The sequence below is a fragment of the Pannonibacter sp. XCT-53 genome (genome assembly GCF_009915765.1).
In the GTDB taxonomy this organism is placed as follows: domain Bacteria; phylum Pseudomonadota; class Alphaproteobacteria; order Rhizobiales; family Stappiaceae; genus Pannonibacter; species Pannonibacter tanglangensis.
This window is the reverse complement of sequence record NZ_JAABLQ010000002.1, coordinates 171,857-285,233: the sequence shown is the minus strand read 5'-3', so window position 1 is coordinate 285,233 and position 113,377 is coordinate 171,857. Positions and strand designations below refer to the sequence as shown.

The 113,377-nt window shown below is 66.8% G+C and carries 99 protein-coding genes, 1 tRNA gene, 1 other RNA gene and 1 riboswitch (2 of these 102 cut by a window edge); of the genes, 35 read left to right on the top strand and 66 right to left on the bottom strand.

Annotation, left to right across the window (positions count from 1 at the left end):
- The 3 genes from GWI72_RS16045 to GWI72_RS16035 all read right to left on the bottom strand — a co-directional run.
- Positions 1 to 639: the 5' portion of an ABC transporter permease gene (locus tag GWI72_RS16045; protein WP_390806762.1), read on the bottom strand. The gene continues 189 nt to the left of window position 1, outside the view; the window shows 639 of its 828 coding nt (coding positions 1-639); it begins with the start codon at positions 637 to 639; its stop codon lies beyond the left edge, outside the window.
- 52 nt (positions 640 to 691) lie between these two features.
- Positions 692 to 797: riboswitch (TPP riboswitch) on the bottom strand.
- Between the two features lie 400 nt (positions 798 to 1,197).
- Positions 1,198 to 2,889, bottom strand: coding sequence for a hypothetical protein (locus GWI72_RS16040; RefSeq protein ID WP_161709333.1), 1,692 nt, complete (start codon positions 2,887 to 2,889; stop codon positions 1,198 to 1,200).
- Between the two features lie 175 nt (positions 2,890 to 3,064).
- A complete protein-coding gene (locus tag GWI72_RS16035; RefSeq protein ID WP_161677221.1) occupies positions 3,065 to 4,357 on the bottom strand; it encodes an adenylosuccinate synthase in 1,293 nt (430 codons plus the stop codon).
- 254 nt (positions 4,358 to 4,611) lie between these two features.
- Here GWI72_RS16035 and GWI72_RS16030 point away from each other — a divergent pair, with 254 nt between their 5' ends.
- Positions 4,612 to 5,508, top strand: coding sequence for a DMT family transporter (locus GWI72_RS16030; RefSeq protein ID WP_161677222.1), 897 nt, complete (start codon positions 4,612 to 4,614; stop codon positions 5,506 to 5,508).
- Positions 5,509 to 5,681: 173 nt separating this feature from the next.
- Here GWI72_RS16030 and serA read toward each other — a convergent pair whose 3' ends face one another.
- The 23 genes from serA to GWI72_RS15915 all read right to left on the bottom strand — a co-directional run bounded on the left by serA (position 5,682) and on the right by GWI72_RS15915 (position 29,861).
- Entirely contained in the window at positions 5,682 to 7,268 is a 1,587-nt protein-coding gene (gene serA, locus GWI72_RS16025; protein WP_161709332.1) for a phosphoglycerate dehydrogenase, read from the bottom strand.
- A gap of 140 nt (positions 7,269 to 7,408) precedes the next feature.
- Entirely contained in the window at positions 7,409 to 8,581 is a 1,173-nt protein-coding gene (locus tag GWI72_RS16020; protein ID WP_161709331.1) for a phosphoserine transaminase, read from the bottom strand.
- A 258-nt stretch (positions 8,582 to 8,839) separates the two neighbouring features.
- Positions 8,840 to 9,652, bottom strand: a complete 813-nt coding sequence (locus GWI72_RS16015) for an outer membrane protein (RefSeq protein WP_161709330.1) — start codon at positions 9,650 to 9,652, stop codon at positions 8,840 to 8,842.
- Between the two features lie 474 nt (positions 9,653 to 10,126).
- Positions 10,127 to 11,470, bottom strand: a complete 1,344-nt coding sequence (gene glmM / locus GWI72_RS16010) for a phosphoglucosamine mutase (RefSeq protein WP_161709329.1) — start codon at positions 11,468 to 11,470, stop codon at positions 10,127 to 10,129.
- Between the two features lie 176 nt (positions 11,471 to 11,646).
- Positions 11,647 to 13,572 (bottom strand): ATP-dependent zinc metalloprotease FtsH, encoded by a 1,926-nt coding sequence (gene ftsH, locus GWI72_RS16005; protein ID WP_161677227.1) that lies wholly within the window; start codon positions 13,570 to 13,572, stop codon positions 11,647 to 11,649.
- Positions 13,573 to 13,806: 234 nt separating this feature from the next.
- Complete coding sequence (gene tilS / locus GWI72_RS16000) at positions 13,807 to 15,114, bottom strand: tRNA lysidine(34) synthetase TilS (protein ID WP_161709328.1); 1,308 nt, start codon at positions 15,112 to 15,114, stop codon at positions 13,807 to 13,809.
- On the bottom strand, positions 15,098 to 16,036 hold the full coding sequence (ybgF, locus tag GWI72_RS15995; protein WP_280116601.1) for a tol-pal system protein YbgF: 939 nt from the start codon (positions 16,034 to 16,036) through the stop codon (positions 15,098 to 15,100). Before ybgF ends, tilS begins: the two co-directional genes overlap by 17 nt.
- 209 nt (positions 16,037 to 16,245) lie before the next feature.
- Complete coding sequence (gene pal, locus GWI72_RS15990) at positions 16,246 to 16,737, bottom strand: peptidoglycan-associated lipoprotein Pal (protein ID WP_161677230.1); 492 nt, start codon at positions 16,735 to 16,737, stop codon at positions 16,246 to 16,248.
- A gap of 180 nt (positions 16,738 to 16,917) precedes the next feature.
- Positions 16,918 to 18,216, bottom strand: a complete 1,299-nt coding sequence (gene tolB, locus GWI72_RS15985) for a Tol-Pal system beta propeller repeat protein TolB (RefSeq protein WP_244314388.1) — start codon at positions 18,214 to 18,216, stop codon at positions 16,918 to 16,920.
- A gap of 83 nt (positions 18,217 to 18,299) precedes the next feature.
- Complete coding sequence (locus GWI72_RS15980; RefSeq protein ID WP_161709326.1) at positions 18,300 to 19,298, bottom strand: energy transducer TonB; 999 nt, start codon at positions 19,296 to 19,298, stop codon at positions 18,300 to 18,302.
- Between the two features lie 6 nt (positions 19,299 to 19,304).
- Entirely contained in the window at positions 19,305 to 19,754 is a 450-nt protein-coding gene (gene tolR, locus GWI72_RS15975; protein WP_161677233.1) for a protein TolR, read from the bottom strand.
- Between the two features lie 3 nt (positions 19,755 to 19,757).
- Entirely contained in the window at positions 19,758 to 20,465 is a 708-nt protein-coding gene (gene tolQ, locus GWI72_RS15970) for a protein TolQ (RefSeq protein ID WP_161677234.1), read from the bottom strand.
- A 295-nt stretch (positions 20,466 to 20,760) separates the two neighbouring features.
- A complete protein-coding gene (locus GWI72_RS15965) occupies positions 20,761 to 21,210 on the bottom strand; it encodes a YbgC/FadM family acyl-CoA thioesterase (RefSeq protein WP_161709325.1) in 450 nt (149 codons plus the stop codon).
- A 102-nt stretch (positions 21,211 to 21,312) separates the two neighbouring features.
- Positions 21,313 to 23,367 carry a methyl-accepting chemotaxis protein gene (locus tag GWI72_RS15960; RefSeq protein WP_209000157.1) on the bottom strand — a complete coding sequence of 685 codons (2,055 nt, stop codon included), beginning with the start codon at positions 23,365 to 23,367 and terminating at the stop codon, positions 21,313 to 21,315.
- Between the two features lie 242 nt (positions 23,368 to 23,609).
- A complete protein-coding gene (gene ruvB, locus GWI72_RS15955) occupies positions 23,610 to 24,659 on the bottom strand; it encodes a Holliday junction branch migration DNA helicase RuvB (protein WP_161677237.1) in 1,050 nt (349 codons plus the stop codon).
- 54 nt (positions 24,660 to 24,713) lie between these two features.
- Complete coding sequence (ruvA, locus tag GWI72_RS15950; RefSeq protein WP_161677238.1) at positions 24,714 to 25,334, bottom strand: Holliday junction branch migration protein RuvA; 621 nt, start codon at positions 25,332 to 25,334, stop codon at positions 24,714 to 24,716.
- Positions 25,331 to 25,882, bottom strand: coding sequence for a crossover junction endodeoxyribonuclease RuvC (ruvC, locus tag GWI72_RS15945; protein WP_161709323.1), 552 nt, complete (start codon positions 25,880 to 25,882; stop codon positions 25,331 to 25,333). The genes ruvA and ruvC overlap by 4 nt, the downstream gene beginning before the upstream one ends.
- A gap of 339 nt (positions 25,883 to 26,221) precedes the next feature.
- Complete coding sequence (locus GWI72_RS15940; protein ID WP_161677240.1) at positions 26,222 to 26,968, bottom strand: YebC/PmpR family DNA-binding transcriptional regulator; 747 nt, start codon at positions 26,966 to 26,968, stop codon at positions 26,222 to 26,224.
- A 110-nt stretch (positions 26,969 to 27,078) separates the two neighbouring features.
- Positions 27,079 to 27,903: a TIGR00282 family metallophosphoesterase gene (locus GWI72_RS15935; protein WP_161677241.1), complete on the bottom strand. Its 825-nt coding sequence runs from the start codon at positions 27,901 to 27,903 to the stop codon at positions 27,079 to 27,081.
- Positions 27,900 to 28,478: a 5-formyltetrahydrofolate cyclo-ligase gene (locus GWI72_RS15930; protein ID WP_348272709.1), complete on the bottom strand. Its 579-nt coding sequence runs from the start codon at positions 28,476 to 28,478 to the stop codon at positions 27,900 to 27,902. The genes GWI72_RS15935 and GWI72_RS15930 overlap by 4 nt, the downstream gene beginning before the upstream one ends.
- A gap of 307 nt (positions 28,479 to 28,785) precedes the next feature.
- Positions 28,786 to 28,942: non-coding RNA, 6S RNA (gene ssrS / locus GWI72_RS15925), on the bottom strand.
- A gap of 240 nt (positions 28,943 to 29,182) precedes the next feature.
- A complete protein-coding gene (locus GWI72_RS15920; RefSeq protein ID WP_161677243.1) occupies positions 29,183 to 29,554 on the bottom strand; it encodes a cell division protein ZapA in 372 nt (123 codons plus the stop codon).
- Positions 29,555 to 29,564: 10 nt separating this feature from the next.
- Positions 29,565 to 29,861, bottom strand: coding sequence for a DUF4164 domain-containing protein (locus tag GWI72_RS15915; protein WP_161677244.1), 297 nt, complete (start codon positions 29,859 to 29,861; stop codon positions 29,565 to 29,567).
- A 691-nt stretch (positions 29,862 to 30,552) separates the two neighbouring features.
- Here GWI72_RS15915 and tkt point away from each other — a divergent pair.
- The 10 genes from tkt to GWI72_RS15865 all read left to right on the top strand — a co-directional run bounded on the left by tkt (position 30,553) and on the right by GWI72_RS15865 (position 42,763).
- Positions 30,553 to 32,538, top strand: a complete 1,986-nt coding sequence (tkt, locus tag GWI72_RS15910) for a transketolase (protein WP_161677245.1) — start codon at positions 30,553 to 30,555, stop codon at positions 32,536 to 32,538.
- 167 nt (positions 32,539 to 32,705) lie between these two features.
- A complete protein-coding gene (gap, locus tag GWI72_RS15905) occupies positions 32,706 to 33,716 on the top strand; it encodes a type I glyceraldehyde-3-phosphate dehydrogenase (RefSeq protein WP_161677246.1) in 1,011 nt (336 codons plus the stop codon).
- Between the two features lie 191 nt (positions 33,717 to 33,907).
- The gene (locus GWI72_RS15900; RefSeq protein WP_161709321.1) at positions 33,908 to 35,101 is read left to right on the top strand and encodes a phosphoglycerate kinase; all 1,194 of its coding nucleotides are present in this window, start codon (positions 33,908 to 33,910) and stop codon (positions 35,099 to 35,101) included.
- A 537-nt stretch (positions 35,102 to 35,638) separates the two neighbouring features.
- Entirely contained in the window at positions 35,639 to 36,706 is a 1,068-nt protein-coding gene (fba, locus tag GWI72_RS15895) for a class II fructose-bisphosphate aldolase (protein WP_161677248.1), read from the top strand.
- Between the two features lie 313 nt (positions 36,707 to 37,019).
- Positions 37,020 to 37,661: a thiamine phosphate synthase gene (locus GWI72_RS15890; protein ID WP_161677249.1), complete on the top strand. Its 642-nt coding sequence runs from the start codon at positions 37,020 to 37,022 to the stop codon at positions 37,659 to 37,661.
- Entirely contained in the window at positions 37,661 to 38,968 is a 1,308-nt protein-coding gene (locus GWI72_RS15885) for a tetratricopeptide repeat protein (protein WP_161709320.1), read from the top strand. Before GWI72_RS15890 ends, GWI72_RS15885 begins: the two co-directional genes overlap by 1 nt.
- 138 nt (positions 38,969 to 39,106) lie before the next feature.
- Complete coding sequence (gene efp / locus GWI72_RS15880) at positions 39,107 to 39,670, top strand: elongation factor P (protein ID WP_161677251.1); 564 nt, start codon at positions 39,107 to 39,109, stop codon at positions 39,668 to 39,670.
- 79 nt (positions 39,671 to 39,749) lie between these two features.
- On the top strand, positions 39,750 to 40,544 hold the full coding sequence (locus GWI72_RS15875; protein ID WP_161677252.1) for an inositol monophosphatase family protein: 795 nt from the start codon (positions 39,750 to 39,752) through the stop codon (positions 40,542 to 40,544).
- A 187-nt stretch (positions 40,545 to 40,731) separates the two neighbouring features.
- Entirely contained in the window at positions 40,732 to 41,727 is a 996-nt protein-coding gene (locus tag GWI72_RS15870; protein WP_161677253.1) for a flagellar motor protein MotA, read from the top strand.
- Positions 41,728 to 41,731: 4 nt separating this feature from the next.
- Positions 41,732 to 42,763 (top strand): peptidoglycan -binding protein, encoded by a 1,032-nt coding sequence (locus tag GWI72_RS15865; RefSeq protein WP_161677254.1) that lies wholly within the window; start codon positions 41,732 to 41,734, stop codon positions 42,761 to 42,763.
- Positions 42,764 to 43,234: 471 nt separating this feature from the next.
- On the opposite strand, the gene GWI72_RS15860 is transcribed toward GWI72_RS15865, so the two are convergent.
- A complete protein-coding gene (locus tag GWI72_RS15860) occupies positions 43,235 to 43,969 on the bottom strand; it encodes a DUF1013 domain-containing protein (protein ID WP_161677255.1) in 735 nt (244 codons plus the stop codon).
- Between the two features lie 225 nt (positions 43,970 to 44,194).
- Complete coding sequence (locus tag GWI72_RS15855) at positions 44,195 to 45,208, bottom strand: NAD(P)H-quinone oxidoreductase (protein WP_161677256.1); 1,014 nt, start codon at positions 45,206 to 45,208, stop codon at positions 44,195 to 44,197.
- A 283-nt stretch (positions 45,209 to 45,491) separates the two neighbouring features.
- Between GWI72_RS15855 and GWI72_RS15850 the strand changes: the two genes are divergently transcribed.
- Complete coding sequence (locus GWI72_RS15850) at positions 45,492 to 45,692, top strand: DUF1192 domain-containing protein (protein WP_161709319.1); 201 nt, start codon at positions 45,492 to 45,494, stop codon at positions 45,690 to 45,692.
- A gap of 377 nt (positions 45,693 to 46,069) precedes the next feature.
- Positions 46,070 to 46,609 (top strand): protease adaptor protein RcdA, encoded by a 540-nt coding sequence (gene rcdA, locus GWI72_RS15845; protein WP_161677258.1) that lies wholly within the window; start codon positions 46,070 to 46,072, stop codon positions 46,607 to 46,609.
- Positions 46,610 to 46,694: 85 nt separating this feature from the next.
- Here the strand turns inward: rcdA and GWI72_RS15840 are convergent, their stop codons facing one another.
- Positions 46,695 to 48,341, bottom strand: a complete 1,647-nt coding sequence (locus GWI72_RS15840; RefSeq protein ID WP_161709318.1) for an acyl-CoA synthetase — start codon at positions 48,339 to 48,341, stop codon at positions 46,695 to 46,697.
- Positions 48,342 to 48,413: 72 nt separating this feature from the next.
- On the bottom strand, positions 48,414 to 49,199 hold the full coding sequence (locus GWI72_RS15835) for a sulfite exporter TauE/SafE family protein (protein ID WP_161709317.1): 786 nt from the start codon (positions 49,197 to 49,199) through the stop codon (positions 48,414 to 48,416).
- Between the two features lie 225 nt (positions 49,200 to 49,424).
- Here GWI72_RS15835 and GWI72_RS15830 point away from each other — a divergent pair, with 225 nt between their 5' ends.
- Entirely contained in the window at positions 49,425 to 51,341 is a 1,917-nt protein-coding gene (locus GWI72_RS15830) for a propionyl-CoA synthetase (RefSeq protein WP_161709316.1), read from the top strand.
- A 218-nt stretch (positions 51,342 to 51,559) separates the two neighbouring features.
- Entirely contained in the window at positions 51,560 to 52,351 is a 792-nt protein-coding gene (locus GWI72_RS15825) for an SDR family NAD(P)-dependent oxidoreductase (RefSeq protein ID WP_161709315.1), read from the top strand.
- An 81-nt stretch (positions 52,352 to 52,432) separates the two neighbouring features.
- On the opposite strand, the gene GWI72_RS15820 is transcribed toward GWI72_RS15825, so the two are convergent.
- Positions 52,433 to 54,238, bottom strand: coding sequence for an ABC transporter transmembrane domain-containing protein (locus GWI72_RS15820; protein ID WP_244314386.1), 1,806 nt, complete (start codon positions 54,236 to 54,238; stop codon positions 52,433 to 52,435).
- Positions 54,239 to 54,574: 336 nt separating this feature from the next.
- On the opposite strand from GWI72_RS15820, the gene rpmE reads away from it, so the two are divergent.
- The gene (gene rpmE, locus GWI72_RS15815) at positions 54,575 to 54,799 is read left to right on the top strand and encodes a 50S ribosomal protein L31 (protein WP_161677264.1); all 225 of its coding nucleotides are present in this window, start codon (positions 54,575 to 54,577) and stop codon (positions 54,797 to 54,799) included.
- 217 nt (positions 54,800 to 55,016) lie between these two features.
- On the opposite strand, the gene GWI72_RS15810 is transcribed toward rpmE, so the two are convergent.
- Positions 55,017 to 55,196 (bottom strand): YdcH family protein, encoded by a 180-nt coding sequence (locus GWI72_RS15810; protein ID WP_161677265.1) that lies wholly within the window; start codon positions 55,194 to 55,196, stop codon positions 55,017 to 55,019.
- A 377-nt stretch (positions 55,197 to 55,573) separates the two neighbouring features.
- Here GWI72_RS15810 and GWI72_RS15805 point away from each other — a divergent pair, with 377 nt between their 5' ends.
- The 3 genes from GWI72_RS15805 to GWI72_RS15795 all read left to right on the top strand — a co-directional run bounded on the left by GWI72_RS15805 (position 55,574) and on the right by GWI72_RS15795 (position 57,560).
- Positions 55,574 to 55,780: a YdcH family protein gene (locus GWI72_RS15805; RefSeq protein WP_161677266.1), complete on the top strand. Its 207-nt coding sequence runs from the start codon at positions 55,574 to 55,576 to the stop codon at positions 55,778 to 55,780.
- A 163-nt stretch (positions 55,781 to 55,943) separates the two neighbouring features.
- A complete protein-coding gene (gene purE, locus GWI72_RS15800) occupies positions 55,944 to 56,453 on the top strand; it encodes a 5-(carboxyamino)imidazole ribonucleotide mutase (RefSeq protein ID WP_161709313.1) in 510 nt (169 codons plus the stop codon).
- A 9-nt stretch (positions 56,454 to 56,462) separates the two neighbouring features.
- Complete coding sequence (locus tag GWI72_RS15795) at positions 56,463 to 57,560, top strand: 5-(carboxyamino)imidazole ribonucleotide synthase (RefSeq protein WP_161709312.1); 1,098 nt, start codon at positions 56,463 to 56,465, stop codon at positions 57,558 to 57,560.
- Positions 57,561 to 57,618: 58 nt separating this feature from the next.
- On the opposite strand, the gene GWI72_RS15790 is transcribed toward GWI72_RS15795, so the two are convergent.
- On the bottom strand, positions 57,619 to 59,004 hold the full coding sequence (locus tag GWI72_RS15790) for an MATE family efflux transporter (RefSeq protein ID WP_208995911.1): 1,386 nt from the start codon (positions 59,002 to 59,004) through the stop codon (positions 57,619 to 57,621).
- A 371-nt stretch (positions 59,005 to 59,375) separates the two neighbouring features.
- On the opposite strand from GWI72_RS15790, the gene rpsU reads away from it, so the two are divergent.
- Both rpsU and GWI72_RS15780 read left to right on the top strand, forming a co-directional pair.
- On the top strand, positions 59,376 to 59,594 hold the full coding sequence (gene rpsU / locus GWI72_RS15785) for a 30S ribosomal protein S21 (protein ID WP_161677269.1): 219 nt from the start codon (positions 59,376 to 59,378) through the stop codon (positions 59,592 to 59,594).
- A 254-nt stretch (positions 59,595 to 59,848) separates the two neighbouring features.
- Positions 59,849 to 60,700, top strand: a complete 852-nt coding sequence (locus GWI72_RS15780; protein ID WP_161677470.1) for a tetratricopeptide repeat protein — start codon at positions 59,849 to 59,851, stop codon at positions 60,698 to 60,700.
- A gap of 57 nt (positions 60,701 to 60,757) precedes the next feature.
- On the opposite strand, the gene GWI72_RS15775 is transcribed toward GWI72_RS15780, so the two are convergent.
- Positions 60,758 to 61,369 carry a pseudouridine synthase gene (locus GWI72_RS15775; protein WP_390806741.1) on the bottom strand — a complete coding sequence of 204 codons (612 nt, stop codon included), beginning with the start codon at positions 61,367 to 61,369 and terminating at the stop codon, positions 60,758 to 60,760.
- Between the two features lie 197 nt (positions 61,370 to 61,566).
- Here GWI72_RS15775 and GWI72_RS15770 point away from each other — a divergent pair, with 197 nt between their 5' ends.
- Positions 61,567 to 63,381 carry a potassium/proton antiporter gene (locus tag GWI72_RS15770; protein ID WP_161709310.1) on the top strand — a complete coding sequence of 605 codons (1,815 nt, stop codon included), beginning with the start codon at positions 61,567 to 61,569 and terminating at the stop codon, positions 63,379 to 63,381.
- 125 nt (positions 63,382 to 63,506) lie between these two features.
- Here GWI72_RS15770 and GWI72_RS15765 read toward each other — a convergent pair whose 3' ends face one another.
- The 7 genes from GWI72_RS15765 to GWI72_RS15735 all read right to left on the bottom strand — a co-directional run bounded on the left by GWI72_RS15765 (position 63,507) and on the right by GWI72_RS15735 (position 71,242).
- Complete coding sequence (locus GWI72_RS15765; protein ID WP_161677272.1) at positions 63,507 to 64,904, bottom strand: NAD(P)(+) transhydrogenase (Re/Si-specific) subunit beta; 1,398 nt, start codon at positions 64,902 to 64,904, stop codon at positions 63,507 to 63,509.
- Positions 64,905 to 64,916: 12 nt separating this feature from the next.
- Entirely contained in the window at positions 64,917 to 65,396 is a 480-nt protein-coding gene (locus GWI72_RS15760) for a proton-translocating transhydrogenase family protein (protein WP_161709309.1), read from the bottom strand.
- Positions 65,397 to 65,408: 12 nt separating this feature from the next.
- Positions 65,409 to 66,548 carry a Re/Si-specific NAD(P)(+) transhydrogenase subunit alpha gene (locus GWI72_RS15755; protein WP_161709308.1) on the bottom strand — a complete coding sequence of 380 codons (1,140 nt, stop codon included), beginning with the start codon at positions 66,546 to 66,548 and terminating at the stop codon, positions 65,409 to 65,411.
- Between the two features lie 76 nt (positions 66,549 to 66,624).
- Positions 66,625 to 66,906: an aa3-type cytochrome c oxidase subunit IV gene (locus tag GWI72_RS15750; RefSeq protein ID WP_179956198.1), complete on the bottom strand. Its 282-nt coding sequence runs from the start codon at positions 66,904 to 66,906 to the stop codon at positions 66,625 to 66,627.
- 126 nt (positions 66,907 to 67,032) lie between these two features.
- On the bottom strand, positions 67,033 to 68,448 hold the full coding sequence (locus tag GWI72_RS15745) for an ABC1 kinase family protein (protein ID WP_161709307.1): 1,416 nt from the start codon (positions 68,446 to 68,448) through the stop codon (positions 67,033 to 67,035).
- A 53-nt stretch (positions 68,449 to 68,501) separates the two neighbouring features.
- Complete coding sequence (locus GWI72_RS15740; RefSeq protein WP_161677276.1) at positions 68,502 to 69,422, bottom strand: heme-dependent oxidative N-demethylase family protein; 921 nt, start codon at positions 69,420 to 69,422, stop codon at positions 68,502 to 68,504.
- Positions 69,419 to 71,242, bottom strand: coding sequence for a M3 family oligoendopeptidase (locus GWI72_RS15735; protein WP_161709306.1), 1,824 nt, complete (start codon positions 71,240 to 71,242; stop codon positions 69,419 to 69,421). The genes GWI72_RS15740 and GWI72_RS15735 overlap by 4 nt, the downstream gene beginning before the upstream one ends.
- A gap of 225 nt (positions 71,243 to 71,467) precedes the next feature.
- Here GWI72_RS15735 and GWI72_RS15730 point away from each other — a divergent pair, with 225 nt between their 5' ends.
- Together GWI72_RS15730 and GWI72_RS15725 are read left to right on the top strand one after the other, a co-directional pair.
- A complete protein-coding gene (locus GWI72_RS15730) occupies positions 71,468 to 72,982 on the top strand; it encodes a sigma-54-dependent transcriptional regulator (RefSeq protein WP_161709305.1) in 1,515 nt (504 codons plus the stop codon).
- Between the two features lie 406 nt (positions 72,983 to 73,388).
- Entirely contained in the window at positions 73,389 to 75,116 is a 1,728-nt protein-coding gene (locus GWI72_RS15725; protein ID WP_244314368.1) for a DUF882 domain-containing protein, read from the top strand.
- A 430-nt stretch (positions 75,117 to 75,546) separates the two neighbouring features.
- Here the strand turns inward: GWI72_RS15725 and GWI72_RS15720 are convergent, their stop codons facing one another.
- From GWI72_RS15720 to GWI72_RS15710, 3 genes are all read right to left on the bottom strand, one after another.
- Positions 75,547 to 75,813 carry a DUF2312 domain-containing protein gene (locus GWI72_RS15720; RefSeq protein ID WP_161677280.1) on the bottom strand — a complete coding sequence of 89 codons (267 nt, stop codon included), beginning with the start codon at positions 75,811 to 75,813 and terminating at the stop codon, positions 75,547 to 75,549.
- A gap of 115 nt (positions 75,814 to 75,928) precedes the next feature.
- Entirely contained in the window at positions 75,929 to 76,231 is a 303-nt protein-coding gene (locus GWI72_RS15715) for a DUF1244 domain-containing protein (RefSeq protein ID WP_161677281.1), read from the bottom strand.
- A 25-nt stretch (positions 76,232 to 76,256) separates the two neighbouring features.
- A complete protein-coding gene (locus GWI72_RS15710) occupies positions 76,257 to 77,051 on the bottom strand; it encodes an N-formylglutamate amidohydrolase (protein WP_161709303.1) in 795 nt (264 codons plus the stop codon).
- 103 nt (positions 77,052 to 77,154) lie between these two features.
- Here GWI72_RS15710 and GWI72_RS15705 point away from each other — a divergent pair, with 103 nt between their 5' ends.
- From GWI72_RS15705 to pyk, 3 genes are all read left to right on the top strand, one after another.
- Positions 77,155 to 78,456 carry a glycerate kinase type-2 family protein gene (locus GWI72_RS15705; protein WP_161709302.1) on the top strand — a complete coding sequence of 434 codons (1,302 nt, stop codon included), beginning with the start codon at positions 77,155 to 77,157 and terminating at the stop codon, positions 78,454 to 78,456.
- 109 nt (positions 78,457 to 78,565) lie between these two features.
- Positions 78,566 to 78,994 carry a DUF1036 domain-containing protein gene (locus GWI72_RS15700; protein WP_161677473.1) on the top strand — a complete coding sequence of 143 codons (429 nt, stop codon included), beginning with the start codon at positions 78,566 to 78,568 and terminating at the stop codon, positions 78,992 to 78,994.
- Complete coding sequence (pyk, locus tag GWI72_RS15695) at positions 78,991 to 80,427, top strand: pyruvate kinase (protein ID WP_161677283.1); 1,437 nt, start codon at positions 78,991 to 78,993, stop codon at positions 80,425 to 80,427. The genes GWI72_RS15700 and pyk overlap by 4 nt, the downstream gene beginning before the upstream one ends.
- Positions 80,428 to 80,898: 471 nt before the next feature.
- Here the strand turns inward: pyk and GWI72_RS15690 are convergent, their stop codons facing one another.
- The 5 genes from GWI72_RS15690 to cpdR form a co-directional block, all read right to left on the bottom strand.
- Positions 80,899 to 81,921 carry an alpha/beta fold hydrolase gene (locus GWI72_RS15690; RefSeq protein WP_209000154.1) on the bottom strand — a complete coding sequence of 341 codons (1,023 nt, stop codon included), beginning with the start codon at positions 81,919 to 81,921 and terminating at the stop codon, positions 80,899 to 80,901.
- A gap of 157 nt (positions 81,922 to 82,078) precedes the next feature.
- A complete protein-coding gene (locus tag GWI72_RS15685) occupies positions 82,079 to 82,720 on the bottom strand; it encodes a tetratricopeptide repeat protein (RefSeq protein ID WP_161677285.1) in 642 nt (213 codons plus the stop codon).
- Between the two features lie 83 nt (positions 82,721 to 82,803).
- Positions 82,804 to 82,929, bottom strand: coding sequence for a type B 50S ribosomal protein L36 (gene ykgO / locus GWI72_RS15680; RefSeq protein WP_106751477.1), 126 nt, complete (start codon positions 82,927 to 82,929; stop codon positions 82,804 to 82,806).
- A 160-nt stretch (positions 82,930 to 83,089) separates the two neighbouring features.
- Positions 83,090 to 83,164 (bottom strand) — tRNA-Val (locus tag GWI72_RS15675).
- 133 nt (positions 83,165 to 83,297) lie between these two features.
- Positions 83,298 to 83,657, bottom strand: a complete 360-nt coding sequence (gene cpdR, locus GWI72_RS15670; RefSeq protein ID WP_019964837.1) for a cell cycle two-component system response regulator CpdR — start codon at positions 83,655 to 83,657, stop codon at positions 83,298 to 83,300.
- Between the two features lie 217 nt (positions 83,658 to 83,874).
- Between cpdR and GWI72_RS15665 the strand changes: the two genes are divergently transcribed.
- Entirely contained in the window at positions 83,875 to 84,765 is an 891-nt protein-coding gene (locus tag GWI72_RS15665; RefSeq protein ID WP_161709301.1) for an N-formylglutamate amidohydrolase, read from the top strand.
- Between the two features lie 390 nt (positions 84,766 to 85,155).
- Positions 85,156 to 85,950, top strand: a complete 795-nt coding sequence (hisN, locus tag GWI72_RS15660) for a histidinol-phosphatase (protein WP_161677287.1) — start codon at positions 85,156 to 85,158, stop codon at positions 85,948 to 85,950.
- A gap of 64 nt (positions 85,951 to 86,014) precedes the next feature.
- On the opposite strand, the gene GWI72_RS15655 is transcribed toward hisN, so the two are convergent.
- Together GWI72_RS15655 and GWI72_RS15650 are read right to left on the bottom strand one after the other, a co-directional pair.
- Positions 86,015 to 86,953, bottom strand: a complete 939-nt coding sequence (locus GWI72_RS15655) for an alpha/beta hydrolase (RefSeq protein WP_161709300.1) — start codon at positions 86,951 to 86,953, stop codon at positions 86,015 to 86,017.
- A 71-nt stretch (positions 86,954 to 87,024) separates the two neighbouring features.
- Positions 87,025 to 87,447: a PepSY domain-containing protein gene (locus tag GWI72_RS15650; protein WP_161709299.1), complete on the bottom strand. Its 423-nt coding sequence runs from the start codon at positions 87,445 to 87,447 to the stop codon at positions 87,025 to 87,027.
- A gap of 257 nt (positions 87,448 to 87,704) precedes the next feature.
- On the opposite strand from GWI72_RS15650, the gene GWI72_RS15645 reads away from it, so the two are divergent.
- On the top strand, positions 87,705 to 88,151 hold the full coding sequence (locus tag GWI72_RS15645) for an Hsp20 family protein (protein ID WP_161677290.1): 447 nt from the start codon (positions 87,705 to 87,707) through the stop codon (positions 88,149 to 88,151).
- 83 nt (positions 88,152 to 88,234) lie between these two features.
- On the opposite strand, the gene GWI72_RS15640 is transcribed toward GWI72_RS15645, so the two are convergent.
- The 5 genes from GWI72_RS15640 to GWI72_RS15620 all read right to left on the bottom strand — a co-directional run bounded on the left by GWI72_RS15640 (position 88,235) and on the right by GWI72_RS15620 (position 92,195).
- Positions 88,235 to 89,269: a threonine aldolase family protein gene (locus tag GWI72_RS15640; protein WP_161709298.1), complete on the bottom strand. Its 1,035-nt coding sequence runs from the start codon at positions 89,267 to 89,269 to the stop codon at positions 88,235 to 88,237.
- A gap of 39 nt (positions 89,270 to 89,308) precedes the next feature.
- Positions 89,309 to 89,893 (bottom strand): DoxX family protein, encoded by a 585-nt coding sequence (locus GWI72_RS15635; protein WP_161709297.1) that lies wholly within the window; start codon positions 89,891 to 89,893, stop codon positions 89,309 to 89,311.
- 27 nt (positions 89,894 to 89,920) lie between these two features.
- Entirely contained in the window at positions 89,921 to 90,703 is a 783-nt protein-coding gene (locus tag GWI72_RS15630) for an HvfC/BufC N-terminal domain-containing protein (protein ID WP_161709296.1), read from the bottom strand.
- Positions 90,696 to 91,610, bottom strand: a complete 915-nt coding sequence (gene bufB, locus GWI72_RS15625; RefSeq protein ID WP_161709295.1) for an MNIO family bufferin maturase — start codon at positions 91,608 to 91,610, stop codon at positions 90,696 to 90,698. Before bufB ends, GWI72_RS15630 begins: the two co-directional genes overlap by 8 nt.
- 288 nt (positions 91,611 to 91,898) lie before the next feature.
- Positions 91,899 to 92,195, bottom strand: a complete 297-nt coding sequence (locus GWI72_RS15620; protein WP_161677295.1) for a BufA1 family periplasmic bufferin-type metallophore — start codon at positions 92,193 to 92,195, stop codon at positions 91,899 to 91,901.
- A gap of 709 nt (positions 92,196 to 92,904) precedes the next feature.
- Between GWI72_RS15620 and gltB the strand changes: the two genes are divergently transcribed.
- Together gltB and GWI72_RS15610 are read left to right on the top strand one after the other, a co-directional pair.
- A complete protein-coding gene (gene gltB, locus GWI72_RS15615) occupies positions 92,905 to 97,587 on the top strand; it encodes a glutamate synthase large subunit (RefSeq protein ID WP_244314384.1) in 4,683 nt (1,560 codons plus the stop codon).
- Positions 97,588 to 97,701: 114 nt separating this feature from the next.
- The gene (locus tag GWI72_RS15610; RefSeq protein WP_161677297.1) at positions 97,702 to 99,132 is read left to right on the top strand and encodes a glutamate synthase subunit beta; all 1,431 of its coding nucleotides are present in this window, start codon (positions 97,702 to 97,704) and stop codon (positions 99,130 to 99,132) included.
- A 180-nt stretch (positions 99,133 to 99,312) separates the two neighbouring features.
- Here GWI72_RS15610 and GWI72_RS15605 read toward each other — a convergent pair whose 3' ends face one another.
- The 3 genes from GWI72_RS15605 to GWI72_RS15595 all read right to left on the bottom strand — a co-directional run bounded on the left by GWI72_RS15605 (position 99,313) and on the right by GWI72_RS15595 (position 103,483).
- Entirely contained in the window at positions 99,313 to 100,503 is a 1,191-nt protein-coding gene (locus GWI72_RS15605; RefSeq protein WP_209000153.1) for an SGNH/GDSL hydrolase family protein, read from the bottom strand.
- Between the two features lie 61 nt (positions 100,504 to 100,564).
- Entirely contained in the window at positions 100,565 to 101,815 is a 1,251-nt protein-coding gene (locus GWI72_RS15600) for a lytic murein transglycosylase (protein ID WP_244314367.1), read from the bottom strand.
- 183 nt (positions 101,816 to 101,998) lie between these two features.
- Positions 101,999 to 103,483: an outer membrane beta-barrel protein gene (locus tag GWI72_RS15595; protein ID WP_161709294.1), complete on the bottom strand. Its 1,485-nt coding sequence runs from the start codon at positions 103,481 to 103,483 to the stop codon at positions 101,999 to 102,001.
- Between the two features lie 257 nt (positions 103,484 to 103,740).
- On the opposite strand from GWI72_RS15595, the gene GWI72_RS15590 reads away from it, so the two are divergent.
- From GWI72_RS15590 to GWI72_RS15580, 3 genes are all read left to right on the top strand, one after another.
- The gene (locus GWI72_RS15590; RefSeq protein WP_161709293.1) at positions 103,741 to 104,754 is read left to right on the top strand and encodes a KpsF/GutQ family sugar-phosphate isomerase; all 1,014 of its coding nucleotides are present in this window, start codon (positions 103,741 to 103,743) and stop codon (positions 104,752 to 104,754) included.
- Positions 104,755 to 104,916: 162 nt separating this feature from the next.
- A complete protein-coding gene (locus GWI72_RS15585) occupies positions 104,917 to 105,684 on the top strand; it encodes a motility protein A (RefSeq protein ID WP_161709292.1) in 768 nt (255 codons plus the stop codon).
- 24 nt (positions 105,685 to 105,708) lie between these two features.
- Positions 105,709 to 106,563, top strand: a complete 855-nt coding sequence (locus GWI72_RS15580) for an OmpA/MotB family protein (RefSeq protein WP_161709291.1) — start codon at positions 105,709 to 105,711, stop codon at positions 106,561 to 106,563.
- Between the two features lie 61 nt (positions 106,564 to 106,624).
- Here GWI72_RS15580 and GWI72_RS15575 read toward each other — a convergent pair whose 3' ends face one another.
- From GWI72_RS15575 to GWI72_RS15545, 7 genes are all read right to left on the bottom strand, one after another.
- Positions 106,625 to 107,077 carry an NfeD family protein gene (locus GWI72_RS15575; RefSeq protein WP_161677302.1) on the bottom strand — a complete coding sequence of 151 codons (453 nt, stop codon included), beginning with the start codon at positions 107,075 to 107,077 and terminating at the stop codon, positions 106,625 to 106,627.
- Between the two features lie 3 nt (positions 107,078 to 107,080).
- Positions 107,081 to 108,094, bottom strand: a complete 1,014-nt coding sequence (locus tag GWI72_RS15570; RefSeq protein WP_161709290.1) for an SPFH domain-containing protein — start codon at positions 108,092 to 108,094, stop codon at positions 107,081 to 107,083.
- A gap of 181 nt (positions 108,095 to 108,275) precedes the next feature.
- The gene (gene hemH, locus GWI72_RS15565; protein WP_161709289.1) at positions 108,276 to 109,355 is read right to left on the bottom strand and encodes a ferrochelatase; all 1,080 of its coding nucleotides are present in this window, start codon (positions 109,353 to 109,355) and stop codon (positions 108,276 to 108,278) included.
- 126 nt (positions 109,356 to 109,481) lie between these two features.
- Positions 109,482 to 110,732 (bottom strand): phenylacetate--CoA ligase family protein, encoded by a 1,251-nt coding sequence (locus GWI72_RS15560; RefSeq protein WP_161709288.1) that lies wholly within the window; start codon positions 110,730 to 110,732, stop codon positions 109,482 to 109,484.
- A 222-nt stretch (positions 110,733 to 110,954) separates the two neighbouring features.
- On the bottom strand, positions 110,955 to 111,797 hold the full coding sequence (locus GWI72_RS15555; protein WP_161709287.1) for an ABC transporter ATP-binding protein: 843 nt from the start codon (positions 111,795 to 111,797) through the stop codon (positions 110,955 to 110,957).
- 80 nt (positions 111,798 to 111,877) lie between these two features.
- A complete protein-coding gene (locus tag GWI72_RS15550) occupies positions 111,878 to 113,203 on the bottom strand; it encodes an ABC transporter substrate-binding protein (protein WP_161677307.1) in 1,326 nt (441 codons plus the stop codon).
- A gap of 113 nt (positions 113,204 to 113,316) precedes the next feature.
- Positions 113,317 to 113,377, bottom strand: partial view of a branched-chain amino acid ABC transporter permease gene (locus GWI72_RS15545; RefSeq protein WP_161709286.1) — the final stretch only. It continues 1,016 nt past the right edge of the window; only the last 61 of its 1,077 coding nucleotides appear in the window; the start codon falls outside the window, past its right edge; the stop codon is at positions 113,317 to 113,319.

Below are 113,377 nucleotides of genomic sequence, written 5' to 3'. Positions count from 1 at the left end.
GATCGGCGCAAAGACGGCGGCAATGCGGATGCCGGAGGCGAGAGCGGGCATCGCCGACGGGATCCGGAACAGGGCCAGGTCCTGCCAGCGCGACGCCCGGTAGAGGCGGGACAGATCCGAGAGGCCCGGATCCAGACGCCGCAGACCGTCGAAGAAACTCGACGTCACGGCAAAGAAGATCACCAGCACCGCCATCACGACCTTCGATGCGAGACCGAAGCCGAGCCACAGCACGAGTATCGGCGCGATGGCGAACACGGGGAGCGCCTGCGTCACCAGCACGACCGGCAGCAGGCCGCGCCGGATCAGGGGCGACAGCCACATGACCAGCGCCACCAGCACGCCGGCAGCCACGCCGAAGGCAAAGCCGAGGAGGGTTCCGGTGAGGGTCAGCCGGGCATGACGCAGGAGAAACTCATGCTGCTCCACAAGGACCGCGCCAACGGCCATCGGCCCGGGGAGCATGAAGCGGGGAAGTTCGGCCAGACGCACCAGAAGCTCCCACGCCACCAGCAGAAGGGCCAGGGTCAGCACCGGCGCCAGCAGCCGGCGCAAAAGGCTCAGGCTGCTCCGCAGGAGCCCGCCCTGGTCGGTGGTCCGGAGTTCCGAAGGGCCATAGGGCCCGGAGGCAATCGACACGACAAGGATCTCCCGTCATCGGTGTGACCGAACGCGCATGGAGATCCGGGATAAGGCTAAAGGCTTCCGTCCCTTCGCCGGCATGACCCGGATCAGGTTCTAAGGGTTCGGCGTCGAACGCCATCTCAGCTCACACAGGAACACCCCTCGGACCGGCGCAGACCATGCGTGTTTGCGCCGCTGTTGGCAAGATGGAAAATCAGGGGAAGTGCGTGCGGGAGGAATACAACAAGGGCCTCGACCGTCATTCCGGACAAGGGGAGCGGAGCGAACCGGAGATCCGGGGTCTGCACCGGACCTGACCCGGGCCTGACATGGGCCTGACATGGGCCTGACCTGGGATCTGGCAGGCCCGTGCGAGCGAAAGCGAGCTCCAAACTGCTCCGGCTTGAGCCGCAAGCTCGCGACCGGGCGTGCCGCGCTCCGCGCGTCTGATGTCTGGATCCCGGATCGGCGCTTCGCTGCGCTCAGCTGGTCCGGGATGACGTCCGTCGGATGGGTCCGGCCGAAACCAGAACGGGGTCCGAAGGCCCCGTTCACGTCCATGTGCAGGTGACGTCAGCCGTTGGTCCAGGACGCCATTGCCTGTTCGAGGGCGCGGGCACCGGGGGTGCCCTTCTCGAGGGTCAGGATGGCGCGCTTGCCCGTCTCGTAAAGCATCGGAATGTCGATCCAGCCACGCTCGCGCATCAGCGCAAGGTTGCGGTCACGCTCGTTGTCGATGCTGGACAGCGCGATCCAGAAGTAGCCCGGAGCCACCTTGACCGACGCCCCGAGCAGGGCGTCGCCACGGGCTTCCTCGGTCGGCTTCATCACCAGCCCCGGGACGTTGGCCACGTCCTTGCCGGAGAAGCCTTCGGGCAGCTGATACTGGATCTCCACGAGATGGCTCGCCGGCAGCGAGGCGTCCGTGTTCGGCTTGATGCGAACAGACACGGTGATGTTGCGATCCGGGATCTCGGCCTGCGCAGCAAGGACCTGGACCTTCTTGCCGGAATTGTCGGTCTCCTCGACAACACTCCAGGCGACGCGCCCCTGCGAGGCCGTACCCGAGCCGCTGGCATCTTCGCCCTCCTCGTAGAGGATCGAGCGCTGTGCGACGATCGATTCGGCCGGAACCTCGGCCGCCGGAGCCGGCGCGGTGACGGCCGGGGCAACCGGCGCCGGTGCGGCGGGCGCGGTCGCGGCCGGCTGCGGCGCGGGCTGCGACGGCGTGATCAGCGTGGTGGTCACGGTCCGGGCATCGGGGGCAACGGCCGGCTCGCCGCTGTCGGTCAGCAGGCGGTCATTGGTCTTCTCGACCCGTCCGTTCTCGGCCGTTGCCGGGGCGCCGTCCTGGGAGGCAGCCGGCTGCGCCGGTTCCGTCGAGACGGCGGTTTCACTGCCACCGGAGAACAGGCCTGCGATCATGTCGCGCTGACTGAACAGGACCGCCGCAAGGCCGATGATGATCACGACCAGGCCGCCAAGGAACACATAGCGCGTGATCGGCGTGCCGCCGGTACCCCGGTCCGCGGCGCGGGCGCGCGGCGGCTTGCGGGAGGGGGCGGCCTGGGCCGCAACCGGCTTGTCGACGGGAAGTTCAGGCTCCGGGCGCCGGTCGAACCGCGGGTCGGCCGGACGCGGCTGGGCTGCAGCCTCGGGGGCCGACATGCGCGCGGCCGCAGGCTGGGCCGCTTCGGATCCGAAGCTCGGCTCGCGCCGCAGCACCGGATCCACGGGCGCGGCCGGGGCAGCCTCCGGCGCGAAGGCGTCACGCGCCGTCTGGACGGCCCGCGACGATGCCTGACCGAGACGCTCGGCTTCCTGCAGGGTTGCCCCGAGCGGCGTGCGCTGCGACGGCGCGGGAGACAGGGCCGGCGATGATGCCGGCGACGGGGCCGACGTCAGGCCGGAAGACTGGGGCTGCACCTGAGGCGGCACGGCGGCCTGCCCAGAGGTCGGCATCGGTGCCGGTTCGGGTGCCCGCGCCATCGGCGGCGCAACAGGCGCCTGCTCCGGCACGGCCGGGGCGCTCGGACGGCTGGCCATCAGCGTTTCCCGCGCGGCTTCGGCCTCGACCTTGCGGATTGCCTCTTCCAGACGCAGCTGTTCTGCGGTGATCTCGGCCGGCGTGAGCGGCGGCTCGTAGGCCTTCAGCTGGCTGACGATCGCGTTCCGCGCGCGGCTGTAGACATTTCTGCGCGCCGCACCGTTGTTTTCCGGAAGCGAGGCGATCGTTTTCTTCAGGATCGAATAATAATCAGCCATTGGCTCGCTCGTGAGGGACACCGCTCCGGCATGACACCTGGGTCAATGCAAATCAGTCGTGACCATTTGTAGGCGCATTGCCAGCATGCGCAAGTGCCGTTTCTGACCTGCCGCAAAGGCAGAAATGGGGCGGTCCGCGAACCGCCCCATCACAACGGGGGTCTGCAGGCTCCGATCAGTCCTGGAACGGGTTGTGCACCAGAATGGTGTCGTCCCGCTCGGGGCTCGTCGACAGGATGGCGACGGGGGCTCCGATCAGTTCCTCGACGTAACGGACATACTTGACCGCCTGCGCCGGCAGCTCGGCCCAGCTGCGCGCGCCCTTGGTCGTTTCCTTCCAGCCCGGCAGCGTCTCGTAGATCGGCACGACGCGCGCCTGCGCCCCCTGCGAGGCGGGCAGGTAGTCGATCCGCTTGCCGTCCAGTTCGTAGGCGACGCAGATCTTCAGCTCGTCGAGGCCATCGAGCACGTCGAGCTTGGTCAGCGCGATCCCGGTGATGCCGGAGGTGCAGACGGTCTGGCGCACGAGCACCGCGTCGAACCAGCCGCAGCGGCGCTTGCGCCCGGTCACGGTCCCGAACTCGTGTCCCTTGGTGCCGAGGAACTCGCCGATCTCGTCCTGCAGCTCGGTCGGGAACGGGCCCTCGCCGACGCGGGTCGTGTAGGCCTTGGTGATCCCGAGCACATAGCCGATGGCATTCGGACCCAGGCCCGATCCGGTCGCAGCCTGGCCGGCCACGGTGTTGGACGAGGTGACGAAGGGATAGGTGCCGTGGTCGATGTCGAGCAGGGCGCCCTGGGCGCCCTCGAACAGCAGACGCTTGCCCTCGCGGCGCTGTGCGTCGAGCAGGCGCCAGACCGAATCCATGTAGGGAAGCACGATGGCCGCGACCGAGGACAGTTCCTCGAAGATCGCCTCTGCCGAGATTTCAGGCTGTCCGAGACCACGGCGCAGCGGATTGTGATGCGCCAGCAGGCGGTCGATCTTGGCCGGCAGCGTCTCGAGATTGGCCAGATCCATCAGGCGGATCGACCGGCGACCAACCTTGTCCTCATAGGCCGGGCCGATGCCGCGACCGGTGGTCCCGATTCGGGTCCCGGTGTTGGAATTCTCGCGCAGGGCATCCAGTTCGCGATGCAGCGACAGGATCAGCGTTGCGTTCTCCGCGATGCGCAGGGTCTCCGGCTCCACCGTGACGCCCTGATCGCGAAGGCGGCCGATCTCGGCCACAAGCGCATGCGGATCGACCACGACACCGTTGCCGATGACCGACAGCTTGCCGGGACGGACCACGCCGGAAGGCAGAAGCGACAGCTTGTAGCTGACACCGTCGATCACGAGCGTGTGGCCGGCATTGTGCCCGCCCTGGAACCGGACAATCACATCGGCCTGCTCAGACAGCCAGTCGACGATCTTGCCCTTGCCTTCGTCGCCCCACTGCGAACCGACGACAACCACATTGGCCATTGGTGCCCTGCCCTCCTCGAAAAGGAAAAGACTGCCGGGACCCATCTGGGCTCCCAACACACAAAACCCCGGAAACACCCCGGGGCAAACGCGCCGGACTATAGCCACTTGCGCGCCCGGTTGCGAGCCGAAACATGCGGATTTGGTCGCAAAATGCCTGATCCGCTTTCGGGTTGGGAAAGCGGCTGCAACCGTGCTAGCCCGTGGCACAACGGGCCGACGGCCCCCCTCTCCGTTGCGTCGGGACGACGACCATGAACCTGATCAGCTGGCTGCTTCTTGCGGCCCTCAGCGCCCTGTGGGGCGGCGCCTTTCTGTTTGCCAAGGTGGCGGTGAGCGAGATCCCGCCCTTCGTGCTGGTGTTCCTGCGGGTTGCCATCGCGGTCGCGCTGCTGCAGGGCGTGCTCTACCTGTCACGGCAACGCCTGCCCTCGGACCGGTCCAGCCTGGGGGCCTTCCTGCTCCTGGGCCTGCTCAACAACGTGGTGCCGTTTTCGCTGATCTTCTGGGGCCAGACCGGCATTGCCGCCGGGCTCGCCTCGATCCTCAACGCCACGACCCCGATGTTCACCTTTCTGGTCGCGGCCGTCCTGTTCCGCCAGGAAGAGGTCTCGCTCTCGCGCATTGCCGGCGTGCTGCTGGGCTTTGCCGGCGTCGCGGCGATGCTGTCTGCCAGCCTCGCCGGCCTCACCAGCGACCCGCTCTGGGCGCAGGCCGCCTGCCTTGGAGCCGCGGTCTCCTATGCCTTTGCCGGTGCCTTCGGACGGCGGTTCCGCGGCACGCCACCGCTGGTGACCGCCACGGGCCAGCTCACCGCCTCGACGCTGATCATGGCGCCCGTTGCCCTGCTGACTGCTGGGTCCTGGTCTCCCGTCGACGTCAGCCTGCTGGTCTGGGGCAACGTGCTGGCGCTCGGCGTCTTTGCCACTGCGCTGGCCTATCTGCTGTTCTTCCGGCTGCTGGCGCGGGCCGGGGCGACCAACACATCGCTGGTGACCCTGCTGATCCCGGTCTGCGCCCTGCTCTTCGGTCATCTGCTTCTGGGCGAGAGGCTCTATCCGGTGCAGTTCGCCGGGCTTGCGGTGCTGCTCGCAGGCCTGGTGCTCCTCGACGGACGTGCCGTGCGCGCCCTGATCGCCGCACGCAGATGACCTCGCCGGACAGATGACCTCCCCGCGCACAGGACAGCCTGAAGCCGCTGACGGCTGCGGCTTCCGAGCAGCCTTGCAACAGCGGAAACCGGGCCGCAAAAAACAGGAGGGCGGCGACTGGAAGCCAGTCACCGCCCGGTCAGGCATGGACGTCTGTCCCGCCCTGGGAGACCTCAGAAGCGCAGCGGCTTCACCTGCTTGACCATCGGCAGCGCGGAGATGGCCGCCAGCGTGTCGGCAGGCACCTCGCCGTCGACCTCCAGCAGCGCGATCGCATCGCCGCCCGGCTCGGTGCGACCGAGGTTGAAGGTGGCAATGTTGATGCCGGCGTCGCCCAGAAGGCTGCCGAACCGGCCGATGAAGCCCGGCTTGTCCTCGTTGGTGATGTAGACCATGTGCGGGCCGAGCCCCGCCTCCATGTTGATGCCCTTCACCTGGATGATGCGCGGCTTGCCGTCGCCGAACACGGTGCCGGCGACCGACCGCTCCTGCCGGTCGGTGACGACGGTCAGGCGGATGTAGGTTTCATAGGCCCCGGTCTGGCCGCGGCGCACTTCCTCGACCTGGATGTTGCGGTCGCGGGCGATCGACGGGGCCGAGACCATGTTCACGGTCTGGAGCAGCGGCGTCAGCACGCCGGTCAGCGCGGCCGCGGTCAGCGCCCGCGTGTTCATCTCGGCCACGGCCCCGGCATATTCGAGCCGGACGGCCTTGATGCCGGTCTCCGTCAGCTGGCCGGCGAAGGAGCCAAGCTGTTCGGCAAGACGCACGAAGGGGACAAGACGCGGGGCTTCCTCGGCCGTGATCGAAGGCATGTTGAGGGCGTTGCTGACCGCGCCCGCCACAAGATAGTCAGAGATCTGCTCGGCCACCTGCAGGGCGACATTCTCCTGGGCTTCGGTGGTCGAGGCGCCAAGATGCGGCGTGCAGACCATGTTGGGCGCGCCGAACAGCACGTTCTCCTTGGCCGGCTCCTCGACGAAGACGTCGAAGGCCGCGCCGGCAACATGGCCGCTGTCGAGCGCCGCGCGAAGGGCATGTTCATCCACCAGACCGCCACGGGCGCAGTTGATCAGATAGACGCCGCGCTTGGTCTTCTGCAGGGCATCGGCCGAGATGATGTTGCGCGTCTTCTCGGTCAGCGGCGTGTGCAGCGAGATGAAATCGGCGCGGGCAAGCAACCCGTCCAGATCGACCTTCTCGACGCCAAGATCCAGGGCCCGCTCCGCCGTCAGGAACGGGTCATAGGCAAGGACCTTCATCTTCAGGCCGATGGCGCGTTCCGCGACAATCGAGCCGATGTTGCCGCAGCCGATGAGGCCGAGCACCTTGCCGGTGATTTCCACGCCCATGAAGCGGGTCTTTTCCCACTTGCCGGCCTGGGTCGAGCCATTGGCCTCCGGGATCTGGCGGGCGACAGAGAACATCATCGCAATGGCATGTTCCGCCGTGGTGATGGCGTTGCCGAAGGGCGTGTTCATCACGATGATGCCCTTGGCGGTGGCCGCCGGAATGTCGACATTGTCGACGCCGATGCCGGCCCGGCCGATCACCTTCAGGTTGGTGGCCGCCGCGATGACCTTCTCGGTCACCTTGGTGGCGGAGCGGATGGCAAGGCCGTCATACAGGCCGATGACGGCGAGCAGCGCGTCCCTGTCCTTGCCGAGCTCGGGGCGGAAGTCGACCTCGACCCCGCGCGACTTGAAGATCTGGATGGCAGCGTCGGACAACTGGTCCGAAATGAGAACTCTGGGAGCCATGACGATTCTGTCTCCTGCGACCGGGAGCACGCCGGTGCCGCGAGGAGGGCTTGGCGTTCAGGCTCGACCGGGGATGCGGTTGCAAGGGGCTGCCGGATAGGCCGGCAGCCGGAGTTGCTAAAACAAGGCGGGCGATTGCCTCAGGCTGCGATCTGCAGCTTGGCCTTCTGGATCTCGAAGGCCCAGTCGAGCCAGGGCAGCAGCGCGGCGACGCTCGCCGGGTCGACCGTGGCGCCGCACCAGATGCGGAAGCCCGTCGGCGCATCGCGGTAGGAGCCGATGTCATAGGCAACGCCCTCGGCTTCCAGCGCCGCGACCATCGCCTTGGCGAAGGCAGCCTGGCCGGCCTCGTCAAGCGCGGTCACGGCCGGATCGACGATCTTGAGGCAGACGGAGGTGTTGGACCGGGTTGCCGGATCGACCGCCAGGAAATCGACCCAGGAGGTGCGACCGACCCAGCCGGTGATCTGCGCCGTGCTTTCGTTGGCGCGGGCGATCAGCCCCTCGAGGCCGCCGATGGACGAGGCCCATTCCAGCGCGTCGATATAGTCCTCGACGCAGAGCATCGACGGGGTGTTGATGGTCTCGCCCTTGAAGATGCCTTCGTTGATCGTGCCCTTGGAGGTGAGGCGGAAGATCTTCGGCATCGGCCAGGCCGGGGTGTAGCTCTCCAGCCGCTCGACGGCGCGCGGGCTGAGGATGAGCATGCCATGCGCGCCTTCACCGCCGAGGGCCTTCTGCCAGGAGAAGGTGACGACATCGAGCTTGGAGAAATCCATGTTCTGGGCGAAGGCCGAAGAGGTGGCGTCGCAGATGGTCAGGCCTTCACGGTCGGCCGGGATCCAGTCTGCGTTCGGGACGCGGACGCCGGAGGTGGTGCCGTTCCAGGTGAAGACGACATCGCGGCTGAAATCGACCTGCGACAGGTCCGGCAGCTCGCCATAGGGGGCATCAAGCACGCGCGCGTCGAGCTTCAGCTGCTTGACCACATCGGTCACCCAGGTGGCACCGAAGCTTTCCCAGGCGAGCATGTCGACGCCGCGGGCGCCGAGCAGCGACCACAGCGCCATCTCGACCGCGCCGGTGTCGGAGGCCGGAACGATCCCGATGCGGTAATCCGCCGGAACCTTCAGCACGTCGCGGGTCATGGTGATGGCGAGTTCAAGCCGGCTCTTGCCGATCTTGGCGCGGTGGGAGCGGCCAAGCGATGTCGTGGCAAGCGCGGCGGCAGACCAGCCGGGGCGCTTGGCGCAAGGACCAGACGAAAAATGGGGATTGGCCGGGCGCAGTGCCGGCTTTGCAGTCGCAGTCATGGTGCTACCCTCTCAGATAGGCGCCCCTCGTTGGGGAGGGGTGTCCCACGGACGGTGGTACTGGCTGCGGGGCGGAGCGTCAAGGCGAAAGCCGTGCGGCCCGGCAACATTCGGCAAGAAAAGCCGGCGACAAAGCGTCACGCAATGCCGTGGTAGCGACATCCGCGCAAGAAAATGTCAACGCCTGCAAGGACTTCCAGAACGGTAAAAGGCCCGCACGGGGCGGGCCTTCCACAGGATGGACCTGAAGCCATCGGCTCAGAAGCGGCGGGAGATCGCGTCGCCCTGATAGAGGATCGGCTGGGCAGCGACAGGCGCGCTGTCGAAGTTGTAGCGCACGCCGAGACGGATCTCGTGCGCGGTCAGGTCCTTGTAGGTGATGCGCGACTGGCCGGTGCCGACATTGTAGAGCTTCACCGACTTGGCATCGCCGAGGTTCTTGTAGCGATAGCCGGCGTCGATGCTCCAGTTCGGCGTCACGGCATAGGACGCACCGGCCATCAGGGCCCAGGCCAGGTTCCACTGGCTGTGCGAGCCGTCATACTTGGTCGTCACGCCGCCCGGGTTGACCGACGTGGTGCCGGAGGTGTTGACCCAGGCGCCACCGACACCGGCGCCGACATACGGGGTCAGGCCGTTCCAGGTGCCGACATCGACGTAACCGTTCAGCATGACGGTCCAGACGTCGATCTTGGTGCTTTCCTTGGAGAAGCCGCCGACGCAAGGCGGGCAGGCAGCGTAGCCGACGTAGTCAGCCGGGGTCTCGTAGTCGACGGTCACGTCGGCACGGAAGTAATCGTTGAACTTGTAGCCGACGCCGGCGCCGAACATCCAGGCGTCGTCAAGCTTGTTGCGCTGGAAGCGCAGCGAGCCGATCACCGGATCAGCGAAGGACCCCTTGGAATCCTCGTACATCTTGTAGCCGATATCGCCGCGCAGGTACCAGCCGCCGACGGCCGGCACTTCCGGGATATGCTCAATGATCGGTGCCGGCATGTCTGCTGCGAAAACCGACGTGGAAATGGCCATCGCAACACCGGCCAAAGACAATTGCTTGAACACGCTGCCCATGTCCTGTCCTTCGAAACAAGCGTCCGCACCGAACTGGGCGGGTCGCGCCAGGGAAACACAGGCAGAGTTTTGAACGGAAACGATTAAGAGCAACTTAACCGTGTTCTTTAACCTGAAATTTTTACCTTAATGAAGACTTAACCGACGGAAGTCTTGGTAACCAGGCATTAACACAAGCCCCAGCACGACGGCGGGGGCTCAGACTGCAGGCAAATCACGGAGTTTCAAGAGTTTGCCGTCATTCCGGACAAGGTGAGCGAAAAGCGAACCGAAGATCCGGAACCCGGCGCGTCAGCGCGAGCGTTAGCGAGCCCAAAGACAAGTCACCTGGACAAGGCTTACTCCCTGTTAAGCCGTGTCGCGCTCCGCGCGGCTGTCATCTGGATCCCGGGTCAGGCCCGGGACCTGCCCCGGCCCGGCGCTTCGCTGACGCTCGGCTGGCCCGGGCCGGAATGACGCGGAGGAGGTTCGCCGTCAGGCGGCGCTGCGGGCCACCACGTCGACGATGTCGTCGACCACCTCGTTCACCAGCGTGGCGTCGTCGCCTTCCGCCATGACACGGATCAGCGGCTCGGTTCCGGACGGACGGATGACAAGCCGGCCAGACGCCCCGAGCCGGTCACGGCCCGCGTCGATCGCCGTCTTGACCGTCTCGTTCTCCAGCGGCGCGCCGCCGCGGTACCGCACGTTCTTGAGGACCTGCGGCACGGGCGTGAACTTGGCACAGACTTCGGAGACCGGCCGGTTCTCCTCGCGCACACAGGCCAGGATCTGCAGCGCGGCAATCAGGCCGTCACCGGTCGTCGCATAGTCGGAGAGCACCAGATGGCCGGACTGCTCGCCGCCGACATTGAAGCCGTGGCTGCGCATGTGCTCGACCACGTAGCGATCTCCGACCTTGGTGCGGGCCAGCGACAGCCCCCTGCCCGCCAGGAAGCGCTCAAGGCCGAGATTGGACATGATCGTCGCCACGATGCCGGGCGCCGACAGACGGCCGGCTGCGTGCCAGCTCTCGGCCACGACCGCCATCAGCTGGTCGCCATCCACAACCTGGCCGCGCTCGTCGACGATGATGACCCGGTCGGCGTCGCCGTCGAGTGCGATGCCGATGTCGGCGCGCACCTCATGCACCTTGCGTGACAGGGCATCGGTCGAGGTCGAGCCGCAGTCCTTGTTGATGTTGTAGCCATCCGGGGTGACGCCGATGGAGATGACCTCGGCGCCGAGTTCCCAGAGCGCCTCGGGCGCAACCTTGTAGGCCGCCCCGTTCGCGCAGTCGACGACAATGCGCATGCCGTCGAGGCTCATCTCGCGCGGCAGCGCGCGCTTGGCAAACTCGATGTAGCGCTGCTGCGCCCCGTCGATGCGCTTGGCGCGCCCCAGCTCGGGAGCTGCGGCCAGCCGGGGCGCCAGATCGCTTTCCAGCAGGCTCTCGATCTCGAGTTCGATCTCGTCGGAGAGCTTGAAACCGTCCGGGCCGAAGAACTTGATGCCGTTGTCCGCAAAGGGATTGTGCGAGGCGGAGATCATCACGCCAAGATCGGCGCGGAGCGAACGGGTCAGCATGGCCACCGCCGGCGTCGGCAGCGGACCAAGCAGGAACACGTCGAGCCCGACCGAGGTAAAGCCCGCAACCATCGCGTTTTCCAGCATGTAGCCGGACAGCCGCGTGTCCTTGCCGATCACCACCCGGCTGCGGTGCCCGCCGTTGCGGAACATGAGCCCGGCAGCCATCGCCACCTTGAGGGCGACCTCTGCCGTCATCGGATGCGTGTTGGCCTTCCCGCGAATGCCGTCGGTGCCGAAATACTTGCGCATGGTCGAATCACTGCCTGTCTGGTTCGCGTCGCAGACGCCGGTTTACCGCAAGCAGAACCACAATCGCGTTCAAAATATATGAGCGACTGTTACGATCCTGCCTCTGCGGAAAACGAAAACGCCCGGCCGGGAGGCCGGGCGTCGATCGATTTGCAGGCAGGACGGCCAGTTGACGGTCAGGCCGTCGGCTGCGGTTCCATGCCACCGGGGGTCGCCCCGCCCTCACCGCCGCGCTTGGCGCCGGTGGAGGGAACGGCGGACGAGCGGCCAACCGGCTGATCGTCGCCGCTGTCGCGAACCGGCGGCTTGCCGGCGAGCAGGTCCTTGATCTCGTCGCCCGTCAGGGTCTCGTACTCGATCAGGGCCTTGGCCAGCCGCTCCATGTCGTCACGCTTTTCGGTGACGATGCGGCGGGCGGCCTGGTACCCGTCCTCGACGAAGCGGCGCACCTCGGCGTCGATCTTCTTCATCGTCTCGCCGGAGATGTTCTGCTGCCGCGACACGGAGTGACCGAGGAAGACCTCTTCCTGGTTCTCGCCGTAGGCCACCGTGCCCAGCTCCTTGGAGAAGCCCCAGCGGGTGACCATCGCACGGGCAATGCGGGTCGCCTGCTCGATGTCCGACTGGGCGCCCGACGTGACCTTCTCGTCGCCGAAGAAGACCTCTTCCGCCACGCGACCCCCCATGGCCATGGCCAGCCGTGACGTCAGCTGCTCGTAGGACACCGACACCTGGTCGCGTTCCGGCAGGTACTGGACCATGCCGAGGGCGCGGCCACGCGGGATGATCGTCGCCTTGTGGATCGGATCACAGGCCGGCATGTTCAGCGCCACGATGGCGTGGCCGGCCTCGTGATAGGCGGTCAGGCGCTTCTCGTCGTCGGTCATGACCATGCGGCGCTCGGCACCCATCATGATCTTGTCCTTGGCGTCGTCGAACTCCTGGGCCGTGACCAGCCGCTTCGAGCGGCGGGCGGCGAGCAGCGCGGCCTCGTTGACGAGGTTCATCAGGTCTGCACCGGAGAAACCGGGCGTCCCGCGGGCGATGGTCTTGGGATCCACGTCCGGTGCCAGCGGCACCTTGCGCATATGGACCTTGAGGATCTTCTCGCGGCCGATGATGTCCGGGTTCGGCACCACGATCTGGCGGTCGAAGCGGCCCGGGCGCAGCAGCGCCGGGTCAAGCACGTCCGGACGGTTGGTCGCGGCGATGATGATGATGCCTTCGTTGGGCTCGAAGCCGTCCATCTCCACCAGCAGCTGGTTGAGGGTCTGCTCGCGCTCGTCGTTGCCGCCACCGAGGCCGGCACCGCGGTGACGGCCCACCGCATCGATTTCGTCGATGAAGATGATGCAGGGTGCGTTCTTCTTGGCCTGCTCGAACATGTCGCGGACGCGGGACGCGCCGACGCCGACGAACATTTCCACGAAGTCCGAACCGGAGATGGTGAAGAACGGCACGTTTGCCTCACCGGCCACGGCACGCGCGGTCAGCGTCTTGCCGGTGCCCGGAGGGCCGACCAGCAGCACGCCGCGCGGAATGCGGCCACCGAGACGCTGGAACTTCTGCGGGTCCCGCAGGAACTCCACGATCTCCTGCAGGTCTTCCTTGGCCTCGTCGATGCCGGCCACGTCGTCGAAGGTCACGCGGCCATGGGCCTCCGTCAGCAGCTTTGCCTTGGACTTGCCGAAGCCCATCGCCTTGCCGCCAGCGCCGCCCTGCATCTGGCGCATCACGAAGAACCAGACGCCGAGAATGATCAGCAGCGGGAAGTAGGTGATCAGCGCGCCGATGATCGAATAGTTCTCCGACGGCGGACGGGCATTGATCAGCACGCCCTTGGCCCGCAGCTCGTCGATGTACTGGGCCCCGTCCGGCGCATAGGTCTGGAACTGCGCCCCGCTGGTCAGCCGGCCGGTCACCAGCTGCTGCTGGATCGTCACCTCGCGGATTTCGCCCTGGTCAGCCTGGTTCAGGAATTGCGAGAAGGGAATCTCGTTCGTCGCCGACTTTTGCCCCGGCCCCTGGAAGAGCTGGAACAACGCGATGAGCAACAGCGCGATGATCACCCAGAGTGCGAAATTGCGGAAATTTGCGTTCATTTCGATCCCTTGTCCGCCAGACAGGCGGCCAGTTGCGCGGAGAAGCCTTTCCCCATGTGACCCCAAGATAGGTCGCATGGCCGGCCCTGCCAAGGCGGAGAGCCAGTCTTGCGCAGCCGGGCTCACTTTTTTCTTAAAAAAGCTGGCGAAAGAACGGCGCCGGGAAAACTTCCGCGCCGAGGCGGCCGCAAGCCGGCCCTCAGCGCACAGGACCGCACCCGCAATCCCCGGAACTCACATCCCCGACGGGTCGAGGGGCGTGACCGTGACCCCCTCGGGCAGCGGCGCGAAGCCGGGAACGATGGCCGCGTCCCCGTCCGCGCGCCGCAGGAGAGGCGCACGCGCGAAGGCTGACGCCGGAAACCCGGCCCGGCCGGCCGCCGGCGTGGCATCCGACCCATGTCCGGCGGGCTCGATCCGGACTGGCGCCGCGCCATCGGCGAGGCTGACATGGAAGCGCCCGTCCCACAGCAGGCGGGCTCCGGGCGCCAGCGCCGCCGCCGCTGCCGCCGCCGACCTGCGGCCGGGCTCGCGCCAGATCCGGATGCGGCCGGCCGCCCCGTCGACGACGCAGCCGGCCAGGGTGGCGGTGAAGGGCTGCGGTTCGCCGAGCCGCTGGTCAAGACGCTGCAGGCGCTCGAAGCGCGGCACGGTCTCGCTCCCCCCCACCCGCCGCAGCAGGCGGCCGAGAAGCCGCAGCCGCACGTCTTCCGGCAATCCGGGCAGGCCGTCCGGGTCCAGTGCCACCGGGCCGGCGGGGTGCTGGACCACACGGGCGACGATTTCCCGTGTTGCCCAGGCATCAAGGGCTGCGGCCGCCCCGGCCATCCGCCGGATGGTGGCCAGCAGCCGGTCGTCGTCCAGGCCTTCACTGGCCAGGTGCCCTGCCATCCGCCGCAGGCGGACGCGCTTGAACTCGGGCGCGCGGTTGGAGGGATCGTCGACCACGGCCAGTCCGGCCTGCCGGACCGTGGCCTCCAGGCGCAGGCGGGGCACGTCGAGCAGCGGGCGCAGGAGCCGCAGCCCCTCCGGACCCGACGGCGTGTCGAGAGACATGGCCCGCAGGCCGAACACACCGGAGCCGCGGGTCAGGCGGTCAAGGAAGGTCTCGATCTGGTCATCCCGGTGATGCCCGAGCACGAGCGCCTCGCAGCCGAGGTCGGACATCGCGTCGCGCATCAGGCGGTAGCGCGCCGCCCGGGCGGCGGCCTGGACGCCGCTCCGAAGCCCCGGGGGCTGCCAGGTGAGGACGGTGGCCGGAACTCCGAGCCGCGTGGCGAAGGCCACAACGTGCCGGGCCTCCTCGCGCGCTGCGGCACGCAGGCCATGATCGACAGTCAGGACGTGAAATTCGGGCGCCGGCTGGCCGGCCTGCCGACGGCGAGCGCACCACTGCGCTGCAAGCCAGAGCAGGCAACTGGAATCAGGACCACCGGACACCGCCAGCGCCAGACGGCGAAACTCCGCAAGCGGGGCCAGCAGCGCATCGGCCTCGTCGGCCTCAAGGGGCCGCGCGGGCTGCGGATCAGGAGCAGCTGGCACGCTGGGCTTCGGCGCGGGCCTGGTCACGCACCGCCTTCGGCGCGTTCGGGTACTTCGCCAGCAGCTCGGAGAAGGTGGCGCAGGCGGCGGTTGCCTCGCCCAGGCCGTTCAGCGACTGGCCAAGCTTGAGAAGGCTGTCCGGCCCCTTGGCCGTGTTCGGATACTGCGTGTAGGTCTTCAGGAAGGCGTCCGCCGCCCCCCGGTAATCCTGCTGCGCGTAGAGGCTTTCGCCAAGCCAGTACTGGGCGTTGGGAACAAGGTCGCTCTTCGGATAGGCGTCGAGGAAGGCGCGGAAGGACTGTTCGGCCGCGACATAATCGCCATTCAGCGCATGGGAATAGGCCGCGTCATAATCGGTGCGCGGATCCCCGGTCATGCCGAGGCTGGCGATCTGCCCGGAGGCGGGAAGACCGGGGCTGGCCACCCCCGGAGGCGTCAGCGCCCGCGAGCCGGCGGCAGACGGATCGACCACGGCGGTCTGGCCGCGGGCGAGCGCCGAGAGGTCGAGCGGACCGCCGGACGGCAGCCCCGCATCGGACCCGGCCGGAACCTGGCTCGCCGGCAGCTGGCCAAGCGTGCCGGCCGCAGGCGCAAGCCCGCCGGTTGCGGCACCCTGGCCGGCGGCAGGCAGCGTCCCCTGCGCGGTCTGGGTGGATGCCTGCGGTTGAACCGCAGGCGCCACGTCGGACCGTTTTCCGGGCTTCGGCGCGCTCTCGAGCTGCTGGAAGCGATACTCGTTGTCTTCCTGCATGCGGCGAAGCTGGTCCTGCAGCTCGCGCATCTGGAAGGTCAGCTGCTCGATCTGCCCGTTGAGGCGCCGCATCTGCTCTTCCATGTCATTCAGGCGGACCTGTGCGTCTGCGCTTCCGCTGCTCCCGCCAAAGAGCTGGGCATTTGCCTGGGGCGCGACAGCGCTCACCATGCAAATGGCGGCAAGCGCCGCAACAAGCGTCTTCCATATCACCATGCTTTACCTCCGGTTTGCCTCTTGGCAGCCGATGGATAGCACAGGGCATGCGGACTTCGGCCAAAATTTGACGCGGCCACCGGGACATTTGCCGCAGATGCAAAAAGGGCGCGACCGGGTGGTCGCGCCCTCCTGCAGCTCACCTTGCGGGAGCGAACGTCGGATCAGGAACCGGCGGTGTTCAGCACGGTCACCGCACGGCGGTTCTGCGACCAGCAGCTGTCGTCGTTGCAGACGGCGACCGGGCGCTCCTTGCCGTAGGAGATGGTGCGCAGGCGGTTGGTGGCGACACCGCGCGACACGAGGTAATCGCGGGCCGCAGTGGCGCGGCGAGCGCCGAGGGCAAGGTTGTACTGGCGCGTGCCGCGCTCGTCGGCATGGCCTTCGATCGTGACCATGTACTTGCCGTAGGTATTCAGCCACTGCGCCTGCTTGTCCAGCGTGGCACGGGCCTGGCTGTTGATCGTGGACTGGTCTTCCTCGAAGAAGATACGGTCGCCGACATTGACCACGAAGTCCTGGCTGGAGCCCGGCGTCGCCGCCGCGTTGCCATCAAGGCCATCCGGCTTGGTCTGCGCACAAGCGGCAAGCGTCAGGGCAAAACCGACAACGGCCGCAAAGCGGGCCCCACGTGCCATCACACCCGAATTCAACATGTGTCTGCTCCTCGTCCCCACCGTCCCCCGACAGGGTGAACGCAATCTATACTGGGTTGGTTAACAGCCGGTACGCGATCAGGGTTAACATTCGGTCAATGACCTGAACGCAACCGGCCTTTTCTGCGGCTTTCGCCGCGCTTGAGAGCTGCCGCTGTCGCGGCAGTTTGCCGTGTGTCCTCAGTCGATCAGCGGCGACCAGGACGGGTCCGAGCCGAAGCCCGGCGTGTCGATCTTCAATTCATTGTGACCGGTCAGGTCCACCGTCCAGACCTGCGGACCGCCGTTGGCGCCCGGAGAGTCGCGGAAGAACGTCAGGACGCGGCCGTTCGGCGCCCAGGCCGGCCCCTCGTTGTGGAAGCCTTCGGTCAGGATGCGCTCGCCCTTCCCGTCCGGCCGCATCACGCCGATCATGAAGCGGCCCTGATACTGCTTGGTGAAGGCGATGAGGTCACCGCGCGGCGACCAGACCGGCGTCGAGTAACGGCCCGGACCGAAGCTGATGCGCTGCGGGTTGGAGCCGTCCGCGCCCATGACGTAGAGCTGCTGCGTGCCGCCCCGGTCGGACTCGAACACGATCTGCGAGCCGTCCGGCGAATAGGACGGGCTGGTGTCGATTGCCGGCGTGTTGGTCAGGCGCGTGGTGGCGCGCGAGCGCAGGTCCATCACGAAGATGTTCGCGTTGCCGCCCTGCTGCAGGCTCATCACGACGCGCTGGCCATCCGGCGAGAACCGCGGCGCGAAGGTCATGCCGGGGAAGTTGCCGACGATCTCGCGCTGGCCTGTCTCGATGTTGAGCAGGAACACGCTGGGATCGGTCCCGGTGTAGGCCATGTAGGTGATTTCCTGCGTCGTCGGCGAGAAGCGCGGGGTCAGCACCAGGTCCTCGCCCCGGGTCAGATAGCGGACATTCGCGCCATCCTGGTCCATGATCGCCAGACGCTTGACGCGCCGGCTCTTCGGCCCGCTCTCGTCGACATAGACGATGCGCGTGTCGAAATAGCCCTTTTCACCGGTCAGACGCTCGTAGATCGCGTCGGAGATGATGTGCGCCAGCCGGCGCCAGTTCTCCTGGGTGGTGAAGAACTGCTGGCCGAGCATCTGCTCGCCGGCGAACACGTCCCACAGGCGGAACTCGGCGCGCAGGCGCCCGTCAGCCTGCCGGGCAAGCGAGCCGGCCACGAGAGCCTGGGCCCCGATCGTGCGCCAGTCGCCGAAGCGCGGCGAGGTGTTGGCGGTGATGCCCTTCTCGATGTAGCTGGCCGGATCCAGCGGACGGAACAGGCCCGAACGGCGCAGGTTGTTGGCAATCACGGCGGTCAGCTCGCGGGCGAGCTGGGCATCGGCGCCTTCCGGGGCAAAATCGGGCAGCGCGATCGGCAGCGGCTCGACGGTGCCCTGGGTGATGTCGATCTCGATCAGGGCCTGGGCCGGTGCGACGGGCGCAAGGCTCGCGAGGGCGAAGAAGCAGCCGGCCATTGCTGCCTTGATCCAGGCAACACACCGGATCTTGGTGCGAAGGTTTCTCATGGGCAACGGGGCTCCAGATTTGCAAGTCACGGTCAGCCCCCCAGCATTTCGCGGGGGTCGAAATTGATGATCACTTCCTTCCACGCGTCGTATTTCTCGACCGGGAGGGAGTAGGGTGCGCAGCGCATGACGGCGCGCACCGCGCTGTCGGAGGCGGCGCGGAAGGACGGGTTGCCGCTCGAGTTCAGGATCCGCGGCATGCCGGAGACTTCGCCGGCTTCCGTCAGGTTGAACTGCACGCGGACGAGAAGATCCTCGGCGCCGATGGCACCGGCAGGCGGGTTCCAGCAGCGCGAGATCTGCCCGCGCAGCGCATCCAGCTCGGAAACCGTCATCTTGACGTTGTTGTTTCCGTCCCGGCTGCCGAGCGAGGCGGCCTCGCGGTTGCCGGCCGTGCCGCCGCCCGACGGGTCAACCTTGTTCAGCAGGGCGCTGATCTGGTTGGGATTGAAGTCCTGCTCCTGCGTCGGCTGCGCCTGCGCGGTCTCGGTGGGACGCGTCGGGCGCGGCGGCGTGGGCTTGGACTTCGGCGTCACCCGGACGGGCTCGGCCACCTGGGGCTTGGGGGCTTCCTCGACCGGCGTCGCCTCGGCGACCCTGGGCCGCTCCGGCGTGGGGGCCGGCGTCGGCGGGGCCTCGGCGGGCTTCGGCGGTTCCGGCTTCGGCGGCGCGGGCTCGGGCGGGGTCGGGGCCGGCGGCGGGGCCGCAGTCGGCTCGGGAGCCCTCACCGCCTGCGTCGTCGGACGCGGCGTCGGCGGGGTCGGCAGCTCCACCTTGGACTCGCCCGCCGGCTTGTCCGGCTGGATGTTGGTGTTCTTCGTCTCCTTGGACGTCGACTCGTTCGGCTTTTCCTTCAGCTCGGCCGTCTTCTCGCCCTTGTTGAGCTGGGTGAACTCGCCGATGGGAACGAGATCGACGGGAAGGGATTCCACCTGCTTCGTCTCGAACGGACGCGTTTCCGGGAGCCCGACGAGCGCCCAGACAAAAATGGCCACGTGACCGGTCAGCGATGCGATCAACCCGGCACGCATCAGACGTCAGGACCCTTCTTCAACGGTCACAAGTCCCAGGCGCTTGAACCCGGCCGCGTTGATGCGGGCCATGATCTTCATCATGGTGCCGTAATCCGCGTTCTGGTCGCCGCGCACGTAAATCCGCTCTTCATAGCCATTGGCCGCGATCGCGCTGAGTTTCGGGACGACTTCCTCCAGCGGGATCTCGGTGTTCTGGATGTAGATCTGGCCGGTGGAATTGACCGAGATCGTGATCGGCTCCTTGTCGCCCTCGAGAGGCTTGGCCGAGGTCTCGGGCAGGTCGATCGGCACGCCGACCGTCAGCAGCGGGGCAGCGACCATGAAGATGACAAGGAGCACGAGCATCACGTCCACGAAGGGCGTGATGTTGATCTCGGACATCGGGGCGGCCCGTCGTCCGCGGCGGCGACGGCTGCCACCTCCGCCGCCTCCAGAGCCCACGTTCATGCTCATCGCTTACATCCGTTCGTCGATCTGGCGCGACAGGATCGCGGAGAACTCATCAGCAAAGCCTTCCATGCGGGAGGTCAGCTTGCCGGCGTCTGTCTGCAGCTTGTTGTAGGCGATCACGGCCGGAATGGCCGCGACAAGGCCGATCGCCGTCGCGAACAGCGCTTCGGCAATGCCCGGGGCCACGACGGCGAGCGAGGTGTTCTCGGACTGCGCGATGGCCTGGAAGGCGGTCATGATGCCCCAGACCGTTCCGAACAGACCGATGAAAGGCGCCGCGGTGCCGACCGTGGCCAGGACCAGCAGCTGCGATTCCAGGCGCTCGGATTCGCGCTGGATCGTCACGTCCATCACGCGGTCGATGCGCTGCTGCAGGCTGTGCAGCGCCGGGCGCGAGCCTTCATGGCTGCGCTTCCACTCGCGCATCGCGGCGACGAACAGGGCTGCCATGGAGTGATTGGCCCGGTTGGACAGGGTCTTGTACAGCTCCTCCAGCGACTGGCCGGACCAGAACACGGTCTCGAACCGGGTCATCTGGCGCTTGGTGCGCGCATAGAGCAGGGCCTTGTCGACAATGATCGCCCACGTCCACACAGATGCCGCAAGCAAGCCGACCATGACGAGCTTGACAACAAAATGTGCTTGCATGAACAGACCGAAAAACGACACGTCGTGGGCCTGCGCTGCCATCGTCGTCTGGGCGATTTCATTCATTGATACTGGACCTCTCGGCCGTGAAGTTGTCGTACGCGGTCAGTTGCGCCAGTGCGTCCGCTGTCCGGTGTCTTGGGGCATGCTCCGGAACCGTGGCCTTCCTGACGGCTGAATTTGGCAAAACTGGGACTGTGCCGGCGCACAGGACCGGTTTTAATAACCGCGATTAAGGTTACCGCCGTGTTAAAATCACCGCATTGCAGCAAGAATTTGCGACGGACAGGGCCGCAAGGCCGCGCCGCACGCCCCGCTGGGGCGCCGGCCGGGAGCCGGAAGCCTTTCAGGCAGGAGAGATTCAGGCTTTGTTTTCAAGCCTTTGAGCGAGATGGGCGGGCAGTCTGGTCGGCCGGCCGTCAGCGGTAATGACGGCAACCGTGACATCGGCCTCGGCCAGCAGCTCATCCGCGCGCAAGGCCCGCTGGAGCAGCCGGATGCGCGCTCCGCGGGCTTCAACAAGCTGTGTGCGGATCTCCAGCACATCGTCGATCCGGGCCGGACGCAGGTAGCTGACGTTGAGCTGCCGGACCGCGAAGGCAAGCGCGGGACCATGCAGGCCGGCCCCCAGCTCGGCGTGATGGATGCCGCAGAGACGCAGGAAATCGGAGCGGCCCCGCTCGAAGAAGCGCACATAGGAGCCGTGATAGACCAGACCGGTGAAGTCCGTGTCCTCGTAGTAGACCCTGACGGCCAGCACATGGCCGCCGTCGGCCAGATGGCCGGACAGGTCATTCCAGGTCTGCTGCATCCTCGCCTCGCGTCTGGTTCGCTGCCGGAGTACGGGATGGCATGACCTCAAAGCAAGACCCCGCCACAGGGGCGGGGTCAGGTTTCGTCCGGATCCGGTGGATCAGGCTGCGGCCACCTGGGACAGGAAGCGCTCCACCGAGTGGCGCAGCGTGTCGGCCTGGCGCTTCATCGCCAGCGTCGCCTCGCGCATCGTTTCGGCCGAGGTGGAGTTTTCCGTGATGTCGGCGTTCAGCGTCGAGATCGCACCGGTCACGGCCATGGTGCCGCGGGCGGCCTCGGCGACGTTGCGGGAGATCTCGCCGGTGGCCGAGCCCTGTTCGCGGACAGCGCCGGCGATGGAGGCGGTGTAGCTGTTGACCTCTTCCATCGACTGCGACACTTCGGCGATCTCTTCCACGGCGTCGGAGGTCGAGGCCTGGATGGCTGCGATCTGGGCCGAGATTTCTTCCGTCGCCTTGGAGGTCTGGTTGGCCAGTTCCTTCACTTCGGCAGCGACGACCGCGAAGCCGCGACCGGCCTCACCGGCACGGGCGGCCTCGATCGTGGCGTTCAGGGCCAGCAGGTTGGTCTGCTCGGCAATGGCGCGGATCAGGTCGACAACTTCGCCAATCTTGTTGGCGGCCGCCGCAAGACCCGCGATCTTGACGTTGGACGACTGCGCATTGGCCGTGGTGCGACCGACGACGTCGGCGGTCGTGGCGACCTGACGGGCGATCTCGGCGATGGAAGCGTTCAGCTCTTCCGTGGCCGAGGCCACTGCCTGCACGTTGGCCGAGGCATTTTCGGAGTTCATCACCGCCTGCGAGCCGCGCTCGGCAGCCACCGACGACCGCGAGCTCAGGATCGTGGACAGTTCCTCGACCTGGACCAGGTTCTCCTCCACGGCGCTCAGCACGGACTGGGCTTCGTGACGGAAGGCATTGATCATCGCGTCGATGGCCTGCTCGCGCTGCTCGCGGGCAATGTGGCCGGCCTTGCGCTCTTCGGCGAGGCGTTCACGCTCGATGGAGTTGTCCTTGAAGACCTCGACGCAGCGGGCCATCTCGCCGATCTCGTCCTTGCGGTCGAGCGCGTTGACCTGCACCGTCAGGTCGCCGTCGGCGATCTTGCGGGCCACGCCGGAGAGGGTCTGCAGCGGTGCGAACATGCGGGCAGTCATCAGCCAGATCACGGCGACGATGGGCAGCAGCGCCAGCACGCCGGCCAGGATGGCACCGAACGTGATTTCCTGTGCCGCAGCCGCCAGCTCCGCTTCCTCGACGGCCGCGCCGACGGAGTAGGAGGTGCCGAGCAGCTCGCCCTGCTCCGTCAGGAACTGGTAGTCCACGTCATGGATGACCATGGAGTCCGGGGCGGTGGTGATGCTGGACAGCTGGGCACCGAGGCTGTCGGTGGACCCGGCGTCGAAGATGGCAGCATTGCCCGAGGCATCAACCAGCAGGGCATGCTCGGTCTCGCCGACGCCGCTCTTCTTGACGATGAGCGGGATCAGACGCTCCATCGCCACCTGATAGCCGATCACGCCGAAGAACCGGTCATGCGAGAACACCGGGGTAGCCAGCAGCAGCTCGACCTTGCCCTCGGCATTGACGCGGAAACCGGAGGTGGTGATGTGCGGCATGCCTGCCGACGAGCGGTCGGTGGCAGCCAGCAGCGGGCCAACGGCAGCCTTCAGGGCCGAGTCGGCCAGTTCCGGAGCCGAAAGGTTGCGGGCGAACTCCTCGCCCTTCTTGTACGAGTAGATGACGTTGCCATCCACGTCGACCAGCATCATGTCGCTGAACAGGCCCTGCCCGATCATGTTGCCGATCGACTGGTGGATGGGCTTGTGGTTGTTGGCGTAGAAGTTGGAAACCTGCGGCTCGATCAGCTTCTCACGCTCGTTCTCGCCGTAGGGATTGTCCTCGACGAAGATCTTGCGGAGCTGTTCGGTGTGGTTTTCCTTCAGCACCTTCCAGCCGGCCGTCATCTTCATCATGGCGTCCTTGGCGTCGGACACGCTGGCGAAGAAACGGGCGCTGTCCTGGCGCTGCGCCAGGGCCAGCGTCAGGGTCTGGCTCTTGCCGAGCGTCGCGCTGGCAAGCGCACGCTGGGCCTGCTCGTCGGCAACACGGCCTGCGAGCATGGACGTGACAAGCACAGTGGCTGCGCACATCACGGAAGCTCCGACGAAGAACATCAGAGCCATCTTGTTTGACAGTCGATTCAGGATCATTGCTGCGTTCCCGCCCTCAGATTTTTTTCGAGGCTGACGGAAACTCACAAAAAAATGCTTAATCCGAAGGGCGAGCCTCAGCAAATCTGCCCATGGTGTTTAACACTTTGGACACCATGCCCTCCAGGCGGACAGGATCGCGCCGAACGAAAGCTGCGTAACCTCAGCAGCTTGACCCCGATTTACAGTTCGTTTGTCACGTCCGGAAAAAGTCCGAGCTGGGGCGCATCGGCACGTTGCGGCACCGCAAGTCCGAGATGCCGGAACGACTGGGGCGTCAACATCCGGCCGCGCGGGGTGCGCTGGATGAAGCCGTTCTGGATCAGGAACGGCTCGACGATCTCCTCGATGGCGTCGCGCGGTTCGGACAAGGCGGCCGCGATCGTCTCGATCCCGACGGGTCCGCCGCCGAAATTGAGCGCGATCTGCGTGAGGTAGCGCCGGTCGAGACTGTCGAGACCGGCGTTGTCGACCTCAAGCTGGGACAGGGCCCGGTCCGCGGTGGCGCGGTCGACGGTGTCCTGCCCGGCGAAGACGGCGAAATCGCGCACCCGGCGCAGCAGGCGCCCGGCGATGCGCGGCGTTCCGCGGGCGCGCATGGCGATCTCGCGCGCGCCATCCGGAGCCATGCCGATGCCAAGCAGCCGCGCGCCCCGGTTGACGATCAGCTCCAGCTCCTCGACCGTGTAGAATTCGAGCCGCACCGGAATGCCGAAACGGTCACGCAGGGGCGTCGTCAGCAGGCCAAGACGCGTCGTTGCGGCAACCAGCGTGAACTTTGCAAGGTCGATCTTGACCGAACGGGCAGCCGGCCCCTCGCCGATGATCAGGTCGAGCTGGAAGTCTTCCATCGCCGGATAGAGCACTTCCTCGACGGCAGGGCTCAGACGGTGGATCTCGTCGATGAACAGCACATCGCGCTCTTCCAGGTTGGTCAAGAGCGCGGCCAGGTCCCCGGCCTTGGCGATGACCGGACCCGATGTGGCCCGGAAGTTGACCCCGAGTTCGCGCGCCATGATCTGGGCCAGCGTGGTCTTGCCCAGTCCCGGAGGGCCGACGAACAGGACGTGGTCAAGCGCCTCGCCCCGGGCCTTGGCCGCGCCGATGAAGACCTTCAGATTGGCACGGGCCTGCGCCTGACCGACGAACTCGTCCAGGGACTGCGGCCGCATGGTCGTGTCGATCTCGTCGCCCCGGATCTGTGGGGTCACCAGCCGTTCGCTGTCTTCCATACGCCTGTGCTTTCCTTGCCAGGGGCCGTTGCCCCGGTCCATCGCCTGCCCGGTTTACTGGCTCGCCAGTTCCTTGAGCCCGAGGCGGATCAGGGTCTCGGTCGTCGCCTCCTCGCCGGCTGCCTTCACGGCGCGCGCCACTGCGGCGCTGGCCTGCGCCTGGGCGTATCCAAGGTTGGTAAGCGCGGACACCGCCTCGGCCACCGGACGCGAGGCCACATTCTCGCTCACCGTCTGGGCCACCGCCAGCGTGTCGGCATCGAGGCTCGAATATCCGGGCGCCTTGTCCTTCAGCTCGATGACGAGCCGCTCGGCGACGCGCTTGCCCACGCCCGGCGCCCGCGACAGGGCGGTCTTGTCGCCCAGGGCAATGGCGGTCGCCACATCGCTTGCCTTCATGACGCCGAGAACCGCCAGGGCGACCTTCGCGCCAACCCCCTGCACCGTCATGAGAAGACGGAACCACTCGCGTTCGGCCTCCGAGGCGAAGCCGTAGAGGCGGATCATGTCCTCCCGGACGATGGTCTCGATGAAGAGGACCGCCGCCTCCCCCGCCCGCGGCAGCTGCTGCAGCACGCGGGAGGGACAGAACACCTGATAGCCGACCCCGTGCACGTCGAGGATCAGGTGATCCTCGCCATAGCTGTCGATCGTGCCCTTGAGCTTGCCGATCATGCTGCCCCCTTCGTGGCCCGGACGGCTCCGGCCGCCACCTTTGCCGCTACTTTTGCTTCCATGCTGGCCGCGCCGCGATGATGGGCGTGACAGACCGCGATCGCCAGCGCATCGGCGGCATCGTCACTGTCGAACCGGGCGCGGGGCAGCAGGATCTTGACCATGTGGCGGATCTGGTCCTTTTCCGCATGACCGGTCCCGACCACGGTCTTCTTCACGAGGTTCGGCGCGTATTCCGAAACGGCAAGCCCATGCAGCGCGGGCACCAGAAGCGCGATGCCGCGCGCTTGCCCGAGCTTCAGCGTCGCGCCGGCATCCTTGTTGACGAACGTGTGCTCGACGGCCGCCTCGTGCGGCTCCTGCGCGGCGATCACCTGCTGCAGCCCGTCGTGGAGCTGGACCAGCCGCTCGGCCAGGTCGCGCTTCTCGTCGGAGGTCACGGTGCCGGCGGCCACAAAGGTGAGCTTGTTGCCCAGCGCCTCGATGAGGCCCCAGCCGGTGCGGCGCAGGCCGGGATCAATCCCGAGGATACGAATCGGATGCTTCATAGAACAAAGCGGTAACAAAAGTCGCGCCCGGGCGCCAGCACAGACGGCCAGAGGCGAGCAGGACGGCTTGTTTTTCGATGATCAGCGCTGCGGAGAACGTCGCGCGGCAGGGCAGGACGACTGCGTGGCTCTCACTGGTCGTCCCGGAGGAGAGCGAAGCGGAGATCCGGGACCGGAGAGCAAAAGCGTCTGCGACGTCAGCTCATTCAAACATCAGCATCCCGCCCCGCCGGCCCCTGCTCGGCGCTGCACTTGGCCGGGATGACCTGGGTGGGGCAAAGGTATGGCCACAGCCCAATCCCGGCAGATGGCCGGGATTGGGCAGGCGTGCACTGGCTGTCAGCCGGCGAGGCTGGCCATGGTTTCTTCGTCGATGTCGAAGTTGGCGTAGACGTTCTGGACGTCGTCATCGTCCTCGAGCATGCCGACCAGCTTCATCAGGGTCTGCGCCTTTTCCGCGTCGACCGGCGTCAGGTTCTGCGGCTTCCAGACGATCTTGACCGACTCAGGCTCCCCGAGGGTCGCTTCCAGGGCCCGGGACACCTCGCCCAGATCCTCGAACGAGCAGATGATCGTGTGCGTCTCCGCGTCGGACTGCACATCCTCCGCCCCCGCCTCGATGCCGGCTTCCAGGACCGCATCCGCCGCGCCCGCCTTGGCCGGGTAGATGATCTCGCCCACCTTGTCGAACATGAAGGACACGGAGCCTGTTTCGCCCATCGCCCCGCCACACTTGGTGAAGTAGGAGCGGACGTTGGAGGCGGTGCGGTTGCGGTTGTCCGTCATCGCCTCGACGATGATGGCAACGCCGCCCGGACCGTAGCCCTCGTAGCGGATCTCGTCGTAGGACTCGGCGTCGCCGCCCTGCGACTTGTTGATGGCCCGCTGGATGTTCTCCTTGGGCATCGACTGGGCCTTGGCGTTCTGGATGGCCAGACGCAGGCGCGGGTTGGCAGCCGGATCGGGATCACCGTGCTTGGCGGCGACAGTGATTTCCTTCGAAAGCTTGGAAAACAGCTTCGACCGAACCGCATCCTGGCGGCCCTTGCGGTGCATGATGTTCTTGAATTGTGAATGTCCGGCCATGATGTTCCCGGCAGTTTGCTCGTACACGCGAAGAGAATGCGCCGCTTATAGGCAAACACGGCGCCAAAATCCAGCCACCCGCCGCCGCGTCCCCGCGACGGCGAAGGGGATCAGGAGAACCAGAACGACGGCAGCACCGGGTCGAGCCGACCGCCGAGCCGCAAGGGCGCGACCGCTGTCGCAAGTCCTGTCCTGTCGTCGGTCTCGACCGCCACGCCGCAGATCGTCGCCTCGCCCAGCGCCGGCGTGAACCGCGCTCCGGGCACCTTGCGCAGGAAGCGGTTCAGCGGCTCCTCCTTGTCCATGCCGAGGACACTGTCATAGTCGCCGCACATGCCGGCATCCGACAGGTAGGCCGTGCCGCCCGGCAGGATCTGGTGATCGGCTGTCGGAACGTGCGTGTGGGTGCCGACCACGAGGCTGACGCGCCCATCGAGGAAATGGCCCATGGCCTGCTTCTCGCTGGTCGCCTCCGCATGCATGTCGACCACGATGGCATCAGCCACCTGGCCAAGCGGGCAGTCCGCGATGGCCCGCTCGACGCTGGCAAAGGGATCATCGAGCGCATCCATGTAGACACGACCCATGACGTTGACGACGGCCACCCTGGCGCCGTTTCTTGCGGTGAACAGGTTCACGCCGCGCCCCGGCGTGCCGGCCGGGTAGTTGGCCGGTCGCAGCAGGCGCGGCTGCCGCTCGATGTAGACCAGCGTCTCGCGCTGGTCCCAGATGTGATTGCCCGTGGTCACCACATCGGCCCCGGCATCCAGCACGTCCTGCAGGATCTCCTCGGTGATGCCGAAGCCGGAAGCCGAGTTCTCGCCATTGACCACGACGAAGTCGAGATGATGATCGGAGATCAGGCCCGGCAACGCATCGATCACGGCGCTGCGGCCGGACCGGCCAACCAGATCGCCCAGGAAAAGCAGTCTCATGCGCCCTCGCGCTTGTTGAACCAGGTCAGGCCCTGCTCCGTCAGGATGGCCTCGAGCGGCTGGTCGTGCGGTTCAGTCGGGACGTGATCAACCTGTTGCACCGAAAAGGCAAGACCGATCCGGCGGACAGGATGCCCGACCGCCATGAGATCGGCAATCGCGGTGTCGTAGTAGCCACGGCCATAGCCGAGCCGCCAGCCCCGGTCATCATAGGCCGACAGCGGCATCAGCAGCACGTCGGGCGTCAGTTCCGGCGCACGATCGTCCGGCACGACGGTGCCGAAGCCCGCGCGGACCAATTGCGTCTCGCGGGTCAGCCGCCGGAAGACCAGCCGCGGGCCGACGACCACCGGCAGACAGAGCGGATGCCCCAGCTCGCCCAGCCGGAACAGCAGCGGACGGGGATCGATCTCGTCCCGGATCGGCCAGAACCCGGCCACGGTCGCGCCACCGGGCAGCCCCAGAAGACCGGCGGCTTCGGCGAGCATCAGGGAGGCTTCGATCCGCTCGGGCAGCGGAAGGGCCGCGCGCCGGGCCAGGGCCTGCTTGCGGACGGCAGCCTTGCGCGCGCCGATGTCGGCGTCAGCCTCTGCACCAGCGTCTGTGCCCAAGTCGGGATTGGGGATGTCGCTCACGGGGTCTCCTGCGATGCCGCCCGCCCGCACACGTGGACGGACGATGCCATGGCCACCGGAACAGCAACGGCCACCGGAACAGTGACCGCCCGGACGGCTCGTGTCCATCCACCCGGTGACGGAGGACGATCTCCTTGCGTCGACCGAGACGCGCTCGACAGCAACAAGCCGGACGGAGGACCGCCAGATACGGCCACACCGGTACAGCCTCACCGGTACAGGCAGGAGAGAGGACGAAACTGGAAAGTGCGTAGCCACAACGACCGTTGGAATTCGCAATCCCGGGAAACCTACAGAGTAGGTGGGCGCCGTGTGCTCGGACCCACGGGTCCAAACAGGGACAGCTCCCTAGGAAATGCGTAAGGCCCCGGGGATATGTTTCCTGACGGGAAGCGCAGCCACGCATCACAGATATAGCGCCCTCAGCGAAGCTTTGCCAGTGGCGCGGCGTCTCGTCCGCACGCTTTGCAAGGGCGCGCCCTGTCCGGGCCCGTGCCTGACACCGGCTGCGAGACAGGGATCAAGACACGGGGCGGGACAGGGGGCGAGACAGGGGGGCGGGACAGGATCAGGCGACAGACCGTACCGGGACTGCGCCCGGACATGGGCGTGGTCGGGGATCCGCGCCCGAAATCGCGCGTGTCTCAATCCTCGCGCAGGCTGCGCGTCAGCCCGTCGGCGAGCTGTTCGATCCGCCGCGCCGCCTCGTCGATCCGCGCCACCACGCTGGCCTCGCTGCGGTTGAGGTGCTCGAGGGCAGCCATGCGCGCGTCGCGGGCCGAGGCAACCTCCTGCTCGAGAACACGGATGCGCTTCTCCAGCTCGGTCAGTTCGTCGACGACCATGATGCCGGCCATCACCGTCAGCCGCTGGTCGCCGATCTCGCCGAAACTGCGCCTGAGGTCCTCGATGCAGCCGTCGAACCGCTTGGCCAGGCCGATCAGGCGCTCTTCCTCGCCATCGTCGCAGGCCATCCGGAAGGCGCGACCGTTGATCGTGACCGATATCTGCGCCATCGCCCGCCCCTCAGCCTCCGTGCGCTTCAAGGACGGAGCGGATCGACTCCATCGCCGAGACCAGCCGGCGCGACACGTCGCGGTTGGCCTCCTCCAGTCCGTTGGCGCGCCCCTCGGCGCGGTCGAGCGCCGCCGCCAGTTCGGAGCGATCCTCGCCAAGACGCTGGATGTCTTCCTGCAGGGCATTCAGCGAACGGTCACTGTCCAGCCTGCGCCCGACCGCCGACTCAAGATGCACGAGAGCCGTCGACAGGCGAGCCAGGGCCGCTTCCAGTGACTGGCTCTGTCCCGAGCCGTAATCCGCCATCGCCTACATCCACCTTCACCGCAGGGCGGCCACGGCAGGCCAGGTCTGCCCGTCGTACCGAAACCAGCCTTGCGACCCGACTGCCCCCGCATGGCCCCGCCAGCGAAAGCGTCGGATCGGGTTCCCTGTGCCTCGGGCGAACTCACCGCCACCAACACGATCGATACGGAAGGAACTGCGCTCCGGTCCGCTCATGCGGACCACACCGGTTCGACCGCTGACATCCGATGCACCCGGGCCGGACGGACGTCGATCCCGTCGCAGCCTCATGCAGGACACGATGGCCATGTGCCAGCGTGCGCGCAAAAACTAAAGCAAACTGCGAGCGCACCGCAATAAGGTCATGAACGAACTTAACGGTTTTGAAATGCCTCCATGCCGCACCTGTCACATTACGCAAGGCGTGATTCTGCCGTCAATGGCACAGACGTGCGGGAGCCCCGGTTCTCCCCCGCCCTTGCCCCTGGGGCAGCCACGCGCGGCCTTTGTTGACACGACCAAGGTTCCTGTTATTTGTCGGGCGCCCTCGACCGGCCTCCCCGAGGCTGCCCGGGACATGTCAGCCCGCCAGGCGTGAGTGGTCCTCCCGGACCGGCCCATGGCGGCGCGCGGCGCGTCGCGCACCGGGGGCCGGACAGGATGCGAACCTCTCAAGCCGGCGCCCGCCGCCGCTGCCAGCAACGGGATGAACATGACCGATCTCGATAAGCACCACCGGATGGCCAACGCGATCCGTTTCCTTGCCATGGATGCGGTGGAAAAGGCCAAGTCTGGCCACCCGGGCCTGCCGATGGGTGCAGCCGACATCGCCACGGTGCTGTTCACCCAGGTGCTGAAGTTCGACCCGACCGCCCCGCACTGGGCCGACCGCGACCGCTTCGTCCTGTCGGCCGGTCACGGCTCGATGCTGCTGTATTCGGTGCTCTACCTGCTCGGCTACGAGGACTTCTCCCTCGACCAGCTCAAGAATTTCCGCCAGATCGGTGCCCGCACCGCCGGTCACCCCGAATTCGGCCACGGTGCCGGCATCGAGACGACCACCGGCCCCCTCGGCCAGGGTCTGGCCAATGCCGTCGGCATGGCCATTGCCGAAAAGCTGCAGGCTGCCCGCTTCGGTGAGGCGCTGGTCGACCATTACACCTACGTCCTCGCCGGTGACGGCTGCCTGATGGAAGGCATCAGCCAGGAAGCCCTGACGCTGGCCGGTCACCTGAAGCTGAACAAGCTGATCGTGATCTGGGACGACAACGGCATCTCCATCGACGGCAAGATCGATGTGACCGATTCCACCGACCAGATCGCCCGCTTCGAGGCCTCGCAGTGGAACACCATCCGCGTTGACGGCCATGACCCGGTCGCCCTCGCCGCTGCCTTCCGCAAGGCGCAGGAGAGCGAGCGCCCGACCCTGATCGCCGCCAAGACCGTGATCGGGTTCGGCTCGCCGACCAAGGCCGGCACCGCCAAGGTGCACGGTTCGCCGCTCGGCGCCGACGAGATCGCAGCCACGCGCAAGGCCCTGAACTGGCCGCACGAGCCGTTCGAGATCCCGAGCGACGTCCTTGACGCCTGGCGCATCGCCGGCCTGCGCTCCGCCCATGCCCACAAGGACTGGGAAAAGCGCTTTGCCGCGGCTGACGCCGAGACCCGCGCCGAGTTCGAGCGCCGCAACCGCGGTGACCTGCCGGCGGCCCTGAAGCCGGCGCTGGCTGCCTACAAGCAGAAGCTCGCCGAGGAGCGCCCGACACTGGCGACCCGTCAGGCCTCCGAGCACGTGCTGAACGTCATCAACGAGGTGGTGCCGGAGACCATCGGCGGCTCGGCCGACCTGACCGGGTCCAACAACACCAAGACGGCCCAGACCAAGCCGGTCACCCCGGATGATTTCTCCGGCCGCTACATCCACTGGGGCATCCGCGAACACGGCATGGCCGCCGCGATGAACGGCATGGCGCTGCATGGCGGCATGATCCCCTACTCCGGCACCTTCCTGGTGTTCGCCGACTACTGCCGCCCGTCGCTGCGCCTCGCGGCCCTGATGGAACAGCGCGTCATCCACGTCATGACGCATGACTCCATCGGCCTTGGCGAAGATGGGCCGACGCATCAGCCGGTCGAGCACTACGCCTCGCTGCGCGCCATCCCGAACCTTCACTTCTTCCGTCCGGCCGACGTGACCGAGACGCTGGAGTGCTGGCAGCTGGCCCTCGGCGCGAAGAAGACCCCGTCGGTTCTGGCCCTGACCCGTCAGGGTCTGGCGGCCCAGCGCAAGACCTATGTCGAGGAAAACCTCTGTGCCCGCGGTGCCTACGTGCTCGCCGACACGGACGAGACCGCAGACGTCACGATCTTCGCCTCCGGCTCGGAAGTCGAGATCGCGATGGACGCCCGCGCCAAGCTGGAAGCCGAGGGCGTTTCCGCCCGCGTCGTGTCCGTGCCGTGCTTCGAGCTGTTCGAGGCCCAGTCGGCCGACTACCAGGCCGACGTGATCGGCACCTCGAAGGTCCGGATTGCGGTCGAGACCGGCATCCGCATGGGCTGGGACCGCTTCATCGGCACCGATGGCGTGTTCATCGGCATGAGCGGCTTCGGTGCCTCCGGCCCGTACAAGGAGCTTTACGCCCACTTCGGCATCACCGCCGATGCCGTGGTTGCGGCTGCGAAGAAGCGCCTGGCCTGACCGGCCGGCTCACAGGATGACAGGCGTGCCCGCAGGATCGCGGGCGCGTCCCTCATGACGGGATGGAGCCCTCCATCCCACGGACGGCCGGAACCGCATCACCCGATCGCGGGACCGGCGCACGGGCGCACGCAACGGTGGCGCCACGCATGCTCGGGGAGTGTCTCATGGTGACGAAGGTTTCTATCAATGGTTTTGGCCGCATCGGCCGCAACGTGCTCCGCGCGATCGTCGAGTCCGGCCGGACCGACATCGAGGTGGTGCACATCAATGACCTGGGCCCGGTTGAGACCAATGCGCACCTGCTGCGTCATGACTCGGTTCACGGCAAGTTCCCGGCGTCGGTGACTGTCGAGGGTGACAGCATCCGCATCAACGGCGGCAAGCCGATCAAGGTGACCGCGATCCGCGACCCGAAGGACCTGCCGCACGGCGAGCTCGGCGTTGACGTGGCCATGGAATGCACCGGCATCTTCACCGACAAGCCGAAGGCCGAGATCCATCTGGCCGCCGGCGCCAAGCGCGTGCTCGTCTCCGCTCCGTCGAACGGGGCCGACAAGACCATCGTGTTCGGTGTCAACCACGATGCGCTGACCGCAGCCGACCTGGTCGTGTCCAACGCCTCCTGCACCACCAACTGCCTTGCCCCGGTGGCCTATGTCCTCAATGCCGCAATCGGCATCGAGAAGGGCTTCATGACCACCATCCACTCCTACACCGGTGACCAGCCGACCCTGGACACCATGCACAAGGACCTGTACCGCGCCCGCGCTGCCGCGATGTCGATGATCCCGACCTCGACCGGTGCCGCCAAGGCCGTGGGCCTCGTCCTGCCGGAGCTGAACGGCAAGCTGGACGGCGTGTCCGTGCGCGTTCCGACCCCGAACGTCTCGGTCGTGGACTTCAAGTTCATCGCCAAGCGCGCCACCACGGTCGAAGAGATCAACAGCGCCATCCGCGATGCCGCCAATGGCCGCCTGAAGGGCATCCTCGGCTTCACCGACGAGCCGCTGGTCTCCATCGACTTCAACCACGACAGCCACTCGTCCATCTTCCACATGGACCAGACCAAGGTCATGGACGGCACCCTGGTGCGCGTCATGAGCTGGTACGACAACGAGTGGGGCTTCTCCAACCGCATGTCCGACACTGCGGTGGCGCTGGCCAAGCACATCTGAGGATGATGGCCGTTCCGGCCCATCCGATGTGATGCAAGGGCGGGTGCCGGCTGCGGCGCCCGCCCTCTTTTTTCGCTATGCGGGGACAGGCCATGCCCGAACGCCTGCTGCGGTGTCGTGGATCGGCACCCGGCTTGCCGTTGCCTCCAGTCCCTCCCGGCCCTGAGTGCCCCTCCCAAAGGAGTTATTCCATGTCCTTCAAGACCATCGACGACATCAAGGATCCCGCCGGCAAGCGCGTCCTCGTCCGTGTTGACCTCAACGTCCCGATGAAGGATGGCAAGATCACCGATGACACGCGCATCCGTGCCGTTGCCCCGACCATCCGCGACCTGTCGGGCCTTGGCGCCAAGGTGATCCTGCTCGCCCATTTCGGCCGCCCGAACGGCGAGGTCGTGGCCGACATGAGCCTTGCGCCGGTTGCCCCGGCCGTCGCCGCTGTCGTCGGCCGCCCGGTCGCCTTCGCCAGCGACTGCATCGGCGCCGCTGCTGCTGACGCCGTCGCCAAGCTCGGCAACGGCGACATCCTGCTGCTGGAAAACACCCGCTTCCACAAGGCGGAAGAGAAGAACGGCGCCGACTTCGTCAAGGCCCTGGCGGAGAACGGCGACATCTACGTGAACGATGCCTTCTCGGCAGCCCACCGCGCCCATGCCTCGACCGAGGGCCTCGCCCATCACCTGCCCGCCTATGCGGGTCGCTCGATGCAGGCCGAACTGACCGCGCTCGGTGCCGCACTTGGCCAGCCCAAGCGCCCGGTTCTGGCGGTCGTCGGCGGTGCCAAGGTTTCCTCCAAGATCGACCTGCTCGAAAACCTCGTCGGCAAGGTCGACCTGCTCGTCATCGGCGGCGGCATGGCCAACACCTTCCTCGCCGCCAAGGGCGTCAATGTCGGCAAGTCGCTGTGCGAGCATGACCTGGCCGACACCGCGCGCAAGATCATGGCCGCCGCCGAGAAGGCTGGCTGCGAGATCGTGCTGCCGGTGGATGCGGTCGTTGCCCGCGAGTTCAAGGCCGGCGCGGCCAACGAGACCGTCGGCCTCGACGCGATCCCGGCGGATGCAATGATGCTGGACGTGGGGGCCGCCTCCATCGAGACGGTCAAGACCAGGATCGATGGTGCCGCCACACTGGTCTGGAACGGCCCGCTCGGCGCGTTCGAGATCGAGCCCTTCGACCGCGCCACGGTTGCCGCCGCCCGGCACGCCGCCGCCCGCACCAAGGACGGCAAGCTGCTGTCCGTCGCCGGTGGCGGCGACACGGTCGCAGCGCTGAACCACGCCGGGGCAGCAGGCGATTTCTCCTATGTCTCGACGGCAGGCGGCGCCTTCCTCGAGTGGCTGGAAGGCAAGGAGCTGCCGGGCGTCAAGGCACTCGGCGCCTGAGCGGGAATTCTGGAGAGGCGGTCCATCGGGCCGCCTCTTTGTTTTTTTTGGGGGGGCAGCGCTTCAGGCAGGTGCCGTCATTCCGGACAAGGTGAGCGTTAGCGAACCGCAGATCCGGAATCCAGCGCATCAGTGCGAGCGAAAGCGAGCCCATCCCCGATACGGCAGCGCCTGACCGATTGTGACGCGCGTCGCGCGGCTGATCTCTGGATCCCCGCTCGGCGCCTCGCGAACGCGCGGCTGGCCAGCGCTCTCATAGACAGGGATGACGTGGAACATTGGCGCAGCCGCCTCCCGAATGAGCCGGACCGCCTTGCATTTTCCGCCTTGGCCGGCGCATATATTTCAAATATCAAATTAAATCTGTTGCCAAAAATCGCTCAAGTTTCAGCATTTTAATTGATTTATGTCTCCGGGGCCCATCTTCCAAATCCGGAGTGTTTTGTTAGAACCACCGTGGCTTTGACGCAGAGCGACATCGTGAAGGCGGACCGGCCCTTGCCGGAACTGCCAGTCGCCGGACGACGGGAGTTATTCATGGCACGTATTACGCTTCGCCAGCTGCTCGATCATGCGGCCGAGCATGACTATGGTGTACCGGCCTTCAACATCAATAACATGGAACAGGCCCTTTCCATCATGGAAGCGGCGGATGCGACGGACTCGCCGGTCATCATCCAGGCCTCGCGCGGCGCCCGCTCCTACGCCCATGACGTGATGCTGAAGCACATGATGGATGCCGTCACCGAGATCTACCCGCATATCCCGGTCTGCGTGCACCTCGACCACGGCAACGAGCCGGCGACCTGCATGACCGCGATCCAGGCCGGCTTCACCTCGGTGATGATGGACGGCTCGCTGAAGGCCGACGGCAAGACCCCGGCCGACTGGGCCTACAATGTCGGCGTGACCAGGACCGTCACCGAGATGGCGCATCTCGGCGGCATTTCCGTGGAAGGCGAACTCGGCGTGCTGGGCAGCCTCGAGAGCGGCCAGGGCGAGGCCGAGGACGGCCACGGCGCCGAGGGCCAGCTGAGCCACGACCAGCTGCTCACGGACCCGGACGAGGCGGTGAAGTTCGTGCGCGAGACCAAGGTGGACGCGCTGGCCATCGCCATGGGCACCAGCCACGGCGCCTACAAGTTCACCCGCAAGCCGGACGGCGCGATCCTTGCCATGCATGTGATCGAGGAAATCCACCGCCGCCTGCCGGACACCCACCTGGTCATGCACGGTTCCTCCTCGGTGCCGCAGGACCTGCAGGACATCATTAACCAGTACGGCGGCAAGATGCCCCAGACCTGGGGCGTGCCGATCGAGGAAATCCAGCGCGGCATCAAGAACGGCGTGCGCAAGATCAACATCGACACCGACAACCGTATGGCGATGACCGGCCAGATCCGCAAGATCCTGGCCGAGAACCCGGGCGAGTTCGATCCGCGCAAGTATCTGAAGCCGGCCCGCGATGCCATGACCAAGCTGTGCAAGCTGCGCCTCGAGGCCTTCAACACCGCCGGCCAGGCTTCCAAGATCAAGAAGGTCCTGACCCTCTCGGAAATGGCCGCCCGCTACAAGAGCGGCGCGCTCGACGCCAAGATCGCGTAAGCGGTCAGCGCGGACGTCACACAGTCATGAAGGCCGGAGCAGTGCTCCGGCCTTTTCGTTTTCGATGGCACTGCAGCCACTCTGTCGTCATTCCGGACAAGGTGAGCGCGAGCGAACCGCAGATCCGGAATGACGGCTGAACGTTCTGCGGTGGACCACCAGTTGCAATGCGCAGACGGATCCTTGCAGACGCTTTTCGGCCGCCATCCGGTTCAAACGCAGAACCCGCGCTTGCGTCGTGCTTTTGCCGTCTTTAGGGACATAGGTATGTTCCACGCGCCCCGACGACGGGTGCCAACCGACGGATGCCGCCGTGAATCGCCCGCGCCTTTACCTTGTCACTCCGCCCACCCTCGACGTCGCCGAATTCCTGCCCCGCCTCGATGAGGCCCTCGGCGGCGGAGATGTGGCCTGCGTGCTCATCTACCAGCCGGACGCCACCAGCCGCGACCTGCAGGAAACGGCGGCCAGGCTGGTGCCGGTGATCCAGAAGGCAGGCGCGGCCGCCCTCGTCTACCGCGACACCCAGGTCGCCGGGCGCACCGGGGCGGACGGCGCCCACGTGGACACCGGCTTCGACGACATCAAGCTGGCGCTGGACAGCCTGCAGCCGGCCCGCATTGTCGGGGCCGGTGGGACCAAGCTGAAGCATGAGGAAATGGAGATCGCCGAAGCCGGCGTCGACTACCTCCTGTTCGGCCGTCTCGATCTTGAGGAACAGGCCGCAGCGCACCCCAAGACGCTCGAGCGGGCGCAGTGGTGGGCGGAACTGTTCTCCACCCCTTGCGTCGCCCTCGGTGGCAATGACCTGTCCACGCTCGACGAGACCGCCGCAACGGGATCGGACTTCGTTGCCCTGAAGGATGCCGTCTGGCACCATCCCGACGGACCGGCTGCAGCCGTGCGGGCAGCCAACCTGATTCTCGACCAGCACCCCTTTGAAGAGGAAAGCTGATGCGTCTGGCGTTTGCGCAAGCGGCAGCCCGTCTGCGGCCCCTCCCGCTGTGGACTGACCCGGTCTCGCGGGCACTGCCCGCCGCCCTCGCCCTCGGCCTGCTGGCGGGCACGGCCCTGACCGCTGTTGCGCAAACGCCCGTGCCCGTTCCGGCCCCTGCGCCCGCCCAGACGCAGGATCAGGCTCCGGCAGCTCCCCCGGCCCAGACAGAACCGCCTGCGGCCAGCCCCGCGCCCGGCAGCACAGCCCCCGCGACGCCGGCACCGACCGCTGATCCTGGCGCAGCCGCTGCGGGCGCCGGAACGGCTCCGGCCGGAGCCGCCGAAGGCGCGCAACCCGCCCCGGCCGATGCCGCGGCGCAGCCGGTCGTGGTCGAGATCCCGATCCTGCCGAACGTGATCGCGGCCGGACCGCCGCTGATGGAGCCGGGCGAGCCCGTTACGGCCGATTTCGCCTATGGCGTGTTCCAGCGCGGCCTCTACCTGACCGCCCTCGCGGTGGCGATGCCGCTGGCCGAACAGGGGGACAAGGCCGCGCAGACCCTCGTCGGCGTCATGCACGAGACCGGGCTTGGCATCACGCAGGACAAGAAGAAGGCGGCCGAGTGGTATCAGCTGGCGGCGGCTGCCGGCGACACCGGCGCCGCCTATCGTCTCGGCCAGATGTACCTGACCGGCGATGGCGTCGCCGTCGACAAGAAGCGGGCGGCGGATCTCTTCGAGGCCGCGGCCGCGGCCGGAAATCCGGCGGCCATGTACAATCTCGCCATCCTGTTCCAGGCCGGGGAAGGCCGGCCCTACAACGAGACCGAGGCCAACCGCCTGCTGCAGCAGGCTGCCGACCTGGAGGACGTGGAGGCGCAATATGCCCTCGGCCTGCAGTTCCTCGAAGGCAACGAGACCGTTCGCGATCCGATCAAGGGCGCCAACTGGCTCGGACGGGCGGCGCGGCGCGGGCATGTCTCCGCCCAGGTCTATTATGGCATCCTGCGGTTCCAGGGCCGGGGCGTGGAGCCGGACGAGAGGGAGGCCGCCGACTGGTTCGAGCGGGCCGCCATCGCCGGCAACCCGGTCGGCATGAACCGTCTGGCGCGGATCTATGCCTTCGGGCGCGGTCGGGACGTGGATCCGGTGGAGGCAACCGCCTGGCATTATGTGGCCCGCGCCCTTGGCCTGTCCGACCTGGAACTCGACGGCTACGTCGGCTCGCTCGACAAGGAAACGGTCGACAAGGCGATGAAGCGGGCGGAAGAGCTGAGTGCCTCGCTCATCCCCAAACCGCATGATCCATCCGCCGCAGCACCGTAATCTCGCGGCCGGATCGGCTTTTTTCCTTGAAACCGGGGCCGTTTTGTGGTGGACAGGCGGCTCGTTGGCGCCGGCGTGGCTGAACAGGCTCCCGCAGCGGCTGCCGCCAGTTCTACGCCCCAAGCAATCGGTCGTCCCATGAAGATCAACGGTAACGAGATCAAGCCCGGCAACGTTCTGCAGCACCAGGAAACGCTGTGGGCTGTGGTCAAGGTGGACCACGTCAAGCCCGGCAAGGGTGGCGCGTTCGCCCAGGTCGAAATGAAGAACCTCATCGACGGCCGCAAGCTCAACGAGCGCTTCCGCTCGGAAGACAAGGTCGAGCGCGTGCGCCTCGAGCAGAAGGACTTCCAGTTCCTGTTCGTGCAGGAAGACATGCTGATCTTCATGGACACCGAGACCTACGAGCAGCTCGAGCTGCAGAAGGATTTCGTTGGCGAGCGCGCTGCCTTCCTGCAGGACGGCATGATGGTCACCGTGGAAATGCACGAAGACCGTCCGATCGGCATCAACCTGCCGCAGTTCGTCACGCTGTCGATCACCGAGGCTGATGCCGTCGTGAAGGGCCAGACGCAGTCGTCGTCCTACAAGCCGGCCATGCTCGAGAACGGCGTGCGCGTGCTTGTGCCGCCGTTCATCACCGCCGGCGAGAAGATCATCGTCGACACCACCACCGTGGAATACGTGCGCCGCGCCGACTGACGCCGCCGCATTCCGGTTCCAATTTGTTCAGTGTTCAGCGCCATTCTGGCGCTGAACCAATTTTAGACGGCAGACTTCGATGGCGCGTACAGCTCTCCTCAACGTGATGGTCCAGGCAGCGATGAAGGCTGGCCGCGCCCTCGTGCGCGATTTCGGCGAGGTCGAGAACCTGCAGGTCTCGCGCAAGGGCCCGAGCGACTTCGTGTCGGCGGCAGACCGTCGCGCCGAGGAGATCATCCGCGCCGAGCTGAGCAAGGCCCGACCGGCCTTCGGCTTCCTGATGGAAGAAGGCGGCGAGATCCCGGCCGAGGACGGCCAGCACCGTTGGATCGTCGATCCGCTCGACGGCACCACCAACTTCCTGCATGGCATTCCGCTCTTCGCCATCTCCATCGCGCTCGAGCGCCAGGGTCAGATCGTTGCCGGTGTCATCTTCAACCCGGTCATGGACGAGCTCTACACCTGCGAGCGCGGGCGGGGCGTGTTCCTGAATGACCGCCGGCTGCGCGTCGCCAACCGCAATGCCCTGCCGGACTGCCTGATCGGCACCGGCCTGCCCTTCCTTGGCAAGGGCGACCACGGCCGCGCGCTCAAGGAGCTGCGCCACGTGATGCCGGAAGTGGCGGGCATCCGCCGCTGCGGCGCCGCAGCGCTCGATCTGGCCTTCGTGGCGGCCGGTCGCCTGGACGGCTTCTGGGAACACAGCCTCAACCCGTGGGACATCGCGGCCGGTCTGCTGATGGTGCGCGAGGCCGGCGGCTTCGTCAGCGACATCAATGGCAAGGACACGATGCTGGAGACCGGCTCCATCGTCGCCGGCAACGAGTTCGTGCGTGCGCAGCTTCTGAAGCTGCTGAAGAACGCGGCCGAGTAAGACGGCGCGCAGACGCCGGACGGACGGGAAATGCCCCGTTCCGCCGGCTCCTGCCCCGCCGCAGGGGTGTGCCCCGTCTGCAAGGGCGACAATTAACCGTTTGGTAAGGCGCGATTAACGGTTTTCAATGACTTGAAAATCGCGCTATCACAGGCCATCCCCGCAACAGGCGAAAGCTTGGCAGCACATGGCCCGTGATTTCGACCCCTACAGCCTCTCCAGCCCGAAGGCGTATCTGTCGATCATGATCATCTTCCTGGTGATCGTGGCCTTTATCGCTTTCATCCTCTCCCGGCAGATCGCCGTTGCCTTCATGAGCAGCCCGGGCCTCAACGGCCTGATCGTGCTGGTCGGGGTGTTCGGCATCTTCCTGACCTTCGGACGTGTCATCCGGCTGTTCCCGGAGATCCACTGGGTCAACGGGTTCCGCATCGGCGATCCGGGCATCGAGGTCCGCCGCCCGCCTGTGCTGCTGGCGCCGATGGCGACGCTGCTCGGCAACAAGGTCGGCGAGATGACGCTGACGCCGACGACCGCCCGCTCCATCCTCGATTCCATCGGCATGCGTCTCGACGAGGCGCGCGAGATCGCCCGCTACATGACCGGCCTGCTGGTGTTCCTCGGCCTGCTCGGCACCTTCTGGGGCCTGCTCCAGACGGTCGGCTCGGTGGGGGCCACGATCCAGTCCCTGGATGTCGGCTCCGGCGACGCCAATGCCATCTTCGGCGATCTCAAGGCTGGCCTCGAGGCCCCGCTCGCCGGCATGGGCACCGCCTTTTCCTCCTCCCTGTTCGGTCTGACCGGATCGCTGGTGCTCGGCTTCCTCGATCTGCAGGCCGGCCAGGCGCAGAACCGCTTCTACACCGAGCTGGAAGACTGGCTCTCCACCGTCACGGCCATCGAACCCGAAGATCGGGCAGCGCCGGCAGCGGCAGCCGTCCCGGATCTGGACAAGTTGCAGCTCACGCTGGAACGGCTGCAGCGCGCCATCGAGGAAGGGGGCGGCAAGGCGGCCAACCAGGCCATGGCCAACCTCGCCGAGGGAATCCAGGGTCTCGTCAAGCACGTGCGCTCGGAACAGCAGATGATGCGCGAGTGGGCTGAAACCCAGACCGCGCAGCAGAAGCGGATCGAGACGCTGCTGACCTCGATCTCGGCTGCCTTCGACCGGGCCAAGGAGTAAGCCGATGGCCTCGTCGCGCGGGCGCCGGCGCATCCAGGAAATGGACTACTGGCCGAGCTTCGTGGACGCCCTGACCACGCTGCTGCTGGTGCTCATCTTCCTTCTGTCCATCTTCATGGTGGCGCAGTTCTTCCTGAGCCAGCAGCTCTCCGGCCGTGATTCCGTCCTGAACCGTCTCAATGCCCAGATCAGCGAGCTGACCGAGCTCCTGGCGCTGGAACGGGCCTCCTCGGCGGAGCTTGAGACCACGATCGCCACCCTGCAGGACTCCATCGGCGACCTCACTGCGGACCGCGACCGGCTGTCCGGTCTTCTGGAGGCCCGCGAGGGGGCAGCCGCCAGCGCCGGCGGGCAAGTGGCGACACTCGAAGGCCAGCTCGACGAGGAGCGCCAGATCAGCCAGCGGGCGATGGCGCAGGTGGAGCTTCTCAACCAGCAGATCGCTGCGCTCCGGCGCCAGCTGGCTGCCGCCAATGCGGCGCTTGAAGCCTCCGAGACCAAGGAGCAGGAGAGCCAGGCCAAGATCGCAAGCCTCGGGCGCCGGCTCAACGCCGCGCTGGTGCAGCGCGTGCAGGAGCTTAACCGTTACCGGTCGGACTTCTTCGGCCGGCTGCGCGAGATCCTGTCGCAACGGTCTGACATCCGCGTCGTCGGCGACCGGTTCGTCTTCCAGTCAGAAGTGCTGTTTCCCTCCGGCTCGGAAGAGATCAACCCCAGCGGCCGGGAGGAGCTGGACAAGCTTGCGGCTGCGATCCTCGAGCTGGAAAGCCAGATCCCCTCGGAGATCAACTGGGTGCTGCGCGTCGACGGACACACCGACGCCGTGCCGCTGTCGGGCACCGGTCGCCTGCGCAACAACTGGGAGCTTTCCGCCGCCCGTGCCATTTCGGTCGTGCGCTATCTGATCGAGAAGGGCGTGAGCCCCCGCAGGCTGGTGGCCGCCGGCTTTGGCGAGTTCCAGCCGCTCGAGCCGGGCGACACGCCGGAGGTCAACGCCCGCAACCGCCGCATCGAGCTGAAGCTGACCGAACGCTGAGCGCACCGCCGGGACGATCAAGCCGGGCAGGGTGACGGCCGTGTTCCGGCGAGCACACAGTCCCATGTGATTGCCGCATCTCGCAGCCATCAAACCGACCGGGCAGCGACAGCCAGGCGGGCATCGCAGAGATGCCAGAAACGAAAAAGGCCGCTGGGATCCAGCGGCCTTCAGAGTGCTGACAAACTTCGGAGTTTCGTCAGTTTGCCGTCATTCCGGACAAGGTGAGCGTTCAGCGAACCGCAGATCCGGGATCCAGCATGTCTGTGCGAGCGCAAGCGAGCCCAGAACCAAGTCACCTCGATACGACTTGCGACCGACAGGTTTGTCGCGCTTCGCGCGGCTGATATCTGGATCCCGGCTCGGCGCTTCGCTGACGCTCAGCTGGGCCGGGATGACGATAGAGGGGTTGTCATCAAGCTCAGGCCGCTGGGATCCAGCGGCCTTTCGCGTGTCTGGGGTCCGATCCGCTCAGAAGCGGAAGTCGTCCTCATCCTCGTCGTCGCCCTTGCGCGACTTCTTGAGCGAGTTGAGCTTGGCGAACACGGCATCGGCGTCGATCGCCTCTTCCTCTTCGCGCGGCCGGCGGTCGCGGGTGAAGGCGGCGGCGATGGCCTCCTCGCTCGTGGTCTCCTCCACCGGAGCCAGCAGCTCGGTGTAGTCGGTTTCCGGACGCGGCGGGGCGTTCTTCGCGGCCTTCTCGACTTCCATGTCCAGCTCGAGCTGGCTGCAGAGGCCGAGCGTCACCGGATCGGACGGCGTCAGGCTGGCGGAGTTCCAGTGCGTGCGCTCGCGGATCGCCGCGATGGTCGGCTTGGTCGTGCCCACCAGACGCATGATCTGCGCGTCCTTGAGTTCCGGATGGTTGCGCACCAGCCAGAGGATCGCGTTGGGGCGATCCTGACGACGCGACACCGGGGTGTAGCGCGGCCCCCGGCGCTTGCTCTCCGGCACCACCACCTTCGACGCCTGAAGCTTGAGCTGATAGCCCGGATCGCGCTGCGCACGCTCGATCTCGTCCCGGCTCAGCTGGCCGGTGATAACCGGATCGAGGCCCTTGATGCCCTGCGCGGCGTCACCATCGGCGATCGCCTTCACCTCGAGCGGATGCAGTTTGCAGAAGGCAGCGATCTGGGTGAAGCTCAGCGACGTGTTGTCGACGAGCCAGACGGCCGTTGCCTTCGGCATGAGCGGCGTATTCGACATCGGCTAAAATCCTCCTGTCGGCTTCCTCGCCGGGCCGGGCGAAAAAGCGATAGTCCTATCGAATTGATGGGAGATTGCCGTCAATATACGTGCTGGCGGCGGGAAACGCAAATGCTCGCAGCCGCCTCGGCGGCGAATTGTCGACATCCGGCCGCTGATTTCTACGGATTGCCCCGCCTGTCCTGCCAAAAAGCACGAGGCAGCCGGGGCAAGCCCGTTTTCAGCTCAGTCAACCGTGAGCACGATCTTGCCGATGTGCCCGGAACTTTCCATCCGGCGATGGGCCTCGTTGGCCTGCCGGAGCGGGAAGGTCGAATCCATGACCGGCTTGATGCGGCCGCTGGCGATGAGCGGCCAGACCTTCTCGACCAGGGCTGCGGCGATGGCGGCCTTGAAGGCCCCGTCGCGCGGGCGCAGCGTCGATCCGGTATGCACCAGACGCTTGATCATCAGGCGGTTGAAGTTCACCTGCTCGGCCGGTCCGTTGAGGTTGGCGATCTGGCAGATCCGGCCCTCCACTGCGGCGGCCTGCCAGTTCTTCTCGACATAGTCCCCCCCGACCATGTCGAGGATGACATGCACCCCCTCGCCGCCGGTCAGTCGGGCGATCTCGTCGACGAAATCATGGGTGTTGTAGTTGATGGCGTGGTCGGCTCCGAGCGCCCGGCAGGCCTCGGCCTTGGGTTCGGAGCCGACGGTGGTGAACACCTCCGCGCCAAAGGCCTTGGCGAGCTGGATCGCGGTCGTGCCGATCCCGGACGTGCCCCCATGCACCAGGAACCGTTCGCCCGCCTTGAGCCCGACGCGGTCGAAGACATTGCTCCAGACGGTGAAGAAGGTTTCAGGCAGGGCCGCAGCCTCCGCCATGCTGAGGCCTGCGGGCACCGGCAACGCATGGCGGGCATCCACCTTGACGTATTCCGCATAGCCGCCCCCGGCAACGAGCGCCGTGACCGCCTCGCCGATGCTCCGCCCCTCGACCCCCGGTCCGATGTCGGCAATCCAGCCCGCCACCTCGAGGCCGGGCAGGTCCGAGGCGCCCTTCGGCGCCGGATAGAGCCCCATGCGCTGCAGGACGTCGGGCCGGTTGATGCCGGCAGCCGCCACCTTGATCAGGATCTCGCCGGCCTGGGCGACCGGCAGGGGCCGCTCTTCCGGTGCAAGGACATCAGGTCCGCCCGGTGCCGTGATAGCAATTGCCGTCATGGTCCGGGGAAGCGAGGCAGGAATGCTGGACATCAGGAAGTCTCCATCAGGGCAAGTGTCGTCATCTAGCCCCCGACGCGAGGTTCCGGCAAGGTCGGGCGACCGGTAAGCGGCCGGTGGGCGGCTGGTGGGCTGCTGGGGCAGGCCGGCGGCCGGCGGCAGGGGAGGCTCGGCCTCGCCCGGCGGACTGGCGGGAAACACCGGCGGCTGCAGCGGACGCAGGACAGCGGGCGTCCCGTCGCGTTCACGCCATCGTGATCTCGCGACTGGCCGGGATCGTTCAGGGTCAGGACAGTCTCGAGCTCGGGAGAAGCACATGGACGACAGCGACCCTCGCTCCGCATCACAGGTTTCACCGGCCAGGGCAGGAGATGATCTTGCCCGACTGTCGGAAGCCGAACTCACTGAACGCATTGAGATTTTCAGGGCCGAAATCGCCCGGATCGAGGCGGAACTGCGCCGGCGGACCAGCGTCCGCGCCGCTGCAGAAGCTCTGTTTGGCGGAAAGACTAGTTAATTCTACGAGCGATGAAGTTGACCAGAAGTCACCGACCCACTTTGGGTCAGTTCTTGATTCAAATTTTAATCGTTTACTAGTTATTAAGCTTTCCAAGAGATAACTGGGGCTATCCAGTCATCTGGATTTCGAGTGGCTCCTGTCCACTCTGTTTGACGCCTCCCTGTTAACGACTTTGAGCCGCGGGTTCCGCGGCTCTTTTTTTTGCGCAGTTGACAGGGTAAGGTTAAATCAGGAGCTGGAGCTGCACAGCACTCCCCGACGGCAACTGGCACGGCAGTTGCAACGTTCGAGCCGAAAGGCCTGTCCGTCCCAGGATAGGACAGGCTGCAGGAGGTCCCGCAGAGGACCGGGTTTCAGTAGAAGGCGTAAAACCCATGACCGACGACTCGAAGAAGCTTTCCGCCGTGCCCGAAACGGTCAGCTTTGCGGACCGGCTCGCCGCATCCCAGAAGTTCCAGGCCCTGTTCCAGGAAGGCATGGCGCTGGTCGAGGAGACCGCGTCCTACCTTGACGGTGATGGCCGCTCCGAATCCAAGCAGCTCGAGCGTCCGGCCTCCCTTGCCTACGCAACCGAATCCATGCGCCTGACGACGCGGCTGATGCAGCTGGCCTCCTGGCTGCTGCTGCAGCGCGCGGTGAACGAGGGCGAGATGACGGCCGACCAGGCCGGCAGCGAGAAGAACAAGGTTCGTCTCGACAAGCTGAGCTCGTCCACGGGCGGCACCGCCTTCAACGACCTGCCGGAACGGCTGCAGGATCTCGTGGTCCGGTCGGTCCGCCTGCAGGAGCGTGTCCAGCATCTGGACGCCATGCTCTACCCGCGCGAGGATGTCGTGGTCCAGGAAGCCCCGGCCGAGAACCCGGTCGCACAGCAGATCGACCGCATCTTCGCCGCCTTCGGCGCGAACCGCTGATCCGGACCAGACCGCAGCACGGTCGGTCGACGCCTTCCCGCCCGTGCTGCGGGCCTGCCATGCGGCAGGCCCCTGACCTGGCGCGTCAGCCCGGGACCTGAAGCGCCCTGGCCCTGTCGCGCAGCGCAAACTTCTGGATCTTGCCGGTCGAGGTCTTCGGCAGGTCCTCAAAGACGATCACGCGCGGTGCCTTGAAGTGGGCGAGCCGCTGCCGGCAGAAGGCAATCAGCTCGGCCTCGGTCACGCTCGCTCCGGACTTCAGCTCCACGAAGGCACAGGGCGTCTCCCCCCATTTCTCGTCCGGCCGGGCGACAACGGCCGCCGCCTGGACGGCCGGGTGCTTGTAGAGCACGTCCTCGACCTCGATCGAAGAGATGTTCTCCCCGCCGGAAATGATGATGTCCTTCGAGCGATCCTTGAGCTGGATGTAGCCGTCCGGGTGGATCACGCCGAGATCGCCGCTGTGGAACCAGCCGCCGGCAAAGGCCTCGGCGGTGGCGGCAGCGTTCTTGAGATATCCCTTCATCACGACATTGCCGCGGAACATCACCTCGCCCATGGTCTGCCCGTCGCGCGGCACCTCGGTCATGCTCACCGGATCCATCACCGTCAGGCCGTCGAGGGCGACATAGCGCACGCCCTGCCGGGCCTTGAGCGCCGCGCGGCTTTCCGGCGCGAGCGCATCCCATTCCCCCTTCCAGTCATTGACCACTGCCGGACCGTAGACCTCCGTCAGTCCGTAGAGATGCGTGACGTTGAAGCCGGCCGCCTGCATCGCCGCAAGCACGGATTCCGGCGGCGGGGCAGCCGCGGTGAAGAACTCGACGACCCGCGGCAGGGGCCGCTTGTCGCTCTCCGGCGTGCCCAGCAGCGTCGACATGATGATCGGCGCGCCACACAGATGGGTCACGCCCTCGTCCGCCATCAGGTCCCAGATCGCCTTGGCCCGCACCCAGCGCAGGCAGACATGGGTGCCGGCCACCACCGACAGCGACCAGGGGAAGCACCAGCCGTTGCAATGGAACATCGGCAAGGTCCAGAGATAGACCGGATGACGGCCCATCGAGGCCGTGAGAATGTTCGCCTGCGCCAGGAGATAGGCCCCGCGATGGTGATAGACCACGCCCTTGGGATTGCCCGTGGTGCCCGAGGTGTAGTTGAGTGCGATCGCATCCCACTCGTCGGACGGCAGGCTCCAGCGGAAATCCGGGTCGCCGGTGGCCAGCATCTCCTCATAGTCCAGACTGCCGAGCCTTTCGCCGTCCTGCGGGAACACGGGATCGGAATAGTCGATGATGACGGGCCTGACCTTCGCCAGGGCAAGCGCCTGTTTCATCACCGGGGCAAATTCCCGGTCGGTGATCAGCACCTTGCTGTCTGCGTGATCGAGCTGGAAGGCGAGGATTGCCGCATCGAGCCGCGTGTTGAGCGCGTGCAGGACGCCGCCGGCCATCGGCACGCCGTAATGCGCCTCGAGCATCGGCGGCACATTCGACAGCATCACCGAGACCGTGTCGTTCCTTCCGATCCCGAGACCGGCCAGCACGGAAGCGAGCCGGCGGCTGCGGCCGTAGAACTCCGCATAGGTCAGGCGCTGGCTGCCATGCACCACGGCCAGGCGCTCGGGAAACACATCCGCCGCCCGGGCCAGAAAGCTCAGCGGGCTGAGCGGCGTGTAGTTGGCCGGGGTCTTGTCGAGATCACGGTCAAAGGGGCTGTCGCCTGCGCGCATGAATGGTCCTCCCAGATCCTGCGCTATCAAAGCGGCTGCCACGCTGTCGCGCAATCCGCCATCCGGCTGAGGTCAGCCGAACAGCTGCCTCGCGCTGTCGTGCACGAGCTTCACCCCGATCACCGCCATGGCAACATAGACGAGAGCGTAGAAGAGGCGCGGCTCGATCCGCTTCACCAGCCAGACCCCGGCCAGCGTCGACAGGGGGGCAAGCGGCAGCAGCACGGCCGCCGTCGCCAGATTGCGGGCGTCGAACTGTCCGAGGAAGAAATAGGGCACCAGCTTCACGGCGTTGATGGCCGCGAAGAAAATGACGGCCGTCCCGGCAAAGAGCGCCGGTGCCAGACTCAGGGGCACCATGTAGAGCTGGAACGGCGGCCCGCCCGTATGGCTGACGAAACTGGTAAAGCCCGACATCGCGCCCCAGAACGCCCCGGCCAGGGGGCGATGGCCCCGCCCCTGCCCGCCCGCGTCGGCGTCGGGGCCGGCAGCGCGCTTTGGAACAAACCGCTCGGCCACGAAGACCAGGCAGAGGACGCCGACCAGCAACGTCACCTGGGCGTCATTGACCAGCGAGGCCGTGGCCCAGCCGACACCGACCCCTGCGATGCCGGCCGGCAGCAGCAGCACCAGCGCCCGGCGGTCATAGACGCCGCGATAGGCAAGGAGGCCGACCACATCCATCACGACCAGGATCGGCAGCAGGATCCCCGCCGCCTGCACCGGCGGGATGACCAGGGCCATCAGCGGCACGGCGAGCATGCCGATGGACCCGCCGAAGCCGCCCTTCGACAGGCCGGCCAGGACCACCGCCGGAACGGCGGCGGCATAGAACAGCGGATCGGACAGCGGCAGCATGGAAAGGTCACCGGCGGGCAGGAGCAGCACCCGCCCTTTGCAGCATGGCCAAAGGGGTTACGTAAAGTCCCGCCCCTGCGAATGTCTTAGGGCAACTGGCTTTTTTGCCTCTTGCGCGCAACAGGTTGCAGGCACACTCTGGGACGGAGACAAGGATGCCGCATCGGCAGGTCGCCCCGCTTCCGCCGACGCAGGGTCCGGATGCTTCGGGAGGAGCAAAGACCGATGAGCACCAGCCGTTATCACGACACCTATGCAGCCTGGAAGGCGGATCCGGAAGGCTTCTGGGGCGAGGCGGCCAGGGACATCGACTGGTTTCGACCCCACGACCGCGTGTTCGACGCGACCCTTGGCGTCTATGGCCGCTGGTTTCCGGGTGCCGAGACGAACACCTGCCACAACTGTCTCGACCGCCACGTCAACGGCGGTCGGGCAGACCAGACGGCCCTGATCTACGACAGCCCCATCACCCGGACGCGGCGCTCCTACACCTACAGCGAACTGCTTGACCATGTTCAGGCCATGGCCTCGGTCCTGGCGGACCATGGGATCGGCAGGGGCGACCGCGTCATTCTCTACATGCCGATGATCCCCGAGGCAGCCATGGCGATGCTCGCCTGCGCGCGCCTCGGTGCGATCCACTCGGTCGTCTTCGGCGGCTTTGCCGCCAACGAGCTGGCTACCCGCATTGATGACGCCACGCCGAAGGCCATCATCTGTGCGTCCTGCGGCCTCGAGCCCGGCCGGAGCATCGCCTACAAGCCGCTGGTTGACGCCGCCATCGACCTTTCGGACCACAAGCCGGACCGGGTCATGGTCATCCAGCGGACCCAGCTCGGGGCCGCGCTGGACCGGCCGGGAGACCTCGACCTCGGCGCCGCCATGGGCCAGGCGCTGGCCGAGGGGCGAACCGTGCCCTGCACGCCGGTCGCCGCCACCGATCCGCTCTATGTCCTCTACACCTCCGGCACGACCGGGCAGCCCAAGGGCGTGGTCCGGGACACGGGCGGCCACATGGTGGCCCTCAAGTGGTCGATGCAGAACCTCTACGGCATCAACCCGGGCGAGGTTTTCTGGGCCGCCTCCGATGTCGGCTGGGTTGTCGGCCATTCCTACATCGTCTACGGCCCGCTGCTGCACGGCTGCACCACCGTCGTGTTTGAAGGCAAGCCGGTCGGCACCCCGGATGCGGGCGTGTTCTGGCGCGTCATCTCCGACCACAAGGTCGCCGCGCTCTTCACCGCGCCGACGGCCTTCCGCGCGATCAAGAAGGAAGACCCTTCCGGGCGGCTCATCCACGACTATGACCTGAGCACGTTCCGCACCCTGTTTCTGGCCGGCGAACGCGCCGATCCGGATACGATCCGCTGGGCGGAGGACAAGCTCGGCGTTCCGGTGATCGACCACTGGTGGCAGACGGAAACAGGCTGGGCCATCGTCGGCAACCCGGTCGGCCTCGGCATGCTGCCGGTCAAGCACGGGTCACCGACGGTGGCGATGCCGGGCTACGACGTGCGGGTGCTGGATGACGCCGGTCATCCGCTGCCGGCCGGCACGCTCGGCAACATCGTCGTCAGGCTGCCGCTCCCGCCGGGCTGCCTGCCAACCCTGTGGAACGCCGACCAGCGCTTCCGCTCGGCCTATCTCGATGAATTTCCCGGCTACTACAAGACCGCCGATGCCGGCGTCATCGACGCGGACGGCTATCTCTCGATCATGGCGCGCACCGACGACATCATCAACGTGGCAGGACATCGGCTGTCGACCGGCGCGATGGAGGAAGTGCTGTCAGGCCATCCGGACGTTGCGGAATGCGCGGTCATCGGCATCGCCGACCAGCTCAAGGGCCAGCTGCCCTGCGGGTTCGTCGTGCTCAAGGCCGGCGTCAGCCGCAGCCATGCCGAGATCGAGACCGAGCTGGTGAAACGGGTGCGGGATCTCATCGGTCCCGTGGCCGCCTTCAAGATCGCGATCACCGTCGACCGTCTGCCGAAGACACGGTCGGGCAAGATCCTGCGCGGCACCATGCGCCAGATCGCCGACGGGCTGGAGTACAAGATGCCGGCCACCATCGACGACCCGGCGATCCTGTCCGAAATCGAGGCAGCGCTCAACGCCTACGGCGTCCGCACGCGAGCCTGAGCCCCCCTGCGGACGGTCGCCCGGCACCGTCCGCAGCGCTCCCCCGGGCGGGCGAAATGTCGCAGCGTCATGCTGCTGATCCTCCCGCAGCGTCACGTTCACACCTGTTGGCCAACCGCCGCCGGGGCATCGACAGCCCTGCCGCTTGACCCTATTGTTGCCCGCATGCCGCGCCCTGCGGCTTGCATCTATCGCTGGTCAACAACGAGGATATTCCCTTGTCCCTCACCAACAAGGTCGCCATCATCACTGGCGCCGCCCGCGGCATCGGCTTTGCGATTGCCAAACGGTTCCTGCATGACGGAGCCAGGGTCGTGATTGCCGATGTCGACGACGAAGCCGGCGAAGCGGCCGTCGAGGAGCTGAAGGGCCTCGGCGAGGTCATCTATGTCAGCTGCAACGTTGCCGAGAAGCTGGACGTGCGCAACCTGGTCGCCGAGACCCTGAATGCCTTCGGCGACATCGACATCCTGGTCAACAACGCCGGCATTGCCGTGGGCTCCGACTTCCTGACGCTTGAGGAAGCCGATTTCGACCGGGTGCTGCAGGTCAACCTGAAGGGGGCCTTCCTGGCCTCCCAGGCGGTTGCCCGGCACATGGTCGAGAAGGTCCAGGCGGGCGGCACCCCCGGCGCGATCGTCAACATGTCCTCGGTCAATGCGGTCCTGGCGATCCCGTCCCAGATCCCCTATTGCGTGTCCAAGGGCGGCATGTCGCAGCTGACCAAGGCGACCTCGCTCGCCCTTGCCCCGTACGGCATCCGTGTCAACGCGATCGGCCCGGGCTCGATCATGACCGACATGCTGGCCTCGGTGAACTCCGACAAGGCGGCACGCAACCGCATCCTGTCGCGCACGCCGCTGAGCCGGGTCGGCGAACCCTCCGAGATCGCGTCCGTGGCCGCTTTCCTTGCGTCCGACGATGCGTCCTACATCACCGGCCAGACCATCTTCGTCGATGGTGGACGTCTGCCGCTGAATTACACGGTCGCCGTTCCCGACGCTGACTGATCCCGCATCGAGCAGTCCCGGCCTTGCGCCCCGCCCGGCTCCGGGCGGGGCCGCCTGCGGGCTGGCGCCTGCCTGGTCAGGTCAGCTGGCGTCCCGCAGGGCCCTTGCCCCGGTCTCGAACTGCAGGCGCGCCAGGCGCGCATAAAGGCCGTCACGGGCAACCAGCTCCGCGTGCGTGCCGCTCTCGACGATCTGCCCCTGATCCATCACGACAATCCGGTCGGCCTTGAGCACGGTCGCCAGCCGGTGCGCGATCACGACCGTGGTCCGCCCCTGCATCAGCCGCTCCAGCGCCTGCTGCACCAGCGTCTCGCTTTCCGCATCCAGCGCGCTGGTGGCCTCGTCGAGCAACAGGACCGGCGCATCCTTCAGCACCGCCCGGGCGATGGCGATCCGTTGCCGCTGCCCGCCGGACAGGGTAATGCCGCGCTCGCCCAGAACCGTGTCATAGCCCTGCGGCAAGGCCATGATGAAGTCATGGGCGCGGGCCAGCTCCGCCGCCCGGCGGATCTCCTCGCGGCTTGCGCCCGGCCGGCCATAGGCGATGTTGTCCGCCGCCGTCGACCCGAAGACGACGGTGTCCTGCGGCACGAGGGCGATGCGCGCCCGCACGGCTTCCGGATCGGCGTCGCGCAGGTCCACGCCATCGAGGCGCACCGAGCCCGCGGTCGGGTCGTAGAAGCGCATGAGCAGATGAAACAGCGTGGACTTGCCCGCCCCCGAGGGACCGACGAGAGCAACGGTCTCGCCGGCGGCGATCGCCAGGTCGACCCCCCGGACGACAGGACTGGCCGGATCGGCCGCACTGGCGCCGGGTCCGCTCCCGGTTGCGGCAAGCCCCTCCCCGCTCTCCGGACCCGGCGCATAGGCAAAGGCAACACCGTCAAGCCGGATCTCGCCGCGTGGCGGCACGGGCAGGGCCTTCGGATGCGCCGGAGCCTGGATTGCCGGCCGGATGCGCAGGATCTCGGCCAGCCGCTCGGCGGCGCCCGCAGCCTGCGAGATCTCGCCCCAGACCTGCGACAGCTCGCCGAGCGCTCCCGCGGCCAGGATCGAGTAGAGCAGGAACTGGCCCAGCTCGCCGCCGGTCATCCGCCCGGCGAACACGTCACCGGCACCGATCCACAGCACGGCGACAACGCTGGAAGAGATGACGAAGATGGCGAAGCCCGTCAGCAGGGCACGGGCACCCAGCGCGCCCCGGGCGGCCTGGAAGGCCGTCTCCACTGCCGTGCCATAGCGGGATGCCGCCTGCTTCTCGGCGGTGAAGGCCTGCAGGGTGCGGACCGAGCCCAGCATTTCCGAGGCGAAGGCGGAGGATTCGGCAATCGTGTCCTGCGCAGCCCTGGCCCGTTTGCGCACCATGCGACCAAAACCGATCAGCGGCAGGACGATCACCGGGATCGCGGCAAGCACGATCACCGACAGCCGGGGGCTGGTGTAGACCATCAGCGACACCGCCCCGACGAACATCACGAAATTGCGCATGGCGACCGAGGCGCTGGCGCCGAAGGCCGACTTGATCTGCGTGGTGTCGGCGGTCAGGCGCGACAGGATCTCGCCCGACCTGGCGCTGTCGTAGAAGGCCGGGCTGAGCCGGGTGAGATGCGCAAAGACATCCGCGCGCACGTCGGAGACGATGCGCTCGCCGATCCACATCACCAGAAAGAAACGGCAGGAGCTGGCGAGCGCAAGGGCACCGGCCACGGCCACCAGCAACAGGAAATAGCTGTTGACGAGCTGCGGGTCGTCCGCGCCGAAGCCATGGTCGATCATCTGACGCACGGCCATCGGCAGCACCAGCGTGGTCGCGGCAGCGCTGACCAGCGCCAGCAGGGCGGCGGCGATCATCAGCTTGTAGCGGCCAAGATAGGGCACAAGCTGCATCAGCGGCCGCAGCGAGCGGCGCCCCTCCGTCGTCGGGCCCTGCCCTGCTGTTGCCTGGTCCGGCCGGTTGCCTGGGGTAGACAAGACGGAAATCTCCACTTCTCGCATGATGCCGCTCGAGCGACAGTTGGCCCATCGCCCCGGGAAATCCAAGCGGAAAAAGGCCGCAGACCCGGCGCAGTTGCCCTTGTTTTGCCAGCCGTCTTACGATATAGCAGCGCCTCATGTTTCAAGGGACCGTCTGGCGCTCGCGCGAGGGCTGTCCTGGAAAAGTCAGGATAATGCACTTCGCCGGCCGGCCGAGAGGCTGAGGGCAGGTGCTGGAAAGGACCGGCGATGAAAGCGAACATCCATCCCGATTACCACTCCATCAAGGTCGTCATGACCGATGGCACCGAGTACTTCACCCGCTCGACCTACGGCAAGGAAGGCGACACCCTCGCCCTCGACATCGATCCGATCTCCCATCCGGCCTGGACCGGTGGCGAGCGCCAGATCATGGACCGTGGCGGTCGCGTGTCGCGCTTCAAGAACAAGTTCGCGGGCTTCCTCGGCTCGTAAGCCTCGTGGCGCGGCTGTCGCGCCCGGACAGGCCTGTTCGCGAGAACCCCTGCAGCCACCGCTGCGGGGGTTTTTTGCTGCCCGGGCCACCCGACAAAAAACCCCGCCTGGTTGAGGCGGGGCTTGCTTGTCGGCACGGTCCCTGTCGGGACCATCCTGGAACCGGACGCCGCGCGGCGGACCCTTCCCGGGCGCGGCGACAGACGCAAAACGCGGTTCAGTGGAACGTGTCGTCTTCTCGCAGTTTCTGGATCTCGTCCTTGAGCCTGAGTTTGCGTCGCTTCATATCGGCGACCTGAAGGGAATCGACACTCGGGTGCAGCAGGGCGTCCTCGATCTGCCGCTCGAGGGCAGCATGACGGCGTTCCAGTTCTGCAATGTGCGACTGCATTGACATGGAAGATGCTCCTTGTCTTATTGGCTCAGACCGCAAGATGGTGCCACATGTTTTGCCGGCTTGTCGAATGCAGAAATCGCGATCCGCTCCGCATTTCCTGCATATCGCACTGCAAAACGAATCCTACGATTACGTAAGGTTTAAGTCCATTTCAGGATTTTGAACGTTGATGTGACGCAGGGTTCGCGGAAGCTGTCAGGATCTGCGGCCGGAAACCATGTGTTAGCCGTCGGCACGGCAAATTGGGCTCGCGACGAGCCCTTTGCCGGCCTGCGGTTTCGCTGTGAATGGCAGCACAGCCACGTGTAAACCGCCGGATGAGGACTTGGGTTCCTCCGGTACGACTGGCGGCACGGGAAGTGTGTCTGGGGAGTGCGATGTCGGAAGCCAACGAAAAAGCCTTGAGAATCGAACTGGCCCAGCTGCGCCAGGAACATCGCGACCTCGACTCCGCCGTGCAGGCGCTTGCGGCGACCGGCAGCGCGGATGCCCTGCAACTCCAGCGCCTCAAGAAGAAGAAGCTGCTGATCCGCGACCGGATCGCCGCCATCGAGGACCAGCTCTTCCCCGACATCATCGCCTGAGCGACCCGGTCAGCCGGCCGCGCCCCGGAGAGGCCCCGGATCGGACCAGGATCGCACCCAGGCGGCATTTTTGCAGCGCAACAGCGGGGCTGCCCTTGCGCCACAGCCGCCACTCCCTATAATCCGCGCCTTCCCGGAACCCGCCTCACGCGAAGGAGACGCAATGGCCAATGGGAACGCCGCGGCCGCCGCACCGGTCGCCATCATCATGGGCAGCCAGTCGGACTGGCCGACCATGAAGCACGCCGCCGAAACCCTCGAGCGGCTTGGCGTCGCCTATGAGGCCCGGATCGTCTCCGCCCACCGCACCCCTGAGCGCATGTTCGACTTCGCCCGGGCCGCCCGCGACCTCGGCGTCAAGGTGATCATCGCCGGCGCTGGCGGCGCGGCGCATCTGCCGGGCATGACGGCGGCGCTGACCCCGCTGCCGGTCTTCGGCGTGCCGATCGAATCGCGCACCCTGAAGGGCGAGGACAGCCTGCTCTCGATCGTGCAGATGCCGGCCGGCATTCCGGTCGGCACCCTGGCCATTGGCAAGGCGGGTGCGGTCAATGCGGCGATCCTGGCTACCTCGGTGCTCGCCCTGACCGACAAGCCCCTGGCCGAGCGCCTCGATGCCTTCCGCGCGGCGCAGACGGACGCCGTCGCCGAATTTCCGACCGACGAGGACTGACAGCCAGCCATGACCGACAGCCCCGCCCGGATCCTTCGCCCCGGACAGACCATCGGCATCCTGGGTGGCGGCCAGCTCGGCCGGATGCTCGCGGAAGCCGCCTCTGCGCTCGGCCTGAAGGTGCATGTCCACTGCCCGGAAGCCGGCAGCCCGGCCTTCGATGTCGCCGCCCGCCACACCCTGGCCGCCTATGACGATCTCGACGCGCTCGATGCCTTCGCGGCCGCGGTTGACGTCGTCACCTATGAATTCGAGAACGTGCCCGGTCCCACCGCCGCGCATCTGGCCTCGCGCGTCCCGGTCCGCCCGGGGCCGCGCGCCCTCGCCGTGGCGCAGGACCGGCTGAGCGAGAAGGATTTCCTTGCGGCAGCCGGGATTGCTCTTGCCGGCTACGCCGCCATCGACACCCTGTCCGACCTGACGCAGGCCCTCGCCCGCTTCGGCGGCAAGGGCGTCCTGAAGACCCGCCGTTTCGGGTATGACGGCAAGGGCCAGGTGATGATCCGCGACGCGTCTGCTGCAGCCGAAGCCTTCACCAGCCTTGGCGGCGCAGGACTGGTCCTCGAGGCCCTCATCCCCTTCGAGAAGGAAGTGTCCGTCGTCGCCGCGCGGAGCGTCACCGGTGAGGTCGCTGCCTATGACATCACCGAGAACCACCACGAACACCACATCCTGAAGACGTCCACCGTGCCGGCGAAGGTGAGCCCCGGGACTGCGGCTGCGGCCCGGCAGATCGCCGGTCAGATCCTCACCGCCCTCGATTATGTCGGGGTGATCGGGGTGGAGATGTTCGTGGTCGGGACGGGTGCGGACGAGCATCTGCTGGTCAACGAGATTGCCCCGCGCGTGCACAACTCGGGGCACTGGACGCAGGACGCCTGCCTCGTGTCGCAGTTCGAGCAGCATGTGCGTGCCGTTGCCGGCTGGCCGCTGGGCAGCGCCGCGCGGCACAGCGACGTGGTGATGGAGAACCTGATCGGCGCCGAGGTGGATGCCTGGCAGACGATCCTGACCGAGCCCGCGGCCCGGCTGCATCTCTACGGCAAGGCGGAGAGCCGCCCGGGCCGGAAGATGGGCCACGTCAACCGGATCGCGCCCCGATCCTGACGTGTCCTGACGTGCCCTGACAGGTCCTGACCGGGGCACTGAGCCACAGAAGGATCGCTCAGGTGGCCGGCAGCAGACCGACCTCCCGGCGGCGGGCAAAGCGCCAGATCGCGAGCACCGCCGTCGAGGCCAGACCACCGGCCAGCCCCCACCAGATGCCGATGCCGCCAAGACCGAGCGGGAAGGCCAGCACGTAGGACAGTGTCATGCCGATGGCCATGTAACCGACCATGGCATAGAGCAGCGGGGTCAGCGTGTCGCCCAGCCCGCGCAGGATGCTGGCCCCGGCCACCTGGGCGCCGTCGGCGATCTGGAACACCGCCGCCACGCCGAGAAGCCCGACCGCAATCGCCAGCACCTCCTGCGAGGCGGGATTGTCCATGTCGAGGAACAGCGACACCAGAACGCCGGGAATGGTCCAGAAGGCGATGGCCGCCAGCGCCATGAAGGCCAGCGTCAGGCCGAGCGCCGTCCAGCCGGCCCGGGCAATCCCGTCAAGGTCACGCTGACCGGCAGCCAGCCCGACGCGCGTCATGCCGGCCTGCGAGATGCCAAGCGGCACCATGAAGGTGATCGAGGCAATCTGCAGCGCGATGCCATGCGCCGCGAGCGGCAATGTCCCGACCCAGCCCATCATCATGGTCGAACCGGTGAACAGCAGCCCTTCGGCCACGATCGTCAGGCCGATCGGCGCGCCCATCCGCAGGATCTGCCAGAACACCGGCCAGTCGAGCCGCCACAGCCGGCCGAAGATGTTGAAGCGCCGCAGGCGCGGCTGGGTGACCACATAGGCAGCCAGGATGAGGAAGGCGAGCAGCTGGGTGCAGAAGGAGGCGATGGCCGCCCCGACCAGCTCGAGCCGCGGAAAGCCGAAATGGCCGAAGATCAGCACATAGTTGAGCGCGGCATTGAGAACGGCACCACCGATGGTCGCCCAGAGCACGATCTGCGGCCGGTTCATCACCGTGACGAAGGCGCGGGTCGCCATGATCGCCAGCGCCGGCAGCATGGTCCACTGCATGACGCGCATGTAGTCCGCCGCAAGGGCGGCCAGCTCTGCCGACTGGCCAAGCAGGATCAGGATCTCCTCGGTGAACCACAGCACCGCCCACACGGGCAGGCAGTAGAGCGCCACCGCCCAGAGCCCCATCCGCACTGTCCGGCGGAGATCGCGGGGGGCCTTGCGACCCAGCGCCTGGGCCGCCAGCGGGATGATGGCCTGGGTCATGCCCATGCCGAAGAACCAGAACAGGATGTAGAGGTTGTTCGCAAGCACGACCGCACCCAGCTCGACCGGGCCAAGCCAGCCGACCATGATGATGTCGGTGGTGGTGATGGCCATCTGCGCCAGCTGAGCCCCGGCAAGCGGCAGGCCGAGCGTCAGGGTGGGCGCGATGTCGCTGCGCCAGAGCGCAGGCAGGGTCAGGGCGGGCTTTGTCGACACACGCAAGCTCCAGAGACGGGTGGATGCGCGGCATCGGGCAGACCGACGGGTCCGGCGGTCGGCGCAAGGGAGCGCAGAGCGGACAGCACACCAGAAGGACAGAAAAGACAATCGGGCAGACCAGAGGTAGTTGGTTTGCGTGCGGCTGTCCAGACACAGGGCACGGAGCACAGAAACCGGCACGCCCGTCCGACCGGATCGCAAGTCAGGTGGACAAAACCGGCTGTTTCTGGTAAGTACGCGCGCCTGAGAGGGAAGTATCCGCACCGCCGTGTCTGGCGCTTCGTGCGCGTGGCTTCATCTCGGAAAGCAATCATGTTCGACAACACGTCCGCGCTTGATGGCGGCTGTGGCAGGATGGGATTAGACGCGTGCAGGTTCTGGTTCGCGACAACAACGTTGATCAGGCGCTTCGGGCGCTGAAGAAAAAGCTGCAGCGCGAGGGCGTGTTCCGCGAGATGAAGCTCCGCGGCCACTACGAGAAGCCCTCCGTCAAGAAGGCTCGCGAGAAGGCGGAAGCCATTCGTCGTGCCCGCAAGCTGGCCCGCAAGCGTGCGCAGCGCGAAGGTCTGCTGACCGGCCGCGCCTGACCCGCGCCTCCAGTCGAGCACCGCTTCACGGTCTGACCGGTCGGCCCTCCGGCCGGTCTTTTCGTGACTCCGCCGTGCCGACCATTGCCAAACGGCCGGTGACACTGCACCGTCCGTACCGACCGGGTTCGCACCGGCAGACCGTGCCCCGGTCGGCCGACTGTCGCTCCCGGACCAGACGCGCAACAAGCCTCGGGGCAAGACCCGGACCAGCGGTCCCAGCTCGCCGATGTAGTGGATACCTCATGACCCAGATGCCGTGCACTCTTCGCCTTCACCGTACGCCGGCCTCCCGCCGGGGCGGTGCTCTTGCTCTGGCTCTCGTGGCAGCTCTGGCGCTGGCAGGTTGCCAGACATCGGACATCTACAGCGGCGTGCCGATCGACACGGCCGCAGGTTCGAGCGCGAACATCGCGTCGCTGACCGAAGTCATCAAGTCCAACCCGCGGGATGCCAACGCCTACAACACCCGCGGCGTGGCTTACGGCAAGGCCGGCAAGCTCGATCTGGCGATGCAGGATTTCAACACCGCCCTGAAGATCGACCAGGGCAATTACCAGGCCTATGCCAACCGCGCGCTGGTTGAGCGCCGCCGGGGCAACATGGCCAATGCAGTCGCCGATTACGACCGGGCGCTGCAGATCAAGCCGGACTACGACGCCGCCCTCGTCGGTCGTGGCAACACCTATCGTCTCGCCGGCCGCTATCCGGAAGCCCTGCGTGATTTCGATGCGGTCATCCGGCGCAACTCCAACGACGCCCGTGCCTTCCACAACCGGGGCCTGATCTATCAGGCCCAGGGGCAGCACAGCTTCGCCATCGAGGATTTCTCGACCGCGATCGTGCTCAATCCCAAGGCCTCGGAACCCTACATCGCCCGCGGCATCTCCTACATGAAGATGAACGATCCGCAGGCGGCGCTGGCCGACCTGTCCGAAGCGGTGAACTTCGACAAGAACTCCGCAATCGCCTGGGCCAACCGGGGCGTGGCGCTGGAAATGCTGGGCCAGGTCGAGGACGCCAAGCGCAACTACAACCGCGCGCTTGGCCTCGACAGCGGCAACCAGCTCGCCCGCGAGGGGCTGGGCCGGGTCAGCCGCTCCTGAGCCTGCGGCGGGGCCCGGCTAGAACGGCGCCCCAGAACGGCCCCCCAGAACGGCCCCCTAGAACGGCACCGTCGTGCCGAAGGCCATGTCCGCGCCCGTCATCGGGTGCCGGAAGCTCAGGTCCCGGGCGTGCAGCTCCAGGCGGGGACTGAACAGCCTCGCCTGCTCGTGCGCATAAAGACTGTCGCCGACGATCGGATGGCCAAGGCTCAGCATGTGCACGCGCAGCTGATGCGAGCGGCCGGTCACCGGTTCCAGCTGCATCAGCGTCGTCGGGCCCTCACGGCGCAGCACGGACCAGCGCGTCAGCGCCGGCCGCCCCTCGACCGCACAGATCTTCTGCTTCGGGCGATTGGGCCAGTCGACGATCAGCGGCAGGTCGACCTCTCCGGCCTCTGCAGCCACCTCGCCCCAGACGCGGGCCACATAGGCCTTGCCCGTCTCCCGTCGCTCGAACTGCATCGACAGGCGACGATGGGCCTCGGCGTTGCGGGCCAGCACCATCACGCCAGACGTGTCGAGATCGAGGCGGTGGACGATGCGGGCACCACGGATCTGGGCCGCCAGCCGGGTCACCAGGCTGTCCTGCCGATCCTCGCCGCGTCCGGTGACGCTGAGCAGGCCGCAGGGCTTCACCACGACGATGACATCCTCATCGACATGAAGCACCTGAAGGGGGCCCTCCGGCGGAAGATAGTCGAAAGGGATCGGCTGTGTGTCGTGCATGCCACGCGTATGACGTTTTGTCCCCTGAAACGCAATGGTTGCCCAACTCTGGCGTTTTTTTAAGGCTAGCCTGCTAGGGACGAGACACGGTGAGGGTCGGCGAACGATGACGCGAGGACGGGGGCGGCTGGGGCCAGGGCATGGTTGATCTTCTGTTTCCCGTCACCCTGATCGGCGCCGGTCTCGTTCTGGTCTCGGTGATGACCAGCGCGCTCGCCTTCCGCTTCGGTGCTCCGTTGCTGCTCGTGTTCCTCAGCGTCGGCCTGCTGGCCGGCGAGGACGGTCTCGGCATCCATTACAATGACGCCGGCTCGGCCTATTTCATCGGCAGCCTCGCCCTCGCGATCATCCTGTTCGACAGCGGCTTCAACACCCGGATGCGCTCGATCCGCCAGGCGGCAGCACCGGCGCTGATGCTGGCCACGGTCGGCGTCCTGCTGACAGCCGGGCTTGTCGGCGTTGCAGCCCATTTTCTGTTCGGCCTGCCGTGGCTGGAGGCCTTCCTGCTCGGCGCGATCGTCGGCTCGACCGACGCGGCCGCCGTGTTCTTCCTGCTCCGCGTCGGCGGCATCACCATCCGCGATCAGGTCCGTTCCCTGCTCGAGGTGGAGTCCGGCTCGAACGATCCGATGGCCATCTTTCTCACCATCATCCTCGTCGAGCTGATCCTGAGCGGCGGCAGCCAGGAGAATGCCTGGCTGGAGATGCTCAAGGGCTTCGGCATCCAGATGGGCTTCGGCCTGCTCTTCGGCCTGTTCGGAGGCTATGTCGTGCTTGCGGGCGCGAAGGTGATCCGGCTGGAGGGAACCCTCTATCCGATCAGCATCCTGTCTTTCGCGCTGGTGCTGTTCGGGCTGACCGGCATGATCGGGGGCAGCGGCTTCCTTGCCGTCTATGTCGCCGGCATCGTTGCCGCCAACAACCAGCTGCAGGGCCAGGTCAGCCTGCGCCGCTTTCTCGAGGGCCTGACCTGGATGGCGCAGATCGCCATGTTCCTGACCCTCGGCCTGCTGGCGACACCGTCGAACTTCCTGGCCATTGCCATCCCGGCGGTGCTGCTTGCGCTGGTCCTCACCTTCGTTTGCCGTCCGCTCGCCGTCTGGCTCTGCCTGCTGCCCTTCGGCTACAAGCGCAACGAGACGGCCTTCATCTCCTGGGTTGGCCTGCGCGGCTCGGTCTCGATCCTTCTCGGCATCATTCCCCTCGCCGGTGGCATGGAGAACGGGCAGCTCCTGTTCAACACTGCCTACATCGTCGTGCTGGTCTCGCTGATGCTGCAGGGCTGGACGATTGCACCGATGGCCCGGAAACTGGGCCTCATCGTGCCGGCACGCATGGGGCCGGTCGAGCGCCTCGAGCTGGAACTCCCCGGCGGAGGCGACCATGAGCTGGTCGTCTACAAGGTGGCGGCGGAGAGCCCCGTCGCGCTCGGCGACGAGCGCCTGCCCCGCTGGGCCCGCCCCTCCCTTGTCGTGCGCGACGGCCATTCCATGCGCTACCAGTATGCCGGGCGCCTGCAGACGGACGATCTCGTCTACATGTTCGTGGCGCCGCAATACATCCGTCTGCTTGACCGGCTGTTCGCCAGCCCCGTCCGTCTGACACTCGACGACGAGGACTTCTATGGCAAGTTCGTCATCGACCCGCACCAGCCGATGTCGGCCCTGGCCGAAGCCTATGGCCTGTCCGGCCTCGTCGACCCGGCGCAACCGCCGGTCTCGATCCGGGATCACATGACCGAGCGGCTCGGCGGCACGGCAGAGGTAGGTGATCGTATCAGCTGCGGCGAGGTCGAGCTGATCGTCCGCGACCTTGATGCGGACGGGGCCATCTCGGAGGTCGGGCTGTCGATCGAGGAGACGGAAAAGACACCCAACCTGCCCCTGTTCCAGAGCGGCCGGGAGTTGTGGCAGCTGCTGCGGGCAAGACTGGCAAGCAAGGGCGGACAGGGTTAGTCCGCGTCGCGCGGAGCCGGCCCCGGGCCCGGGCCGGGATGGCGATAAAGGGCCTTGCACAAAGCAGAACGGCCCCGTTTCCGGGGCCGTCCTTTGTGTCGCGAGAGAGGTCGTCCATCCGGCCTTCAGAGGGCCTTGACGATCTCTTCGGTCATCTTCTTGGCATCGCCGAACAGCATCATCGTCTTGTCGAGGAAGAAGAGTTCGTTCTCGATGCCGGCATAGCCGGAGCCCATGCCGCGCTTGATGAAGAGCACGGTGCCGGCCTTGTCCACGTCGAGGATCGGCATGCCGAAGATCGGCGACTGCGGATCGTCGCGGGCGGCCGGGTTGGTCACGTCGTTTGCGCCGATGACATAGGCCACGTCCGCCTGCGAGAATTCCGAGTTGATGTCTTCCAGCTCGAACACCTCGTCATAGGGGACGTTGGCTTCTGCCAGCAGCACGTTCATGTGACCGGGCATGCGGCCCGCGACCGGATGGATCGCGTATTTTACCTCGACGCCCTCGGCCTTGAGCTTGTCGACCATCTCGCGCAGCGCATGCTGCGCCTGGGCAACCGCCATGCCGTAGCCCGGGACGATGATCACCTTCGAGGCATTCTTCATGATGAAGGCCGCGTCGTCGGCCGAGCCCTGCTTGACCGGACGCTGCTCGCCTCCGCCAGCCCCGCCGGCCGCTGCGGTCTCGCCGCCGAAACCGCCAAGGATGACCGAGATGAACGACCGGTTCATGCCCTTGCACATGATGTAGGACAGGATCGCGCCGGACGAGCCGACGAGTGCACCGGTGACGATCAGGGCCATGTTGCCGAGCGTGAAGCCGATGCCGGCGGCGGCCCAGCCCGAGTAGGAGTTGAGCATCGACACGACCACCGGCATGTCCGCGCCGCCGATCGGGATGATGATCAGGACACCGAACACGAAGGCGACGAGAACCACCAGCCAGAAGGCCACGGCACTCTCGGTGGCAACCAGGATGCCGACCAGAACCACGAGGGCAACGGCGAGGCCGATGTTGATGGCGTGGCGCCCCGGCAGCATGATCGGCTTGCCCGACATGCGGCCGTCGAGCTTCAGGAAGGCAATGACCGATCCGGTGAAGGTGATTGCACCGATGGCCGCCCCGACGGAGGCCTCGATCAGCGCCTGGGCGTGGATGTTGCCCGGCTCACCGATGCCGAAGGCTTCCGGCGCGTAGAGCGCGGAGGCCGCAACGAACACCGCCGCCAGGCCGACCAGCGAGTGGAAGGCCGCAACCAGCTGCGGCATGGCCGTCATCGGGATGCGGCGGGCAATCACCGCGCCGGCACCGCCACCGATGGCCACGCCGGCGATGATGATCAGCGCGGAGCTGAAGGTCACGCCCGTGGCAAACAGCGTGGTCACGACGGCCAGCGTCATGCCCACCATGCCGTAGGTGTTGCCCTGGCGCGAGGTTTCCGGATGGGACAGGCCACGCAGGGCCATGATGAAGAGAACGGCGGAGATCAGGTAGAGAACGGCCGTGATGTTTGCAGACATGGATCGGCCTCCTCAGCGCTGCTTCTTCTTGTACATGGCGAGCATTCGGCTGGTCACGAGGAACCCGCCGAAGATGTTGACGCTGGCCAGGACCAGGGCAATGAAGCCGAAGATCCGCGCCATCAGCGCGCCGTCGCCATGCGACAGGTCGACGCCGACCGCCAGCAGTGCGCCCACGACGATCACCGAGGAGATCGCATTGGTCACCGCCATCAGCGGCGTGTGCAGGGCCGGGGTCACCGACCAGACCACGTAGTAGCCGACGAAGATCGCCAGCACGAAGACCGACAGCAGGAACACGAAGGGCTCGATCGCGCTGGCCCCCACCGCCTCGGCTGCCCGCACCGCCAGATCGGTCGCCGTTCCGGCAATCTGGTCGGCATAGGACTGGGCTGCGGCCGCCGCTTCCTGCGCCGTCTCGGCCGCCTCGCGCGCGGCCTCGGCGGCAGCGCGCGCCTTTTCCAGCGTCTCGGCTTGATTCACATCGCTCATCTCGTCCCCCCCTTACGACTGGGCCGCCGCGAAGGCGGGATGGACCACCGCCCCGTCGCGCGTCAGCACGGTCGCCTTGACCAGTTCGTCATCCCAGTTCGGCTTCAGCGTCTTGCTTGCCTTGTCGACCATGGTCTCCAGGAAGGCGACCAGGTTCTTGGCATAGAGCGCGGAGGCCGAGGCCGCGATCCGGCCCGGCACGTTCAGGTGCCCGACGATCTTGACGCCGGAGACGGTCGCAACCTCGCCGGCGCGGGCGCCTTCCACGTTGCCGCCACGCTCGACCGCGAGATCGACGACGACGGACCCGGGCTTCATGCTGGCCAGCATCTCCGCCGTCACCAGACGGGGAGCCGGCCGGCCCGGGATCAGCGCCGTGGTGATGACGATGTCCTGCTTGGTGATGTGCGAGGCCACAAGTTCGGCCTGCTTCTTCTGATAGGCCTCGGACATCGGCTTGGCGTAGCCGCCGGCCGTTTCCGCCTGCTTGAACTCCTCATCCTCGACGGCGATGAACTTGGCGCCGAGCGATTCGACCTGTTCCTTCGAGGCCGGGCGCACGTCGGTCGCCGTCACCACCGCGCCGAGCCGGCGGGCCGTGGCGATGGCCTGCAGGCCGGCGACGCCCGCACCCATGACGAAGACGCGCGCGGCCGGAACCGTGCCGGCGGCGGTCATCATCATCGGGAAGGCGCGGTCGAACTCGGACGCGGCGTCGATCACCGCGCGGTAGCCGGCCAGGTTGGCCTGCGACGAGAGCACGTCCATGACCTGTGCGCGGGTGATGCGCGGCATGAACTCCATCGCAAAGGCGGAGACCCCGGCCTCGGCCATGGCCGCCAGCTCGGCGTCCCTGCCATAGGGGTCCATGATCGCGATGACCAGCGCGCCGGACTTGATCAGCTTCAGCTCGGCCGCATCCGGCCGGCGAACCTTGAGCACAACGTCGGCCCCGGCATAGGTCGCCGCCGCGTCCGCGGAGATGACCGCGCCGGCCGCTTCGTAGTCGGCGTCCAGGATGCGCGAGGTCGTGCCCGCTCCCGTTTCGATGGTAACCTCGAAGCCGAGCGTTTTCAGCTTCTTCACGGTCTCCGGCGTTGCCGCGACGCGGGTTTCCACCGCGTCGCTCTCGCGCGGCACAGCTATCCTCATTCCAGGCCCTCCCAGGGAAAACAAAGCAGCGACGGATACCACCGACGAAAACGCCGCCCCGGGGGGCGGCGCTCGGTCAGACGGTCACAAAGGCCAACAGACCCGACAGGACGAAGACGGCCGTGGCAGGGATCCATCCCTTGTCGCCCATGGCCATGCCGGCCGCGATGGACAGCAGGTTGGCGATCATGAGGATCCAGCCGAAGACAACCGCAGACGTACCGCCGAAGGCGAACATGATCAGGATCACGACAACGGTCAGGACGGCGATGGTGCCGATCTTCGAGAAGTTGATGAACCCCTCGTACGTGCGCTCATGCTCGGCATAGTCCATTGCGGAAGAAGAGTTGTTCGACATCAATAATAACCCCGACTGTTGGTCACTAGTGGTGGTGGACAGTTTCGTCATGCGAAACAATCCGACACGACAAGGTGATCCGGCCCGAAAGTCTCCGCATGGATGACATCCGGTCCGAACCTGTCATTACGCTGCCTCCGCCGGGCTTGCTAGCCCAGTTTTGGCCAAAACAGTTCGCTGGCTCTCTGAGATTTTTTTCACCTCGAAGCCGTCGATCTGTTCGTTGAACAGACGATAGAAGTTCAGCTCCGCGCGCAGATGCAGAAAGACACCGCCGAGCCCGATGGCCGCACGGTCCATGAACACGAATTCCCGCGGAACCGTGACCGGACCCAGCTCCTTCAGGGCCTTCTGCACGCGGAACGCCTCCTGGCGCCCGTACTCAGCCGGGCTGACGCCATCAGCGATGGCGCGCACCCGGTCCGTCAGCAACGGACCATAGATGAATCTGGCCCAGATGTTGAGGACATTGATGAGCTCGCGGGTCAGACTTTTGAAGCCCCAGCTTTCGTAGGCGTGGACGATTCGTGCCTCGTCGTCGTGCAGCAGTCCCTTGTACAGGTCGACGACACCTCCGACGAAACGGGCCGGGAAGATGCGGATGCAGCCGTAGTCGAGCAGATTGATGCCACCCGGCTCGTTGCCTTCCGCAAACACCGTGTAGTTTCCGAGATGCGGATCACCGTGGATGACGCCGTAATGGCTGAAGGGATGCCACCAGGCGTGGAACATGGTCCCGGCCAGCCGGTTGCGCAGATCGAGGCTCGCGTCCTTCCAGGCGAGCATCGGCCCGCCCTCCAGCCAGCCCATGGTCAGGAGGCGCTGGGTCGAGAGCTCGTCGACCACATCGGGCACGCGGATGCGCGGCTCGTCGGCGAGCACGTGCCGGTAGACGGCCATCTGCCGCGCCTCGCGCGTGTAGTCGAGTTCCTCGCGCACCCGTTCCGAGATCTCCTTCGCGATCTCGCGGGTGTCGATGGCCGACTGCATCCGGCGATGGACGGAGAACAGGAGGGCCAGCTGCTTCAGGTCCGCCTCCACCGCCGAGGCCATGTCGGGATACTGCAGCTTGCAGGCGAGCGTGCGGCCGTCCGGGCCGGTCGCGCGGTGGACCTGGCCGAGCGATGCGGCAGCCGAGGGTTCCTTGTCAAAGGCCGCAAAGCGCCCCTGCCAGTCATCGCCCAGCTCGGCGCGCATCCGGCGCTTGACGAAGGCCCAGCCCATCGGCGGAGCGTTCGACTGCAGCTTGGCCAGTTCGGCCGCATACTCGGGCGGCAGCACGTCCGGGATGGTCGACAGGAGCTGCGCCACCTTCATCAGCGGCCCCTTCAGGCCGCCGAGCGCGGCAGCCAGCTCCGCGGCCCCCTTCTCGTTGTCCAGCTCCATGCCGAACAGGCGGGCTCCGGCCAGCTTCGCAGCGATCCCGCCGACATTGGTGCCGACACGGGCATAGCGCCCGACCCGCGCCGACAGGCGGTTGGCCTCCCGGTCCCGTGCCGACGCCCCCGGCCTGTCACCGGACTGATTCCTGTCATTCGCCATCTTCGCTTCCCTGGCTGGCGGCCTGTGCAAGGGGCAACGCCCGTCTGACGTCCTTACGAGGCGGCGAGGCTCTCCAGATCGCTCGCCAGCCGGTCCCTGTGTCCGGTCAGTCCCTTGTAGGCCAGTTGCGCGGGCTCCATGGCACGCAGCTGCGCGGCCAGTCCGGCGGCAAGCTGGCGCCCCTCCGGATGGGTCGCGAGCAGCATGAGCGGATCCTGATGGATCTTGATCGTGAACAGGATGTCGCCGGAGGCGGGCAGCCGGCGCAGGGTCTGGCGCTCCACCCGCACGAACAGCGCGGCCAGCAGCGAGCCGTCCACCGTGCCGACCTGCGGCGTCAGCTGCTTGGCCTCCGGATGGTGCAGGTCGTCGTCGTCATAGATCGACCAGTTGTAGCGACCGATGATCTGGCCGTCGCGCAGGTTGTCGAAGATGCGGTCAACCGTCTGGCCCATGCGCCCGGCATAGCCGGGAACATTCTCGTGGATGACGCTCATCGGCCGGCTGACCTTTTCCGCAAGGGACCACGACGAGGGAAAGCACAGCGAGGCGGCGGCGATCCTGTACCCGTCGGCGCCCTTGCGCATCAGCACCAGATCATCCTGGACCAGCCGGCTGGCCCTGAGCAGCGCGGGCTCGTCGGCCTCAAGGGCGACGGTCACAGTGCTTCCCGTCACACTCAGTCCAGGCCCGGTCAACCCGTAGAGATCGGGGTGGGTGGCAGGCAGATGCGACGCAAGGAGCCGCAAGGTCTCTTCCTGCGCCGCCTCCGTGCCGGGCTCGGCGCGGAACACCACGTCGCGCCGGCTGGCGATCAGCTCGGCCTTGCGCGCCAGGTGCCGGGCAAGATTTCCGTCCGGATCAAACCAGTGCTCCGTCGCCACCGGCTCGAGGCCGATGGTGAAGGGCTTCTTCGAGCCATCATAAGGCGTGTGGCGGAACGGGGCCGCCGGTCCCGTCTCCGCTGCCTTCATCGGCCGTCCATGGCCTCCAGCTCGTCGATGATCCGCTCGATCACCGACAGGCCGCGCTTCCAGAAGCCCGGGTCGGTCGCATCGAGACCGAAGGGGGCGAGAAGCTCGCTGTGGTGCTTGGTGCCGCCGGCCTTGAGCAGGTCGAAGTACTTCTGCTGGAAGCCCGCATCGGCGTCTTCGTAGACCGCATAGAGCGAGTTCACCAGGCAGTCGCCGAAGGCGTAGGCATAGACATAGAAGGGCGAATGGATGAAGTGCGGGATATAGGTCCAGAAGGTCTCGTATCCGTCTCCGAGGCGGATCGCCGGCCCGAGGCTCTCGCGCTGGACCTCCAGCCAGATCTCGCCCAGCCGCTCCGCCGTCAGTTCACCGGTACGCCGCTCCGAATGCACCTTGCGCTCGAAGGTGTAGAAGGCGATCTGGCGCACGACCGTGTTGATCATGTCCTCGGCCTTGCCGGCGAGCAGGATCTTGCGGGCCCGCGGCGTGTCCGCCTTGTCGAGCAGGGAGCGGAAGGTCAGCATTTCGCCGAAGACGCTGGCGGTCTCCGCCAGGGTCAGCGGCGTCGGCGCCATCAGCGGGCCGTTCGGCCCGGCCAGCACCTGATGCACCCCGTGGCCCAGCTCATGCGCCAGCGTCATCACGTCCCGGGTCTTGCCCAGATAGTTGACAAGGACATATGGGTGCGCGCTCGGCACGGTCGGATGGGCAAAGGCACCCGGCGCCTTGCCTTCCCGGGCCGGGGCGTCAATCCAGCCGCGATCGAAGAACCGGCCGGCGATCTCGGCCATCTCCGGCGAAAAGCCGGCATAGGCCGACAGCACCGTGTCGCGGGCCTCGGCCCAGGAAATGACGCGGTTGTCCGCTTCCGGCAGCGGTGCGTTGCGGTCCCAGTGATTGAGCTTGTCCATGCCGAGCCAGCGCGCCTTGAGCGCGTAGTAGCGGTGGGACAGGCGCGGATAGGCATCGCGCACCGCAGCGACCATCGCATCCACCACCTCGCGCTCGACCCGGTTGGCCAGGTGACGGCTGTCGGCGATGTCCTCGAACTTGCGCCAGCGGTCGGAGATTTCCTTGTCCTTGGCCAGCGTGTTGGTGATCAGCGTGAAGACGCGCAAGTTCGCCTTGAATGTCTCGGCGAGGGCATCGGCTGCCGCCTTGCGCCGTACGGGCGAGCTGTCCTGCAGCAGGTTCAGCGTTGCCTCGATCGGCAGCGGCTCGCCGTCGACGGAAAACCGCAGCGACGCGATGGTCTCGTCGAACAGGCGGTTCCAGGCACCGCGTCCGGTGACGGACTTCTCGTGGAACAGTTGCTCGACGCGATCTTCCAGCTGATACGGCTTTTCCTTGCGCAGGTCCTCGAACCAGGGGCGGTAGTGCCGCAGCCCCGGATCCGCCAGGGCGGTTTCCAGCACCGTGTCGTCGATGCCGTTCAGCTCCAGCGAGAAGAACAGGAGATGCGAGCTGGCCGTCGTCACCTTCTCCTGGATGTCGCCGTAGAACTTCTGCCGTGCCGGGTCGGTCGTCTTGCCGGCATAGACGAGCCCCGCGTAGGAGATGAGGCGGCCCAGCAGGTCCTCGAGATCCTCGAAGGACTGCACGGCGGCCAGCAGGGCCTCCGGATCCTCCGCAGCGAGCCGCGCCAGATTGCCCTTGTAGGCCGTCTCGAAACTCCGCGAGCGGTCGAGGGCGGCCTCCAGGTCCGCCTTCACCTGCGGTGCGTCGGGGGCGGCATAGAGATCGGACAGATCCCATTCCGGCAGATTGCCAAGGGCGGCACCGGCGCTGGCGGGAGAGCGGGCGATTTCGATGCGGGTCATGACTCCTCCGGTTCGGGACCGGCTGCGGCAGCGCCGGCGCGGTCCGTCTGTCGTGCGGGCAAGGGGCCCCTCGCGGGGCAGTGCTCCCTGTTTAGGGCGGAAGCCCCCTTCTCGGCAATTGCGGATATCTCCGTCACCTTGTCCGAGTATGGACGATTTGTTTACCCGATGCCGACCAAGATGGCCCGAATTGAGACAGGCACCAGCAATCCGGGCGGTAAGGTCATGCAGTCAGCCAGCGGACGCATTCTTGTAGTCGATGACGATCCGGTCCAGCGGCGGCTGCTGCAGGAGGCCGTGACCCGTTTCGGCTACCGCGTCCGCAGCGCCGAGAACGGCGCAGAGGCCGTGCGCGTGATGACCGGTCCGGAAGGGGCCGACATCGATCTCGTCATCATGGACATGGTCATGCCGGAGCTCGACGGACTCGGCGCCCTGCGCAAGATCCGCGCCGAGCGCATCGCGGTGCCGGTGATCATGCAGACCGCCCATGGCGGCATCGACACGGTCGTCAATGCCATGAGCGCCGGCGCGCAGGACTTCGTGGTCAAGCCGGTCGCCCCGGAGCGGCTGGAGGTCTCGATCCGCAACCTGATGAAGGTCTCCGCCCTGGAGGGCGAGCTGAGCCGCATCCGCAAGCGGACCTCGGGCACGCTGACCTTCAACGACATCATCACCCGCTCGCCGGCCATGGAGCGCGTGCTGCGCCTCGGCCAGCGCGCCGCGTCCTCCAACATTCCGATCCTCATCGAGGGCGAGAGCGGCGTCGGCAAGGAGCTCATCGCCCGGGCGATCCAGGGCTCCGGCGAACGCAAGTCGCGGCCCTTCGTCACGGTCAACTGCGGCGCGATCCCGGACAATCTGGTGGAATCGATCCTGTTCGGCCACGAGAAGGGCGCCTTCACCGGCGCCGTCGACAAGCATGTCGGCAAGTTCCAGGAAGCCCATGGCGGCACGCTGTTTCTGGACGAGGTCGGCGAACTGCCCATGGACGTGCAGGTCAAGCTGCTGCGCGCGTTGCAGGAAGGCGAGATCGACCCGATCGGGTCACGCCGCCCGGTCAAGGTCGATTTCCGGCTGATTTCCGCGACCAATCGCCGGCTGATCGATCTCGTCAAGGAAGGCGGCTTCCGCGAGGATCTCTACTACCGCCTCAATGTCTTCCCGATCTGGATCCCGCCGCTGCGCGACCGCCGCGAGGACATCCCTGCCCTCGCGCGGCATTTCCTCGCCCGCTTTGCTGCAGAGGAAGGCAAGACGCAGGTCTCCGGCATTTCGACCGAGGCCCTCGACATGCTGCAGGCCTATTCCTGGCCCGGCAACATCCGCCAGCTCGAGAACACGGTGTTCCGCGCCGTGGTGCTGTGCGACGGTGACCAGCTCGTCGCCGAGGATTTCCCGCAGGTGGCCGCCGCCATCGACCATCCCCTGCCCGTGCCGGATCTGGAGCGGCCGGTCAGGACGGCCACCCCCACGCAAGCCTCCCAGCCGCAGCCCGACGCGGGCTTCGGCGGCATCGGCGGGGCAGCCCCCTTCGGCTTCATGCGCAGCCTCGATGACGACGGACACATGCGCACGCTTGCAGCCGTGGAAGAGGAAATGATCCGCTCCGCCATCAGCCATTACGGTGGCCGGATGACGGAAGTTGCCAAGCGCCTCGGCATCGGCCGCTCGACCCTTTACCGCAAGCTGAAGGACTACGGACTGGAGGACGGCGAAGCCCAGGACGCCGCCGAATAAGCGATTTATTCACAGGATTCTGATTTGCAGGGGCAGCAATGGCCGATATTTTCGGGGCACAACCCGTCTCCCGCCGAAGGCCACAACACTGAGGAAACTGCAGAAAAATCGAATACTGCATATTCTTCAGATGTTTACCACTTTCAAGCCCCCGTCGATCACATACTGGACACGCCGTTGCAATTCCGCCACTCTTCGGGCTCAGATGGAAACACGGTAAAAAGTTTTTAACCTGAGGCGGCTAGTCTCACTCTCGTCACCGGGGGGTGAGTATTGGCTGCAAGGCCTTCAGACTGCGAGATGTGATTTGCGTGAACGGTTAGTCCGAAGCAGCGCCGTCGTTGGGGTAAAGCGTTTCGCCTCCCTGATGTGTTTGATGGGCGCTCTCTTCCTTGGGCCATCGGTCATGGCGCCGGATCTGTCGGCAGCCAGCGCGGAAACGCGCACACTGAAGCTCTACAACACGCACACCAAGGAACGGGTGCAGATCACCTTCAAGAAGGATGGTCGCTACATTCCCTCGGGCCTGCGTGAGGCCAACCGCTTCCTGCGCGACTGGCGCCGCAACGAGATCACCAACATCGATCCGAAGCTGCTCGACCTCGTCTGGGAGGTCTACCAGCAGGTGCGCGGCAACGACTACATCCACGTCGTGTCGAGTTACCGCTCTCCGGCCACGAACAACATGCTGCGCTCCCGCTCGCGTGGCGTCGCCAAGAACAGCCAGCACTCGCTCGGCAAGGCGATGGACTTCTTCATTCCGGGCGTCGACCTGGCCACGCTGCGCGCCACAGGCCTGCGCAAGCAGGTCGGCGGCGTGGGTTTCTACCCGACCTCGGGCTCGCCCTTCGTGCATCTGGACACCGGCAGCGTCCGCCACTGGCCGAAAATGTCGCGGCAGCAGCTGGCCCGGGTGTTCCCCGATGGCCGCACCGTTCACATCCCGGCCGATGGCAAGCCGATGCCCGGCTACCAGCAGGCCCTGGCTGATCTGAAAGCCGGCCGTCGCGGCTCGTCCAACATCGTGATTGCCTCCGGTGGCGAGGACGATGAGGGCGGCTCCTCCGTCACCACCGGCCAGGTTCTGAGTTCGGGCGAGAACGGCGACCTGGTCCGTCCCGCTCCGGGCACCAGCCGTGGGTTCCTCGCCACCCTGTTCTCCGGTGAGGATGACGAGGTCGAGGAAGCCGCAGCCACGGGCCGCGAGGCGCCCACCCGCCAGCAGCCCGCCCGCCAGCAGCAGCAGCAGCAGCAGCAGCAGCGTCCGGGCGCAGTCGGCCAGGCGCCGGGCGTGCGCACGCCGCCGGCCCCGGTTGCCGTCGCCGCGGCCGAACGTCCCGCTCCTGCGCCGGCGCCTGCCGCAGCAGAAGCGGTGATCGCCGCCGCGCCGCCGCGCAGCAAGCCCCAGACCGAAGACCAGGCGCCCCAGTCGATCCCGTTCCAGGTCGCCGCCGTCGATCCGAACGCGCGGTCCGCCGAAGATGTCCTTGCGGAAAACGCGGCTTCCGGCCCGGCCCTGCTCCAGGCTGCGGAAGGCCGTGGCCAGACGCCGGCCCTGAGTGTCGTTCCGACTGCCAAGCCGCGTGAACTGGCTCTCGCCGCTGCGGCCCCGGTGGCAACGCCCCGTCCGGCACCGCAGATCCCGGCGAGCGATCCGATGGCTGCCATTGCCGCCGCGACCGGCACGGAGCCGCTGCGCAAGCCGCAGATGAGCACCTCGGCCCTCGCCTATGCGTCTCCGGCCGCGACCGAACCGCAGATGACCAGCCGCCAGGTTCTCCAGATGAAGGCTGCGGCCGCCGCAGCCAAGATGGCCAAGGACCTGCGCAAGCCGGCCAAGCCTGCCCCGACGGTGTCGGGCCTTGTGCCGCCGCCGGTGATCGTCGACCCGCTGGCCGGCTTCGCCAGCCTGCCGGACAAGTCGTCGCCCGAGCTGATCTCCGGCACCTCGACCCTGCGCAGCATCAGCTTCGCCGACATGAGTCATCCCAACCAGCGGCAGATCGGATCGCTGCTGACGGCCGGCAACCGCTTCATCAAGCATGGCTTCGGCGCGCAGCCCTATGACAACCTGCGCAGCGACACCTTCACCGGCACGGCCATCTCGGTCCTGCCCGTGGTGTTCACCCGCTGATCGGGAACTCGGCAGGAAAAGTTCAAAAGGGCGGCCCGTGGCCGCCCTTTTTTTGATTGGTACCAGCCAGCAAGACGCGAGCCCGAACAAAAAAAGCGGCCACATGGGCCGCTTCAGACTGCTGACAAACCTCGACCTCTCCGACGTCATTCCGGACAAGGTGAGCGTTCCGCGAACCGCAGATCCGGGGCCTGTCCCGGGCCTGACCCGGGATCCAGCATGTCTGTGCGAGCGCAAGCGAGCCCAAAACCAAGTCAACTCGATACGACTAGCGACCGACTGGTTTGTCGCGCTTCGCGCGGCTGATCTCTGGATCCCGGCTCGGCGCTTCGCTGACGCTCAGCTGGGCCGGAATGACGGTGAGTAGGCTTGTCATCAACCTCAAGCGGCCACATGGGCCGCTTCCTGATTGCCGTGAAGGCGTTCCGGCTCACTCGTTGCCGATATAGCCCTGCATGCCGAGTGCCTGCAGATAGAGATCCAGGATGGCCTCTTCCTCTTCGCGCTCGTGCGGCTGCTTCTTGCGCAGGGAAATCACCTTGCGCAGGATCTTGACGTCGAAGCCGTTGCCCTTTGCTTCGGCATAGACGTCCTTGATGTCGTCGGAAATGACCTTCTTTTCCTCCTCGAGCCGCTCGATGCGCTCGACGAAGGCCCGCAGCTGGTCCGCGGCCACGCCGCCCGGATCTGAAGACATGCGAAATCTCCTGTTGGAATGAACTGCGCCGGAGCCTCCGGCGGGGGAATCTGGGTGCATTGCCGTGCCAGTTTCTCACCCGCCGGTCAAGCCGGATCGGGCGGGATGGCGCGGCTCAATGCCCGTTGTTCTGCGCCTCGAAGGCCGCCTTCTGCTCGGCGGTCGCCTCGCTCTGGTAGCGCTGCTTCCACTCCTCGTAGGGCATGCCGTAAACCTCCTGCCGCGCCTCGTCCCGGCTGAGGGGAATGCCGCGGGCATCCGCCTCGGCCTGCATCCAGTTCGACAGGCAGTTGCGGCAGAACCCGGCGAGGTTCATGAGGTCGATGTTCTGCACATCGGTCCTGCCCCGCAGATGCGCCACCAGGCGGCGGAATGCGGCAGCTTCGAGTTCGGTGCGGGTCTGGTCATCAAGCGACATGGATGGTCACTCCCTGGCAAAGAGGTCAAGAGCAGGCACGCGAGCCGAAATGGCGGACCTCGCGCAGGTCAGGCATCAGCGGCAACCGGGCCAGGATGGGCTCCAGCCGGTCTGCCCAGGCCCCCACGCCCGCCTCATCCGCGATCAGGTCCTGGCGCACCTCGATCAGCACATGCGCGAGGCCCCGCAAGGTTCCGTGCCGGTACATGGTGTCATTCTTCAGCGCCCCGTCATAGGGCTCGTTGTCGCCGACCACCAGCGCCGGGTCGGCCCGCAGCCCCTCCAGCACCGGCAGCACGGCGCGCGGATCGCGGTCCCACAGGATGCCCGCGTGCCACGGCCGCGGCGTGCCGCGCCAGACCGGCGTGTAGCTGTGGATCGACACGATCACCGGCGGCGGGGCAACAGCAAGCATCGCGTCCAGCGTGCGCGTGATCTGCGCGTGATAGGGCCGGTGAAACCGCTCGATCCGGGCCTGGCGCCCGTCGGCGTCGATCCGGGCGTTGCCGGGCACCACGGCGCCGTCCGACAGGCGCATCACGATGGTCGGATCGTCCTCGCCCCGGTTCGGATCGATCAGGAGCCGCGAAAAGGTCGTCATCAGGGCCGGGGCCTGCAGCCGCCGGGCCAGCTCCAGCGTCAGCGGGCAACCGCCGATGTCATAGGCGATGTGGCGCTCGAACTGGTCGGCCGGAAGGCCAAGGTCCCCGAAAGGCTCGGGCACCGTGTTTCGGGCGTGGTCACACAGCAGCAGCAGGCCGCCGGTCATGGAGCCGGCTATCGTCTCGAAGGGCTCGGACGCGGGAGGAAAACTGGGCATTGTTCGGGGGACTTCGCGCAGGTTGGGTCGTTATTCAGGTGACGGGAAAGGCCACGTTGCGTAAGGAATAGAACACAGCGGCATGGCAACCAACAGGCAGGGCATGAGCATAGATATCCGTTTTGCCCCCCTGCTGCACTCGCTTTTCGACGCGGCCGTTTCGGCGGCCCAGGCCGAGGCCGCGCTCCCGCCGTCCCTGCCCGCTCCCTCCGCCGCTGGCCGCATCATCCTGCTGGCCGCAGGCAAGGCGGCCGGTGCCATGCTGCAGGTTGCCGAGAGCCATTACCTTGATGCCTGCGGCCTCGAGCCCGGTCGCCTGACAGGACTTGGCGTCACCCGCCACGGCTACGGGCGCGCGACCCGCCAGCTGGAGCTGGTCGAGGCCGGGCATCCGGTTCCCGATGCCGCCGGAGTTGCCGCGACGATGCGCTGTCTGGAGCTGGCCGCCGCCGCCCGCCCGGGCGACCATGTGGTGGTGCTGCTGTCCGGCGGCGGGTCTGCCAACTGGATCGCGCCGGCCGCGGGCGTGTCGTTGGCCGACAAGCAGGACCTGACGCGTCGCCTGCTGCGCTCGGGCGCCACCATCCGCGAGATCAACTGCGTCCGCAAGCATCTCTCCCGCATCAAGGGCGGCCGTCTGGCCCTGGCCGTCCCCGAAGGGGTGGCGCTGACGACGCTGGCGATTTCCGATGTGCCCCAGGATGATGCCGCGGTGATTGCCTCCGGCCCGACCGTCGGCGACCCGTCCAGTCTGGCGGAGGCCCGTGACATCTGCGCCCGCCACGCCATCGAGGTGCCGCCCGCCATCCGCGCGGCGCTGGTCGATCCGGCCAACGAATCTCCCGCGCCTGATCATCCCCGGTTTGCCGCCACCCGCTACGAGCTGATCGCCCGCCCGGCCCTGTCGCTGGCTGCGGCCGCCGACGTGGCCCGGGCGGAGGGCTATGATGTCCATCTGCTGGGTGACAGCCTTGAAGGAGAAGCGCGGGAGCGGGCCGTCGAGCACGCCTCGCTGGCCCGCCATCTGGCGGCGCATGGCAAGCGGGCCGTCCTCCTGTCTGGCGGCGAGCTGACCGTCACCCTCCGGGGCGACGGGCGCGGCGGGCCGAACCAGGAGTATGCCCTGGCCCTCGCCCTCGCCCTTGAGGGGGCCGCCGACATTGCAGCGGTCGCGGGGGACACCGACGGGACCGACGGCGGCGGCGGCGCCGCCACCGATCCGGCCGGCGCCCTGATCGACCCGACCACCTTGGCACGGGCCAGGACCATGGGCCTTGATGCTGCCGCATTTCTCGCCAGAAACGACAGTACGGGTTTCTTCGAGAGGCTGGGCGATCTGCTGACGCCCGGCCCGACCTTCACGAATGTCAACGACTTCCGGGCCGTGGTCGTTGACAAGCGCTGAACCGCCACGCAAAACGATTTAAACGAACGCCGCGAGACGAGCGAGACGAATGAAAAACGAAGGGGATCGTCGAGGCGCACGCGATACGGCCATGTTGAGCCGTGTCCTGATGCGCTGCGTACTGTGCCTCTGTGCTTTCTTCCTCACCGCTTTACTGGCAGATGATGCGCGCGCCGACCTCCGTCTTTGCAACAAGACCGAAAGTCAGGTTGGCGTTGCCATCGGATACAAGGACAAGGCCGACTGGGTTACCGAAGGATGGTGGAACCTCGGACCGAACAGTTGCGAAGTTCTCGTGCCGGGTGCCCTTGTGTCACGCTACTATTACATTTACGCGGTGGATTACGATCAGTTTGGCGAATGGGGTGGACGCGCGTACATGTGTACCCGCGAAAAGGAATTCACGATTCGCGGAATTGAGGACTGTGTGGCGCGCGGTTATGAGCGCACCGGATTTTTCGAGATCGACACAGGCGAGCAGAGTAACTGGACGGTTCAATTGACGGAACCGGTACAACAGGGGACAGGTGGGCGATGAGGCGTAACCGGCGGGTAAAAATTCTGGCAACTTTGGGCCCGTCTTCCTCCGAACAGGAGATGATCGAGAAGCTCTATCGGGCCGGCGCAGATGTGTTCCGCATCAACATGAGCCATTCGAGCCATGACCTGATGCGCGAGCTGGTCGGGCGGATCCGTGCCGTTGAGGAAAAGGTCCAGCGGCCGATTGGCATCCTGGCCGACCTCCAGGGCCCGAAGCTGCGCGTCGGCAAGTTTGCCGAGGGTCCGGTGATGCTCAAGGAAGGCGCGAGCTTCATCCTCGATGCCGATCCGACCCCGGGCGACGTGCAGCGGGTGCATCTGCCGCATCCGGAGATCCTGAAGGCGCTGAAGCCGGGGCACCGGCTCCTGCTCGACGACGGCAAGATCCGTCTGCTGGTCACCGAATGCACCTCCAGCCGCGCCCTGACGCGGGTCGAGGTGGGCGGCAAGCTGTCCGACAAGAAGGGCGTCAGCGTTCCCGACAGTGAGATCGACCTGAGCGCCATGACCGCGAAGGATCATGCCGACGTGCTCGCCGCCCTTGAGGCCGGTGTGGACTGGGTGGCCCTCTCCTTCGTGCAGCGTCCGGACGACATCGCCGAGGTGCGCAAGATCGTGCGCGGCCGCGCCGGCATCCTGGCCAAGATCGAGAAGCCGCAGGCCATCGACCGTCTGGCCGAGATCATCGAGCTGTCCGACGCGCTGATGGTGGCCCGTGGCGACCTCGGCGTGGAAATGCCGCTGGAACAGGTGCCGGGTCTGCAGAAGCGCATCACGCGTGCAGCCCGCCGCGCCGGCAAGCCGGTGGTCGTGGCCACGCAGATGCTGGAATCCATGATCACCGCGCCGGTCCCGACCCGCGCCGAAGTCTCCGACGTGGCCACCGCCGTGTTCGAGGGGGCCGACGCCGTGATGCTCTCGGCCGAATCGGCAGCCGGACAGTTCCCGATCGAGGCGGTCGCCACCATGGACAAGATCGCCCAGCAGGTGGAGCAGGACGGCAACTACCGCAGCATCATCCACGCGCAGCGCACCGACCCGGAAGCGACCGGTGCCGATGCCATCTCGGCGGCGGCCCGGCAGATTGCCGAGACGCTGAACCTGGCTGCCGTGGTCTGCTACACGTCCTCTGGCGCGACTGGCCTCAGGGCAGCGCGCGAGCGGCCGTCGACGCCGGTGATCGCCCTGTCGCCCGTGGTGGGCACCGCCCGTCGTCTGGCGCTCGCCTGGGGCCTGCACTGCGTGGTCAGCTCCGACGCCAATGACGAGAACGACATGGTGGATCGCGCCTGCCGCATCTCGCATCAGGAAGAGTTCGCCAAGCCGGGCCAGCGGATCATCATCACCGCCGGCGTGCCCTTCGGCACACCGGGCTCGACCAACATGCTGCGCATCGCCTTCGTCGGCAGCGACGGCAAGTCCGGTCTCTGAGACGCGCGGTCCCCGCGACCGGCCCGTTGCGGACCCGGCATCCCCGGGGAGCGATCGGGCAGGTCAGGGGATGAGGCGCCAGTCTCCCTGGGGCCTGGCATGAGACAGGCCTCACCCGACATCACACGGCCCGCTCCGGCGGGCCGTCAGACTGCTGACAAACTTACTCACAGTCATCCCGGCCCAGCTGAGCGTCAGCGAAGCGCCGAGCCGGGATCCAGATATCAGCCGCGCGAAGCGCGACACACCTGTCGGTCGCAAGCCGTACGAATTGACTTGGTTTTGGGCTCGCTTGCGCTCGCACTGACATGCTGGATTCCGGACCTGCGGTTCGCTGAACGCTCACCTTGTCCGGAATGACGGCAGACTGACGAAACTCCGAAGTTTGTCAGTGGTCTGACGGCCCGCTCCGGCGGGCCGTTTCTTTTTGGGCGGCTTCCTTTTGTCCGTTTCGTCCGCTTCGGCGCGTCTTCAACTCGGGCGCCCGGCGCCGGGGGCCGGCTCGCCCCCCGCCGGCTGCAGCGCCCTCGTCCCGTCGGCAAGGGTCAGTATATGTGCCGCGATCTCTGCGGCATGGGCGTGCTGGGGCATGTGCCCTGCCCCCGGAAGTTCGATCAGCCGCGCCGCCGGCAAGTCCCGCTTGAGGCCACGCGAATGGATGCTCGGCCACACGACCCCGTCCTGATCGCCCGTGACGATGACGGCCGGCTGCCCGATCCGGGGGTAAAGCCGCGCCTGATCCGCCAGATGCCGGTTGAAGGCGGCCAGATCGCAGGCGTTGGAACGGAAGCTCTCCGGGCGGAACAGAAGCTCCAGCCCGATCCGCGCGTCATAGGCCGGGGGAACAGGATCGGGGGCAAAGACGTGCCGCATCGACAGGGGCGCGACGCGCTCGGCCACGGGCAGCGCAATCACCCGGCAGAACAGCCAGCCGATCACCGGCAGCGCCGACAGCCGGTAGTACCAGGCCACCTTGCCGTTCCAGGGATGAGTCGCCGGAGCCAGGAAGACAAGCGCCTGCACCCTGGCGGGCGCCTCCAGGGCCATGGCGGCGGCAACGGCGGCGCCGAAGGAGTGGCCGACCACGGTGAAGACCTCATGCCCGAGGGCGGTCATGGTCGCCAGCAGACGGCGCGCCTGGTCGCGGGGCGCCGCATCGGCCGGCAACCGCCGGTCGGAATGACCAAGGCCGGGCCGGTCGATGTAGACACACCGCACCGCCTCGGGCAGCAGACCCGAGAAGGCAAGGCGCAGGTCCTGCCCGTTGCCGCTGGCGCCATGCACGAACAGCACCACGGGCGCCCCGGGGTCAGCCTGACCGCCGTCCTCGATCACATGCACCTGCGCCCCGTCCACCTGCAGCAGGATCCCTGCAGGCGGGTTGCGGCGCTGGATCTGCCGGCGTCGCAACTCCGTGTAGCCGGCCAGAAACAGGGCCAGCACCAGGGCAAGCACCAGGGCCAGGACGAGGATCACGATGAGAACTGGAAACATTGCGGGCTCCGGCCGACGCGCGCGGCGTCTGCCTGTCTACGCGGATCGGCGGGCAAAGGTTCAGGGCGTTGCCCCCGCCTCTGCCCCGGTGTGGACCTGGATCCGGGTGCGGACGAAAACCGGGGTCTGGCCTCGGACACTGGCTGGGGCAGGCGCGTCAGGTCGGCTCGCCCGCAAGGTCCTTTTCCAGCTCCTCGACGGCCTTCCGGGCGCTGTCGAGCAGGGGATAGACCTCCAGCACCTTCCGGAACGTGGCCAGCGCGCGCTGGTCCTGGTCGAGCTGCCGCTGGATGATGCCGAGGCCGGAAAGCGCGCCCCAGTGGCGGGGTTCGAGGGCCAGCACGCGCTCGATGTCGGCCAGCGACCGGCCGAAGTCCTGACGCATGTAATAGACCGTCGCGCGGCGGTTCCAGCCCTCCGCATAAGCCGGTTTCAACGTCACGACAGTGTCGAGCAGGTCGAGGGCGAGCGGATAGTTGTCGGCCTTCAGCGCCTGGGCGGCCCGTTCCATCAGCAGGTCGACCGTGTCGCTGCCGGATTTCAGCCAGAGGATCTGGATCGAGCGGGCAATCCGCCGTGCCTCCGCCTCGTCGCCGCTCCCGGCCAGCTGCCGATACAGCGTCTCCAGCGGTGGTTCCTCGGCAGCACGCGCTTTCGGCTCGTCCTCGGCCGGCGCCTCCGGCAAGGTGCCGAGATCCTCCGCCTTCGGCTCGGTGGCCCCGGGCGGAACGGTCTGCGCCCGGCCCGCGATCGGAGCCAGGACGACGAGAAAGCAAATCAGGAACGAGAAAAGCCGCATGGGGCCAAGTATCCTTAGCCCCATGCGGCGGTCAATCCTTGATGTCGACAAGCGGGCTCACGAAACCGCGAGCCAACCCCGGCTCAGCCCTGGCGGGCCTTGTAGCGCGGGTTCTTCTTGTTGATGATGTAGACGCGACCCTTGCGGCGAACCATGCGGTTTTCCCGGTGACGAGCCATCAGCGCCTTGAGCGAGTTCTTGATCTTCATCGTTCTGTCCCCGGAAGGGCCCTGCTTATCTACTCAAAAGAAACGGGCGCCAGAGCGCCCGCATGGACTGGCGGAGGGACATCCTCCGGCGCGACGGCGCGCCTTGGAGACTTCCCGCTACCCGCGTCGGGGAAAGCTTTCGCTTTCCCGTCCGCAAGAATGGTGGGCGTGACAGGGATTGAACCTGTGACCCCTACGATGTCAACGTAGTGCTCTCCCGCTGAGCTACACGCCCGAAAACTTCGGAACCAAGCGCCGGAGCGCTGCGGTGGAGGTGCGTATAACGGGTATCCGGGGTCTGTGCAAGAGCCCTTTTCACGGAACCGTCAAACAATCTGCACCGGCACCGCCACCTGTGGAAAGTCGCCTCAGGCGGCGAGCATCCGCTCCACTTCCTGGACAAGATCCTTGAGGTGGAACGGCTTGGACAGGACCTTGGCGTCCTTCGGGGCGTTGGAATCCGGGTTCAGCGCGACGGCGGCAAAGCCCGTGATGAACATGACCTTCAGGTCCGGATCCAGCTGCGTCGCGCGGCGCGCCAGCTCGATGCCGTCCATCTCGGGCATCACGATGTCGGTCAGAAGAAGCGCGAAGGGTTCTTCCCGCAGCCGCTCGTAGGCGCTCTTGCCGTTGTCGAAGGACACGACGTCGTGGCCTGCATTCTCCAGCGCCTTGGCCAGGAAGCGGCGCATGTCATTGTCATCTTCCGCCAAAAGAATTCGCGACATGTGGGACAACCGTCAAACTCCGAATGATCCAGGACCAGCCAGCCGGCCGGCCATTTCGCTGCATTTTAGTGTTTCAGCTCGCCGTAAAGATAGAGTGAAGCCGCCGGCAGCCCCCATAGCCGTCTCAGGTGTGGACAGAGCCGCCGATTCGTTGGAAACTTGCGTGATCTTGCAGTGCGTTGGGGAGAGCGAGGCCGCCACCCGGGACGAGGGATGAATGAGGATAGTCACCGACTTCAGGGACCAGCCCCCCTTCGAGATCCTCGCGCCCGCCGAGCAGCGCCTGCCCTTCGTCTTCAACTCGCCCCACTCGGGGTGCTGCTATCCGCAGGATTTTCTGGATGCCTCGCGGCTGGACCGGCTTGCGATTCGCCGGTCCGAGGATGCGTTTGTCGACGCCCTATTCGCCGGCGTCGTGCCGATGGGCGCTCCGCTGCTGCGGGTCCTGTTTCCCCGCGCCTTTCTGGACGTGAACCGGGAGCCCTACGAGCTGGACCCGAAGATGTTCACCGGGCGCCTTCCGGCCTATGCCAACACGCGGTCGCTGCGCGTCGCCGGGGGGCTCGGCACCATCGCCCGGGTGGTGAGCGAATCCCAGGAAATCTACGCCCAGCGCCTCACCGTCGAGGAAGGCCTCGAGCGGATCGAGACCCTCTACAAGCCCTATCACAACACGTTGCGGCGGCTGCTGGCCCAGACCCACGTGCGCTTCGGCTATGCCGTGCTGATCGATTGCCACTCCATGCCCTCGTCGGTGCGCTGCCAGACCACGGGCACCCGACCGGATTTCATCCTGGGCGACCGCTATGGCACGAGCTGTCCGGTGGAACTGTCGGACCTTGCCGCCACCTTGCTGAAATCCCGCGGCTACACGGTCAGCCGCAACAAGCCCTATGCCGGCGGCTTCATCACCGAACATTATGGTCGCCCGGCCAAGGGGCTGCATGCGCTGCAGCTCGAGATCAACCGCGGTCTCTACATGGATGAGGTCCGGCACGAGCCCCTGCCCGGCTTCGCGGCGCTGGCCGAGGACCTGATGGCGGTGCTGACGGACCTGACCGCCATGCCCGACGCCCCGCTCGTCCCGCTCGGTCTCGCGGCCGAGTAGATCAGCGCCTGCCCTCCGCCCAGACGCCTCCGCCCCAACGCCTCCGCCCGCACCCCGCCGGCACGACAGCCCTTCCGCAGGCAAAAAAAAAGGCCGCCCCAAGCGAGGCGGCCCGAGTCTAGGGAGGAAACGCCCAAGGAGGGCGGCGCCACGACGAAGATCGTCGTATCGCGCTGCAATAAGGTCGCATCGCAGTGCACAAACGTCAAGCCCGGCCGCAGCGCACCGCGCCTTTGCCTTTGACGCCAAAGGAAGCGCAGGGTTACAAAGGAGCCAGCCGGGATTTTATTAGAAGCCTGAAATAAATAGGGTTCCCGGCGCCGGACTCTCACCCGATCCGCAAGTTCTTGCGGCGCAGACTTTGGGCCATGCACCATGCGCAAACCTGACATGCAAATTGAGCACAGCTTGTATCCGTTCCTGGAACGCCTGGCTCGGGCCGCAGGTGAGGCCATCCTGCCGCATTTCCGCACCAACGGGGCAATCGACAACAAGCTCGATGGCGGCTTCGATCCCGTGACGGCCGGTGACCGGGCCGGCGAGGCCGCCATGCGGGCGCTGATCAATGCCGAGTACCCGCGGCATGGCATCCTGGGAGAGGAGTATGGTCCGGAGAACACCGATGCGGACGAGGTCTGGGTGCTGGATCCGATCGACGGCACGCGCTCCTTCATCACGGGACTGCCGACCTGGGGCACGCTGATCGGCCTGAAGCAGGCCAACCGGCCGGCGCTCGGGATGATGGTGCAGCCCTATGTGAACGAGGCCTATGCCGGTGACGGCAAGTCTGCATGGTACAGCGGCCCACTGGGCACGCGTCAGCTGAAGACCCGCGCCTGCGCCAGCCTGTCCGACGCGGTGCTGTTCACGACGACACCGCGCATCTTCAAGCCGGTCGAACTGGCAGCCTATGACCGGATCGAGGCGCAGACCCGTCTCGCCCGTTATGGCACCGACTGCTACGCCTATTGCATGGTCGCCGCCGGCCTGGCCGACCTTGTGATCGAGAGCGGCCTCCAGGCTTACGACATCGTCGCGCTGGTGCCGATCATCGAGGGCGCAGGGGGGATCGTGACCAGCTGGACAGGCGGCTCGCCGGTCGATGGCGGCCGGATTCTGGCCAGTGGCGACCCCCGGCTGCACGAGCTTGTCCTGAAGGAACTGGCTGCGGTTCCGGCCGCCTGATCGCGGCGCTCCGCGACCCGGCTCCGCGACCCAGGGCGGCAGAAACGGCGGCGGGGCCGGTCCGTCAGTCGCTTCCCGGCACGAAGGCGTCAAAGGCGGCCCAGAACTGGTCGCGGTAGACGTCCGCTTCCATCAGGATCTCGTGGCGGGCGCCGGGAACGGCGAGGAATGCAGCCGCCTTCATCCGCGTCGCCAGCTCCTCGGTTGCCGGCGTCGACACGATGCGGTCCGCGCCGGCAGCCAGGATCAGCAGCGGCAGATGCACCGAGGGCCCGAAGTCGATGCTGCGGAACGACAGCAGGGTCCGGCCGGTGGCTGCCAGCCAGGCATTTGTCGGCGAACCGACGCCGAGGTCGGGGCGAGCACGCACCACGGCATTCATGCGCTCGAAGCGCGCCGCGTCGCTGGTCTGACGGTTGTCGGCATAGTCGGAGGTGAGCAGCCCGGTGCCGCCGGGAATGAACAGACGGCCCAGGCCGAGGCGACAGAGCCAGCGGGCCGCACTGTAGGCGAGGCCTTCGCGCCAGCCGGCGTCGAGAAGGCCGACGAGGGGCGAGGTGAGGACAGCCCGCGCGAAGCGGGTGCGCAGCCGTTCGGTGTGCGACAACAGGATCGCGCCGCCGGTCGAATGCGCCAGCGCGAAATGCGGGCCGGGACACTGCGCCAGCACGATCTCCGACAGGATCGCGTCGAGATCGCGGCGGTACTCGGCGAAGTCCCGGACATGGCCCCGGAGGGGATCACCGGCATGGCGCGACGAGCCGCCCTGCCCGCGCCAGTCGAAGGCCACCACATGAAACCCGCGCTGCTGCAGCTCGCGGATGACCTCGAAGTATTTCTCGATGAACTCGGCCCGCCCCTGCAGCACCGTGACCGTGCCCTTCAGCGGACTGCCCGTGGCCGGAAAGCGCGCATACCGCAGCCTTGCGCCATCGGACGTGTCGAGAAAGCCGGCAAGGGCTCCCTCCGGAACGGGGTTTCCGGGCACTTCAGTCAGCAGCATGGAATCGCCTCCGGCGGGCCGGTCCTGTTCTCTCCTGAGGATTACAGGGCCGGCCGCAGCCGCTCAACCGCTTACCAGCGATAGAGGCGTTCCCTCTGCAGGACGTCGCCGGTGAAGGCATCGACAACGAGCCGGACCAGGGCCCCGCGCTGACCCGTGGCAATCACCACATAGGTGCGGCCGCGCGCATCCTGCACGTCGATGTCGCTGTAGCCCTGATGCCGCAGCACCCGGCGCACCTCGCGCGGGCTCAGGCGCTCGTAACCCCAGTCCGGGCGCGGGCCATCATAATGGCCACCGCGAGGGCCCCAGCCGGGCAGAGGCTGACCGCTCCAGCGCGGGTCCGGATACTGGCCGTACCAGCCATCCTGGACCTGGTAGTAGCTGCCTTCGCTGCCGTACTCGACCACGAGGCGCGCCCCGGACTGGGCGGGGCTGACGGAAGCGATCGACGTGACGGCAATCGCAAGGGCAAGAAGCGAGGACTTGATCATGACGGTCTTCCTTTCGGCTGTCCGGCGCCACCAGGGCGTCGCCGGATGTTGGAAGGACGATGCATCCCCGCGCTTGAACCGGACCGGAAGGGCCCGTTCATCTGCCGTTCATCCGGCACCTCTTGAAAGCGGAAAAAGGCGCCACCACCTTTTTGTCAGCAGGTGCCAGACGGGCCTGCAGACAAGACCTGTCTTCCGCCGGATCGGGGAAGACACAGGTCAGATCAGTCATGTTGCTCAAACGAGGACAATAGATCATGCGTCATTTCGACTTCAGCCCCCTCTACCGTTCGACTGTCGGCTTTGACAAGTTGCTGTCCATGCTCGACAGCATCAACTCCGACACGCCGAGCTATCCGCCCTACAACATCGAGCGCACCGGCGAGAACGCCTATCGCATCACCATGGCGGTTGCCGGGTTTGGCGAGAAGGATCTCTCGCTTGAAGCCAAGGAGCATGTGCTGACCGTGAAGGGCGAGAAGCAGGCAGAAGACGGGGCCGGCGAGGTCCTGTACCGCGGGATTGCCTCGCGTGCCTTCGAGCGTCGCTTCCAGCTCGCCGAATTCGTTCGCGTTGACGGCGCCCATCTGGAAAACGGGCTGCTGCACATCGACCTGGTGCGGGAAATCCCCGAGGCGATGAAGGCGCGCAAGATCGAGATCACGGCCGGTCAGCCGCGCCAGATCGAGGCCAGCACCCACTGAGTTTCCGCTGCCGGCTTCTCCCCTTGCCGCAGCACGAAGCGCCCGGTCGGATCGACCGGGCGTTTTGCCATCGAGGGCAGGGATCAGCCGGCAGCGACCGCGACAAAGCGGTCGACGTCGGCCGGGTCCGTGGCAAAGGACGCCACGAGACGGACGGCCGACTGGTCCGGGTCCACACCGTCTGCCGGCCACTCGTAGAACAGCGCGCCGGCCGCACGCAGGCGCGCGATGGTGGCCCGGGAGAGGACGGGAAAGACCTCGTTTGCCTCGACCGGCCAGGCGAGCCGGTTGCCGGCAGCCTCGAGCCCCTGCGCCAGACGACGCGCCATCGCGTTGGCGTGGCCGGCATTGGCGAGCCAGTGACCGTCAGCCAGGTAGCCTTCAAACTGGGCAGCGGCAAAACGGCTCTTGGAGAACAGGTGGCCGGCCCGCTTGCGCAGATAGGCAAACTGCAAGGCACTGTCCGGATTGAAGAAAATGACCGCTTCCGCGCACCAGCAGCCGTTCTTGGTCGCCCCGAAGGACAGGACATCGACGCCGGCCTTCCAGGTCACTTCGGCCGGGCTGAGGCCCAGAAAGGCGACCGCATTGGCAAAGCGCGCCCCGTCCATGTGCAGCGGAATGCCCCGGGCGTGGGCCGCCTCGGCGAGCGCACGGATTTCATCGGGGCGATAGACGGTCCCGCATTCCGTTGCCTGCGAGATCGAGACGGCGCTCACCTGACCATGCATCGGGTTGCCGTCCGGATGCTCGCCCATCAGCCGGATCAGGTCGGCCGGGTCGATCTTGCCGTTTGCCCCCGGCAGACCGCGCAGCTTGCCGCCGCCGGTGAAGTACTCGGGCGCGCCGCATTCATCGACCTGGATATGGGCCGACTGGTGGCTGAAGATGACCCCGCCCGGACGGGCATAGGCCGACAGGGCAAGGGCGTTGGCCGCCGTGCCGGTCGCGACGAAGAAGACAGCGACATCCCGTTCAAATATCTGCGAAAATCGCCGCGTCACCGCGTCGGTCAGAGGGTCATTGCCATAGGCGGGAACGAGACCTGAGGCATGCCGCGTCAGGGCTTCGGAGACCGGAGCGCTGGCGCCGGCCCAATTGTCGCTGGAAAAGATCATGCCTCTTTAAAGCAGTCCGCCGGCCGGGCTGCAAGCTGCTCAGTAATAGCGGGCGCGGCGGGCGTAGAGCCGTGCCAGAACCCAGTCGAGCGAGATCTTGCCCGGACCGTTCAGCACCAGAACGGTCAGAAGAAAACACCAGAGCAGCCGCTGGTCCGAGATCATGGCCGACGGATTGCCATCGAACAGGGCTCCGATGGCGGTGGCGTCGGCGCCGAGACCGGTGATGTCGACATAGCTCATCACTGCGATGAAGACGATCATGCCGAGGCTGGCGAAGCGGGTGAAGAGGCCGAGAACGACCATGGCCGGCAGCACGAATTCCGCCCAAGTCCCTGCAATAACAAGGACATGGTAAGGAAAGAACGGGATCTGCGCCTGGTCGTAGCTCACCGCCTCCATCATCTGCGGCAGGATCTGCGCGAAGGCGCCGGTGGAGGGGTGGAGAAAGCCGAGCGGGCCGGATCCGATCTTGGTCAGCGCCGAATTCCAGAAATACATCAAGAGGATACCGGCAAAGGCAAAGCGTGCGAAGGCCCCGAGGAACCAGCCGCGCGTGACCTGTTCCAGCAGCGAAAAGACGGCAACATAAAGCCGCACAAAGAACTCGATCACCCGCGTCATCAAGAAATCCCCCATCCCGTCAATATCTTAGACCGTATCTGCGACCCCTGTGAAGATCCCGGCGGCCAGCAGGACCGAAAGCGCCTGAGGCAAGGCCAGCCCGGGCTCGGCTGCAAGGCCCAATTCCGCTGCCTGTCCAAGGGGTTGCCCTGCAAGAAGGGCCTCCGCCACCACCGCCGTCCCCCGGGGCAGCACCCGGAACATCACGTCGATGTCGGGGCGTGAGAAGAGCACGGTCTGGCTTTCCGAAAGATCAATGGACAGAGGCCTGTCCGGCTCGAAGCGGTTGGCGACGACAAGGTCGAAGACGGGAAAGGCCGACGCCAGGAGCCGCGCTGCCGGATGGGGCAGAAAGCGAATGTCTGCAAGGACTTCCGGAGAGATGGCGGCAAGCTCCGCCGGATCGAGCGGCACGGCGTCGGCGGCATGGTAGCTCTGCAGCCAGGCCCACTCGAAGGATGCCACGTCGGCGAGATAGGGATAGGCCGCAAGAGGAGAGAAATCCGCGACAAACCGGGAGAATTCCTGGCCATAGCGCGACAGGATCGGCGAGACGGGCGGATGCGCGCCAATGAAGAGGCGCGCCAGAGCGGAAAAGTAGTCCTCCCCCACCAGACGCGCCACGGCCGGGTAGGTCGCCTTCAGGCTTTCGGTCAGGCTGACCACGACATTGTTGCGGTAGACGCCGAAACGGCGTCCCGCAGGCCGTCCCCCCGGTCCGGTCACGCCCTCGGGCACCGGCAGGTCGGGCGACAGCAGCGCCGCCGCGAAGGCGTCGCGCCCCGGACCGAACGGCAGCCGCTCAGCCATGGGCAACCCGACCCTGACGCTGGTCGCCGGCCTCCGGCCCGCAGCCGCAGGCCAGGGCACCGATCACCCGGTCGGCCGCCCGGACCTCGTCCAGAAGGACCGGCCAGGGAGGCAGGTCATTGTCCCACTCCACGAGCGTGGGCAGCGGCCCGGTGCGCGCCAGCACGAGCCCCAGCAGCCTCCAGACCTCGGCATCGACGGCGCGGTCATGGGCGTCGATCAGCAGGGGCAGACCGTCGTCGTCGAGATCCGGCGCATGCCCGCCGAGATGGACCTCGCCGACCCGGTCGAGCGGAAAGGCCTCCAGATAGGCCTCCGCCGACCAGCCGTGATTGGTGCAGGACACGTGGACATTGTTGACGTCGAGGAGCAGGCCGCAGCCGCTGCGGCAGGCGATCTCGCGCAGGAACTCGGCTTCCGGAATGGTGCTTTCGGCAAAGGCGACATAGGTGGAGGGATTTTCCAGCAGCATCTGCCGGCCCATCACGTCCTGAACCTGATCAATATGGGCGACGACCTGCGCCAGCGTCGCCTCCGTGTAGGGCAGAGGCAGCAGGTCGTTGTAACAGGTCGTGTCATGGCTGGACCAGGCGAGATGCTCGGAGAAGAGACCCGGCTCATAGCGGTCGGCCACCTGCCGCAACCGCGCCAGATGCGCCCGGTCGAGCGGCCCGGCCCCACCGATGGAGAGCCCGACCCCGTGCAGCGACAGGGGATAATCGGCGCGGATCGCCTCGAGGTAACGGTGCGGCGCCCCGCCCGCCTCCATGTAGTTCTCGGCATGGATCTCGAAGAAGCCGACCTCCGGCCGCCCGGCGAGGATCGCGGGCAAATGCTCGCCCTTCAGACCCGCACCGGCCCGGGCAGGCAGCGCAGACGGAACACGGGAACGAGGGGCATTGGACATGGCAGATCCGGCGGTTGAGGTCCTGCAGGACCGAAGGTGGACTGTCGCCCGGAGCCGCGGACCGCAACCGCAGAGCGGCGAGGCGATCCGGATGGCGGGCGGGCGACAGGAGGCGGACGATGAAGGGCGGAAGGGTGAGGAGGCCGGCACGCGACGTGCCGTCTCCGGTCTGCGAGGGGCTCCGGTCTCCGGGGGGCTCCGGTCTGGCGGGCAACGGCGCCACCGCCGCCGGCCCGGAGCCACCCGGTCCCGAGCCACCCGGTCCGGCCGGGCAGTCCCTCGCGAAGCTCAGGACTTCGGCAGGTCCCGGGTCAGTTCGGTCAGCGAGCCGACACGGCCGTCCGGCAGCTTCATCTCGGTGCAGGTGCCTTTCGGAACCAGCGTCCACGCATTGCCCTGGTAGTCGACCTTGGACGTGCCGGCACAGGTCGTGCCCGGACCGGCCTTGCAGTCGTTCTTGCCGGCCAGCGACACACCGTAGCACTTCTCCTTGGCGTCCTGCGCCACAGCCTGCGTCGACAGACCGGACAAGGCCGTGGCAACGGCACCGGCAACGACAGCGGCGGAAAGGATCATCTTGGTCATTCTTGCAGTCTCCCGAGGCCTGTTGGTCCGGACCGTTCATCGGCCCGCATCAGGCAGCTCCGACGGTGCGCCGGGCCGCGATCAATAGGAAATCAATCGGCCGTGACGCCCGGAGAGGCACCTGCACAACACTAATTGAACGACATGTGTGAAATTTTCTTTCCCCATGCGCGGCGAAGTGAAGCGAAAAATCAAAAACGGGGCACAGCGCGAAACAATCACGAATTTACCCCTCAGAAACGGTCTTGCCCCCCCGTTTGAAATCTGTCATGTTCCCCCGGCCCAGAATAGGGCAGGAATGCTGTCCCTTTTGACAGCAACAGGCAGACCTGAGACGTCCCGGGCGAACCGGGGCAAGGCGCGCGGACCCCGAACCGTAGGGCAGGCCGGCGCAGAGGAAACAGGTCGCCGTCCAACCGGTGCAGCCGGACCGCGCCCTCCCAGGGCGGGACGGCCAGACCGGGCGGAAAAACGCCTGGCGGACGACCGTCGGGCAGCGCGACGGTTCGCTTTCAACGGGCGAAGCGTTACATTACGAGAGAGCCGCGACAGAGGCTGAGGGAGAGTGTCGCACGCGTCCGTTCGGGTGAACGGGAGCGCGCGCGGTGTCCCCGGCAGGTCACGCGGCGCCACTGCGGACACAGTGAGGGCGCATATGATGAAGAGTGAGCTGACGACGAGCACAGCCATGGCCATGGTCGAGGGTGAGATGGGCGTGAAAACCCAGACCACTACTCCCATCGCCACGCGTCTGCGCGAGGCGGCAGACAAAGGGCTCTACAACCCCGCTCGCGAACACGACGCCTGCGGCGTCGGCTTCATTGCGCATCTCAAGGGCGAAAAGTCGCACAAGGTCATCGCTGATGGCCTGAACATCCTCGAAAACCTGACCCACCGCGGCGCGGTTGGCGCCGACCCGCTGATGGGCGACGGCGCCGGCATGCTGGTGCAGATCCCGCACGCCTTCTTCGCGGCGGAAATGGCGGCCCAGGGCGTGACCCTGCCGGAGCCCGGCAAGTATGGCGTCGGCTTCCTGTTCCTGCCGCAGGACCCGGCACTGCGCGCCAAGTGCATCGAGATCGTCGAGCGCGTGGTCGCGGCCGAAGGCCAGACGGTGATCGGCTGGCGCGACGTGCCGGTCGACAACGCGTCGCTGTCCAAGGCCCCGGACATCGCGGCCACCGAGCCCTATTCCCGTCAGGTCTTCATTGCCGCCGCCGAAGGCAGCGACCAGACCACCTTCGAGCGTCGCCTCTTCGTGCTGCGCAAGGTGATCTCCAACACCGTGCGCGCGGAAAGCGATGCGGTGAAGCACGGCTTCTACGTGGTCTCCATGTCGAGCCGCACCCTTGTCTACAAGGGCATGTTCCTGGCCTACCAGCTCGGTGCCTATTACAAGGACCTGAAGGACGAGCGTTTCACCTCGGCCCTGGCCCTCGTGCACCAGCGCTTCTCGACCAACACCTTCCCGTCCTGGGATCTGGCGCATCCGTACCGCATGGTCGCGCACAACGGCGAGATCAACACGCTGCGCGGCAACGTCAACTGGATGGCGGCCCGCCAGGCTTCGGTCTCCTCGCCGCTGTTCGGCGACGACATCACCAAGCTCTGGCCGATCTCCTATGAAGGCCAGTCGGACACCGCGTGCTTCGACAACGCGCTCGAGTTCCTGGTCATGGGCGGCTACTCGCTGGCCCATGCGGCGATGATGCTCATCCCGGAAGCCTGGGCCGGCAACCCGCTGATGGACGAGAACCGCCGCGCCTTCTACGCCTATCACGCCGCGATCATGGAGCCGTGGGACGGCCCGGCCGCCGTGGCCTTCACCGACGGACGCCAGATCGGCGCGACGCTGGACCGCAACGGCCTGCGTCCGGCCCGCTACATCGTCACCGATGACGACTATGTGATCATGTCGTCGGAAGTGGGCGTGCTGCCGATCCCGGACGAAAAGATCGTCAAGAAGTGGCGACTGCAGCCGGGCAAGATGCTGCTCATCGACCTGGAACAGGGCCGCATCGTCTCGGACGACGAGATCAAGCGCCAGCTGTCCACGGCGAACCCGTACAAGGACTGGCTGCACCGGTCGCAGATCGTGCTGGAAGACATGCCGGGCGTGCGTGAGCGCGCCCCTGTCGCCGGCGAGAGCCTGCTCGACCGCCAGCAGGCCTTTGGCTACACCCAGGAAGACATCAAGCTCCTGATGCAGCCGATGGCCACCATCGGCCAGGAAGCCGTGGGCTCCATGGGCACGGACACGCCGATCTCGGCCCTGTCCGACAAGTCGAAGCTGCTCTACACCTACTTCAAGCAGAACTTCGCCCAGGTGACGAACCCGCCGATCGACCCGATCCGCGAGGAACTGGTGATGAGCCTCGTCTCGTTCATCGGTCCGCGTCCGAACCTGTTCGACCTGAAGGGCCTGTCGCACGCCAAGCGCCTGGAAGTCCGCCAGCCGATCCTCACCAACGAGGACCTGGAAAAGATCCGCCGCATCGGCGACATCGCGGACAACCAGTTCTCGGCCAAGACGCTCGACATCACCTATGCCGCCACCAAGGGTGCCGCAGGCATGGAGGACGCGCTGGACGAGCTGTGCCAGCGGGCGGAGAAGGCCGTGCGGGACGGTGACAACATCATCATCCTGTCCGACCGCCTGATCAGCCGTGCCCGCATCGCGATCCCCGCGCTGCTGGCGACGGCCGCCGTGCACCATCACCTGATCCGCAAGGGCCTGCGCACGTCCGTCGGCCTGGTCGTGGAGACCGGCGAGGCGCGCGAGATCCATCACTTCTGTGTTCTGGCCGGCTATGGCGCGGAAGCCATCAACCCGTATCTGGCCTTCGAGACGCTGCTCTCGATGCATCACGAGATGGACTTCCCCGAGGAAGTCGACGCCGACGAGGTGGTCTACCGCTACATCAAGTCGATCGACAAGGGCATCCTGAAGGTCATGTCCAAGATGGGCATCTCGACCTACCAGTCCTATTGCGGCGCGCAGATCTTCGACGCGGTCGGCCTGTCGTCCGCCTTCGTCGAGAAGTACTTCTTCGGCACCGCCACGACCATCGAGGGCATCGGCCTTACGGAAGTGGCCGACGAGACGGTGATGCGTCACCGCGAAGCCTTCGAGGACGTGGAGATCCTGCGCCGCTCGCTGGATGTCGGCGGCGAGTATGCCTACCGCATCCGCGGCGAAAGCCACATGTGGACGCCGGACTCCATCGCCACGCTGCAGCACGCCGTGCGCGGCAACCTGCCGGACAAGTACCGGGAGTTCGCCGAGCTGTCGAACCGGGAGACCGGCCGCTTCTCGATCCGCGGCATGTTCCGCATCAAGAGTGCCGAGGAACTCGGACGCACGCCGATCCCGCTGGAGCAGGTCGAGCCGGCGGAGGCGCTCGTGCGCCGCTTCGTCACCGGCGCCATGTCCTTCGGCTCGATCAGCCGCGAGGCGCACACGACGCTGGCCGTGGCCATGAACCAGATTGGCGGCAAGTCGAACACCGGCGAAGGCGGCGAGGAAGCCGAACGCTTCACGCCGCTGCCGGACGGCTCGATGAACCCGCAGCGCTCGGCGATCAAGCAGGTGGCCTCCGGCCGCTTCGGCGTCACGACCGAGTATCTGGTCAATGCCGACATGCTGCAGATCAAGGTCGCGCAGGGCGCCAAGCCCGGCGAAGGCGGTCAGCTGCCCGGCCACAAGGTGGACGCGGTCATCGCCAAGGTGCGTCACTCGACGCCGGGCGTGGGCCTGATCTCGCCCCCGCCGCACCATGACATCTACTCGATCGAAGATCTGGCGCAGCTGATCTACGACCTGAAGAACGTGAACCCGGCCGCCGACATCTCCGTCAAGCTGGTGTCGGAAGTGGGCGTGGGCACGGTGGCGGCCGGCGTTGCCAAGGCACGCGCCGACCACATCACGGTCTCCGGCTATGACGGCGGCACCGGCGCTTCGCCGCTGACCTCGATCAAGCACGCCGGCAGCCCCTGGGAAATCGGCCTGGCCGAAACCCAGCAGACGCTGGTGCTGAACGGCTTGCGCTCCCGCGTGGCGCTGCAGGTCGACGGCGGCCTGAAGACCGGCCGTGACGTGCTCATCGGCGCCCTGCTGGGTGCGGACGAGTTCGGCTTCGCCACCGCGCCGCTGATCGCGGCCGGCTGCCTGATGATGCGCAAGTGCCACCTGAACACCTGCCCGGTCGGCATCGCCACCCAGGATCCGGTGCTGCGCAAGCGCTTCAAGGGCACGCCGGAGCATGTGATCAACTACTTCTTCTTCGTCGCGGAAGAGCTGCGTGAGCTGATGGCCTCGCTGGGCGTCGCCCGGCTGGACGAGATCATCGGCCGCTCGGACTTCCTCGACAAGGACACGGCGGTGAACCACTGGAAGGCGCGCGGCCTCGACTTCAGCCGCATCTTTTACCAGCCGGAGGCAACGCCGGAGGCGCGTCGCTGGACCAGCCGCCAGCAGCATCCGATCGACGACATCCTTGACCGTCGCCTGATCGCGGCCGCGCGGCCGGCGCTGGAGGCCAAGACGCCGACGGTCGTCGAGGAGACGATCTGCTCGGTCGACCGCTCCGCCGGCGCGATGCTGTCGGGCGAGATCGCCAAGCGGTATGGCCACAAGGGCCTGCCGAACGACACGCTGAAGATCAACCTGACCGGCACGGCCGGCCAGGCCTTCGGGGCCTTCCTGGCGCGCGGCGTGACGCTGACGCTCTCGGGCGATGCCAACGACTATGTCGGCAAGGGCCTGTCGGGCGGCAAGATCATCGTCCGTCCCTCGGACAAGGCGCGCATCCGCGCGGAAGAGTCCATCATCGTCGGCAACACCGTGCTCTACGGTGCGACCGAGGGCGAGTGCTACTTCCGCGGCGTGGCCGGCGAGCGGTTCGCCGTGCGCAACTCGGGCGCCGTCGCGGTGGTCGAGGGCGTGGGGGACCACGGCTGCGAATACATGACCGGCGGCATCGTCGTGGTCATCGGGCAGACGGGACGCAACTTCGCGGCCGGCATGTCGGGCGGCATCGCCTATGTGCTGGACGAGGACGGCACCTTCTCCTCGCGCTGCAACCTGGCGATGGTCGACATCGAACCGGTGAGCGAGGAGGACGACCTGCTGGAGAAGCTGCATCACCACGGCGGTGACCTGGAGCACAAGGGGCGCGTGGACGTGACCGGCGACATGACCCGGCACGACGACGAGCGCCTGCGCCAGCTGCTCTCCAACCATGTCGCCTACACCGGATCGACCAAGGCCAAGGCGATCCTTGACGCCTGGGACGTGTACCGTCCGAAGTTCGTCAAGGTGATGCCGGTCGAGTACCGCCGCGCGCTGCGCGAGATGGAAGAGAAACGGATGGGCATGGTGGCGGCCGAGTAAGGCCGCCCCTCCCCGCCCCGCCGGAGCACCCGCGGGGCGGCCGACATCGCCAGGTGCCGCCTCCCGCAGGGTCGAGGCGGCCCGTCACCGACAGGCTTTTTGAAGGAGGTTACCTTGGGCAAGGTTACCGGTTTTCTCGAGATCGATCGTCAGGACCAGAAGTATCAGCCGGCGTCCGACCGCATCCGCCATTTCCGCGAGTTCACGCTGCCGCTGAGCGACGGCGATGTGGAGCGCCAGGCGGCGCGCTGCATGGACTGCGGCATTCCCTATTGCCATGGCCCCACCGGCTGCCCGGTGCACAACCAGATCCCGGACTGGAACGACCTGGTCTATCAGGGTGACTGGGAGCTGGCGCTGCGCAACCTGCACTCGACCAACAACTTCCCGGAGTTCACCGGCCGCGTCTGTCCCGCCCCGTGCGAGGAGGCCTGCACGCTGAACCTGGAAGACATGCCGGTCAGCATCAAGACCATCGAGCAGGCGCTGGCCGACAAGGGCTGGAGCGAGGGCTGGATCAAGCCGGAACCCTCGGCCACCAAGACCGGCCAGACCGTGGCGATCATCGGCTCGGGTCCGGCGGGCATGGCGGCCGCGCAGCAGCTCGCCCGCGCCGGCCACACGGTGCATGTCTACGAGCGCGAGCCCAAGGCCGGCGGCCTGCTGCGCTACGGCATCCCGGACTTCAAGATGGAGAAGCGCCCCATCGACCGCCGCGTGGCGCAGATGGAAGCCGAAGGCGTGACGTTCCATTACGGCGTCAACGTCGGCGTGACCGTAACGCTGGAGGAACTCGCCGAGCGCCATGACGCGGTGCTGCTGGCCGCCGGATCGGAACGGCCGCGCGATCCCGGCATCGGCAGCATGGACCTGGAAGGCGTGCACTGGGCGATGGATTACCTGGTGCAGCAGAACCGCCGCGTCGGCGGCGAGGATGTCTCCGGCCAGGCCCCGATCTGGGCGGGCGGCAAGCATGTCGTCGTCATCGGCGGCGGCGACACCGCCTCCGACTGCGTCGGCACCGCCTTCCGCCAGGGCGCCCTGTCGGTCACCCAGCTCGACATCCGCCCGATCCCGCCGCTCAAGGAAGACAAGCTGAATGTCTGGCCCTACTGGCCGACCAAGTTCCGCACCTCGTCCTCCCAGGCGGAAGGCGCCGAACGCGAGTTCTCCGCCGCCACGCTCGGCCTCGTCTCGGAAGACGGCCGCGTCACCGGCGTGCGCTGCGCCCGCGTCGACGAGAAGCGCCGGCCGATCGAGGGGACGGAGTTCATCCTGCGCGCCGACCTGGTGATGGCGGCCATCGGCTTCTCCGGCCCGCGCAGCGACACCTTCATCGCCGAGGCCGGTGACCGGCTCGCGCTCGACCCGCGCGGCAACGTCAAGGCCAACACCGAGGACTACCGGACGAGCCTGCCGAACGTCTTTGCCGCCGGCGACGTGCGGCGCGGACAGTCGCTGGTCGTCTGGGCGATCCGCGAAGGCCGCCAGGCCGCCCGCGCCATCGACGAGTTCCTCACCGGCTCCAGCCTGCTGCCGCGCTGAGGCGCTGAAACAGTGAAATCATGAGGGCGGCCATTGGCCGCCCTTCGTTTTTTTGCGGACTGCCGGCATTTCATTGCCTCCGCTGGACAACAGGCTTTTGCAGCGCCGCGACCAACTCTCCCGCTCTGCGAACGAGTAGGCCCCGGGTCTCGCGTTGCTCGCCCGGGGTGACACTGGTGATCAGCGCGGGTCCAGCAGGGTGGCGTCGACGCGGCCGGGCACGGGCTCGGGCGCCTCGCCGAGGACAAGGAAACGCTGCGCCGCACGGACCGAGGCGGGAGGCTCGGGGGCGAACTCGTCCACCACCTCCGGCCCGCCCGCCAGCGTGTCGTCGGAGGGCACCGTCCGGCCCGTGAGGACGATGAAATCCGGGTCATCGGCGACACCCTCGAAGGCCTGGTTGCCATAACCGCCCAGCACCCGGGCCAGTTCACGCTCGACGAAGAAGGCAACCTTGCGATAGCCGGCCCAGGTGAAGCCGACGCCGTCATTGGCCCGCAGCCGCCGGCGCTGCCCCTCGACATCGGGGCCGAACACCGCATAGGCCTCGTTGTCGTCAAGGAACACCGTCCAGATGTCGACATAGGTGGAGCGGGCGCCTTCGGCGGTCGATTTCAGGACGTCATTGACGAGCTGGAACCCTTGCGCCGTTTCCGGAGCTTCCGCCGGAGGCAGACCGACGACGAGGAAGGGCTTGCGCTCGCGCCGCACCACCTGGATGACGGCGCCCAGCCGCTGGCGATAGGCCTCGCGCCAGGCCGGCGAGCCAAGCTCGGGCACGGCAGCACCGGCGCTCTGGACCGGCGGCTGTGCAGGCGCTGCCGGATCGGCCCCCGTTGCGGGGGCAGGCGACGCCGGCGCGGGCGCAGCAAGCACGTCGGTCGAGCCCAGCATCATCACCACTGCGCGGACATCGCCGGCAGCAAGGCGGGCCTGCACCCGGTCGGCCCAGGCGACCGGCGGCGTGCCCAGGAGCCCCGCCCCCGGCTCCGTCAGCTTCTCGACCTTCACGGAGGGCTTCTGCGCCAGGATGTAATTGAGGCCCTCGGTCAGACCATCGGCCATCAGGTCACCGACCACGAGGATGACGCCGGCATCCGGATCCTTCGGCGCGGCGACGAACGCGGGCGGACCGCTGGGCTGACGCGGCGGACGGACCGCCGCCGGCGCCTTCTCCTGCACCGGCCGCTCCCGCTCGGTCACGCCGAAGAGCCGCATCAGCGGCGCAAAGGGATTGAAGCCGTCTTCGGAGGGCGGTGGCGTGATCGGACCGTTCTGGGCCTGGCCCGGCGTGAGCGCCAGGCAAAGGCCGAGAACAAGAATGGCAAGGACAGCCGTGATGGAACGGCAGATACGCGAGATGCGCGGCACGTCAGCGGCCTCCTCCGGTGCGACGCACACTATAGGCCGAAGCGGACCGGCGCGGAAGCGCTCAGCCGCCCTGCTGCATCCGCGCGAGCAGCATCACCGAGGCATAGCCGTCCGGGATCATCCCGCGTGACTTCTGGTAGGCGCGAATGGCCTTGCGGGTGGCCGGTCCTGCAAGCCCGTCCGGATTGCCGACATCGAAGCCCTTGCGGTTGAGGGCCGTCTGCAGCTGGATCGTCTGCTGCTTGTTGAGCGGCAGATGCTCGCGCGACCAGTCGCCGACAAAGGCGTTGCCGCCCCGGATGCGGTCGGCCAGGTGCCCGACGGCGAGCGCATAGGACGTGGCATTGTTGTAGCGCTTGATGACGAAGAAGTTGCGCAGCATGAGGAAGGCCGGCCCTGCGGCGCCCGCCGGCAGCACCAGCACGGCGCGGTCGTCGGCCCGCGGGAAGTCCCGCCCGTTGGCGCGGACGATGCCAAGCCGCTCCCACTCGGCAATCGTCTTGGTCGTGCTGTCGTCGGCCAGCGAATAGTCGAAGCCGCGCGGCAGCTTGATCTCGTACCCCCAGGTCTTGCCGGTCTGCCAGCCATGCTCCTTGAGGTAATTGGCCGTGGAGGCGAGCGCGTCGGGCACGCTGGTCCAGATGTCACGCTTGCCGTCCCCGTTGTAGTCGGCCGCATACTGCTTCCAGCTGGAGGGCATGAACTGGGTGTGGCCCATGGCCCCGGCCCAGGAGCCGATCATCTGCTCGTTGCGCACATGCCCGCCCTGAAGGATGGCGAGGGCCGTGATCAGCTCCGAACGCCAGAACTCCTGCCGGCGCGGCGCGCCATAGGCCAGCGTCGCCAGCGCGCGGATGACATTGTGCTTGCCCATGAAGCCGCCGTAGTTGGTCTCCATGCCCCAGACGGCCAGCACCGCATGACGGTCGACGCCGTAGCGCGCCTCGATCTCGCGCAGCACGGCGGCGTGTTCCTGCAGCATCCGCTGACCCGTCTGGATGCGCGTGTCGGACACGGCGCTGCCGAGATAATCCCAGATCGGCTTCACGAACTCGGACTGGGCCGACATCAGGCGAATGGTGTCCGGGTCCGGCGACATGCCGGTGAAGACGGAGTTGTAGGTGGCGGCCGAGATGCCGGCGGCCCGCGCCTCCGGCCACATGTTGCGGACAAAGGCATCAAAGCGGGGATCCGCGCGGGCGACATCCGCCCACACCAGCGCCGCCAGCGAGAAGGCCGCGACGAGGCCTCCCTTGAAAGAGCGGCCACGCGGCCGGGACTGAGCTTCTCCGGTCATACCGATCTTCGTCATCAAGGCCTCCTCAAGCCTGAAGTGCCCCCGCACCCAAACCGAACCTGATCCGCGACACGCCCCGTCCGCGTGCGGACGGACCGGCCCTCGGGACTGTGAACCACACGGAAGCGCGGTTGCCCGATCCTGAAGGGGCCCGCTGCTGCCGTGCTGAAATCCTGCCGCGCCGGGATCATGACGCGATCACCGGCGGATACGCACACCGGCCTGCAGCCGGCTTTCGTTGTAGTCGGCGCCCGCCTGACTGCTGTCGAAGGCGCGGAACGTGTAGTTGCCGGTCAGGGCAACATTGCGGGTGACCGCATAGGTCACGCCGGCAAGGGCGCTGGCGGTGCGCTCCTCGATGCTGGTGCCCTCGTACTTGCGTATCTGGTATCCGACCCCGGTTTCGGCAACGAAGCGGTCCGAGAACGAATGCGCGAGGCGCAGGTCACCCGAGTAAAGGATCGAGCCGGAGGCCGTCGGCAGGAACGACGGCGCAAAGGTGGTGCCGACACCGGCCGTGACCGTGGTGAGACGCGACGGCGACCAGACCAGCGAGGCGTCGACGACGAGCCCGGACAGGTCACCGAGCGCCTTGGCATCCATCCGCTCGACGCGCCAGCCGGCGCCGATCTCGCCGGCCAGCTTCGGACCGGCGGCAACGGTGGTGCCCGCCTTCAGCTCGTAGCCGGTGGCATCGCGCTTCACGCAGGCCGCATCGCAGGTGTAGTCGAAGGCCCGGCGCAGGGCAGTCACCTCGACAAAGGGCTGCAACGTCGCGCCGGTCAGCGCATCAGCGCGCACCGTGGCGGACAGCACCGTGTTGTCACGGTTGTTGGAGCCCCCCACCGGCTCGCGCGTGTAGGCGGTCCGCTCCACGTCGCCGCGCAGGGTCAGGCCGATGAGACCGGCCGCATGGGTGACGCCGGCCGAGCCGGTCATCGTGTAGACATCGCCCTGGCCCGACGGGTTCTCCGCGGTCGACTGGGTCTCGCGCGCGTAGGTCAGGCCGGCGCTGGTGTTGATCTCGGTCGTGTCGGTCAGGTCGAGACGCAGCGCGGTGGTGCCGGTGATGGAGGGCTCGCTCTCGATGCGGCTGCCCGGAAAGCCGGAGTAGGAGCCGCGCAGCGACAAGGACAGCTCGTGCCGCGACCAGTTGGACGTGGCAGCGATGTCGGGCGAAATGGCGTAGAGCGCATTGCCCCGGCCGCTCGACGACCCCTCGGCATTGGTTGACCAGCCGCCCGTGACGGTGACCTGCGGGATGATGGTGAAGGTGCCGACCCGCAGACCGGTCGGCGCGTCATAGGACGTGTCGCCATCGAAGACGTCATCGGCCAGTGTCCCGCCCGTCCCGCCGAGGGCCGGAGCGCGGCGCACGGCCGAGAGGCGGTCGGCAAAGGGACGGACCCGATCCTGCCGTCCGCCGGCCACGAGCCCGGACGAGCCGCGTTCGGCCGTGACGCCGAGGCGGCCGGCCGGGGTGGTTCCGACCGAGCCGGTGGTCACCGGATCGGTTCCGGCCTCCTCGGAGGCGGCCGGAAACAGCGGCGGAGTGGCCGGGCCCGACAGGCTGTCCTCCGGGGCCGCCGAGCCACGCAGGCCCGAGCCGCCAAGCTGCTGTGCAGCCGCAGGCAGGGCACTGCCCAGCACAAGCAGAAGCAGGAATGGCAGACGGCGGTCCATCAACATCACCGGGGTCACAGAAAGCTCGAACTTGCCGCCATGGTGGGGCAACATGGTTAATAGCGCGTTGCCAAGAACCACTTCTTAACCACTTGAGGACGCGAAGGCCGCCCCTGCCCGAGCCACCGCAGGGCCGGGGCGGGGAACGCATAAGCACTTAGCCGGTTGTGGCTCCCCTTGCCTCGCCCCGCCGCCTGGCTTAGAGAGTCCCTTCCAGGGCGGGGGCCCGGGCAAGACGCCCCAACGGGACAAGACGCATGCAAAGTGCACATCTTCCGGCACAGGATGCCGTTTCGACCGTGGATGCAGAAGCAAGTCTGGCATCGGCGGACCGCACCCTGGAGACGGAGATCGCGGCACTGGTGGCGCTGCGCGCCTGCCTCGGCAACGGGCTGGGCGCCCCCTTCGCGCGGACGGTGGCGCTGTTGCGCGGCATTCGCGGCCGCGTGATCATCACCGGCATCGGCAAGAGCGGCCATATCGGCACCAAGATGGCCGCCTCCCTGGCCTCGACCGGAACGCCGGCGTTCTTCGTCCACGCCAGCGAGGCAAGCCACGGCGACCTCGGCATGATCACCCAGGAAGACGTGGTCGTGGCGCTGTCCTGGTCCGGCGAGACGACGGAGCTGGCCAGCATCATCGCCTACACCCGCCGCTTCCGCGTGCCGCTGGTGGCGATCACCTCCTCCGACACCAGCGCGCTCGGCAAGGCAGCCGACATCGTGCTGATGCTGCCGAAGGTGACGGAGGCCTGCCCGCATGGTCTGGCCCCGACCTCCTCGACGCTGATGCAGCTGGCCATCGGCGACGCCCTGGCCGTGGCGCTGCTGGAGGCACGCGGCTTCACGGCGCAGGATTTCCGGGTGTTCCATCCGGGCGGCAAGCTGGGCGCGAGCCTCCGGCTGGCCAAGGACATCATGCATTCGGGTGAGAGCATTCCGCTCATCCGGCTGGGCGCCCTCATGCGGGACGCCATCGTGCTGATGACGCAGAAGGGCTTCGGCGTGGTGGGCGTCATCGACGAGGCCGGCAAGCTGGTCGGCATCGTCACGGACGGCGACCTGCGCCGGCACATCTCGACCAACTTCCTCGACAAGGCGGTCGAGGAGATCATGACCCGCAAGCCGAAGACGATTTCGGGCGAGATGCTGTCGGCCGCGGCACTGGAGTTCATCAACGCCTCGTCGATCACGTCGGTCTTCGTGGTCGAGAACGGCTGCCCGGTCGGCATCCTGCACCTGCACGACCTTTTGCGGATCGGCGCCGCCTGAAGAACGGTCGGCCCGTAGCGTACATCATGGTGAACAAGCCGTGAAACGACTTGCAAATCCGCCAAATCCGCCGGGTCATTAGCGAATCATTAGCTAAATTCGACCTAGGCTCGCACCGCATGAAACGGCGTTGACCGCCATTTTGTCCGGGTGCGTGTTCAGATGGATCTTGCGTCAATCATCGGCATTGTCGGCAGTTTTGCACTGGTGATCTGGGCGATCCTGTACGGCGGGACGCTCGGCCAGTTCATCGACATTCCCTCCATCATCATCGTGTTCGGTGGGGGGTTCATGGCGACGATCATCCGGTTCCCGCTCAAGGGTCTGCTGACGGCCGCCGGCGCCGGCGTGAAGGTCGGCTTCATGAGCAAGAACATCAATCCGCGCGACATGATCGAGGAGATCGTGCGTCTGGCGGAAATCGTCCGCAAGAGCGGCCCGCTCGGCCTCGAGAACGTGGACGTGTCCGATCCGAGCCTTGCCAAGGGCGCGCAATACATCGCCGACGGCTACGAACTGGACTTCATCCGCGACGCCATGGAACGCGAGCGCGACATGACGCTGACGCGCCTGACCCAGGGCAAGCGCTTCTACAAGGCGCTGGCGGACAGCGCGCCGGCCTTCGGCATGATCGGGACGCTGGTCGGTCTGGTGCAGATGCTGGCCTCGATGGACGACCCCTCCGCCATCGGTCCCGCCATGGCCGTCGCGCTGCTGACGACGCTCTACGGCGCGCTGGTGTCCAACATCATCTGTCTGCCGCTCTGCGACAAGTTCGATGACAAGCTGGAAACCGAAGAGATCAACCAGACGCTGATCATCGACGGGATCTGCCAGATCCGGGAAAACAAGTCCCCGGCCCTGATCAAGGAAATGCTCCTCGCCTACCTGCCCGAAAGCGCAAGGGCGAGCCTGGCCGACGCGGCCTGATCCGAAGCGGCAGAGGCAGGACCCATGGCTCGCAAGAAACCTCAAGGCGGCGGCGGCGCACCGGAATGGCTGGTGACCTTCGCCGACCTCATGTCCCTGCTGCTCTGCTTCTTCGTGCTGCTGCTGTCGTTCTCGACCCAGAACCAGCAGAAGCTGCAGATCGTCTCCGGCTCCGTCAAGGATGCCTTCGGCGTCAAGGAGACCGAGCGCCGGACCGGCATCATCGAGGTCGAGGGCGTGCCGGTGCGCGACTACCTCAAGAACGTCAGCCAGGTGGAGCAGGAAATGGATTCCGACTTCGCCTCGGAAGCGCATGAGGAAAAGAGCAAGCAGGGCCCCGAGGCCAACACCCACGACACCGTGCAGGCCGATGTCGAGCGCTCGCGCCAGTTTGCCACCGCCGCCGCCTCCCTGCGCCAGGCACTGCAGGAAATGCCAGACATCACCGAGATTTCCCAGAACATCATCTTCGAGGAGACCGAAGAGGGGCTGAACATCATGATCGTCGATCAGGACGGTCGCGCCATGTTCCAGGAAGGCTCCAGGTTCCCCTACGAGACCACCCGCCGGCTGCTGACCCGCATCGCGCCGGTGCTGGCCGAAATGCCGAACCGGATCCAGGTCACCGGCCACACCACCACCGGCAGCGCCGCCGTCGACCCGAACTACAGCAAGTGGGAGCTGTCGGCGGACCGCGCCAACGCGACGCGCAAGATCCTGACGGAGTATGGCGTGCCGGAGGACCAGATCTTCTCGGTCGTCGGCAAGGCCGACACCGAACCGCTGTTTCCGAACGACCCGTTCCTGGCCGCCAACCGCCGCATCAACATCCTGCTGATGGCCGAGGAGCCGCCGCTGCCGCTGGGCCACAACCCCTGAGGACGGCCGTCCCGGCCGGATGCCGGGGCGGGACCGCGACCCGGCCGCGCGGACCGGGCCGTCAGGCGGGCTCGACCACCAGCTGCGCGCCGTCGATGCGGGTGACGCGCACGCGCGTGCCCGCCGCCAGATCCGGCCCGGTGATGCGCCAGACCGTATCGTCGATCGACAGGCGGCCGCTGTTCTGGACCATCGGCTCGGCCAGCACGAATTCGCGGCCGACATAGCGGCTGCCGCGCTGGTTCAGATGCGGGTCGCCTGCGGTGGCCTCGGCCCGCCGCAGCAGGCGCCGGCCGACGATCAGGTTCAGCAGCGCGAGGAAGATGAAGAGCCCGAGCGCCACCTGCCAGGGCAGCACCACCATCAGCGCCAGCACGCCCACCAGCAAGGCGGCAATGCCGAACCAGAGGAAGAAGGTGCCCGGCACCACGACCTCCAGCGCGATCAGCGCCATGCCGAGGACCCACCAGCTCCAGGGCCCCAGCTCGAACAGGATGCGCTCGAACAGCCCCATGGCTCAGCCCTCGTCGCCGGTTGCGGCAGGGGACGGGGGCACCGAAGGCACCCGCGCCGGGGCCGCCGGAGCGGTCGTGGCGCGCTCGGCCGACGCCTTGCCGAAGGCCTCGCGGGCGATCTCGCCGATGCCGGTGAGCGAGCCCAGCAGCGCGGTGGACTCCATCGGCAGGATCAGGGTCTTCTGGTTGCGGGACGTGGCCAGTTCCTTGAACGCCTCGACATATTTCGTGGCCACGAAATAGTTGATTGCCTGCACGTCGCCGGAGGCGATGGCCTCGCTGACCAGCTTCGTTGCCTTGGCCTCCGCCTCGGCCTCGCGCTCCCGCGCCTCCGCATCGCGGAAGGCGGATTCACGCCGGCCCTCGGCCTGCAGGATCAGCGCCTGCTTCTCGCCCTCGGCCTTGAGGATCTCCGACTGGCGCTTGCCCTCGGCCTCCAGGATGGCGGCGCGCTTGTCGCGCTCGGCCTTCATCTGCCGGGCCATGCTGTCGACCAGATCGCGCGGCGGGTTGATGTCCTTGATCTCGATGCGGGTGATCTTGACGCCCCAGGGCTCCGCCGCCGCATCGACGACACGCAGGAGCCGGGAATTGATCTCGTCGCGGTTGGAGAGGAGCTCGTCCAGATCCATCGACCCCATCACCGAGCGGATGTTGGTCATGGTCAGGTTGAGGATCGCGTTCTCGAGCCCGGCCACCTCATAGGCGGCCCGGGCGGCATCCAGCACCTGGTAGAAGGTGATGCCGTCGGCGGTGACCGTGGCGTTGTCGCGGGTGATCACCTCCTGCGAGGGAACGTCGAGCACCTGCTCCATCATGTTCAGCTTGCGGCCGATCTTGTCGACGACGGGGACGATGATGTTCAGGCCGGGCGTCAGCGTGCGGCGGTAGCGGCCAAAGCGCTCGACCGTGAAATTGTACCCCTGCGGCACGGTCTTCACGCCGGAGAAGACCAGCAGGACAACGACGAGGAAAAGAACGATCAGGGCAACGTCAAAACCAATGATCTGCGGCATTCCGGTCTCCCGACTCCAGCCTCATGGACGCGGCCGGAGTATGCGACGGATCCCGGCAGAGGGCCAGACGCATTGACGGGCAGCCCGCACAAACGAAACCCCCGCCGCTCGGCAGCGAACGGCGGGGGTGAAGGTCAGCCTGCGGCAGGCCGGGCAGAGGACTGGCCGGCCGGGCGTCGGCTCAGAGCCAGCCGGCCAGCTCGCGCCGGACGACGGTCTCGATGACGGCCATGCCGAGATCGCTGTCATTGAGGCAGGGGATGTGGGTGAAGTGCTCGCCCCCGGCCTCCTCGAAGATCTCGCCCGCCTCGCCTGCAATTTCCTCGAGCGTCTCGAGGCAGTCGGCGACGAAGCCCGGGTTCATCACCGCGATCTTCTTGACGCCGTCCTTGGCCAGGGCCTCGACGGTCTTGTCGGTGTAGGGCTGCAGCCACTCCTCCGGGCCGAAGCGCGACTGGAAGGTGACGCGCAGCTTCTCCTTGTCCATGCCAAGCCGCTCGCGCATCAGGCGCGTCGTCTTCATGCAGTGGCAGTGGTAGGGATCGCCCTTCTTGAAGTAGGACTGCGGAATGCCGTGGTACGACGTCAGGATCACGTCCGGCTCGAAATCGAGCCCGGCCAGATGCCGCTCGACCGACTGCGACAGCGCCTCGATGTAGACCGGATCGTCATGATAGGGCGGAACGGTGCGGATCGCCGGCTGCCAGCGCATGTCGAGCAGCGCCTTGCACACCTCGTCATTCACCGTCGCGGTGGTGGTGGCGGAATACTGCGGATAGAGCGGGAACACGAGGATGCGGTCGCAGCCCTGGGCCTTCAGGTTCTCGAGCCGGGAACGGATCGACGGCTGGCCGTAGCGCATCGCCCAGTCAACCACCAGACGGCCGTTCTGGTTGCCCATCTGCTCGGCCAGCTTGTCGGACTGGCTGCGGGTGATGGTCCGCAGCGGCGACTCGTCCAGCTCCTTGTTCCAGATCTCGTCATAGGCATGGCCGGACTTCTTCGGCCGGGTCATCAGCACGATGCCGTAGAGGATCGGATACCAGACGATCTTCGGCCACTCGATCACGCGCTTGTCGGAGAGGAACTCGCGCAGGTACCGGCGCATGGGCCAGTAGGAGGTGGCATCGGGCGTGCCGAGATTAACAAGCAGGACACCGATCTTGCCGGCCTTGACCTGGGGATGGTCACCGGGAAGGCGGATCGCCCGCATTTCCTCGCCGGCCTGCGCCGGCATCCTGGACGAAAACTGAAGGGTCATGGGTACTCCGGGGGCACGACGGACAGCGACCGATTGCGCATTATGTTTTGCGGCAACATAAGTCACTCGGAATTCTTGTCCAGTACGCCCGTTTCCCCATCCCGGATCAGTCTGCGGCGCGTTGCCTCAGGCCGGCGCTGCAGAATAATCGCGCTCGTCGACGATGACCTTGCCGTCGTTCGGCAGGCTGCCCGGAGGCACGAGCGTGACGGCCCCCTTGAGCTTGGTCACGTCACGCAGCGTCTCGGCCACCCTGGCCACCAGAGCGGCGTCCTGCGCCATGCTCTCGGCAAACAGCGCCATGACATCCTGCTCGTCGCGCCGCGACACCGACAGGCGGGCCTTCACCAGCTCCGGATGCCGGGCCAGCACGTCGGCGATCTGCACCGGATCGACGAACATGCCCTTGATCTTGGTGCGCTGGTCGGCCCGCCCGAGCCAGCCGGCCAGACGCATGTTGGTCCGACCGCAGGCCGAACGGCCCGGCAGGATCGCGGACAGGTCCCCCGTGCCGAAGCGGATCATCGGATAGGCACGCTTGAAGGTGGTCACCACCAGCTCGCCGACCTCGCCGTCCGCGACGGGCGTCCTCGTCCCCGGACGCACGATCTCGACGATGCAGTCCTCGTTGACGATCATGCCGTCGGCCGCCTCGGATTCATAGGCGATGACACCCAGTTCGGCCGTGGCATAGCACTGGCGGACGGCAACGCCGCGGCTGGCGTATTCGGCCCGCAGCGAGGGGAACAGGGCCCCGCCGGAGACAAGTGCCCGCCGGATCGAGCCAAGGTCGCGTCCCGCATCCCGGGCCTTGTCGAGAATGACCTTCAGGAAGTCGGGCGTGCCGACATAGCCGTCCGGCTGCAGGATCGCGGCCGCCTCGACCAGCATCTCGGTGTTGCCGACGCCGGCCGGGAACACGGTGCACCCGAGCGCCCGCGCGCCATGATCGAGCAGGAAGCCGCCGGGCGTCATGTGGTAGGAGAAGGTGTTGAACACCATGTCGCCCGGCTTGAAGCCGGCCGCCGCCAGGGCCCGGGCTGCGTTCCAGGGGTCCTCGCCATCCGGCTGCGGCTCGAAGATCGGACCCGGCGACATGTAGACCCGCGGCGCGCCCTTCAGGTCACCGGCGAGAAAGCCGCCGAAAGGCGGGCTCTGGCGCTGCAACGCCAGCAGGTCGGACTTGCGCAGGACCGGCAGGGCCGCGAGCGCCGCGCGGTCGCACACGGCCCGGGGCTCGGTGCCCGCCAGATGCCGCGCCCACCCCGGAGCGGCCGCCATGGCATGGGCAATGGCTTCCGGCAGCCGGGCAAAAAGCTCCGCCTCGCGCTGCGCCGGGGGTTGCCGGTCGCGCGCCTCGAATTGTTCACCGGTCATGGCTCTGTCCTCACTCGTCCGTCCCACCGGCCTCTTGCAAGGCCCCATGGTCCGGCGCTGTCTCTCCGTTCGGCGAAGGAGCCCCCTGTCCCACCGGGCGGGGCCTCCGTCGATCCCGACACCGGTGCGCGGTTGCCCCTGCCCCGGTGCCTGTTGCTGTTAAGGCTGTCGCCCCCCTCCCGCAGCGGGCCCAGGGACTGCCCCTGCCCCGTCCGGAGCGGATCAGGCCAGCCAGCGCTTGCGGCGCTTGTAATGCTTGACGTTTCGGAAGGACTTGCGCCCCTCCCCGCCAACACCGAGGTAGAATTCCTTCACGTCCTCGTTCTCGCGCAGCGACTTCGCATCCCCGTCCAGCACGATGCGACCGGACTCGACGATGTAGCCGTAGGTGGCGTAGCGCAGGGCAATGTTGGTGTTCTGTTCGGCCAGGAGGAAGGACACGCCCTGTTGCTCGTTGAGCTGCTTCACGATCTCGAAGATTTCCTCGACGAGCTGCGGCGCCAGACCCATGGACGGCTCGTCCAGCAGGATCATGCGCGGCCGGCTCATCATGGCGCGGCCGATGGCGCACATCTGCTGTTCGCCGCCCGAGGTGTAGCCGGCCTGGCTGTGCCGGCGTTCCTTCAGGCGCGGGAAATACTCGTAGATCATCTCCAGATCGGCCTTGATCGCACCCGAGCCGTCGCGGCGGGTATAGGCCCCCGTCAGCAGGTTTTCCTCGATGCTGAGGTGACCGAAGCAGTGGCGACCCTCCATCACCTGGATGCAGCCGCGGCGCACCAGATCATTGGGCGACAGGTCCTGGATCTGCTCGCCCTTGAACTGGATGTTGCCCTTGGTGACATCACCGCGCTCGGCGCTGAGCAGGTTGGAAATGGCCTTCAGCGTCGTGGTCTTGCCGGCGCCGTTGGCACCCAGCAAGGCCACGATGCCGCCTTCCGGAACCGTGAGGGACACGCCCTTGAGCACGAGGATCACGTGATCATAGATCACCTCGATGTTGTTCACCGACAGGATGGGGCTGCTGCCGGTCGGGCCTGACGTGGTCGCTGCATGTACGGACATGGAACTCGTCTCCGGTCTCGCGTCTCTGGTGTCCGGGAAGGATCCCGCCGCACGGCGCGGCGGGATCTGTTGAGCCAGGCTCAGTTCGGGCAGGCTTCGGTGCGGGCCGGCCAGGGCGCGTTCTTTTCCGCATAGTCCTTGGCAGCGGCTTCCAGCAGCGGACGGACCTTGTCCTTCATCGGCTCGATCCAGTCAGAGGCCTTGACCCACTTGGTGCCGTCCCACTCCTGGATGAACACCGGATGCGACCCGGCATGATCCTCGCAGGTGACCTTCATCGGATGGGCGAAGCCGCTGAGGCCGATCTCGGCAAGCCGGGCTTCGGTGATGTTCAGCGATTCCAGACCGATGCGCATGTCCTCGCCGGTCAGGACCTTCTTGCCGGTCTTTTCCTGCGCGGTCCGGATCGCCTCGGCGATGATGACCGAGTTGAGGACGCCGCGGTTGTAGAGCGCGCCACCGATGGTTTCCGGGTTGGTCTGCGACTTGCCGGCGTCGACGACATGCTTGCGGATGTCGGCCAGCGCCGGGAAATCCGGGCCCACGCCGGAGAAGTTCAGCGTCTTGAAGCCCTTGGCCGCCTCACCGCCGGCCCCGGCATCTTCCTCGCCGGCCGACCACCAGGCCGCGATGAACTTGTCCATCGGGAAGCGGGTCTTGACGGCTTCCTTGACGGCGGTCGGGTTCATGGCGCCCCAGCCCCACATGACCATGTAGTCCGGACGGTCACGCCGGATGTTGAGCCACTGCGAGGCCTGGTTCTGCATTTCCTTGGCAGGCACCGGGTACTGCAGCAGCTCGAAGCCGTATTCCTTGGCCAGCTGTTCCAGCAGCGGGATCGGCTCGCGGCCGAAACCGGCGTCAAGGAAGATGTAGCCGATCTTCTTGCCCTTCAGCTTGTCGAGGCCGCCTTCCTGCTCGGCGATGTACTTGATGATGACCGAGGCGCCGTCCCAGTAGGTGACCGGCACGTTGAACACCCACGGGAAGGTGTTGCCGACGGCCGCCGCCGACAGGCCGTAGCCCATCGAGAGGACCGGGATCTTGTCGACCGCGGCTTTCGGGATCAGCTGCAGCGTGATGCCGGTCGAATAGGGATTGTAGACCAGCGCGCCCTTGCCCTTGGTGGACTCATAGCACTCGACGCCCTTCTGGCTGTCGTAGCCGGTCTCGCATTCCTCGATGGCCAGCTTCACGCCGCCGATGCCGCCATCGCGCTCGTTCAGCATCATCAGGTAGTCGGTCATGCCGTTGGCGATGTGGATGCCCGACCCGGCGAAGGCGCCGGTGCGATAGTTGAGGAGCGGGATGTAGTTGGTCTCCTCGGCGACAGCGACGCCGGCACTGAAGGGTGCGGCAAGGCCGAGCGCCAGGGCCGTTCCCAGGATGCATGCTCTGAAATTCATCTCGTCTTTCCTCCCAAGTGACGACCAGCCGGGGCCGGCGTCCGCGAACCGATCTCTGGCCTCCTCCCCCGGGACGGTCCGCTCCCCCGGTTGGCCAAGCGCGGATGGGCCCCTCAGTAGGGGAAGGGCCACACCCTGAGTTTCTGCTTGCCGATCTGCCACAGCCGGGCGAGG

What these genes read in the sequence shown, in the direction of transcription:
- GWI72_RS16040 (WP_161709333.1), bottom strand. Translation starts at nt 2,889, where the DNA reads ATGGCTGATTATTATTCGATCCTGAAGAAAACGATCGCCTCGCTTCCG.
- GWI72_RS16035 (WP_161677221.1), bottom strand. Translation starts at nt 4,357, where the DNA reads ATGGCCAATGTGGTTGTCGTCGGTTCGCAGTGGGGCGACGAAGGCAAG.
- GWI72_RS16030 (WP_161677222.1), top strand. Translation starts at nt 4,612, where the DNA reads ATGAACCTGATCAGCTGGCTGCTTCTTGCGGCCCTCAGCGCCCTGTGG.
- serA (WP_161709332.1), bottom strand. Translation starts at nt 7,268, where the DNA reads ATGGCTCCCAGAGTTCTCATTTCGGACCAGTTGTCCGACGCTGCCATC.
- GWI72_RS16020 (WP_161709331.1), bottom strand. Translation starts at nt 8,581, where the DNA reads ATGACTGCGACTGCAAAGCCGGCACTGCGCCCGGCCAATCCCCATTTT.
- GWI72_RS16015 (WP_161709330.1), bottom strand. Translation starts at nt 9,652, where the DNA reads ATGGGCAGCGTGTTCAAGCAATTGTCTTTGGCCGGTGTTGCGATGGCC.
- glmM (WP_161709329.1), bottom strand. Translation starts at nt 11,470, where the DNA reads ATGCGCAAGTATTTCGGCACCGACGGCATTCGCGGGAAGGCCAACACG.
- ftsH (WP_161677227.1), bottom strand. Translation starts at nt 13,572, where the DNA reads ATGAACGCAAATTTCCGCAATTTCGCACTCTGGGTGATCATCGCGCTG.
- ybgF (WP_280116601.1), bottom strand. Translation starts at nt 16,036, where the DNA reads ATGGTGAGCGCTGTCGCGCCCCAGGCAAATGCCCAGCTCTTTGGCGGG.
- pal (WP_161677230.1), bottom strand. Translation starts at nt 16,737, where the DNA reads ATGTTGAATTCGGGTGTGATGGCACGTGGGGCCCGCTTTGCGGCCGTT.
- tolB (WP_244314388.1), bottom strand. Translation starts at nt 18,216, where the DNA reads ATGGCCGGCTGCTTCTTCGCCCTCGCGAGCCTTGCGCCCGTCGCACCG.
- GWI72_RS15980 (WP_161709326.1), bottom strand. Translation starts at nt 19,298, where the DNA reads ATGCGTGCCGGGTTGATCGCATCGCTGACCGGTCACGTGGCCATTTTT.
- tolR (WP_161677233.1), bottom strand. Translation starts at nt 19,754, where the DNA reads ATGAGCATGAACGTGGGCTCTGGAGGCGGCGGAGGTGGCAGCCGTCGC.
- tolQ (WP_161677234.1), bottom strand. Translation starts at nt 20,465, where the DNA reads ATGAATGAAATCGCCCAGACGACGATGGCAGCGCAGGCCCACGACGTG.
- GWI72_RS15965 (WP_161709325.1), bottom strand. Translation starts at nt 21,210, where the DNA reads ATGCAGCAGACCTGGAATGACCTGTCCGGCCATCTGGCCGACGGCGGC.
- GWI72_RS15960 (WP_209000157.1), bottom strand. Translation starts at nt 23,367, where the DNA reads ATGTGCGCAGCCACTGTGCTTGTCACGTCCATGCTCGCAGGCCGTGTT.
- ruvB (WP_161677237.1), bottom strand. Translation starts at nt 24,659, where the DNA reads ATGGAAGACAGCGAACGGCTGGTGACCCCACAGATCCGGGGCGACGAG.
- ruvA (WP_161677238.1), bottom strand. Translation starts at nt 25,334, where the DNA reads ATGATCGGCAAGCTCAAGGGCACGATCGACAGCTATGGCGAGGATCAC.
- ruvC (WP_161709323.1), bottom strand. Translation starts at nt 25,882, where the DNA reads ATGAAGCATCCGATTCGTATCCTCGGGATTGATCCCGGCCTGCGCCGC.
- GWI72_RS15940 (WP_161677240.1), bottom strand. Translation starts at nt 26,968, where the DNA reads ATGGCCGGACATTCACAATTCAAGAACATCATGCACCGCAAGGGCCGC.
- GWI72_RS15935 (WP_161677241.1), bottom strand. Translation starts at nt 27,903, where the DNA reads ATGAGACTGCTTTTCCTGGGCGATCTGGTTGGCCGGTCCGGCCGCAGC.
- GWI72_RS15920 (WP_161677243.1), bottom strand. Translation starts at nt 29,554, where the DNA reads ATGGCGCAGATATCGGTCACGATCAACGGTCGCGCCTTCCGGATGGCC.
- GWI72_RS15915 (WP_161677244.1), bottom strand. Translation starts at nt 29,861, where the DNA reads ATGGCGGATTACGGCTCGGGACAGAGCCAGTCACTGGAAGCGGCCCTG.
- tkt (WP_161677245.1), top strand. Translation starts at nt 30,553, where the DNA reads ATGACCGATCTCGATAAGCACCACCGGATGGCCAACGCGATCCGTTTC.
- gap (WP_161677246.1), top strand. Translation starts at nt 32,706, where the DNA reads ATGGTGACGAAGGTTTCTATCAATGGTTTTGGCCGCATCGGCCGCAAC.
- GWI72_RS15900 (WP_161709321.1), top strand. Translation starts at nt 33,908, where the DNA reads ATGTCCTTCAAGACCATCGACGACATCAAGGATCCCGCCGGCAAGCGC.
- fba (WP_161677248.1), top strand. Translation starts at nt 35,639, where the DNA reads ATGGCACGTATTACGCTTCGCCAGCTGCTCGATCATGCGGCCGAGCAT.
- GWI72_RS15885 (WP_161709320.1), top strand. Translation starts at nt 37,661, where the DNA reads ATGCGTCTGGCGTTTGCGCAAGCGGCAGCCCGTCTGCGGCCCCTCCCG.
- efp (WP_161677251.1), top strand. Translation starts at nt 39,107, where the DNA reads ATGAAGATCAACGGTAACGAGATCAAGCCCGGCAACGTTCTGCAGCAC.
- GWI72_RS15875 (WP_161677252.1), top strand. Translation starts at nt 39,750, where the DNA reads ATGGCGCGTACAGCTCTCCTCAACGTGATGGTCCAGGCAGCGATGAAG.
- GWI72_RS15870 (WP_161677253.1), top strand. Translation starts at nt 40,732, where the DNA reads ATGGCCCGTGATTTCGACCCCTACAGCCTCTCCAGCCCGAAGGCGTAT.
- GWI72_RS15865 (WP_161677254.1), top strand. Translation starts at nt 41,732, where the DNA reads ATGGCCTCGTCGCGCGGGCGCCGGCGCATCCAGGAAATGGACTACTGG.
- GWI72_RS15860 (WP_161677255.1), bottom strand. Translation starts at nt 43,969, where the DNA reads ATGTCGAATACGCCGCTCATGCCGAAGGCAACGGCCGTCTGGCTCGTC.
- GWI72_RS15855 (WP_161677256.1), bottom strand. Translation starts at nt 45,208, where the DNA reads ATGTCCAGCATTCCTGCCTCGCTTCCCCGGACCATGACGGCAATTGCT.
- GWI72_RS15850 (WP_161709319.1), top strand. Translation starts at nt 45,492, where the DNA reads ATGGACGACAGCGACCCTCGCTCCGCATCACAGGTTTCACCGGCCAGG.
- rcdA (WP_161677258.1), top strand. Translation starts at nt 46,070, where the DNA reads ATGACCGACGACTCGAAGAAGCTTTCCGCCGTGCCCGAAACGGTCAGC.
- GWI72_RS15840 (WP_161709318.1), bottom strand. Translation starts at nt 48,341, where the DNA reads ATGCGCGCAGGCGACAGCCCCTTTGACCGTGATCTCGACAAGACCCCG.
- GWI72_RS15835 (WP_161709317.1), bottom strand. Translation starts at nt 49,199, where the DNA reads ATGCTGCCGCTGTCCGATCCGCTGTTCTATGCCGCCGCCGTTCCGGCG.
- GWI72_RS15830 (WP_161709316.1), top strand. Translation starts at nt 49,425, where the DNA reads ATGAGCACCAGCCGTTATCACGACACCTATGCAGCCTGGAAGGCGGAT.
- GWI72_RS15820 (WP_244314386.1), bottom strand. Translation starts at nt 54,238, where the DNA reads ATGCAGCTTGTGCCCTATCTTGGCCGCTACAAGCTGATGATCGCCGCC.
- rpmE (WP_161677264.1), top strand. Translation starts at nt 54,575, where the DNA reads ATGAAAGCGAACATCCATCCCGATTACCACTCCATCAAGGTCGTCATG.
- GWI72_RS15810 (WP_161677265.1), bottom strand. Translation starts at nt 55,196, where the DNA reads ATGTCAATGCAGTCGCACATTGCAGAACTGGAACGCCGTCATGCTGCC.
- GWI72_RS15805 (WP_161677266.1), top strand. Translation starts at nt 55,574, where the DNA reads ATGTCGGAAGCCAACGAAAAAGCCTTGAGAATCGAACTGGCCCAGCTG.
- purE (WP_161709313.1), top strand. Translation starts at nt 55,944, where the DNA reads ATGGCCAATGGGAACGCCGCGGCCGCCGCACCGGTCGCCATCATCATG.
- GWI72_RS15795 (WP_161709312.1), top strand. Translation starts at nt 56,463, where the DNA reads ATGACCGACAGCCCCGCCCGGATCCTTCGCCCCGGACAGACCATCGGC.
- GWI72_RS15780 (WP_161677470.1), top strand. Translation starts at nt 59,849, where the DNA reads ATGCCGTGCACTCTTCGCCTTCACCGTACGCCGGCCTCCCGCCGGGGC.
- GWI72_RS15770 (WP_161709310.1), top strand. Translation starts at nt 61,567, where the DNA reads ATGGTTGATCTTCTGTTTCCCGTCACCCTGATCGGCGCCGGTCTCGTT.
- GWI72_RS15765 (WP_161677272.1), bottom strand. Translation starts at nt 64,904, where the DNA reads ATGTCTGCAAACATCACGGCCGTTCTCTACCTGATCTCCGCCGTTCTC.
- GWI72_RS15760 (WP_161709309.1), bottom strand. Translation starts at nt 65,396, where the DNA reads ATGAGCGATGTGAATCAAGCCGAGACGCTGGAAAAGGCGCGCGCTGCC.
- GWI72_RS15755 (WP_161709308.1), bottom strand. Translation starts at nt 66,548, where the DNA reads ATGAGGATAGCTGTGCCGCGCGAGAGCGACGCGGTGGAAACCCGCGTC.
- GWI72_RS15750 (WP_179956198.1), bottom strand. Translation starts at nt 66,906, where the DNA reads ATGTCGAACAACTCTTCTTCCGCAATGGACTATGCCGAGCATGAGCGC.
- GWI72_RS15745 (WP_161709307.1), bottom strand. Translation starts at nt 68,448, where the DNA reads ATGGCGAATGACAGGAATCAGTCCGGTGACAGGCCGGGGGCGTCGGCA.
- GWI72_RS15740 (WP_161677276.1), bottom strand. Translation starts at nt 69,422, where the DNA reads ATGAAGGCAGCGGAGACGGGACCGGCGGCCCCGTTCCGCCACACGCCT.
- GWI72_RS15735 (WP_161709306.1), bottom strand. Translation starts at nt 71,242, where the DNA reads ATGACCCGCATCGAAATCGCCCGCTCTCCCGCCAGCGCCGGTGCCGCC.
- GWI72_RS15730 (WP_161709305.1), top strand. Translation starts at nt 71,468, where the DNA reads ATGCAGTCAGCCAGCGGACGCATTCTTGTAGTCGATGACGATCCGGTC.
- GWI72_RS15725 (WP_244314368.1), top strand. Translation starts at nt 73,389, where the DNA reads ATGGCGCCGGATCTGTCGGCAGCCAGCGCGGAAACGCGCACACTGAAG.
- GWI72_RS15720 (WP_161677280.1), bottom strand. Translation starts at nt 75,813, where the DNA reads ATGTCTTCAGATCCGGGCGGCGTGGCCGCGGACCAGCTGCGGGCCTTC.
- GWI72_RS15715 (WP_161677281.1), bottom strand. Translation starts at nt 76,231, where the DNA reads ATGTCGCTTGATGACCAGACCCGCACCGAACTCGAAGCTGCCGCATTC.
- GWI72_RS15710 (WP_161709303.1), bottom strand. Translation starts at nt 77,051, where the DNA reads ATGCCCAGTTTTCCTCCCGCGTCCGAGCCCTTCGAGACGATAGCCGGC.
- GWI72_RS15705 (WP_161709302.1), top strand. Translation starts at nt 77,155, where the DNA reads ATGAGCATAGATATCCGTTTTGCCCCCCTGCTGCACTCGCTTTTCGAC.
- GWI72_RS15700 (WP_161677473.1), top strand. Translation starts at nt 78,566, where the DNA reads ATGCGCTGCGTACTGTGCCTCTGTGCTTTCTTCCTCACCGCTTTACTG.
- pyk (WP_161677283.1), top strand. Translation starts at nt 78,991, where the DNA reads ATGAGGCGTAACCGGCGGGTAAAAATTCTGGCAACTTTGGGCCCGTCT.
- GWI72_RS15690 (WP_209000154.1), bottom strand. Translation starts at nt 81,921, where the DNA reads ATGTTTCCAGTTCTCATCGTGATCCTCGTCCTGGCCCTGGTGCTTGCC.
- GWI72_RS15685 (WP_161677285.1), bottom strand. Translation starts at nt 82,720, where the DNA reads ATGCGGCTTTTCTCGTTCCTGATTTGCTTTCTCGTCGTCCTGGCTCCG.
- ykgO (WP_106751477.1), bottom strand. Translation starts at nt 82,929, where the DNA reads ATGAAGATCAAGAACTCGCTCAAGGCGCTGATGGCTCGTCACCGGGAA.
- cpdR (WP_019964837.1), bottom strand. Translation starts at nt 83,657, where the DNA reads ATGTCGCGAATTCTTTTGGCGGAAGATGACAATGACATGCGCCGCTTC.
- GWI72_RS15665 (WP_161709301.1), top strand. Translation starts at nt 83,875, where the DNA reads ATGAGGATAGTCACCGACTTCAGGGACCAGCCCCCCTTCGAGATCCTC.
- hisN (WP_161677287.1), top strand. Translation starts at nt 85,156, where the DNA reads ATGCAAATTGAGCACAGCTTGTATCCGTTCCTGGAACGCCTGGCTCGG.
- GWI72_RS15655 (WP_161709300.1), bottom strand. Translation starts at nt 86,953, where the DNA reads ATGCTGCTGACTGAAGTGCCCGGAAACCCCGTTCCGGAGGGAGCCCTT.
- GWI72_RS15650 (WP_161709299.1), bottom strand. Translation starts at nt 87,447, where the DNA reads ATGATCAAGTCCTCGCTTCTTGCCCTTGCGATTGCCGTCACGTCGATC.
- GWI72_RS15645 (WP_161677290.1), top strand. Translation starts at nt 87,705, where the DNA reads ATGCGTCATTTCGACTTCAGCCCCCTCTACCGTTCGACTGTCGGCTTT.
- GWI72_RS15640 (WP_161709298.1), bottom strand. Translation starts at nt 89,269, where the DNA reads ATGATCTTTTCCAGCGACAATTGGGCCGGCGCCAGCGCTCCGGTCTCC.
- GWI72_RS15635 (WP_161709297.1), bottom strand. Translation starts at nt 89,893, where the DNA reads ATGACGCGGGTGATCGAGTTCTTTGTGCGGCTTTATGTTGCCGTCTTT.
- GWI72_RS15630 (WP_161709296.1), bottom strand. Translation starts at nt 90,703, where the DNA reads ATGGCTGAGCGGCTGCCGTTCGGTCCGGGGCGCGACGCCTTCGCGGCG.
- bufB (WP_161709295.1), bottom strand. Translation starts at nt 91,610, where the DNA reads ATGTCCAATGCCCCTCGTTCCCGTGTTCCGTCTGCGCTGCCTGCCCGG.
- GWI72_RS15620 (WP_161677295.1), bottom strand. Translation starts at nt 92,195, where the DNA reads ATGACCAAGATGATCCTTTCCGCCGCTGTCGTTGCCGGTGCCGTTGCC.
- gltB (WP_244314384.1), top strand. Translation starts at nt 92,905, where the DNA reads ATGGGCGTGAAAACCCAGACCACTACTCCCATCGCCACGCGTCTGCGC.
- GWI72_RS15600 (WP_244314367.1), bottom strand. Translation starts at nt 101,815, where the DNA reads ATGACGAAGATCGGTATGACCGGAGAAGCTCAGTCCCGGCCGCGTGGC.
- GWI72_RS15595 (WP_161709294.1), bottom strand. Translation starts at nt 103,483, where the DNA reads ATGGACCGCCGTCTGCCATTCCTGCTTCTGCTTGTGCTGGGCAGTGCC.
- GWI72_RS15590 (WP_161709293.1), top strand. Translation starts at nt 103,741, where the DNA reads ATGCAAAGTGCACATCTTCCGGCACAGGATGCCGTTTCGACCGTGGAT.
- GWI72_RS15585 (WP_161709292.1), top strand. Translation starts at nt 104,917, where the DNA reads ATGGATCTTGCGTCAATCATCGGCATTGTCGGCAGTTTTGCACTGGTG.
- GWI72_RS15580 (WP_161709291.1), top strand. Translation starts at nt 105,709, where the DNA reads ATGGCTCGCAAGAAACCTCAAGGCGGCGGCGGCGCACCGGAATGGCTG.
- GWI72_RS15575 (WP_161677302.1), bottom strand. Translation starts at nt 107,077, where the DNA reads ATGGGGCTGTTCGAGCGCATCCTGTTCGAGCTGGGGCCCTGGAGCTGG.
- GWI72_RS15570 (WP_161709290.1), bottom strand. Translation starts at nt 108,094, where the DNA reads ATGCCGCAGATCATTGGTTTTGACGTTGCCCTGATCGTTCTTTTCCTC.
- hemH (WP_161709289.1), bottom strand. Translation starts at nt 109,355, where the DNA reads ATGACCCTTCAGTTTTCGTCCAGGATGCCGGCGCAGGCCGGCGAGGAA.
- GWI72_RS15560 (WP_161709288.1), bottom strand. Translation starts at nt 110,732, where the DNA reads ATGACCGGTGAACAATTCGAGGCGCGCGACCGGCAACCCCCGGCGCAG.
- GWI72_RS15555 (WP_161709287.1), bottom strand. Translation starts at nt 111,797, where the DNA reads ATGTCCGTACATGCAGCGACCACGTCAGGCCCGACCGGCAGCAGCCCC.
- GWI72_RS15550 (WP_161677307.1), bottom strand. Translation starts at nt 113,203, where the DNA reads ATGAATTTCAGAGCATGCATCCTGGGAACGGCCCTGGCGCTCGGCCTT.